The 111,327-nt window shown below is 65.9% G+C and carries 106 protein-coding genes, 1 tRNA gene and 1 pseudogene (2 of these 108 only partly in view); 58 read left to right on the top strand and 50 right to left on the bottom strand.

The window, feature by feature from the left end; genetic code table 11:
- The 7 genes in view from B6S44_RS26670 to B6S44_RS26640 are tightly spaced (at most 40 nt apart) and all read right to left on the bottom strand, a layout consistent with a single transcriptional unit that may run on beyond the window.
- Positions 1-418: the 5' portion of a VOC family protein gene (locus B6S44_RS26670; RefSeq protein WP_129159884.1), read on the bottom strand. 440 nt of this gene lie to the left of the window's left edge; 418 of the gene's 858 nt are visible here — the first part of the coding sequence; its start codon is at positions 416-418; the stop codon falls past the left edge of the window.
- 40 nt (positions 419-458) lie between these two features.
- Positions 459-1,316, bottom strand: a complete 858-nt coding sequence (locus tag B6S44_RS26665; RefSeq protein WP_129159883.1) for a VOC family protein — start codon at positions 1,314-1,316, stop codon at positions 459-461.
- A complete protein-coding gene (locus tag B6S44_RS26660; RefSeq protein ID WP_129159882.1) occupies positions 1,313-2,059 on the bottom strand; it encodes an ABC transporter ATP-binding protein in 747 nt (248 codons plus the stop codon). The genes B6S44_RS26665 and B6S44_RS26660 overlap by 4 nt, the downstream gene beginning before the upstream one ends.
- Positions 2,059-2,829, bottom strand: a complete 771-nt coding sequence (locus tag B6S44_RS26655; RefSeq protein ID WP_129159881.1) for an ABC transporter ATP-binding protein — start codon at positions 2,827-2,829, stop codon at positions 2,059-2,061. Before B6S44_RS26655 ends, B6S44_RS26660 begins: the two co-directional genes overlap by 1 nt.
- Positions 2,826-3,845, bottom strand: coding sequence for a branched-chain amino acid ABC transporter permease (locus B6S44_RS26650; RefSeq protein ID WP_129159880.1), 1,020 nt, complete (start codon positions 3,843-3,845; stop codon positions 2,826-2,828). Before B6S44_RS26650 ends, B6S44_RS26655 begins: the two co-directional genes overlap by 4 nt.
- Positions 3,842-4,711 (bottom strand): branched-chain amino acid ABC transporter permease, encoded by an 870-nt coding sequence (locus B6S44_RS26645; RefSeq protein ID WP_129159879.1) that lies wholly within the window; start codon positions 4,709-4,711, stop codon positions 3,842-3,844. Before B6S44_RS26645 ends, B6S44_RS26650 begins: the two co-directional genes overlap by 4 nt.
- Positions 4,712-4,731: 20 nt before the next feature.
- Positions 4,732-5,937, bottom strand: coding sequence for an ABC transporter substrate-binding protein (locus tag B6S44_RS26640; RefSeq protein WP_129159878.1), 1,206 nt, complete (start codon positions 5,935-5,937; stop codon positions 4,732-4,734).
- A 255-nt stretch (positions 5,938-6,192) separates the two neighbouring features.
- Here B6S44_RS26640 and B6S44_RS26635 point away from each other — a divergent pair, with 255 nt between their 5' ends.
- From B6S44_RS26635 to B6S44_RS26615, 5 genes are all read left to right on the top strand, one after another.
- Positions 6,193-6,906, top strand: a complete 714-nt coding sequence (locus B6S44_RS26635; protein WP_129159877.1) for a GntR family transcriptional regulator — start codon at positions 6,193-6,195, stop codon at positions 6,904-6,906.
- Positions 6,903-7,643: an SDR family NAD(P)-dependent oxidoreductase gene (locus B6S44_RS26630; protein ID WP_164985975.1), complete on the top strand. Its 741-nt coding sequence runs from the start codon at positions 6,903-6,905 to the stop codon at positions 7,641-7,643. Before B6S44_RS26635 ends, B6S44_RS26630 begins: the two co-directional genes overlap by 4 nt.
- Positions 7,644-7,670: 27 nt before the next feature.
- The gene (locus B6S44_RS26625) at positions 7,671-9,176 is read left to right on the top strand and encodes a 2-hydroxymuconic semialdehyde dehydrogenase (protein WP_129159875.1); all 1,506 of its coding nucleotides are present in this window, start codon (positions 7,671-7,673) and stop codon (positions 9,174-9,176) included.
- Positions 9,177-9,256: 80 nt separating this feature from the next.
- A complete protein-coding gene (gene hpaH / locus B6S44_RS26620; protein WP_129159874.1) occupies positions 9,257-10,039 on the top strand; it encodes a 2-oxo-hept-4-ene-1,7-dioate hydratase in 783 nt (260 codons plus the stop codon).
- An 11-nt stretch (positions 10,040-10,050) separates the two neighbouring features.
- Positions 10,051-10,815 carry an HpcH/HpaI aldolase family protein gene (locus B6S44_RS26615; protein WP_129159873.1) on the top strand — a complete coding sequence of 255 codons (765 nt, stop codon included), beginning with the start codon at positions 10,051-10,053 and terminating at the stop codon, positions 10,813-10,815.
- A 48-nt stretch (positions 10,816-10,863) separates the two neighbouring features.
- On the opposite strand, the gene B6S44_RS26610 is transcribed toward B6S44_RS26615, so the two are convergent.
- Positions 10,864-11,823, bottom strand: coding sequence for a Bug family tripartite tricarboxylate transporter substrate binding protein (locus tag B6S44_RS26610; protein ID WP_206735247.1), 960 nt, complete (start codon positions 11,821-11,823; stop codon positions 10,864-10,866).
- Positions 11,824-12,092: 269 nt separating this feature from the next.
- Entirely contained in the window at positions 12,093-12,569 is a 477-nt protein-coding gene (locus tag B6S44_RS26605; protein WP_465246142.1) for a MarR family winged helix-turn-helix transcriptional regulator, read from the bottom strand.
- A gap of 446 nt (positions 12,570-13,015) precedes the next feature.
- On the opposite strand from B6S44_RS26605, the gene B6S44_RS26600 reads away from it, so the two are divergent.
- The 9 genes from B6S44_RS26600 (at position 13,016) to B6S44_RS26560 (ending at position 22,017) form a co-directional block, all read left to right on the top strand.
- On the top strand, positions 13,016-13,798 hold the full coding sequence (locus B6S44_RS26600) for a class II aldolase/adducin family protein (RefSeq protein ID WP_129159871.1): 783 nt from the start codon (positions 13,016-13,018) through the stop codon (positions 13,796-13,798).
- Between the two features lie 56 nt (positions 13,799-13,854).
- A complete protein-coding gene (locus B6S44_RS26595; RefSeq protein WP_129159870.1) occupies positions 13,855-15,807 on the top strand; it encodes an FAD-binding monooxygenase in 1,953 nt (650 codons plus the stop codon).
- A 248-nt stretch (positions 15,808-16,055) separates the two neighbouring features.
- A complete protein-coding gene (locus B6S44_RS26590; RefSeq protein WP_129159869.1) occupies positions 16,056-17,087 on the top strand; it encodes an ABC transporter substrate-binding protein in 1,032 nt (343 codons plus the stop codon).
- 8 nt (positions 17,088-17,095) lie between these two features.
- The gene (locus B6S44_RS26585) at positions 17,096-17,983 is read left to right on the top strand and encodes an ABC transporter ATP-binding protein (protein ID WP_129159868.1); all 888 of its coding nucleotides are present in this window, start codon (positions 17,096-17,098) and stop codon (positions 17,981-17,983) included.
- Positions 17,980-18,849 carry an ABC transporter permease gene (locus B6S44_RS26580; protein WP_129159867.1) on the top strand — a complete coding sequence of 290 codons (870 nt, stop codon included), beginning with the start codon at positions 17,980-17,982 and terminating at the stop codon, positions 18,847-18,849. The genes B6S44_RS26585 and B6S44_RS26580 overlap by 4 nt, the downstream gene beginning before the upstream one ends.
- Positions 18,849-19,775: an NADPH-dependent oxidoreductase gene (locus B6S44_RS26575; protein ID WP_248309772.1), complete on the top strand. Its 927-nt coding sequence runs from the start codon at positions 18,849-18,851 to the stop codon at positions 19,773-19,775. Before B6S44_RS26580 ends, B6S44_RS26575 begins: the two co-directional genes overlap by 1 nt.
- A 73-nt stretch (positions 19,776-19,848) precedes the next feature.
- Entirely contained in the window at positions 19,849-20,973 is a 1,125-nt protein-coding gene (locus B6S44_RS26570; protein ID WP_129159866.1) for a RuBisCO large subunit C-terminal-like domain-containing protein, read from the top strand.
- Positions 20,966-21,430, top strand: coding sequence for a cupin domain-containing protein (locus tag B6S44_RS26565; protein ID WP_129159865.1), 465 nt, complete (start codon positions 20,966-20,968; stop codon positions 21,428-21,430). The genes B6S44_RS26570 and B6S44_RS26565 overlap by 8 nt, the downstream gene beginning before the upstream one ends.
- A gap of 137 nt (positions 21,431-21,567) precedes the next feature.
- The gene (locus B6S44_RS26560) at positions 21,568-22,017 is read left to right on the top strand and encodes an RrF2 family transcriptional regulator (RefSeq protein WP_129159864.1); all 450 of its coding nucleotides are present in this window, start codon (positions 21,568-21,570) and stop codon (positions 22,015-22,017) included.
- Positions 22,018-22,042: 25 nt separating this feature from the next.
- On the opposite strand, the gene B6S44_RS26555 is transcribed toward B6S44_RS26560, so the two are convergent.
- Genes B6S44_RS26555 through B6S44_RS26520 form a run of 8 tightly spaced genes read right to left on the bottom strand, consistent with a single transcriptional unit; the run spans position 22,043 to position 31,586 of the window.
- On the bottom strand, positions 22,043-23,437 hold the full coding sequence (locus tag B6S44_RS26555; RefSeq protein WP_129159863.1) for an acyltransferase family protein: 1,395 nt from the start codon (positions 23,435-23,437) through the stop codon (positions 22,043-22,045).
- Positions 23,434-24,681: a glycoside hydrolase family 5 protein gene (locus B6S44_RS26550; RefSeq protein ID WP_129159862.1), complete on the bottom strand. Its 1,248-nt coding sequence runs from the start codon at positions 24,679-24,681 to the stop codon at positions 23,434-23,436. The genes B6S44_RS26555 and B6S44_RS26550 overlap by 4 nt, the downstream gene beginning before the upstream one ends.
- Entirely contained in the window at positions 24,678-25,583 is a 906-nt protein-coding gene (locus tag B6S44_RS26545; RefSeq protein WP_129159861.1) for a methyltransferase domain-containing protein, read from the bottom strand. Before B6S44_RS26545 ends, B6S44_RS26550 begins: the two co-directional genes overlap by 4 nt.
- Positions 25,583-26,797, bottom strand: coding sequence for a glycosyltransferase family 4 protein (locus B6S44_RS26540; RefSeq protein WP_129159860.1), 1,215 nt, complete (start codon positions 26,795-26,797; stop codon positions 25,583-25,585). The genes B6S44_RS26545 and B6S44_RS26540 overlap by 1 nt, the downstream gene beginning before the upstream one ends.
- The gene (locus B6S44_RS26535) at positions 26,797-28,023 is read right to left on the bottom strand and encodes a glycosyltransferase family 4 protein (protein WP_129159859.1); all 1,227 of its coding nucleotides are present in this window, start codon (positions 28,021-28,023) and stop codon (positions 26,797-26,799) included. Before B6S44_RS26535 ends, B6S44_RS26540 begins: the two co-directional genes overlap by 1 nt.
- Entirely contained in the window at positions 28,020-28,808 is a 789-nt protein-coding gene (locus tag B6S44_RS26530) for a polysaccharide deacetylase family protein (RefSeq protein WP_164985986.1), read from the bottom strand. Before B6S44_RS26530 ends, B6S44_RS26535 begins: the two co-directional genes overlap by 4 nt.
- Positions 28,809-28,827: 19 nt before the next feature.
- Positions 28,828-30,153: an O-antigen ligase family protein gene (locus B6S44_RS26525; RefSeq protein ID WP_129159857.1), complete on the bottom strand. Its 1,326-nt coding sequence runs from the start codon at positions 30,151-30,153 to the stop codon at positions 28,828-28,830.
- Positions 30,150-31,586, bottom strand: a complete 1,437-nt coding sequence (locus B6S44_RS26520; RefSeq protein ID WP_129159856.1) for a GumC family protein — start codon at positions 31,584-31,586, stop codon at positions 30,150-30,152. The genes B6S44_RS26525 and B6S44_RS26520 overlap by 4 nt, the downstream gene beginning before the upstream one ends.
- A gap of 433 nt (positions 31,587-32,019) precedes the next feature.
- Between B6S44_RS26520 and B6S44_RS26515 the strand changes: the two genes are divergently transcribed.
- A complete protein-coding gene (locus B6S44_RS26515; RefSeq protein WP_164985974.1) occupies positions 32,020-33,285 on the top strand; it encodes a lipopolysaccharide biosynthesis protein in 1,266 nt (421 codons plus the stop codon).
- Here B6S44_RS26515 and B6S44_RS26510 read toward each other — a convergent pair.
- The 5 genes from B6S44_RS26510 to B6S44_RS26490 all read right to left on the bottom strand — a co-directional run bounded on the left by B6S44_RS26510 (position 33,280) and on the right by B6S44_RS26490 (position 38,788).
- Positions 33,280-34,278 (bottom strand): glycosyltransferase family 2 protein, encoded by a 999-nt coding sequence (locus tag B6S44_RS26510; protein WP_129159854.1) that lies wholly within the window; start codon positions 34,276-34,278, stop codon positions 33,280-33,282. The two genes, B6S44_RS26515 and B6S44_RS26510, sit on opposite strands and share 6 nt — an antisense overlap.
- Positions 34,279-34,402: 124 nt before the next feature.
- Positions 34,403-35,368: a GNAT family N-acetyltransferase gene (locus B6S44_RS26505; RefSeq protein WP_129159853.1), complete on the bottom strand. Its 966-nt coding sequence runs from the start codon at positions 35,366-35,368 to the stop codon at positions 34,403-34,405.
- A 435-nt stretch (positions 35,369-35,803) separates the two neighbouring features.
- The gene (kdgD, locus tag B6S44_RS26500; protein WP_129159852.1) at positions 35,804-36,754 is read right to left on the bottom strand and encodes a 5-dehydro-4-deoxyglucarate dehydratase; all 951 of its coding nucleotides are present in this window, start codon (positions 36,752-36,754) and stop codon (positions 35,804-35,806) included.
- A gap of 63 nt (positions 36,755-36,817) precedes the next feature.
- Positions 36,818-37,744, bottom strand: a complete 927-nt coding sequence (locus B6S44_RS26495; RefSeq protein ID WP_129159851.1) for a LysR family transcriptional regulator — start codon at positions 37,742-37,744, stop codon at positions 36,818-36,820.
- A gap of 51 nt (positions 37,745-37,795) precedes the next feature.
- The gene (locus B6S44_RS26490; RefSeq protein WP_129159850.1) at positions 37,796-38,788 is read right to left on the bottom strand and encodes a Bug family tripartite tricarboxylate transporter substrate binding protein; all 993 of its coding nucleotides are present in this window, start codon (positions 38,786-38,788) and stop codon (positions 37,796-37,798) included.
- A gap of 244 nt (positions 38,789-39,032) precedes the next feature.
- On the opposite strand from B6S44_RS26490, the gene B6S44_RS26485 reads away from it, so the two are divergent.
- From B6S44_RS26485 to B6S44_RS26465, 5 genes are all read left to right on the top strand, one after another.
- Positions 39,033-40,025, top strand: coding sequence for a Bug family tripartite tricarboxylate transporter substrate binding protein (locus tag B6S44_RS26485; protein WP_129159849.1), 993 nt, complete (start codon positions 39,033-39,035; stop codon positions 40,023-40,025).
- Positions 40,026-40,039: 14 nt separating this feature from the next.
- Positions 40,040-40,489, top strand: coding sequence for a tripartite tricarboxylate transporter TctB family protein (locus tag B6S44_RS26480; RefSeq protein ID WP_129159848.1), 450 nt, complete (start codon positions 40,040-40,042; stop codon positions 40,487-40,489).
- A 7-nt stretch (positions 40,490-40,496) separates the two neighbouring features.
- Complete coding sequence (locus B6S44_RS26475) at positions 40,497-41,996, top strand: tripartite tricarboxylate transporter permease (protein ID WP_129159847.1); 1,500 nt, start codon at positions 40,497-40,499, stop codon at positions 41,994-41,996.
- Between the two features lie 158 nt (positions 41,997-42,154).
- Complete coding sequence (locus tag B6S44_RS26470) at positions 42,155-43,012, top strand: LysR family transcriptional regulator (protein ID WP_129159846.1); 858 nt, start codon at positions 42,155-42,157, stop codon at positions 43,010-43,012.
- Between the two features lie 108 nt (positions 43,013-43,120).
- Positions 43,121-44,518 carry an amidohydrolase family protein gene (locus tag B6S44_RS26465; RefSeq protein WP_129159845.1) on the top strand — a complete coding sequence of 466 codons (1,398 nt, stop codon included), beginning with the start codon at positions 43,121-43,123 and terminating at the stop codon, positions 44,516-44,518.
- Positions 44,519-44,644: 126 nt separating this feature from the next.
- Here the strand turns inward: B6S44_RS26465 and B6S44_RS30215 are convergent.
- Together B6S44_RS30215 and rfbB are read right to left on the bottom strand one after the other, a co-directional pair.
- Positions 44,645-45,022 (bottom strand): annotated as a pseudogene (locus B6S44_RS30215) (enolase C-terminal domain-like protein); the annotation flags it as partial.
- Positions 44,916-45,971, bottom strand: coding sequence for a dTDP-glucose 4,6-dehydratase (gene rfbB / locus B6S44_RS26455; RefSeq protein WP_129159844.1), 1,056 nt, complete (start codon positions 45,969-45,971; stop codon positions 44,916-44,918). The gene rfbB and the pseudogene B6S44_RS30215, both read right to left, overlap by 107 nt.
- Positions 45,972-46,252: 281 nt before the next feature.
- Between rfbB and B6S44_RS26450 the strand changes: the two genes are divergently transcribed.
- From B6S44_RS26450 to B6S44_RS26395, 12 genes are all read left to right on the top strand, one after another.
- Complete coding sequence (locus B6S44_RS26450; RefSeq protein WP_129159843.1) at positions 46,253-46,561, top strand: hypothetical protein; 309 nt, start codon at positions 46,253-46,255, stop codon at positions 46,559-46,561.
- A gap of 85 nt (positions 46,562-46,646) precedes the next feature.
- On the top strand, positions 46,647-47,351 hold the full coding sequence (locus tag B6S44_RS26445) for a WbqC family protein (protein WP_129159842.1): 705 nt from the start codon (positions 46,647-46,649) through the stop codon (positions 47,349-47,351).
- 46 nt (positions 47,352-47,397) lie between these two features.
- Positions 47,398-48,039 (top strand): class I SAM-dependent methyltransferase, encoded by a 642-nt coding sequence (locus B6S44_RS26440; RefSeq protein WP_206735246.1) that lies wholly within the window; start codon positions 47,398-47,400, stop codon positions 48,037-48,039.
- The gene (locus B6S44_RS26435) at positions 48,036-48,695 is read left to right on the top strand and encodes an acetyltransferase (protein WP_129159841.1); all 660 of its coding nucleotides are present in this window, start codon (positions 48,036-48,038) and stop codon (positions 48,693-48,695) included. The genes B6S44_RS26440 and B6S44_RS26435 overlap by 4 nt, the downstream gene beginning before the upstream one ends.
- 11 nt (positions 48,696-48,706) lie before the next feature.
- Positions 48,707-49,645: a glycoside hydrolase family protein gene (locus tag B6S44_RS26430; protein WP_129159840.1), complete on the top strand. Its 939-nt coding sequence runs from the start codon at positions 48,707-48,709 to the stop codon at positions 49,643-49,645.
- A gap of 185 nt (positions 49,646-49,830) precedes the next feature.
- Positions 49,831-51,576: a hypothetical protein gene (locus tag B6S44_RS26425; protein WP_164985973.1), complete on the top strand. Its 1,746-nt coding sequence runs from the start codon at positions 49,831-49,833 to the stop codon at positions 51,574-51,576.
- A gap of 420 nt (positions 51,577-51,996) precedes the next feature.
- Positions 51,997-52,992, top strand: a complete 996-nt coding sequence (locus B6S44_RS26420) for a class I SAM-dependent methyltransferase (RefSeq protein WP_129159838.1) — start codon at positions 51,997-51,999, stop codon at positions 52,990-52,992.
- A gap of 15 nt (positions 52,993-53,007) precedes the next feature.
- Complete coding sequence (locus tag B6S44_RS26415; RefSeq protein ID WP_129159837.1) at positions 53,008-53,676, top strand: class I SAM-dependent methyltransferase; 669 nt, start codon at positions 53,008-53,010, stop codon at positions 53,674-53,676.
- A complete protein-coding gene (locus tag B6S44_RS26410; RefSeq protein ID WP_129159836.1) occupies positions 53,673-54,689 on the top strand; it encodes a glycosyltransferase family 2 protein in 1,017 nt (338 codons plus the stop codon). The genes B6S44_RS26415 and B6S44_RS26410 overlap by 4 nt, the downstream gene beginning before the upstream one ends.
- 46 nt (positions 54,690-54,735) lie before the next feature.
- Positions 54,736-55,608, top strand: coding sequence for a glucose-1-phosphate thymidylyltransferase RfbA (gene rfbA / locus B6S44_RS26405; RefSeq protein WP_129159835.1), 873 nt, complete (start codon positions 54,736-54,738; stop codon positions 55,606-55,608).
- Between the two features lie 82 nt (positions 55,609-55,690).
- Positions 55,691-56,515 carry a phytanoyl-CoA dioxygenase family protein gene (locus B6S44_RS26400; protein WP_129159834.1) on the top strand — a complete coding sequence of 275 codons (825 nt, stop codon included), beginning with the start codon at positions 55,691-55,693 and terminating at the stop codon, positions 56,513-56,515.
- Between the two features lie 210 nt (positions 56,516-56,725).
- Positions 56,726-57,796 carry a hypothetical protein gene (locus B6S44_RS26395; protein WP_129159833.1) on the top strand — a complete coding sequence of 357 codons (1,071 nt, stop codon included), beginning with the start codon at positions 56,726-56,728 and terminating at the stop codon, positions 57,794-57,796.
- A gap of 16 nt (positions 57,797-57,812) precedes the next feature.
- Here the strand turns inward: B6S44_RS26395 and B6S44_RS26390 are convergent, their stop codons facing one another.
- Positions 57,813-59,600 (bottom strand): hypothetical protein, encoded by a 1,788-nt coding sequence (locus B6S44_RS26390; RefSeq protein WP_129159832.1) that lies wholly within the window; start codon positions 59,598-59,600, stop codon positions 57,813-57,815.
- A 708-nt stretch (positions 59,601-60,308) separates the two neighbouring features.
- On the opposite strand from B6S44_RS26390, the gene B6S44_RS26385 reads away from it, so the two are divergent.
- The gene (locus B6S44_RS26385; protein WP_129159831.1) at positions 60,309-60,491 is read left to right on the top strand and encodes a hypothetical protein; all 183 of its coding nucleotides are present in this window, start codon (positions 60,309-60,311) and stop codon (positions 60,489-60,491) included.
- A 24-nt stretch (positions 60,492-60,515) separates the two neighbouring features.
- Here B6S44_RS26385 and B6S44_RS26380 read toward each other — a convergent pair whose 3' ends face one another.
- The 3 genes from B6S44_RS26380 to B6S44_RS26370 all read right to left on the bottom strand — a co-directional run bounded on the left by B6S44_RS26380 (position 60,516) and on the right by B6S44_RS26370 (position 62,887).
- Positions 60,516-61,016: an acyltransferase family protein gene (locus B6S44_RS26380; protein WP_129159830.1), complete on the bottom strand. Its 501-nt coding sequence runs from the start codon at positions 61,014-61,016 to the stop codon at positions 60,516-60,518.
- 547 nt (positions 61,017-61,563) lie between these two features.
- Positions 61,564-61,638, bottom strand: a tRNA-Glu gene (locus B6S44_RS26375).
- Between the two features lie 118 nt (positions 61,639-61,756).
- Positions 61,757-62,887: an alkene reductase gene (locus B6S44_RS26370; RefSeq protein WP_129159829.1), complete on the bottom strand. Its 1,131-nt coding sequence runs from the start codon at positions 62,885-62,887 to the stop codon at positions 61,757-61,759.
- A 179-nt stretch (positions 62,888-63,066) separates the two neighbouring features.
- Here B6S44_RS26370 and B6S44_RS26365 point away from each other — a divergent pair, with 179 nt between their 5' ends.
- The 4 genes from B6S44_RS26365 to B6S44_RS26350 all read left to right on the top strand — a co-directional run bounded on the left by B6S44_RS26365 (position 63,067) and on the right by B6S44_RS26350 (position 65,624).
- On the top strand, positions 63,067-63,867 hold the full coding sequence (locus tag B6S44_RS26365; RefSeq protein WP_129159828.1) for a ComF family protein: 801 nt from the start codon (positions 63,067-63,069) through the stop codon (positions 63,865-63,867).
- Positions 63,868-63,912: 45 nt separating this feature from the next.
- Positions 63,913-64,173: a glutaredoxin 3 gene (grxC, locus tag B6S44_RS26360; protein ID WP_129159827.1), complete on the top strand. Its 261-nt coding sequence runs from the start codon at positions 63,913-63,915 to the stop codon at positions 64,171-64,173.
- A 13-nt stretch (positions 64,174-64,186) separates the two neighbouring features.
- On the top strand, positions 64,187-65,050 hold the full coding sequence (locus B6S44_RS26355) for a carbon-nitrogen hydrolase family protein (protein ID WP_129159826.1): 864 nt from the start codon (positions 64,187-64,189) through the stop codon (positions 65,048-65,050).
- A 70-nt stretch (positions 65,051-65,120) separates the two neighbouring features.
- Positions 65,121-65,624: a DUF1178 family protein gene (locus B6S44_RS26350; RefSeq protein ID WP_129159825.1), complete on the top strand. Its 504-nt coding sequence runs from the start codon at positions 65,121-65,123 to the stop codon at positions 65,622-65,624.
- Positions 65,625-65,672: 48 nt separating this feature from the next.
- Here B6S44_RS26350 and B6S44_RS26345 read toward each other — a convergent pair whose 3' ends face one another.
- Positions 65,673-66,161, bottom strand: a complete 489-nt coding sequence (locus tag B6S44_RS26345; protein WP_129159824.1) for a hypothetical protein — start codon at positions 66,159-66,161, stop codon at positions 65,673-65,675.
- Between the two features lie 97 nt (positions 66,162-66,258).
- On the bottom strand, positions 66,259-66,843 hold the full coding sequence (locus B6S44_RS26340; RefSeq protein ID WP_129159823.1) for a TetR/AcrR family transcriptional regulator: 585 nt from the start codon (positions 66,841-66,843) through the stop codon (positions 66,259-66,261).
- Positions 66,844-66,969: 126 nt separating this feature from the next.
- On the opposite strand from B6S44_RS26340, the gene B6S44_RS26335 reads away from it, so the two are divergent.
- The 3 genes from B6S44_RS26335 to B6S44_RS26325 are packed head-to-tail and all read left to right on the top strand — an operon-like array spanning position 66,970 to position 69,440.
- The gene (locus tag B6S44_RS26335; protein WP_129159822.1) at positions 66,970-67,368 is read left to right on the top strand and encodes a MarR family winged helix-turn-helix transcriptional regulator; all 399 of its coding nucleotides are present in this window, start codon (positions 66,970-66,972) and stop codon (positions 67,366-67,368) included.
- A gap of 45 nt (positions 67,369-67,413) precedes the next feature.
- Positions 67,414-68,733: an MFS transporter gene (locus B6S44_RS26330; RefSeq protein ID WP_248309770.1), complete on the top strand. Its 1,320-nt coding sequence runs from the start codon at positions 67,414-67,416 to the stop codon at positions 68,731-68,733.
- Between the two features lie 14 nt (positions 68,734-68,747).
- Positions 68,748-69,440, top strand: coding sequence for an SDR family NAD(P)-dependent oxidoreductase (locus B6S44_RS26325; protein WP_129159821.1), 693 nt, complete (start codon positions 68,748-68,750; stop codon positions 69,438-69,440).
- Between the two features lie 7 nt (positions 69,441-69,447).
- Here B6S44_RS26325 and B6S44_RS26320 read toward each other — a convergent pair whose 3' ends face one another.
- The 3 genes from B6S44_RS26320 to B6S44_RS26310 all read right to left on the bottom strand — a co-directional run bounded on the left by B6S44_RS26320 (position 69,448) and on the right by B6S44_RS26310 (position 73,032).
- Positions 69,448-70,119 carry an RraA family protein gene (locus tag B6S44_RS26320; RefSeq protein WP_129159820.1) on the bottom strand — a complete coding sequence of 224 codons (672 nt, stop codon included), beginning with the start codon at positions 70,117-70,119 and terminating at the stop codon, positions 69,448-69,450.
- Between the two features lie 161 nt (positions 70,120-70,280).
- On the bottom strand, positions 70,281-71,522 hold the full coding sequence (locus tag B6S44_RS26315; RefSeq protein ID WP_129159819.1) for an aminotransferase-like domain-containing protein: 1,242 nt from the start codon (positions 71,520-71,522) through the stop codon (positions 70,281-70,283).
- A gap of 169 nt (positions 71,523-71,691) precedes the next feature.
- Positions 71,692-73,032 (bottom strand): metal-dependent hydrolase family protein, encoded by a 1,341-nt coding sequence (locus tag B6S44_RS26310; RefSeq protein ID WP_129159818.1) that lies wholly within the window; start codon positions 73,030-73,032, stop codon positions 71,692-71,694.
- 335 nt (positions 73,033-73,367) lie between these two features.
- Between B6S44_RS26310 and B6S44_RS26305 the strand changes: the two genes are divergently transcribed.
- Both B6S44_RS26305 and B6S44_RS26300 read left to right on the top strand, forming a co-directional pair.
- The gene (locus tag B6S44_RS26305) at positions 73,368-75,371 is read left to right on the top strand and encodes a protein meaA (RefSeq protein WP_129159817.1); all 2,004 of its coding nucleotides are present in this window, start codon (positions 73,368-73,370) and stop codon (positions 75,369-75,371) included.
- A gap of 182 nt (positions 75,372-75,553) precedes the next feature.
- On the top strand, positions 75,554-76,558 hold the full coding sequence (locus B6S44_RS26300) for a trypsin-like serine peptidase (RefSeq protein ID WP_129159816.1): 1,005 nt from the start codon (positions 75,554-75,556) through the stop codon (positions 76,556-76,558).
- Between the two features lie 100 nt (positions 76,559-76,658).
- Here B6S44_RS26300 and B6S44_RS26295 read toward each other — a convergent pair whose 3' ends face one another.
- From B6S44_RS26295 to B6S44_RS26285, 3 genes are all read right to left on the bottom strand, one after another.
- Positions 76,659-77,531: an urea carboxylase-associated family protein gene (locus tag B6S44_RS26295; RefSeq protein ID WP_164985972.1), complete on the bottom strand. Its 873-nt coding sequence runs from the start codon at positions 77,529-77,531 to the stop codon at positions 76,659-76,661.
- Between the two features lie 157 nt (positions 77,532-77,688).
- Entirely contained in the window at positions 77,689-78,372 is a 684-nt protein-coding gene (locus B6S44_RS26290) for a J domain-containing protein (RefSeq protein WP_349236391.1), read from the bottom strand.
- Positions 78,373-78,482: 110 nt separating this feature from the next.
- Entirely contained in the window at positions 78,483-80,117 is a 1,635-nt protein-coding gene (locus B6S44_RS26285; RefSeq protein ID WP_129159815.1) for a M14 family metallopeptidase, read from the bottom strand.
- Positions 80,118-80,211: 94 nt separating this feature from the next.
- On the opposite strand from B6S44_RS26285, the gene B6S44_RS26280 reads away from it, so the two are divergent.
- Positions 80,212-80,484, top strand: coding sequence for a BolA family protein (locus tag B6S44_RS26280; protein ID WP_248309769.1), 273 nt, complete (start codon positions 80,212-80,214; stop codon positions 80,482-80,484).
- Positions 80,485-80,487: 3 nt separating this feature from the next.
- Here the strand turns inward: B6S44_RS26280 and B6S44_RS26275 are convergent, their stop codons facing one another.
- The 5 genes from B6S44_RS26275 to B6S44_RS26255 all read right to left on the bottom strand — a co-directional run bounded on the left by B6S44_RS26275 (position 80,488) and on the right by B6S44_RS26255 (position 85,448).
- Complete coding sequence (locus B6S44_RS26275; RefSeq protein WP_164985971.1) at positions 80,488-81,681, bottom strand: MFS transporter; 1,194 nt, start codon at positions 81,679-81,681, stop codon at positions 80,488-80,490.
- Positions 81,682-81,741: 60 nt separating this feature from the next.
- Positions 81,742-82,911, bottom strand: a complete 1,170-nt coding sequence (locus B6S44_RS26270; RefSeq protein WP_129159813.1) for an acetyl-CoA acetyltransferase — start codon at positions 82,909-82,911, stop codon at positions 81,742-81,744.
- A 227-nt stretch (positions 82,912-83,138) separates the two neighbouring features.
- Positions 83,139-83,525, bottom strand: a complete 387-nt coding sequence (locus tag B6S44_RS26265; RefSeq protein WP_129159812.1) for a DUF4087 domain-containing protein — start codon at positions 83,523-83,525, stop codon at positions 83,139-83,141.
- On the bottom strand, positions 83,522-84,475 hold the full coding sequence (locus tag B6S44_RS26260; RefSeq protein ID WP_129159811.1) for a glycoside hydrolase family 19 protein: 954 nt from the start codon (positions 84,473-84,475) through the stop codon (positions 83,522-83,524). The genes B6S44_RS26265 and B6S44_RS26260 overlap by 4 nt, the downstream gene beginning before the upstream one ends.
- A 70-nt stretch (positions 84,476-84,545) precedes the next feature.
- The gene (locus tag B6S44_RS26255) at positions 84,546-85,448 is read right to left on the bottom strand and encodes an EamA family transporter (protein ID WP_129159810.1); all 903 of its coding nucleotides are present in this window, start codon (positions 85,446-85,448) and stop codon (positions 84,546-84,548) included.
- Between the two features lie 188 nt (positions 85,449-85,636).
- On the opposite strand from B6S44_RS26255, the gene B6S44_RS26250 reads away from it, so the two are divergent.
- The 4 genes from B6S44_RS26250 (at position 85,637) to B6S44_RS26235 (ending at position 90,490) form a co-directional block, all read left to right on the top strand.
- The gene (locus B6S44_RS26250) at positions 85,637-87,205 is read left to right on the top strand and encodes a D-alanyl-D-alanine carboxypeptidase family protein (protein WP_164985970.1); all 1,569 of its coding nucleotides are present in this window, start codon (positions 85,637-85,639) and stop codon (positions 87,203-87,205) included.
- 14 nt (positions 87,206-87,219) lie between these two features.
- On the top strand, positions 87,220-88,137 hold the full coding sequence (locus tag B6S44_RS26245; RefSeq protein WP_129159808.1) for a DMT family transporter: 918 nt from the start codon (positions 87,220-87,222) through the stop codon (positions 88,135-88,137).
- A gap of 5 nt (positions 88,138-88,142) precedes the next feature.
- On the top strand, positions 88,143-89,270 hold the full coding sequence (locus B6S44_RS26240) for a CobW family GTP-binding protein (RefSeq protein WP_129159807.1): 1,128 nt from the start codon (positions 88,143-88,145) through the stop codon (positions 89,268-89,270).
- Between the two features lie 125 nt (positions 89,271-89,395).
- Positions 89,396-90,490: a GNAT family N-acetyltransferase gene (locus B6S44_RS26235; RefSeq protein WP_129159806.1), complete on the top strand. Its 1,095-nt coding sequence runs from the start codon at positions 89,396-89,398 to the stop codon at positions 90,488-90,490.
- On the opposite strand, the gene B6S44_RS26230 is transcribed toward B6S44_RS26235, so the two are convergent.
- From B6S44_RS26230 to B6S44_RS26220, 3 genes are all read right to left on the bottom strand, one after another.
- Positions 90,462-92,078: an acyl-CoA synthetase gene (locus B6S44_RS26230; protein WP_129159805.1), complete on the bottom strand. Its 1,617-nt coding sequence runs from the start codon at positions 92,076-92,078 to the stop codon at positions 90,462-90,464. The two genes, B6S44_RS26235 and B6S44_RS26230, sit on opposite strands and share 29 nt — an antisense overlap.
- A gap of 172 nt (positions 92,079-92,250) precedes the next feature.
- Positions 92,251-93,309: an ABC transporter substrate-binding protein gene (locus B6S44_RS26225; RefSeq protein WP_248309768.1), complete on the bottom strand. Its 1,059-nt coding sequence runs from the start codon at positions 93,307-93,309 to the stop codon at positions 92,251-92,253.
- A 187-nt stretch (positions 93,310-93,496) separates the two neighbouring features.
- Complete coding sequence (locus B6S44_RS26220; protein WP_057191841.1) at positions 93,497-93,970, bottom strand: Lrp/AsnC ligand binding domain-containing protein; 474 nt, start codon at positions 93,968-93,970, stop codon at positions 93,497-93,499.
- A gap of 113 nt (positions 93,971-94,083) precedes the next feature.
- On the opposite strand from B6S44_RS26220, the gene putA reads away from it, so the two are divergent.
- The gene (gene putA / locus B6S44_RS26215; RefSeq protein ID WP_129159804.1) at positions 94,084-97,200 is read left to right on the top strand and encodes a bifunctional proline dehydrogenase/L-glutamate gamma-semialdehyde dehydrogenase PutA; all 3,117 of its coding nucleotides are present in this window, start codon (positions 94,084-94,086) and stop codon (positions 97,198-97,200) included.
- Positions 97,201-97,343: 143 nt separating this feature from the next.
- Here putA and B6S44_RS26210 read toward each other — a convergent pair whose 3' ends face one another.
- Positions 97,344-97,604, bottom strand: coding sequence for a hypothetical protein (locus tag B6S44_RS26210; RefSeq protein ID WP_129159803.1), 261 nt, complete (start codon positions 97,602-97,604; stop codon positions 97,344-97,346).
- A 65-nt stretch (positions 97,605-97,669) separates the two neighbouring features.
- Entirely contained in the window at positions 97,670-98,020 is a 351-nt protein-coding gene (locus tag B6S44_RS26205) for a hypothetical protein (protein ID WP_129159802.1), read from the bottom strand.
- Positions 98,021-99,220: 1,200 nt separating this feature from the next.
- On the opposite strand from B6S44_RS26205, the gene B6S44_RS26200 reads away from it, so the two are divergent.
- From B6S44_RS26200 to B6S44_RS26165, 8 genes are all read left to right on the top strand, one after another.
- Positions 99,221-99,964 (top strand): DUF2971 domain-containing protein, encoded by a 744-nt coding sequence (locus B6S44_RS26200; RefSeq protein WP_164985969.1) that lies wholly within the window; start codon positions 99,221-99,223, stop codon positions 99,962-99,964.
- Between the two features lie 476 nt (positions 99,965-100,440).
- The gene (locus B6S44_RS26195) at positions 100,441-101,058 is read left to right on the top strand and encodes a hypothetical protein (RefSeq protein ID WP_129159800.1); all 618 of its coding nucleotides are present in this window, start codon (positions 100,441-100,443) and stop codon (positions 101,056-101,058) included.
- A gap of 160 nt (positions 101,059-101,218) precedes the next feature.
- Positions 101,219-102,397 carry a phosphoserine transaminase gene (locus tag B6S44_RS26190; RefSeq protein ID WP_129159799.1) on the top strand — a complete coding sequence of 393 codons (1,179 nt, stop codon included), beginning with the start codon at positions 101,219-101,221 and terminating at the stop codon, positions 102,395-102,397.
- Positions 102,398-102,620: 223 nt separating this feature from the next.
- Positions 102,621-104,210, top strand: a complete 1,590-nt coding sequence (serA, locus tag B6S44_RS26185) for a phosphoglycerate dehydrogenase (RefSeq protein WP_129159798.1) — start codon at positions 102,621-102,623, stop codon at positions 104,208-104,210.
- Between the two features lie 71 nt (positions 104,211-104,281).
- On the top strand, positions 104,282-105,280 hold the full coding sequence (gene bla / locus B6S44_RS26180) for a class A beta-lactamase (RefSeq protein ID WP_129159797.1): 999 nt from the start codon (positions 104,282-104,284) through the stop codon (positions 105,278-105,280).
- 226 nt (positions 105,281-105,506) lie between these two features.
- Positions 105,507-105,716, top strand: coding sequence for a cold-shock protein (locus tag B6S44_RS26175; RefSeq protein ID WP_057191831.1), 210 nt, complete (start codon positions 105,507-105,509; stop codon positions 105,714-105,716).
- 147 nt (positions 105,717-105,863) lie between these two features.
- Positions 105,864-106,124, top strand: a complete 261-nt coding sequence (gene rpsU / locus B6S44_RS26170) for a 30S ribosomal protein S21 (RefSeq protein WP_126115798.1) — start codon at positions 105,864-105,866, stop codon at positions 106,122-106,124.
- 23 nt (positions 106,125-106,147) lie between these two features.
- Positions 106,148-106,399 carry a hypothetical protein gene (locus B6S44_RS26165; RefSeq protein ID WP_129159796.1) on the top strand — a complete coding sequence of 84 codons (252 nt, stop codon included), beginning with the start codon at positions 106,148-106,150 and terminating at the stop codon, positions 106,397-106,399.
- Positions 106,400-106,547: 148 nt separating this feature from the next.
- Here B6S44_RS26165 and B6S44_RS26160 read toward each other — a convergent pair whose 3' ends face one another.
- A complete protein-coding gene (locus B6S44_RS26160) occupies positions 106,548-107,456 on the bottom strand; it encodes a DMT family transporter (RefSeq protein WP_129159795.1) in 909 nt (302 codons plus the stop codon).
- A gap of 113 nt (positions 107,457-107,569) precedes the next feature.
- Here B6S44_RS26160 and B6S44_RS26155 point away from each other — a divergent pair, with 113 nt between their 5' ends.
- A complete protein-coding gene (locus tag B6S44_RS26155; protein WP_129159794.1) occupies positions 107,570-108,451 on the top strand; it encodes a type 1 glutamine amidotransferase in 882 nt (293 codons plus the stop codon).
- A 77-nt stretch (positions 108,452-108,528) separates the two neighbouring features.
- Here the strand turns inward: B6S44_RS26155 and B6S44_RS26150 are convergent, their stop codons facing one another.
- Positions 108,529-109,428, bottom strand: coding sequence for an MBL fold metallo-hydrolase (locus B6S44_RS26150; RefSeq protein WP_164985968.1), 900 nt, complete (start codon positions 109,426-109,428; stop codon positions 108,529-108,531).
- A 99-nt stretch (positions 109,429-109,527) separates the two neighbouring features.
- On the bottom strand, positions 109,528-110,160 hold the full coding sequence (locus B6S44_RS26145) for a DsbA family protein (protein WP_129159792.1): 633 nt from the start codon (positions 110,158-110,160) through the stop codon (positions 109,528-109,530).
- A gap of 110 nt (positions 110,161-110,270) precedes the next feature.
- Here B6S44_RS26145 and B6S44_RS26140 point away from each other — a divergent pair, with 110 nt between their 5' ends.
- Entirely contained in the window at positions 110,271-111,176 is a 906-nt protein-coding gene (locus tag B6S44_RS26140) for a LysR family transcriptional regulator (RefSeq protein WP_129159791.1), read from the top strand.
- Positions 111,177-111,183: 7 nt separating this feature from the next.
- On the opposite strand, the gene B6S44_RS26135 is transcribed toward B6S44_RS26140, so the two are convergent.
- On the bottom strand, positions 111,184-111,327 hold the end of the coding sequence (locus B6S44_RS26135) for an NAD(P)H-dependent oxidoreductase (protein ID WP_129159790.1). It continues 459 nt past the right edge of the window; the window shows 144 of its 603 coding nt (coding positions 460-603); its start codon lies off the right edge, out of view; its stop codon occupies positions 111,184-111,186.

The raw sequence follows: 111,327 nt of genomic DNA, 5'->3' as shown, positions 1-111,327 counted from the left end.
GGCTGAACCCGGTGATGCCGGCATCGCGCGCGCCGTGATAGCGCCGCCCGCTATAGCCCGGTCGCCAGGCGAGCTCGATCGGATTGCCGGTCGGATCGCGGAAGGCGATGAAGTCGTGGACCTTGCGCAGCGCCGCCTCGGAAGCGGTGCCGCGCCGGACCGGATGGCCGAGCGCTTCGAGCTGCACCGCGGCCTCGTCAAGATGGAACTGCTCCTCGACCTCGAAGCACACGACCTGATCGCCCGGATCGCCCTCGAAATAGCAGAGCGTGTGTTCGCGCTCGTCCGACTTGAAATAGACCGAGCCCTTGGCGCGCTCGGCAACGTCGAGGCCGAGATATTCGGTGGCGAAATGGGTCGCGCCCTCGAGATCGCGGGTCCCAAGCCGGACATAGGACACATCGGCAAGCTTGATCATGGTCGCTCCTTCCTGCCGGTTCAAAACCGGCGAAGACGCTTCAACGATATTCGGGAACTTGGGTGTCGCTGCCCCAGGCGCAGAAGGATTCGCGCTTGCGCGGGAACTGCCTGGCCCGGCGCGGCACGGCGAGCCGCTCGCCCTCGGCGACATAGGAGAAGTTGACGCCGTCCGGGCCGGCGAAGCTCAGGAAGAGCTGCTGCGAGGCGGTGCGCCGGCCGGGGCCGTCGACGATGCGGGCCTGCGCACCGCGTAGGTAATAGGCGTTCTGCATGACGAGATCGACGTCCTCGACGCCGAACTCGACGGAGAGGATGCCCTTCTCCTGCGACGGGTGCACGGCGATGCGATGATGCGCCTCGTCGAAGCGGATATAGGCGGCTTCGCCGACCCAGTCGGTGACCTTGCCGCCGAGCAGTCTGGTCCAGACCTGCTGGTCCGAGGCATCAGGCGCGCCGCGCAGCGCAATGGCCTCCAGCCCGGTGATGCCGGCATCGCGTGGACCGTGATAGCGCCAGCCGGATTCCAGCGGCCTGACCACGAGCTCGATATCGTAGCCGGCCGCCATCCGGAACGAGACGAATTGCCGGACCTTTCTGATGGCGCAGGCCTCTGTATCGCCGCGCGTGACCGCGAAGCCGGCGCCCTGCAGCACGCGCTCGGCCTGCGCCAGTGCATCGGGATCGCGCACCTCGAAGCCGATCGCCTGGCCGGTATCGAGCCCATCGACATAGACCAGCGTATGGTCGCGATAATCGGAGCGGAAATAGGCGGCGCTGTCGGTGCGGTCGACGAGTTGCAGGCCGAGGATGCGGCCGGCGAAATCGGCCGCGCCCTTCAAATCGGCAGTGCCGAGCCGGACATAGCGCAATTGCTCGATGGTGATCGCGTCGCTCATAGCCCGAGATGCTCTTTCTGGAGGTCCTTGTCGGCCATCAACCTGTCGGACGGCCCGTCGAAGACGACGCGGCCATGGTCGAGGACCAACGCCCGTTCGGCCAGCTTCAGCGCCATGGCGAGGTTCTGCTCCGCGATCAGCAGGGTATAGCCCTCGCCGCGCAAACGCCCGACAGTGCCGATGATGACCTCTTCGATCGCCCGAGGCGAGAGGCCCTCGCTCGGTTCGTCGAGCACGATCAGGTCGGCCTGCGTCAGCAAGGCGCGCGCGATCGCGAGCAATTGCCGCTCGCCGCCGCTGAGCGCGCCGCTGGAAAAGGAGCGGCGTTCGGCGAGACGCGGGAAATCCTCGTAGATGCGCTCCTTGACCCAGCGCCGGTTCGGCTGCTTGCGCGACCACAGCGCCGCCATGGTCAGGTTTTCGTCGACGGTGAGATTGGCGTAGACGCCGCGGCCCTGCGGCACGAGGGCGACGCCGAGCCGGGCGATGCGGTGCCCCGGCCAGCCGGCAACCTCCTGGCCCTTGATCGCGATCCGGCCGGAGATCTGCGGCTCCAGCCCGAACAGGGCCGAGGAGAGCGTGCTCTTGCCGGCGCCGTTGCGGCCGAGCAACGCCACCGCCTCGCCCTGCGCCAGCGAAAAATCGACGCCATGCAGGACGCGCACGCCGTCATAGCCGGCATCGAGCCCGGCGACCGAAAGGTAGGTAGCGGACGCCGGCTGTTGCTGTGCTTGCGCCGACATCACGCGGCCTCCCCGAGCGAAGCACCGAGATAGGCAGCCTGCGCGCCCTCATGCGCCTTGATCGCATCCGGCGTGTCGCAGGCGATCAAACGGCCGAGATCGAGCACGGCGACGCGGTCGCAGACGCCAAAGACGATATCGAGGTCATGGGCGATCAGGATGGTCGAGAGGTCCTCGCCGAGCGTGCGGACGACCTCGATCAGGTGCTCGCCTTCCGCTCGCGACAGGCCGGCGGTCGGCTCATCGAGCAAGAGCACGCGCGGGCGCATCGCCAGCGAAACCAGGACGTCGACGATGCGCTGCTCGCCATAGGACAGGCCGGCGACCGGCAGTTCGGCCCGATCGCGCAACTGAGCGCGTGTCAGCAACTCATCGGCGGCCTCGTCCGCTGCCTTGGCAACCTTGCGGCTGCCGAACCAGCCATAGCCTTCACCCGTCCGCGAGCGCGCAGCGAGCGCCAGGTTCTCGCGGACGCTGAGCTCCGGGAAGGCCATGCTCTTCTGGAAGGTGCGCACCAGCCCGGCGCGGACCCTGACATCGGGCCTTGCACTGGTGATGTCCTCGCCGGCGAAGGCGACGCGGCCGTGATCGGGGATGAGGAAGCCGGTGACGATGTTGAACAAGGTCGTCTTGCCGGCGCCATTGGGGCCGATCAGGCCGAGGCATTCGCCCTGGCCGAGCGTGACCGAGACGTCGCTCAGCACCTTCAGCCCGCCGAAGGACTTGGCGACGCCTTCGATCGCCAGGGCGGGAACGGCAGTCGCGCTCATGACCGGCCCTCCGCATCCTTCCGCCGTCCGAACGCAGCCTTCAGGCCGGCGACGACGCCCTTCGGCATGATCATCACAGTCAGCACGAAGACGAGCCCGACGACCAATTGCCAGCGATCGGTATAGGACGAGACATAGGTCTGGATGCCGAGATAGATCGCCGAGCCGATGAAGGCGCCATAGAGCGAGCCGACGCCGCCGATCACCAGCATGATGATCATCATCGCCGACATCGTCCAATGCACGGCGTTGGGGCCGACATACTGGTTGACGAAGGGGTAGAGCGCGCCGGCCGCACCCGCGATGCCGCCGGAGGCGACCAGCGCCATCAGGCGAATGCGCGGGATCGAATAGCCGAGCGCGCTCATCCTGAGCTGGCGCTCACGCGTGCCGAGCAAAGCGCGGCCGATCGGGGCCGTGACGAAGGAGCGGGCGGCGAGGAAGGCAGCGAGTGCCAGCACGAGTGCTGCGAGATAGAGCGCGACGCCGTTGTTGAGCGGGATCGTGGCGAAGCCGGTATGCAGCGTCAGCACCGGGAAGCCGCGCAGGCCGTCGGCGCCGCCAGTGACCTCGCGCCAGTGGAACACCACCTCCCAGACGATCTGGCCGACGATCAGGCTGAGGATCAGGAAGAACAGGGCGATGGTGCGCATCACCACGACGCCCATCAGCAGTGCCGACGCCATGCCGGTCAGGACGCCGACCGCGAGCATCACGACGATATCGGCGCCGAGCGCCTGCGAGGCGATCGCCGCAGCAGAGGCCGCCCCGCCGAAGAACACGGCATGGCCGAGCGAGACCAGCCCGCCGAAGCCGACCAGGAGGTCGAGGCTGAGTACGGCGGTGCCGATGATCAGGATCTCTGCGAGGAAGCGCAGCTGATAGTCACCGGCGAACAGCAGGGGAATGGCAGCCGCGAGGGCGAGCAGCGCAAGCTTTGCGGTCAGCGGCAGGCCGCGCCGCTCACTGGCGGGGCGCGTCTCCACGCGGCCGGTCCCGTCGGCGATCGAGCTCATACCTGCCTCACCTTCCTGGCAACCAGCCCTTCGGGCAGCGCCACCAGCAGCGCGGCCATGACGGCGAGGGCGACGACATTGGAGAATTCCGGCACCCAGACCTTGGAGAAGGTCATGGCGAAGCCGAGGAGCAGGGCGCTCAGCACCGTGCCGCGGAAGGTGCCGAGCCCGCCGGCGACGACGACGATCAGCGCCAGGATCAGCACCTCCTCGTCGAGGCCGGGATAAGCCGAGAGGATGCCGGCGCCGAGCGCACCGGAAATGCCGCCGAGGCCGGCCGAGATCACCAGCACCGCGGTGAAGATCCGGCGCGTGTCGAGGCCGAGGGTCTCGACGAAGCCGCGATCGGTGACGCAGGCCCTGACCACCGCGCCCCAGATGGTGCGGTCGATCACGAACCAGAGCGCGAAGGCGAGCGCCGCGCCGAAGCCGATGATGAAGAGCCGGTAGATCGGGAACGGCATGTCCATGATGAAGACGACGCCGCGCAGCGCTTCCGGGATCTCCGCCGAGAGGATCTGCGCGCCAAAACCCCAGCGCATCAGATCGGCGAAGATCACCGAGAGCCCGTAGGTCAGCAGCACCTGCATCAGATGCGTTCGCGCATAGAACTGCCGGAACGGGAAACGCTCCAGCAGGAAGCCGACCAGGCCAGCCGCCACGAAGGCGACCGGGAAGGTAAGCCACCAGGGCGCGCCCGAGGCCAACCAGTAGACGCCGACATAGGCGCCGAGCAGGAAGAAGGAGCCGTGGGTCAGGTTGACGAAGTTCATCAGGTTGAGCACCACCGACAGACCGAGGCCGGTCAGCAGCAGCAGCATCGAGAACGACAGCGCGTTCAAGCTCTGGACGGCATAGAAGCCCACGGAACAGCTCCTTCGTCGCGTCAGGCCACCGGGCCCGGATCGCGCACGCCCTTGTAGGTATGGATCACCTGGTTGACCGGGACGCCCCCAGTGCCTTCCTTGATCTCGTTGACGTAGATGTCGAGGATCGCCTGGTTGTTGCGCGGGTCGAACGGCATCGGCCCGAACACCGTCTCGACCTCCTTGGCGAGCAAGGCTTCCTTGACCTTGACCTTGTTGGAGAGATCGCCCTCGACGCGCTCGATCGCGGCCTTGATCACCTGGCCGGTGACGTAGCCCGCCGTGCCCATCTCGCCCGGCATGACGTTGCGCGCCGCCTGATAGGCTTTGGTGAAGGCGGCCGAACTCGGCGCCGTCGGCGACTGATTGCAGGTGTTGAGCCCGCCGAGCGCCGCCTCCTTGACCGCCGAGACCACGTCTTCCTGATCGAACAGCGCGCCGCCGCCGATCAGCTTGACCTTGCCGGAGAGCCGGTACTCGCGCATTTGGCGTAGGAAGCGCACCGCGTCCGAGCCGGCGAAGAAGGAGTAGATGAACTCCGGCTTCTCGGCCGCGATCGTCGTCAGCAGCGGGCCGAAATCGGTGGTGCCGAGCGGCGCCCAGAGCTGCTTGCCGACTTTGCCGCCCTGCTGCTGATAAGTGGCGACGAAATCGCCGATATATTCGCGTCCGGCGGCGTAGTCGGCGCCGATGGTCATGCAGCCGGACTTGCCGAGCTTCTCATAGGCCCAGAGGCCGGCGGTGTGGCCAAGCATCCAGTTGGTCTTGGTCGGCCGGAAGACGAAGGGGCTCGCCGCCTTGCGGGCGAGATCATTGGCCGAGCCAGCGGAGATGAAGGTCAGCGCCTTGGCCTCGGTCACCACGTCGCGGACGGCGAGCGCCACCGCCGAGGAGATCACGCCGGAGACGATGTCGACATTGTCCTGGCCGATCAGCTTGCGGAACTTGCGCACGCCCTCGTCGGGCTTGGCCTGATCATCCTCGACGATCAATTCGACGGCGCGGCCGGCGAGCTTGCCGCCATTCTCCGCCAGGAACATCTGCATGCCGGCGCGCATGCTCTCACCGAGCGCCGTGAACGGCCCCGACAGCGAGGTCACCATACCGATCTTCAGCGGCTTGTTGGCGGTCTGCGCCAGGGCCGGTGCGCCGATCGCGCTGGTCAGGGCAGCAGCGCCGGCAGAGGCGATGAAGTCGCGGCGGGAGAGTGGAAAGCGCTCTGTCATGGGAGGTCCTCCAACGGGGCGGTCTTGGCGCCACCCGATTGCCCGGCATCCAACAAGATCGGCGCTGGGGTGTCAATCTTATTTCGATATTTTTTCTGACCGTGAAACACATCACTTCACGATGAGTCTCATAAATCTCTTAATTTTATGACAACTCGAGAGAGAGCGCCGTCCAACTTGTGTTCCGTTCAGGATTGTAATTTCGAAATTTAATGCTAGAGAGGGCTATCGACCACAGGAGCTGCGCGCCTCGGAATGTCCTCATCCGACAAGACTTTGGCCGACCGGACCTACCGCCAATTGCGCGGCGACATCGTCAATGGCCGCCTCGCAGCGGGCAGCAAGCTGAAGCTCGAAGGGCTGGCGCAGGACTATGAAGTCGGCATGTCGCCACTGCGCGAAGCGCTCGCCCGGCTGATGGGCGACCTGCTCGTGGTCTCGGAGGGACAGCGCGGCTTCTGGGTGGCGCCGCTTTCCCTGGACGAGCTCGATGATGTCTCGCGTGTCCGCGCCCTGATCGAAACCGAGGCGCTCAACGCCGCGATCCGCAATGGCGGTGCAGAGTGGGAGCGCGAGGTCACGGCAGCGTTCGAGGCGCTGGCGGCGGTCGAAGAGCATCTGCCGCACACCAGCGAGGCGCTGCCGCCGGAGCAGCTCGAGATCTGGGAGGCGCGCAACCGCGCCTTCCATGCCGCGCTGGTCTCGGCCGCGGGATCGCCGATGCTGATCAAGCTGCGCGACCTGCTCTACCGGCAATCCGAGCGCTATCGCCGTGTGTCGCTCAACGTTTCGCGTGGCTGGCGCAACGTCCATGACGAGCATCGCGCCATCTACGATGCGACCATGCAGCGCAATGCGCTGCGCGCCTGCCGGATGACCGAGCTGCACCTCGCCCGCACGGCCGAAGAGGTCCGCAAGGCGATGGCTGCGCTGGCCCGGGACGACGACTTTCCCGGAGACAAGGCGTGAGCGGCTTCGATCTGAGCGGCCAGACCATTCTGGTCACTGGCGCAGCCGGCGGCATCGGCGCGGTGACAGTGCAGGTTCTGGCGGGCCTCGGCGCCAAGCTCATCCTAACCGACCGCATCTCCTGCGCCGCGACGATCGCCGGGCTCGGCGAGCATGCCGACAAGGCCCGCGAGATCACCATCGACCTGCTCGACGACGAAGCACCGCGGCGCCTGTCCGAGCTGGCAGGCGCACTCGACGCCGCTGTCCTCGGTGCCGGCATCTACCGTCCAGTCGATTGGGATGCGGACGGCTGGGAAGAGGTCGCCGAGACGACGCTGTCACTCAACCTGATGGCGCCGATGCGCCTGGCGCGCGAGCTCGTGCCCGCCATGGCAGCGCGCGGCGGCGGGCGGGTCGTCCTCGTCGGCTCGATCGTTGCCGCGACCGGCGGCTCCTTCCCCGGCGTCGGCCCGCATTACGCCGCGTCCAAGGGCGGTTTGCACACGCTGGTGCGCTGGCTCGCGGCCCGCTTCGGCGGCCAGGGCATGCTGGTCAACGGCATCGCGCCGGGGATCACCGACACGGCGATGGTCGGCGTCCATGATCTTTCGGCGGCGCTGGCACGCCATCCACTCGGCCGGGCCGCCCGTCCGGAGGAAATCGCCTGGCCGATCGCCTTCCTCTGTTCACCGGCGGCGAGCTTCATCTCGGGCGCCATCCTCGACGTGAATGGCGGCGCGATGATGCGCCCATGACAACAACAACAATCCGGGAGTGAGACGATGAACAGCGCCGTTCCGCGCTACCAGGGTGCTGCTGTGGGCGCTGAGACCGCCCGCCTGTCGCATTTCATCGATGGGCGCTTCGTGCCGGCCGGCCGCAGCAGCTTCGAGAACCGCCATCCGGCGACCGGCGAATTGATCAACCTCGTCCCCGAGGCCGACTCGGCTGCGGTCGACGATGCGGTCAAGGCTGCCAGGCGGGCACTGAAGGGGCCGTGGGGCAGGATGAGCGAGCAGCAGCGCTCGGCGATCCTGCGCAAGGTCGCCGACGGGATCATGGCCCGCTTCGACGATTTCCTCGCGGCCGAGGTGCTCGACACCGGCAAGCCGAAGAGCCTCGCCTCGCATATCGACATCCCGCGCGGCGCCGCGAACTTCAACGTCTTCGCCGACCAGGTGCTGACGCTCTCGACCGAGACCTTCCGCATGGCGACGCCGGACGGCGCCGGTGCGCTGAACTACGCCATTCGCAGGCCGCGCGGCGTCATCGCCGTGGTCTGCCCGTGGAACCTGCCGCTCCTGCTGATGACCTGGAAGGTCGCGCCGGCGCTCGCCTGCGGCAACACCGTCGTGGTCAAGCCCTCCGAGGAGACGCCGACCACGGCGACCATGCTCGGCGAGATCATGAACGAAGCCGGCGTGCCGCCCGGCGTCTACAATGTCGTGCACGGCTACGGCGAGGACAGCGCCGGCGAATACCTGACCAGCCATCCACTCGTCGACGGCATCACCTTCACCGGCGAGACGCGAACGGGCGAAGCGATCATGCGGGCCGCGTCCAGGGGCGTTAGACCGGTCTCGCTCGAGCTCGGCGGCAAGAACGCCTCGCTGGTCTTCGCCGATTGCGACATGGACAAGGCGATCGAGGGCGTCGGCCGCGCCGTTTTCGCCAATTGCGGCCAGGTCTGCCTCGGCACCGAGCGCGTCTATGTCGAGCGGCCGATCTTCGATCAGTTCACCCAGCGGCTGAAGCAAGCGGCCGAGAAGCTGAAGCCGGGCAACCCGTTCGAGGCCTCGACCACGCTCGGCCCGCTGATCAGCCAGGTCCATCGCGACAAGGTGCTGTCCTACTACGCCATGGCGAAGACCGAGGGCGCCGAGATCATCACCGGCGGCGGCGTGCCCGAGCTGCCAGCCCCCTACTCGGACGGCTCCTTCGTCGAGCCGACGATCTGGACGGGTCTCTCCGAGGATTCGGCGGTGATGCGCGAGGAGATCTTCGGTCCCTGCTGCAACATCGTGCCCTTCGACGAGGAGGACGCCGTCATCACGCTCGCGAACGACAGCCCCTACGGCCTCGCCACCTCGATCTGGACCGAGAACCTGACGCGGGCCCATCGCGTTGCAGCTCAGGTCGAGGTCGGCATCACCTGGGTGAATTCCTGGTTCCTGCGCGATTTGCGCACGCCCTTCGGCGGCTCGAAGCAGTCCGGCATCGGCCGCGAGGGCGGCGTGCACTCGATGGAGTTCTACACCGAGCTGCGCAACGTCTGCATCAAGCTCTGACGGCTTCCCGCTTTCAACGTCAAATCCGGCGGTAGCAGGCAGCGACCGCCCTCTGCCATCGCGACACAGGACAAAATGCCATGCTGACCGAAGCCCAGCGCGCGCAGGTGGTGCGCTCCTTGCTTGAGAGCCACCGCACCAAGAAGCAGGGCGAACGGCCCTCGCAGATGTTCCCCGAGATCAGGATCGAGGATTCCTACGCGATCTCCTCGGCGGTGGCGCAGGAGCGGGTCAAGGCGGGCGCCAGGATCGTCGGCCACAAGATCGGCCTGACCTCGAAGGCGATGCAGGCCTCCTCGAAGATCGACGAGCCGGACTACGGCTACCTCTTCGATGATCTCCTGCTGAACGATGGCGCCAAGGTGAAGTTCGAGAATTTCTGCATGCCGCGCGTCGAGCCGGAGCTGACCTTCATCCTGAAGGAGCCGCTGAAGGGCCCGGGCATCGGGCTGATCGACGTGCTCCGGGCGACCGAATATGTCGTACCCTCGATCGAGATCATCGATGCGCGCGTGACCGAGCCGCGCAAGATCTTCGACACGATCGCCGACAATGGCGCCGCCGCCGGCATCGTCCTCGGCGGCCGGCCGGTCCGGCCCGAGGATGTCGACCTGCGCTGGGTCGGCGCGATCTTCTATCGCAACTCCGAGATCGAGGAGACCGGCCTCGCCGCCGGCGTGCTCGGCCACCCAGCAATGGCGATCGCCTGGCTCGCCAACAAGCTCGCGCCGTTCGACATCACGCTGAAGCCCGGCGACCTGATGCTGTCGGGCTCCTTCACACGGCCGGTCTGGGCAGCTAAGGGCGATACGCTGCACGCCGATTTCGGGCCGCTCGGTAGCGTCTCCGTGCAGTTCGTCTGAAGGAGTTCTCGATGGACCTGCCTCGCAACGCCTTCAAGGCCGCGCTCGCCCGCGGCGAGCTCCAGATCGGGCTGTGGAGCAGCCTATGCAGCCCGATCGTTGCCGAGATCATCGGTCATAGCGGCTTCGACTGGATCCTGGTCGACACCGAGCACTCGCCGAACGAGCCGCCGGCGGTACTCGCCCAGCTCCAGGCGCTGCAGGCCGGCACCGCGACGCCAATCGTACGCCCGGCCTGGAACGACCCGGTCCTGATCAAGCGCCTCCTCGATATCGGCACGCAGGCCGTGCTCGTGCCCTTCGTCCAGAACGCTGAGGAGGCGGCCAAGGCCGTCGCCGCCTGCCGCTATCCGCCGGCCGGCATACGCGGCATCACCGTGAGCGGCCGCGGCAGCCGCTATGGCCGCGTGCCTGACTATCTCAAGCGCGCCGATGCCGAGATCTGCGTCCTCGTGCAGGTCGAGACCGGCGAGGCCCTGAGCCAGATCGAGGCGATCGCCTCGGTCGACGGGGTCGACGGCGTCTTCATCGGCCCGGCCGATCTCTCCGCCTCGCTCGGCCATATCGGCAATCCCGGCCATCCCGAGGTGCAGGCCGCGATCAAGGACGCGGTCGATCGGTTGACCGCCGTCGGCAAGCCGGCGGGCATCCTCACGCCGTCGGAGGCCGATGCCCGCCGCTATATCGAATGGGGCTATCGCTTTGTCGCCGTCGGCTCGGACCTCGGCCTGCTGACGAAAAATGCCGACGCGCTGGCGAAGGCGTTCGCCCGCTAGGGGCGGGTTCACCGGCCAGCTTGCACCCCAAGCTGGCCGGAGTGCGCTCTAGCCCGGCTTGATGCCGGCTTCTTCAACCACGCGGTTGGCGCGCAGGGTCTCGGCCTCGATGAACTTCGCGAAGCTGGCAGCGTCCTCCGTCACCGCTTCGGCACCGAGCGCAGTCAGCTTCTCGACGATTTCGCGATCCTTCGACGCCGCCTGCACCGTCGCATTGACACGCTGCACCGTCTCGGCCGGCAGGCCCTTCGGCCCCCACAGGCCATACCAGAGCGTGAAGTCGATATCCGCCAGCCCGAGTTCGCCGGCGGTCGGCACGTTCGGCAGAAGCTTGCTGCGTTGCGCGCCCATGATCGCGAAGGCACGCACCTTGCCATCGTTGATGAACGACAGGGCCGAGCCGAGCGGGGCGACCATCAGCGGAACCTGGGCGGCGACCACGTCGGTGATCGCCGGAGCGGTGCCGCGATAATTGACCAGTTCCGCGCTCGTGCCGGTGCGGCGCTTGAAGCTCTCGGTGGCGAGATGGCCCATGCTGCCCAGCGCCGAATTGGCGAAGGTGTACTCAGTGGGCTTGGCCTTCATATCGGCGATCAGCCCGGGCATGGTCTCGGGTGTCTTGGTCGAGCCGATCAGCACCATCGGCGAGGTCGCAAAGCGCGAGATCGGCGTGAAATCGCTCAGCGGATCGTAGGACACGCTGCGCATGACGTGCTTCGCCATGATGTGGATGTCGGCATTGGTCAGATAGGTCGTGCCGTCGGGCGCTGACCGCGCGACATCGGCAGCACCGAGCGTGTTGCTGGCGCCAGCCTTGTTCTCGACCACCCAGGATTCGTCGAGCGCAGGAGCGATGCGCTGCGCATAGAGCCGCCCGATGACGTCGATGGCCCCGCCCGCAGCAGCGGGTACGACGAGCCTTACGATCTTGCGTTGAGCCAGGGCTGCACGGGGTGCGAGCGCGCCCGCGGCGAGCCCGGCCAAGGCGGCACGTCTTGTGATGATCACCAGGGTTTCCTCCAGATATGGCCGCCTTGCCGGCGGTTCTCGAGTCACGTCGAAAGGGCCGTCTGCGATCCCGATCCCGTCGCGGAATAGGCCCGCCAACGATGGACGCTGGCGGCTCCCGCCGATCAATTCGCGAGATAAGAACGCATACTCATTATCAGTATGCACCACATCTCGGACCTGTCAAACCACACGCTCACGAACCCCGAGACATCGAAGCTCGTGAAATTGCACTGACCGCGATCTCGATGCCGGGAAACGCCGGGCCGTCAGGCCGCGTCGGAAGGGCGAACCGCAGCCAGCCGCAGCGGCACCCGTGAGGCGTCGTTGTTGAGCTCGACGAGCTGCCCGAGCATGCGCATGAAGATCTCGCGATCCTCCGGCGCGAGCGGAGCGAGGATGCGCTCCTGGGCCCGCTGCGCCAGCGGCCCGGCTTCCTGCAGGATGCGCTCGCCCTTCGGCGAGAGGTGCAGCACCTTGATGCGCTTGTCGTCCTTGCTGCCCGAACGCAGGATCAGCTCCTTCGCTTCCATCCGCTCCAGCACATTGCCAAGCGTCGAGCGGTCGAAGGCGACGAGCGCCGACAGGCGGGTCGCGTCGATGCCGGGATTGTCGCGCACCGTAACCAGCGCCGCGAACTGGACGGGAGTGAGATCGACCGGCGCGCATTCCTCGAGAAAGAGTGAGACGGCGATCTGCTGCGCGCGCCGAATGAGATGGCCGGGCATATGGTAGATATCGTCCATCGCCATCGTCGCTTTGCCTTGGTGAAACAGCAGCAGGTCTCGCCGCTCGGATTTCAGCACTTCAGGTTCTTCACCACCCGGCACAGGCGAACATTGCCCGGCCAGATCGGCGAGCTCCGCTATAGATCGTATGCTTTCATTCCGTAAGCGGTCAAACCGTCCCCACGAGAGCGGCACTCGTCGCAACTCACCGACGCCGCCGGCGCGGTTGACAGCCAAAAATCTGCGCGTATCCTGTTAATCAGTATACGGACGATCTATCAGAGATCGAGCAATGGGAGGATGGCTAGCCGATTTCCGGCTTCGGGAATCCGCGCTGCCGCAACGCCTTCGCACCTCCTCGATCCCTTCTGATTGTCTGCGCTGGCACGGCGGACCGACTGCTGTACCGGCACTGGCTGGCCTGTAGAACGCTGCGATCAAGGCGATTTCGGAGAGACCGACCTATGTGCACCTCGGACCATGGCCACCACCCCATCGCTGTCGATATCGCCGACACGGCCACAGCCTCAGTCGCGCCGTCACCGGAGATCGTCGCGGATCTCGTCGCGGCCAATCACATCCTGTTTGATCAGGGTGTCGTCGATGCCTTCGGCCATATCAGCGTGCGCCATGACGGCCGGCCCGATCGCTTCCTGCTCGCCCGCAACATGGCGCCGAGCCGGGTCGAGGCCGAAGACATCGTCGAGTTCACGCTCAACGGCGAGGCGGTGAACGCCAACGGCCGCAAGGTCTATCTCGAACGCTTCATACACGCCGAGATCTTCCGCAAGCGCCCCGACGTGATGGCTGTGGTTCACAGCCACTCGCATTCGATCGTGCCGCTGAGCGTGGTCAAGGGCACGCGCCTCCGTGCGATGTTCCACATGGCCGGCTTCGTCGGCCAGGGCGCACCGGTCTTCGAGATCCGCGAGGCTGGCGGCGACGCGACCGATCTCCTGATCAGCAACAACCATCTCGGCCGCGCACTCGCCGAGCATTTCGACGGCCACGACATCGTGCTGATGCGCGGCCATGGCTCGACCGTCGTCGGCTACTCGATCAAGCAGGCGGTCTACCGGGCCGTCTATGCCGAGCTTAACGCGCGCTATCAGCTCCAGGCGATGCAGCTCGGCGAAGTCACCTATCTCACCGAGGGCGAAAGCCGCGCCTGCGTCGCCAGCATCGAGGCGCAGGTCCATCGCCCCTGGGAGATGTGGCTCGAACAGGCCCGCGCCCGCCGGCGCTGACGGCCTTCAGCCAACGCAAGCACCTCGATCATTCCGCTTCGTTGAAGGGGGCCTCCATGCAGTTTCATCTCAACGGCTTTCGGACCGGCGATCCCGCCGTCTCCGAGCCCGCAACCGAGCTCGCGACATCCTCGACCGGCGCCTCACTGCCACAGGAAGTCGACGTGCTGATCGTCGGCTGCGGCCCTGCCGGCCTGACGCTGGCGGCGCAACTGGCGGCCTTCCCCAAGATCACCACGCGGATCGTCGAGCAGAAGCCTGGACCGCTGGAGCTCGGACAGGCTGACGGCATTGCCTGCCGCACCATCGAGATGTTCGATGCCTTCGGCTTTTCCGAACGCGTGCTCAAGGAAAGCTACTGGGTCAACGAGACGGTGTTCTGGAAACCCGATGCGACCCAGCCGGAAGCGATCGTTCGCAGCGGCCGGATCCAGGATGTCGAGGACGGGCTCTCCGAGTTCCCGCATGTGATCCTGAACCAGGCACGGATCCACGACTTCTTCCTCGATGTCATGCGACGCTCGCCGAGCCGGCTGGAGCCGGATTATTCCCGGCGCCTGCTCGACCTGCAGATCGACACCGCCCGCAATGCCGACGGCAGCGCGTCATCGCACCCGGTGACCGTAAAGCTGGAACGTGTCGATCCCGCGCATGAGGGCGAGATCGAGACCGTCAGGGCCCGCTATGTCGTTGGCTGCGATGGCGCGCGCAGCGCCGTGCGCAAGTCGATCGGGCGAGCGCTGGAGGGCGATTCCGCCAACCAGGCCTGGGGTGTCATGGATGTGCTCGCCGTCACCGACTTCCCGGATGTCCGGCTGAAGGCGCTGATCCAGTCCGCCGGCGAGGGCACGATCATCATCATCCCGCGCGAGGGCGGCTATCTGATCCGGATCTATGTCGAGCTCGACAAGCTCAGCGAGAACGAGCGGGTCGCGAGCCGCAATATCGGCGTCGAGCACCTGATCGCCGCGGCGCAGCGCATCCTGCGGCCCTACTCGTTCGAGGTGAAGGAGGTCGCCTGGTGGTCGGTCTACGAGATCGGCCAGCGCCTCTGCGACAAGTTCGACGATGTGCCGGCAGAGGAGGTCGAGCAACGCCTGCCTGCCGTCTTCATCGCCGGCGATGCCTGCCATACCCATAGCCCGAAAGCCGGCCAGGGCATGAACGTCTCGATGCAGGACAGCTTCAACCTCGGCTGGAAGCTGGCCGCGGTCCTGCGCGGGCAATGCCCGCCCGGGCTGCTGCACAGCTACTCGGCCGAACGTCAGGCGATCGCCAAGGAGCTGATCGATTTCGATCGCGAATGGGCGAAGATGCTGAGCGCACCGCTGAGAACCTCGGAAAGCGGAGACGGCGTCGATCCCAAGGAGGTCGAAGCCTATTTCGTCAGGCACGGCCGCTACACCGCGGGCACCGCGACCCGCTACGCGCCCTCGACCCTGACCGGTCAGCCGACCCATGCCGGTCTGGCAAAGGGATTGGCGATCGGCGCGCGCTTCCATTCGGCGCCGGTGATCCGCCTCGGCGACGCCAAGCCGGTTGAGCTCGGCCATGTCGCACAGGCTGATGGCCGCTGGCGTCTCTACGTTTTCGCCGACCGCACCGATCCGTCTTCGGGCACGTCGCGCCTGCGTGCCTTGTGCGACTTCCTTACGGATTCGCCCTCGTCACCCCTGCGGCGACATACGCGGCCCGGTGACGATGTCGATGCGGTCATCGACCTGCGCGCGATCCTTCAGCAGGCCCATCGCGACGTCGCCGTCGATGCCCTGCCGAGCTTGCTCCTGCCCCGCAAGGGCCGGCTCGGCCTGATCGACTATGAGAAGGTGTTCTGCCCCGAACTTCGTAGCGGTCAGGATATCTTCGCTGCACGCGGCATCGATCGCGAGCATGGTTGCCTGGTGATCGTGCGGCCCGACCAATACATCGCCAACGTCCTTCCGCTCGATGACCACGCAGCCCTGGCCGCCTTCTTCGCCGCTTTCATGGCACCCCAGGCACCGCAGTGAACGTTTCTTAAAGAGAACGATACCTGCAAATCATGGCCGGATCCCGCCCCTCAACTGGAGAGACACCGGCTCATCGGCCTAGGAGGACAAATCTTTCCCGGCCGCCGCGCTCGGGGCAATAATCACCCTTCGCTACCTGTTCTTTAAAAAGAACATTCTCGTTGACGCTTGCGCTGCCGGGCCGCAAGTTTCGGCATGGCTCAGCGCGGCCTGGGCACGGTCCGCCGCAGCGTTTTCAGGAGTTCGAGATGGCGATTTGGAACAACCTCTTGTCGCGCCGGCAGGCGGCCGCAGTGATGGTCGGCACGGCGCTGTCGTTCGGCATCACCAGCGCGGCTTCGGCTGCCGAGGGCCAGCTGCGCATCGCCAAGCAGTTCGGCGTCGTCTACCTGCTGCTCGACGTCGCCGCCGAGCAGAAGCTGATCGAGAAACACGGCAAGGCGGCCGGCGTCGACATCAAGGTCGAGTTCCTGCAGCTCTCCGGCGGCGCGGCGGTCAACGACGCCCTGCTCTCGAACTCGATCGAGATCGCCGGTGCCGGTGTCGGCCCGCTGTTCACGCTGTGGGATCGCACCAAGGGCAGGCAGAACGTCAAGGGCGTCGCCTCGCTCGGCAACTTCCCCTACTACCTCGTCACCAACAACCCGAATGTGAAGACGATCGCCGACTTCACCGAGAAGGACAGGATCGCCCTGCCCGCCGTCGGCGTTTCCGTGCAGTCGCGCGTCCTGCAATGGGCCTCGGCCAAGCTCTGGGGCGACAAGGAGTTCGACCGGCTCGACAAGATCAGCGTCGCCCTGCCCCATCCCGAGGCTGCCGCCGCGATCATCAAGGGCGGCACCGAGATCACCGGCCATTTCGGCAACCCGCCCTTCCAGGAGCAGGAGCTGGCCGAGAACCCGAAAGCCCGCATCGTCTTGAATTCCTATGAGGTCCAGGGCGGACCCGCCTCCTCGACCGTGCTCTATGGCACCGAGAAATTCTACAAGGAGGCGCCGAAGACCTATCGCGCCTTCCTCGATGCGCTCGATGAAGCCGCGAAGTTGATCGCCGCCAATCCCGATGAGGCCGCCGATATCTATCTCAAGGCCAATGGCGGCAAGGGCGACCGCAAGCTCCTGCTCCAGGTCATCAAGAATCCCGAAGTGACCTTCAAGGTCGAGCCGCAGAACACGCTCGGCCTCGGCCAGTTCCTGCACCGTGTCGGCGCGATCAAGAACGAGCCGAAGGCACTGAGCGATTATTTCTTCACCGATCCGCGCATCGCCGCGGGCAGCTGAGAGCCAGCATGACGCTCGTCGCCGACGAACTCCTGCGCGACACCTCGGTGACCGAGATCCGGCAGTCGCGGGCGGCTCAGCGCGCGCCGGCTCCAGTGGCCGCTGCCGGCGCGGGGCCGCTCCTGCAGGTCGACGGCGTCAGCCTCGAATACCGCACCGCCGAGCACATCGTGCGCGCGACGCACCGGGTCGGCTTCGACGTTTACGAGGCCGACCGTTTCGTGCTGCTCGGCCCGTCCGGATGCGGCAAGTCGACCCTGCTCAAGGCCGTCGCCGGCTTCATCGCCCCGGTCGAGGGCGAGATTCGGCTCGGCGGCCGGCCGGTCAGCGGCCCCGGCCCCGACCGCATCGTTGTCTTCCAGGAGTTCGACCAGCTCCCGCCGTGGAAGACCGTGCTGCAGAACGTCACCTTCCCGCTCACAGCCTCGCGCACGCTCCCGCGCCGCGAGGCTGAAGAGAGGGCGCGCCACTATGTCGAGAAGGTCGGGCTCGCCAAATTCGCCGACAGCTATCCACACCAGCTCTCCGGCGGCATGAAGCAGCGGGTCGCGATCGCCCGCGCGCTCGCCATGCAGCCGAGCATCCTCCTGATGGACGAGCCCTTCGCCGCGCTCGACGCGCTGACCCGGCGCAGGATGCAGGAGGAACTGCTCGCGCTCTGGGACGAGGTCCGCTTCACCCTGCTCTTCGTCACTCATTCGATCGAGGAGGCGCTGATCGTCGGCAACCGCGTCGCGGTGCTCTCAGCCCATCCCGGCCGGCTGCGGGCGGAGTTCAACAGCCACGAATTCGATCTCGCCAGCACTGGCGGGGCACCGTTCCAGGCAGCCGTTCGGCGCCTGCACGAGCGGCTGTTCGAGCATGAGCACGCCGGTGCGGGAGAGGCACAACGATGAGCCTCGCCCAGCCGCCGATCCGGCCGGAATACGACCAGCCGCTGCCGCCCTTCGTCGCGACGGCACTCGAGCGGCCGCGCCCGCTGGTCGAGCGCCTCGCCGCGCAGGGCTGGCTGCGCAAGGGCCTGATACTTGTCGTCCTTGCCCTGCTCTGGGAGGCGCTGGCGCGCTGGCAGGACAACGAGCTCTTGCTACCCACCTTCCTCGCCACGGTTCAGGCCCTGTTCGAAGGGCTCGCAAGCGGCGAACTACTCCAACGCGCCCGGCTCTCGCTGGTCGTGCTGGCGCAAGGCTATGCGGCGGGGCTGGCGCTCGCTTTCCTGCTGACCACGCTCGCCATCTCGACCCAGATCGGGCGCGACCTGCTCTCGACGCTGACCGCGATGTTCAACCCGTTGCCGGCGATCGCGCTCTTACCCTTGGCTCTGCTCTGGTTCGGCCTCGGTTCGGGCAGCCTGATCTTCGTGCTGATCCATTCGGTGCTCTGGCCGGTCGCGCTCAACACCTTCGCCGGTTTCCAGGGCGTGCCCGACACATTGCGCATGGCCGGCCGCAATTACGGGCTCACGGGCCTGCGCTATGTCTTCGGCATCCTCGTACCGGCGGCGCTGCCGGCGATTCTGTCCGGCCTCAAGATCGGCTGGGCCTTCGCCTGGCGTACGCTGATCGCCGCCGAGCTCGTCTTCGGCGCTTCCTCGGGGCGCGGCGGCCTCGGCTGGTACATCTTCCAGAACCGCAACGAACTCTATACCGACAAGGTCTTCGCCGGCTTGCTCCTGGTGATCCTGATCGGCCTCGTCGTCGAGAACCTCGTCTTCGCGGCGATCGAGAGGACGACGATCAGGCGCTGGGGCATGGCGCGCTGATGCCGCTTTCCTCGCTGACCCATGCCTTCCTGAACGGGTTCCCGACAATGACCGCTGCCCTGCATGCCACGGACGCTCCTCACGGCGCGCTCTCCGAAGTTTCCGCTGGAGACGACGCGCAAACGCTGCTGCGGGCGCGCTATCGCGCCGAGGGCCAGCCGGAACCGGCGCAGTGGAACGAGGTCATCGGCCAGATCCTGGCGCATCGCTCGGTGCGCTCCTACAAGCCCGATCCGCTGCCCGAAGGCACGATCGAGACATTGGTCGCGGCCGGGCAATCCGCAGCCAGCTCCTCCAATCTGCAGACCTGGAGCGTGGTTGCGGTCTCGGACCCTGCCCGCAAGGCGCGCCTCGCCGAGGTCACGGGCAACCAGAAGCACATCCTGCAGGCTCCGACGCTGCTGGTCTTCCTCGCCGATCTCAGCCGGCTGTGCGAACTGGGAGCCGCTCGCGAGCATGCAGTCGATGCCCTCGACTATCTCGAGACCCTGTTCGTCGGCATCATTGACGCCGCGCTCGCCGCGCAGAACGCGGTTCTGGCCGCCGAGAGCCTCGGCCTTGGCACGGTCTATATCGGCGCGCTGCGCAACGATCCCGAACGGGTGGCCCGGGAGCTCGGGCTGCCGCCGAAGGTCTTCCCGGTGTTTGGCCTCTGCGTCGGCTATCCCGCTCCCGAGGTCGTCACCGGGATCAAGCCGCGGCTTTCGCCCGCCCTTGTCCTCCACCGCGAGCAATACGGCGCCGGCTACGCGCCGGAGCCGATAGCGGCTTATGACGGAGCGATCCAGGACTTCCAAAGCGAGCAGAAGATCCCGCAGGTGCCATGGTCGCGCCAGGCGCTCGCCCGTGTCGCCGGTCCGCAATCCCTCAGCGGTCGCGACCGCATCCGCGATGCATTGACCGCGCTCGGCTTCGCGCTGCGTTGAGGTGCACTCACGGCTGCAGCACTATAGTGGTGCGGGACAGGAATGACGGAGCCCCGTTTCCGCGGGATCGACGATGAGCTGGATCGAAGTCACTTATCATCTGCGCGGCGCGCCTGAGGATGCCGAGGCGCGGGCGAGAGCAATCGCCATCGAGCAGAGCATCGAGATGCCGCCCGAGGCGGTCGATGACCCCTATGTGCTCGGTGAGATCCTCGGCCGTGTCGTCGCGGTTGAGCCAAAGGGCAACGGCCTGCATGCGATCCGCATCCTGCTCTCGGCCGCGACGGTGGGCGACGATGCCGGCCAGCTTCTCAACATGCTGTTCGGCAACTCCTCGCTGCACGATGAACTGACGCTCGCCGAGATCGCGTTGCCACCGGAGCTGCGCACTGCGCTCGGCGATGGCCCGCAGATTGGCCTCGACGGCCTGCGCCAGCGCGTTGACGCGAGAGCGCGAGCCCTGACCTGTTCGGCTCTGAAACCGCAAGGACTGCCACCGGAGGAGCTGGCGCGACTGGCGGAGGCCTTTGCGCTGGGCGGCATCGATTACGTCAAGGATGATCACGGGCTGGCGACGCAAGCCTACAGCCCGTTCCCGCAGCGCGTCGCAGCCTGCGCCGCTTCGGTGCGTCGCGCCGTCTCGCAGACGGGTCATCCGACCCGCTATGTGCCGAGCCTTTCCGGCAGCCTCGACGCCGTACGCGAGCAGTTGCGCATCACCGGCGAGGAAGGGCTCGACACCGCGATGGTCGCACCGGCGATCCTCGGTCTCTCCAACGTTCAGGCGTTGAGGCGCGACTATCCGCAGATTGCGTTCTTCGCCCATCCGAGCCTGGCCGGCGCGGCACGGATCGATCCGGCCTGCCTGAGCACGCTCTGGCGGCTTGCCGGCGTCGATGCGGTGATTTTCCCCAACCATGGCGGCCGCTTCGGCTATTCCGCTGAGACCTGTAGGCGTATTGCCGAGGCCGCGCTTGCGCCCGAGCCTGGGCTCGCGGCGAGCGCCCCGGTTCCAGCCGGCGGCATGAGCGTTGCGCGCGTGCCGGAGATACTCGACTTCTATGGCCGCGACGTCATGCTGCTGATCGGCGGCAACCTGCTCGCCGAAGGCGACAGGCTGAGGCAAGCCACCGCCGAGTTCGTCGCGCAGGTCCACCACCACTCGCAAGCGCAAGTCCGGGCGGAATCCCATGTCTGACGCCATCAAGGACGAGACATCGCTGCGCCGTCACGAAGACGGCTTCGCCTGGCAGGGCGTCGAACGCCTCGCCTACAAGCAGGATGGCGATGCGCCGTTCCACGACGTCTCCCGCCAGATCCTGTTCTCGCGGCCCGACCTCGCCGGCGAGTTGCGCTATTTCGAGATCGGTCCCGGCGGCCATACCACGCTGGAGCGCCATGGCCATGTCCATGGCGTCGTCATCGTGCGTGGACGCGGGCGCTGCCTCGTCGGCTCTGAAGTAAGCGAGATCGGCCCGCTCGACCTCGTCACGATCCCCGGCTGGACCTGGCATCAGTTCAAGGCCGCGCCCGACGAACCGCTCGGCTTTCTCTGCCTGGTCGACGCCACCCGCGACCGCCCTGCTTTGCCGACACCTGAGGAGCTGGCGACCTTACGAGCCTCGCCGGAGGTCGCCGCCTTCCTCGACGGCTGAGCGCGGCCTAGCGTCATCACTAAAAGGCTGCTGCCCGCGGAGAGCGCCGTTCTCCGGCCGTCCCTCCGTAAGCGTCCTCGCTTTGCAGTCCCCGCAAAATAGATCGATATACTGTACCTTTATGTGGGGGATGGGCAGTGCTGACCAACAAGGGCAAATACGGCATCAAGGCGATGGTCCATCTCGCGACGCTCCAAGCTGGAGAGACCGCCCAGATCGCCGAGATCGCCCAGCGCAACAACATCTCGAAGAAGTTTCTCGACGCCATCCTGCTGGATCTGCGCAATGCCGGCATGCTGCGCAGCAAGAAGGGTCCGGGCGGCGGATACGCGCTGGCGAAGCCGGCCCGGACCATCAAGGTCGGAGCGGTCATCCGCGCCCTCGAAGGACCGATCGCGCCGATCGACTGCGCCAGCCAGTCGGCCTTCAGGCCATGCCAGGACTGCGGTGACATCGAAGCTTGCGTCGTCCGCTCTGTAATGCGCGAGGTGCGCGACGCGATGGCGGCAGTCGTCGACAATACGACCATCGCCGATCTCGTCAGCCGCGCCGCAGCTCACAAGCCGGAGATCGACTTCGCGATCTGAAATCAATTCGTCTCTGGACGGATCATCACAACGACTCGGCGATCTTCCAGCCGACATATCCAAGCAGTGCAAACCAGCTCAGCGTGACAGCCGCGATCGCGGTTCCAAGAATCCCGCCGACGATCTTGTCGCTGACGGACGCCTCCCGGGCCGCTTCGGCGACGATCTCGGACAGGGGCGGGTCCAGCGGCCTCTCAAGCGAGCGGTCACCACCGTGTCTGACGGCGCGGCAATCCGGTGGCGGATGAGGTGCCGAGTCCTGTCCGCCGGCGGTAGCGGCGACGAGCGCGCCATTCCATTCCACCTGCCGGTGGAAGGTGTCTACAAGCCGTGAAGATGGGACGAGGGCCACGTCGCGCTTCGACGATATCCTGCGCCCGAGCTTGATCATCGGGCGTTCAACCACCCGATAGACCAGCCAGGACAGCAGCAAGGTCAGGCCGGTGCAGACCAGCATCGTGGCGATGTCGCCGAGCTGTCCGGTCAAGGGCAGGACGCGATAGACGGCGGCGTTGACCATGCCGTGGAACAGATACATCGAATAGCTGGTCAGTCCGATCCGCGCGAGCAGGGGCGAGCGCGGCCGCTCCAGTCTGATCGCGGCGAGGAAGACCGCGAAAGCGAGGACGTAGGCGCTCAGGACAGGCCGTAGTCCCTCCATGACGAAATTGTCGCCGCGCGCCAGGGAAAACTGCGAGACCGAGAGCAGCGCGGCGAGCTGAACGAGCACGAGAATCACGGCCGAGAGGCGCGCTCCCCGCATCCGCTCGACCAGCCATAACCGCAGCAGCAGGCCGAGGAACAGAAAGGACAGATGCATGCCGAGATACTGGATCGGTAGGTTGACGACGCCGTGCGTGCGCAGCTGGATGGGCAGGACCGTCGCGGTGATCAGGGCGAGGCTTAGGGCCAGCAGAACGCCAACATGTTTCAGCGTCCCCGCGAAAAACAGCAGCGCGACGAGAACGTAGAAGAGCAACTCGATGAACAGGGTCCAGTGGATCGGCGAGAGCCAGGGCTGGCTGAAGAGAGGCGGCGCCATGGTCAGGTTGGCGAGCACGGTCGCCGTCCTTGGCGCGTCTCCGGCGAGCCAGGCCGTCGTCGCGAGCACTGCCAGCGCCAGCCACAGCGCCGGATAGAGCCGAAACAAACGCGAGACGGCGAAATGCCGGAGCGGCCGCTCGCCGCCGATGCTGAACGGCACGACGAAACCGCTGATCAGGAAGAACAGCGCCACGCCAAAGCGGCCGAGACTCAGATTCTGGACGAGCGCCTGGGCGAGCGTGCTCATCGGGCCGGTTGCGGACGGGACCTGCCTGAGCAGGTCGCCGAACATGTGCTCGACCATCACGGCAAGCGCCGCGATCGCGCGCAATGCGTCGAGATTGGCATAGCGCTGGCGTGGCGTGGAGGGACTCATCGCGGCAGGAGCCCCAGCGCGCGGCGGGTCGCCGCGTCGAAGCCCGGACCGGTCTCGTTCTCGGCGAGCGCGAACCCGCCCGTCCCGGCATAGGTCCAGCACGCCCAGGCGAAGCCGTGCGCCTCGGCGAGTTCGCGCATGTCGCGCAACCAGGTCTCGCGTGCAGTCGAGCCCTCGGGCGTGCTGAGATAGGGTGTTCTGTTGATCCCGAACTCACCGAGCAGGATGGCATGGGCGGGCAGGTGCTGCGCGCTGCACCAGGCACTCACCTGTCGAAAGGTCTTTTCGAGGGCCGAACGATCGAAGCCGGCATAGCGCGCGAGCGTCCGCTCCGCCTGTCGCGCCTGCTCCAAGGCGGGGCCGTCGAGATTGAGGCTGCTGATACGTCGCCGGCTCGCCGCGATCATCGCCTCGGCTGAGACCGGCGCCGGATAGGCGATCGCGTCCAGCGCATAGGCGGGATTTCCACGCACCCCTTGGTGGGTGAACTGCCAGGGCGAGTAGTCGTGATAGGTATAGAGCAGGCGGGCATCGCCGGCGAACGGGCGCATGTCGAGCGCAGCCAGCGCTGCCGCCGCGTTCATCGAGCCGCCGCCCAGCACGAGCGGCAGTGTCGCCGAGCCGCTGCGCGCGGCCCTGTAGGTGGCTTCGAGCATGGGCTGCCAGGCCGCTTGCGGTAGCTCCGGCTCGTTCATCAGCTCGAATGCGAGCCTCGGCGTCCCTGTAGTCGCTATGTCCTGCGCCAGTTGCCCCAGGCGCGCGGCCAGGCGCTGCTGCAAGGCCAATACGGCCCGGAAATTCGGCGTATCGACGCCCGCCGTCAGTGCAGCGGGGCGATAGGCCGGATTCATCACGCTCGGATGCAGGTCGACGATCACGCCAAGATCAGCGTCGAGCAGGTCGCGCACCGTGCCGATGAGGCGCTCGTCGAGTTGGTCGCGAGCCGTGCCGGAGAAGGCCAGAAAAGGACCGACATCGACAGCCAGGCGTACGAAATCGAAGCCGGCGGCACGGATCGCCTGCCGCTGTGCCAGGTCGAAGCGAAAGCGCGGCGCCGAGAATGGCGCCTGGCCATAGGAGCCGTCGGCCTCGACATCGGCCCATCCCCATGCGTGAGAGACGCCGATGCCGCGGCGAAACAGCGGGGGGTCGCTGCCGGGTCCGCTAGCGGCCTGCAGCGTCCCGAAGGAGGCGAGCGTCGCGAGGCCGGCAAGGCCGCCGAGGACGGAGCGGCGGCTCGTCATGATGCCATCCCCCAATCGCCACCCAGGCCGGGATAGCGTGCCGTCAAGGCACCATCGAGGATGCTCATGTCTTCCCGATCCGCGAAGCGCGCAGCAAGACCCCGCAGCGAGGCGTCGCGAAGTGCCGGGTCGATCGTGCGCGACGGCACGAAGCGGACACCGCTCCAGCCCTCGGCCGCGAAGCTGCGGACATAGTCGGCGGGACGCTGCCGGTTCGGCTGCCCCGGAAAACGGAAGAGCCGGTAGACCGCCTCCGGGTAGCGATAGATGTTGTTCGGGTCACGCTCGCGGATCCAGCGCGAATGCGTCTGCAGATCGATGATGTGGACGCTCTCGCAACCCGGCCGGGCGACCTGCGTCAGGCCCGCAATCGCCTCCGCAGGGCCGTCATAGTGCTCGAATGCGGCGCAGCTGACGATCAGGTCGAAGCTCCGCCCCTCGGCCAGGCGCGGGATGTCGAAATCCCGCCCGACGGCATAGCCGAACTCACGCGCGCCTAAGCTGCAGGCAATGGCCCGGGCGCGCTTCCGGTCGGCCTCGCCACCCTCTGGGAAGCGGTCGAGCAGTTGCTCATAGAAGGCCGGGTCCTCGTCGCCGGCGAGGTCGAAGACATCGATGGCGTGATAGGAACGCGCCCCGAGCGCAAGGAAGAGCACGCCGTTGCCGCGCGACGCGCCGGGGCTCAGCTCCAGCACGTCGCGACCGCGCAGACCGACATAAGGCGGCAGGAAGCGGCGGAGCGCAGCGAAGATGTCGAGGAGATAGGCGATCTTCCCCTCGACATCCGATTTCGTGACGCGGTTCGGCGTGGAGTAGCCGTGCAGCCTGCTCTTGCCCCAGGCCAGGCCGAGGAAACCGAGGCCGAGGATCGTCATTTCGAGATTCCGCAGGACAGGCGTCATCACCGCCCCCCGAATTCGACGCGTGCCCGCAGGCCGGCACCGCCATGCCGCATGTTGCCCGGCCGCCAGCCGAGAAGCGCGCTCTCGTAGACATCCATGGTGCGCTCGACGATTGCGCCCCAGCCGAAGGAATCGAGGACTCGGGCGGCGCGCTCCGCGCCTTCGGCCGTGCTGGGCGCGGCGAGCCTCAGCCGCATCGCGTCTGCGAGCGCATCGACCTCGCCCAAGGGGAAATAGCTGTCCCTCCCGAGATCGAGCGCGAGATTCGCGTCGATGTCGCTCGCGAGGCAGGGAGCCCCGTAGCTGAGGGCCTCGAGCAGCACCATCGGCATGCCTTCATGGCTCGAGGGCAGAACGAACAAACCTGTGTGCCGATAGAGTTGGGACAGGGCCTTGCCGCGCTGGAAGCCTGCCATCACAACGCCGGGGGTCGCCGCGGCCGCCGCCTCGACCTCGCGCTGATAGGGACCAGCGTGATCGGCGGTGCCGGCGATGACGAGCTTGAGGCCGGGATCGTTCAGGCGCGCGAAGGCCGTGATCAGATCGAGATGCCGCTTCTCTTCGACGATCCTGCCGACGCTCAGAATATAGCGACCTGGCGTGACCTGGATGCGGTCGAGATAGGAGGTGTCCAGCTTCGGAAACGGGTTTTCGACCCCGTTCGGAATGAAGATCGCGCCGACGCTGAATTTGCGGCGGACGCTGTCGACGATCACCTTCGAGACGCCGATATTCGCATGGGAGAACAGCATTCCCATCGCTTCGCCGGTCCGCAGGATGGATTTGGCGAGGCGCCCCCATTTCTGGCGCTCATAGTCGAAGCCGTGATGCGTCACCACGACGTGGAGGCCGAGCAGGCGCGCGAAGGGGGTCAGCAGCGCCGGCCCGATCGCATGGATATGCACGAGGTCCGGATTGCGCCCGGCCGCGACGATGAGGCCCAGGGCCGTATGCGCCAGCGCCTCGAAGCTCCGCGAGCGCGGTGCCCAGACCGGCGTGACTGTGACGCCTTTCCAAGTATAGGGCCGTTGCGACGGAAGATACGGCGCACGGCCGAGCACTTCGACCTGCCAACCCCGTTCCGCCAGGCGCGCCGAGATCGCGGCAACGTGGGTTTCGACCCCTCCCTGAATCTCGGGGACGCCGCGCAAGCCGACAAAGATCACCTTCCGTTCGGGCGGGTTTGCATCGATCGGCGGGATCAAGGTGTACATCAGCCGAGCGCCTCATACAGGTCCATGGTGCGGTCGCGGTATCCGTCGGGCGAGAACTCCCGGCTAACCCAATCGCGACCGGCCGCGCCCAGACCAGCGCGTGCGGTGGGCGATAGGCTCGCAAGCGCAGCGAGCGCATCGGCCAGCATCGCGGGGCTGCCCGGCTCCACCAGGAGGCCGGTCTCACCATCGGCGACCAGCTCCGGAATGCCGCCGATCCGCGTGCCGATGACCGGGCGCCCGAGCGCGTAAGCTTCGAGGACGCTGATCGGCGCGTTCTCGTACCATTCGGAGGGGAGAACCAGCGCCAGCGCCTCGCCGATCAGCCGCTTCAGCTCCGGCTTGTCGAGATGACCGGCGAAGACGACATCGGCACCGAGATTCCATGCGAGATGGCGCAGGGCGGGCTCTTCGGGCCCGGTGCCGGCCAGGACCAGTCGCTGGCGCGACAGCGCGGCGGCACGCACGAGCGTGACCAGCCCCTTCTCCGGCGCGAGCCGCCCCGCATAGACGAAATAGTCGTCCTCATGAAACGCAGGCGAATACTGGCTCGTATCGATGCAGTTCGGGATGTAGGTGATGCGGCTTGCGTCCCATCCCCATTCCACCAGCTTGTCGCGGTAGAAGCGGCTCGGCGCGATCAGGCGGTCGATGGTGTTGCGGTAGAGGCCGAGGCTGCGGTGGACCAGCGTCTCCATCAGCACGAGCCCGCTCACCAGCGCCGAATCCTTGACGCAGCGATGGAGCAGGACGTTGTGGATCCGCCCGCCATGGCAGCGTTCGCAGACACGGCCTTGGCTCAGCATTTTGTAGGCCGGGCAGCCGATCTTCAGATCGTGGGCCGTCATGACCAGCGGCACGCCCTCGGCCTTGAGCGCGCCGAAGATCGACGGCGAGATGTGGTGATAGACGTTGTGGGCGTGCGCGATCGTCGGCGGCGCCCGGCCGATCAGGGCACGGATCTTCCGGCGGGCCTCCAGCGAGAAGATGATCTTCGCAGCCTGCCTTGCCTTCGTGATCGGGCCGCCGACCCCGCCATACTCGATCTCGGAAACGAAATAGTCGGACCAGGCGCTCGGCAGGTTGGCGGGGTGCTGCATCGCGAAGGGCACGACCTCCCAGCCGGCCGCGGCGAACAAGTCGATATGGTCGAGGAAGACGCTCTCGGCGCCGCCGCGTCGATAGAAGTAGTTGTTGATGGCCAGGAGCCGCCGGGCGCACGTCATCTCGCCTGCTCCCGCAGCCCCATGCGCTCAAGCGCCGCGTCGACGGTCAGCACCTGGCAACCGCGTGCGAGCGCGTAGCCGACGAGTAGCCGGAAGCTGGCCGGTGTACAGCCATAGGGCGTCGGCCTCGGCGAGATGTCGTGCGTGAAGAAGATCAGCCAGCCGGGGTTGGCCACGAGCGCCTCGATCCAGCGAGCCAGTCCCAGGACATGCTGCTGCGGCTGCCGGATTTCGACCGCCCGAAGGAAAGTCGGGTCCGTCGGCCCGCGATTGATCCCTTCGCCTGCCGCACGGCAGGTCCGGAAGGCGTCGGCGAGGAGGCTCCGTTTGCCGAAGGAGCCATTGTTGTAGGGATAGGCGAAGTTGCGTCGGCCCGGCCGTGGGTCGATCCCGTCGAGATAGCGCGCATTTCGCGCTAGATCCTCGACCAGGGCATCACCGTCGACATGCCGCAGATCCCGGTGCGCATAGCTATGGCACCCGATCTCGTGGCCGCGCGCCGCGAGCTCCCTGCAGCCCGCCAGATCGATCAGGGTGCGATCCGGCTCGATGCGCCCTTCCAGGCTACCGGAAATGTAGAATGTGCCACGCACGCCGTCCGCTTCGAGGATCGCCGCGCCCAGGTCGAGAGCGGAAGCGGGCACGTCGTCGAAGGTGAATGAGACGATCGGCTCGCGTGTCGGCACCTGCATGACCTGCCATGGCGCGGCCCGGATCAGCCGGTTCTCGAGTCGGCTGGCGTACTGATCGATCAGCGCCGGCAGGCGGGCAGTGCGTTCGGACAGGGCGGGAATCGTGACCGCGTTAGACATGGGCCGGCTCCATGCCGCGCCGATGATTTGCCGGCTCTCTGATTTCGTGCGCGTTTGCCTGGAGATGAAGGCCGAAGATCGAGACGACCAGCATGAACCAAATGAGGCTGCCCGACTGGAAGAACAGGCTCTCGACGCAAGCGACCAGGATCCCGTAGAGCCAGATCCGCACGAAGAGGCGCGTCAATGCGGGATCATTCGCCGTGGCCTCGGCCCGGGCGATGTCGCGCAGTGGCAGCCAGACCAGCAGGACCAGCGTCAGGACGAGGCCAGGAATGCCCGCGGTGATCGCCACGTCGAGATAGGCGTTGTGGCCGTTGAAGGCGGCGAAGGCCCAGCTTGCCGCCGCGCCGCCCTTGTGGACCATGTCGTCGGTCTGCCAGAACAGCTGGAAGCCGTGGCCGGTCAGCGGGTTGTCCATGGCGGCGGCAGCGCCGATCTTCCAGATGTCGATGCGGTTGGTGAAGGTCGGATCGATGCCGAGCTGCGCGACCAGATCGCGCATGGCTGGTGATATCGAGCAGCCAATCGTCAGGATGTTGACGGCGGCGATCCCCAGAACAACCATCGGGATCCGCGCGGAGCGCCAACGCTCGAAAACCCAGGCGATTGCAAGAATGCCGGGCAACGCCATACCGGCGGATTTTCCGCCGGTATGGCTCAGGAAGACGACCGCCAGCAGTGTCATCAACCCGCCGACGAGCCGGCGGCCGGTGCTGAACAGATAGAGTCCGGCGAAGCTTATGACCACCATCGCCGCGGCTGCGACGTTCTTGTGCGCGAAATGGCCGCGCCAGAGCCCGGCATTCATCGGCTCGCGGACCTCGCTGGCCTGATGAACCGCGAGCTGCGGCATCAGGGCGATGCCGAGATAGGCGAGCCCCAGCGCGCCGAGGCAGCAGAGCGCGACCATGCCGGCGAATTGGCGCTCGGAGCGCGGCAGCAGCAGCAAGATGCTGCCATTCACGATGGTGAGCGTAGCCAGGAAAACGCGCTTGAGCGCCAGGTCAGGTTGCGACGAGGCGGCCGAGACGATCGCGAACCAGAGGAGCAGCGCGATCAGGATACCGCGCGGACGCGCGACCAGGTGGCGCGCCGGCGAACAGAAGACCGTCAGCCACAGGGCCGCCGTCAAGCTAAGATAGATGATCTGATTGAGCGTGTTCGACTTAGCCGTCGCGGCGTCGTTCGTGCCGGCCGCCGACAGGTCGATGAACGGCGTTAGCGTGACCAGGTAGAACAGCAGCGTCGCCGTGAACAGCAGTGCCCCAAGGGTGCCGACAGTCGAGCGCGCGCGCATCTCGTTCGTCTGGCTCATGGCGCTGCGCTCCTGCCGGACCGCAGCTCGCCGAGATAACCGAGGGCCAGGAGCGCGCCCGCTGAGAGAAGCACGCCCAGCGCCATGCCTGCCGCAGCCGCGATGATCGGGCGAGGCGGCCAGGTCGAGCGCGATGGGGCAGCCGCAGCCGTGATCACCCGGACATCCGTCGCGTCGATCTGTTGCCGTTGGGCGGCCTCGCCCGCCCGGGTCAGAAAGGTCTGGTAGAGCGCGGTCTTGGCGCTTGCCTCGCGCTCGAGTTCCCGCAGCTTCACCTGGGCCTGGTCGTCGGCTGAGACGCTCCCGCGCAGCGTGCGTGTCTCGCCGGTCAGTGCGTCGAGCGCCTTTCTGGCTTGGTCGACCTCGATGCGAGCCGCGCGCCGAAGCCGCTCGGTCTCCGATCTGATCGCCTTGGCCAGCGCATCGGCTTCGGCCAATATATTCATCAGCGAGGGGTGGCGCGGCCCCAGGGTCTTACCGAGCGCCGCAACCTGCCGGCGCAGGGCAGCCTCGTCGGCGAGCAATCCGGCGAGGATCTGCGACTGGACGCCGCCGCCTTGCGCGCCGTGCTCGGCGACCGCCCGCGTGACTTCGTTATAGCGCGCCTCCGCTTCGGCCAGCCGTGCCTTGGCGTCGGTCAGCTTTGCGCTCATCTGTTCCAGGGCTTCCCCGCTGAGCGGCTGCTTCGAGGCACCCTGCTGGAGACCATTGGCGCGGCGGAAAGCTTCGACCCGGTCTTCCGCCTCGGTCGCTGCGGCCTTGATCTCGCCGAGCCGGGCGGTCAGCCCTTGCGCCGCACGCCCGACCCGCTCCGCATCGGCCCGCACGACCTCCTCGCGAAAGGTCTCGGCAACGGCATTCGCGAGCCGCGCCGACATGGTCGCCTCGCTCGCCCAGACCGACAGGGATACGACATAGGACCGCTCCTGCCGGGCAACGGTGATGCGTCTCGCCAGAACGGCGGCGAGATCGGACCCATCAGCGGGTTGTCGTTGATCGGAAGCTACCAGGAAATCGAACAGCGGCGGCTTGCCGGCGAATTCCGGATCATTCCTGAGGGCGAGCTCGTCGACGACCCGGCGCAGGACGTTCCCCGAGGCGATCATCCTCATCTTGCTCTCGACATCCAGGATCTGGCTGTCGCTCTGCATATTCGTTGCGTAGAGATCGTTCGGAGCTATCAGCAGGTTGGATGGCGCGATCGTCAGCTCCGTCGTCGCCGTAAAGCGCGGCGTCAGCAGAAATGTGACGCCGACAGCCGCGATGGCGCCGACGAGGGCAGCAACCACCATCCAGAGCCAGCCGCGCAGCAGCCAGCCCAGAACCTGAGTGGCGCTGATCGCGCGGATGGGTGGCGCCGCCAATTCGACGCTTCGTCGATAAGGAGCCTCGTCCCCAGGGCGCATCTTGCTGCTGTCGGTCGTGAGGTACATGTCGACCCGCGTCAGTGAGAGTGCGCGCTTGTCTTGGACATTGCGGAGCTCTGTGCGGGCCGCGCGGGCCAAATCCTGAGATCAGGGAAGACATGCCGCCGTCGCGTGGGGTGACCGGAGCGGCAGGGGACGCGCCTCTGCTCCGGTGAACTTGCGTCACCTGGGGCACCGTGGATCGGAGCAAGCCTGACGGCCGCAATCGTGACCATGTCTCTCTCCGTATCCGCGAATTTTTCCAGGATTACATCTATAGGTTGTGATAATCTCCTATCATTAAGAAAACACAACCTTAGGTAGTCATCTCAATTAAACGTTAACCTTACCGGGGGCCGCCGCGCCGATGTCGAGCCGCGCTGGTGGCCACCGCAAATGGGGGAATTCCTTGGCAATAAGCGAAGAGGGCGCCGGTTCCCGAACCTGGTTCGCCCGTTCAATGCTCATCAACTACCTGCTGTCGAGCGGCTCCCTGGCAACGGCCAGCCTGTCACAGCTCGTGACCTTCGCCATTCTGGCGCGCGCGCTCGGGCCGACCGAGTTTGGCCTCTTCGTCCAAGTTTCGGCCGTGATCGCCGTGGCGGTCCAGTTTTGTGGCCTCGGCGCCTCCGACTGCCTGCTGCGCAGGGTGGCGCGCGAGCCCGAAAGCTATGCGAGCCTGCTTGGTCACAATCTTCTTTTGATTGGCCTCAGCGGAGCCGTCCTCGTCGTCAGCGGTGTTACGGCGATGTCGTCCTGGGTCCGCCTGAGCTCCGGCCCCTCTGTCGATGCGCTGACCCTGACGTTGCTGTTCTTCGGCAACGTCGTTCTCGTAAGGGTGATTCTCCTCGTCGAGACCGTCTTCCTCAGCCTCGGCCGGGTTCATGCGGCCAATCGCGCGGTCGTCGGCTTTGCTGTCGCGCGCATGGCCACCGCAGCTCTCGCCTGCCTGGTGTTCCAGATCTCGAGCCTGTCGGAATGGGCGCTCTGGCAGTGCGGCGGGAATCTTCTCTACGCCTTGGTTGGAGCAGCCTGGCTCTCGCCCCTCGGCCGGCCCCGGATCAAGATCCTGCGCGAGGAGCTGCAAGCTGGCCTGCTGTTCAGCTCGCAATTCATGGGGCGGGCGGTCCGCTCCAATGTCGACCTGCTGGTGATCGGCCTGTTCACCCCGATCGAGACGGTCGGAAGCTATGGCGTCGCCAGACGGATCATGGACAGCAGCTACCTTACGATAGATGCCCTCAACCGGCTGATCTATCCGCGCCTGGCGAGAGAGAGCCGTGATGGCCTGCATCTCGCCTTGCCCACAGCCAAACGGGCCCTGATCGCGGCGCTCGCGCTCGGCACGGCGACATTCCTCATCCTGTTCCTGCTGGCGCCCTGGCTTCCGGCCTTGTTCGGCCGCGACTATCACGACCTTCCGTTCTTCGTGCGTTGCCTCTCGGGAAGCATCATTCTCGTCGGCGCCTGGGCCGCTGCGATCGACCTGCTGGGCGCCTCGGGGCGACAGGATGCGAGGGCCTGGCTCCTGAACAGCGCCAATCTGCTGGGCAGCGTCCTCATCGCGGTGGCGACATGGTTGGCGGCGCCAATCGGCACCTTCATCGCGCTCTATGCGATCGACGGCGCGATCGTCGTGGCCGCGTGGCTCGTGGTGATCCGCCTCGTCCGGCGCAGTCGTCTGCATGCCGCCGGGCCAATTCGGGCGAGCCCCCTGCCCTTATAATCCGTCACTGACGATCCGGCTCTCGATCCAGGCCTCCGGGGCCTTCCGCGCCTGGAAAAAGCCGAGCGGCAAGGCGGCGGCATGGAATAGCCAGGCGACGACCGCATACAGACCAAGCGACAGGCTGCGCTGCCGCAGGCTCATCGCGCCGACGATGATGGCTGTCACGGCCGCATCGATCGCAAGCCCCAGGACCCGGCTCGGCAGGGCGAAGGGCAGCACGATCATCACGATCAGCCAGACATAGACCACGGCCCAGAGCTTCAGCTCCGGCAGATCCTCGACCAGGCGCCGCCATTGCGGCTTGCCGAGCGCAGCGCGCAGCAGTTCGCCGATCCCGCGCAGATAGCCCGATTTCCAACGCCGCAGGAGCAGCGTGTAGGCGTCGATCGCATGCCCGAAATGGCGGACGAAGCGGCGGTCGAGACGATGCAGGGCCCAGCCCCGCGCCCGCAGGCGCAGGCTCAGATCGAACTCCTCGTAGCCGTGCAGATTGCGGTCCGACAGATATCCGGCCTGCTCGATCGCTTCCCTTCGATAGAGGCCGCCGCCATTCATGCGGTCGATCGCGCCCGTCCGGTTCTCCGGCGAGACCCGGCGTCCGCGCCTGATGTATTCGAGACTCGTGTCGTTCATCTCCTCGACATGGCCCGTCACGCCGGCGGCGCGGGGATTGGACGAGAGATAGGCGAGCGCTTCAGGCAAGAAATCCGGATCGAGCAGCATGTCGCCGTCCATCAGGCAGATGAACGGCTCGCGGCTGTACTGGAAGCCGAGCTGCGGGCCGATACCGCAGCTCGGACGGATGGCCGGCTCGAGCTGGACGACACGGACGGGATAGGTCGTGGCGATGGCGAGCGTGCAATCGCGCGAGCCGCCATCGGCGACGATGACCTCGCCGCCGATCCCACCCAGCGCCGTCAGGACGCTTTCGATGGCGGCGCCGATCCTTGCCTCCTCGTTGAGCGTCTTCAGGATGACCGACACCGCCATCGCATCCGCCTAGATCACGATGATTTTGGATCGAACGGATCCAAAATCATAAAACGTGATCGATTCTAAGAGTTTAGAGCAGGATTTCTGCGAAAAACCGGTTCCCACTTTTTCGCATCCTGCTCTAGTGAAAATCGGTGAGGAGCCGGCTCCAGTCCTCGCCGGCAAGGCCGCCGACATAGACATCGCCGCGCGCGACCGCGTCGTTGATCTCGGGCAGCCGCGTCAGCACGAAGGCGAAAGCCCGATGCCGGAAGACCAGCCAGCGCTGCAGCGAGAGCCCGGCCATCAAGGCGGACTGCGCACGGCCCCGCGCTTCGACATGGCCGGTGTTGTCGAGATGACGAAACATCGCGCTGAGGACGGCGGGCTCCCGGCCGGGCAGCGACAGGACGTTGAGGACATGCGCGGTTCGTCCCGACGCCGCATAGTAGACAAAGCAGCCGATGATCTCTCCGGTACGGTCGACAACGGAGCGGATCGTGAAGGCACCGAGCCGGGTGTTCCGCGCGGCCAGAAAAACCAGCCAGGAAAGCTCCTCCTCAGCCCAGAGTGGCCGCACCGCATAGTGCGCGATCAGCCGCGGCGCATGCGCGAGGAAGGTTGGGACGGACATCTCCGAGACACTGGCAGCGCCCGGTTCCGCGGCGCCCTCCCCCGGCAGCAGGCGCCGCAGCAGGCTGTCGAAAGGGCGCGCGAGAACAGGCAGGCCGAGACGCCTGCCGCGCAGGAAGCGCTCGCCGAAGCGTCCGGCCAGAGCCCCGACGGGACGGAAGCTGCGGGCCCATTCGAGGTTTTGCACCGGGATCGGCTTGCCACCGATCGCGAGGAGATGGTTGCAGCTCGTCGGCGAGGCGCTGTCGCAGAAGGCGAAATCGGCGCCCCTCGGCCGCAAGGCGAGGATCAGTTGCGCGGCTCCGACCGCCCCCTTGTCGGGATCGGTCATGAAGACGCCGAGAAGCCTTCCGGGCAAGACGTTTCCGCAGGCGACGAAACGCATTGGCACGGCCAGCAGCGCGCTCCGGATACGCCCGTCCTGCTGCTCGTAGACCTGCGTGCCCGTCGCCTCGTCGTAAGACGGTGACTCCAAGGTCAAAGTTCGCAGATAGTCCTGAAGCTCGGGATCCGCCGGTTTGTCGGCTCCTCTGAATATCTTCAGAAACAACCGGGCGACCGCAGGTACATCGGAAGGCCGCATCGGCCTGACCGCACCTTTGCGCGAGGACCGCTCGCCGAGAGGAGCTTGCGGTTCAAGCAGCGACATCTAGGCAGCGATCGTCGGGATCGGGCCACGGGGCGAGTTCGATGTGAGAATACGGCAACCGGACATCGTAGCCTGCCTCATCATGAAGCCGGTGTGTCTGCGCCCTGGGGGAAGGGAGAAGCTCCCCTTCGATTGAGTGAGTCACACCTCGACATACAACTTATGAGTGCAAATCATAAGTTGTACGTCAAGTGCAGATGAACGGATACCGGGCTTCGCGGCGGCGCGCCTCAGGCCGACCCGTCGATCGATACGGCCCGGTCAGGCCGCGGCCAGCTCCCGTGTAGCGAAATCGCCCTTTTCGAGGCGGGCGACGAGCGTTGCGAGCTCGCTCGTCTCGGCTTCAGTCAGGTCGGTCAGCGGCGCACGCACCGGGCCGGAATCGCGGCCGATTACGCGCATGCCTGCCTTGATCATCGAGACGGCATAGCCCCGCTTGCGATTGCGAATCGCGATCAGGGGCAGGATGAAGTCGCGTAGGCCGGCCTGGACGGTCGCCCGGTCGCGCCGGCGCACGGCGGCGTAGAACTTCGTCGAGAATTGCGGGACGAAGTTGAAAACGGCCGAGGAGTAGGTGTTCACACCCATTTCCAGATAGGGCAGCGCGAAGGTCTCGGCGGTCGGCAGCCCGCCGACATAGGTCAGCCGGTCGCCCATCTTCAGATGGATGCGGGTCATCAGCTCGATATCGCCGACACCGTCCTTGAAGCCGACGAGATTAAGATTGCGCTCGCAGAGCCGCGCCAGCGTCTCCTCGGTCAGGATGGCGTTGTCGCGGTTGTAGACGATCACGCCGAGCGTCGTCGCCTTGCAGACGGCGTCGATATGGGCGGCGAGGCCGTCCTGCTCGGAGAAGACAAGATAGGGCGGCAGCAGAAGGATGCCGTCGGCGCCGGCGCTCTCGACTTGCCTGGCGAGTTCACACGCGATTTGCGTGCCGTGGCCGACGCCGGCCAGCACCGGCACCCGCCCGGCCGTCGCCGAGACGGCGGTCGCGACGACCTTAACCACCTCCTGCGGCGAGAGCGAGAAGAACTCGCCCGTGCCGCCCGCGGCGAAGAGGCCGGCGACCTCGTAGCCGCAAAGCCAGTCAAGATTGGAGCGGTAGCGCGCCTCGTCGAATGCATTGGCAGCCGTGAACGGCGTCACCGGGAAGGACAGCAGCCCGTCGCCGATCTGCCTTGCCATCTCCTGCGGCGTGAACTTGCTCATGATCTCGATCCCTCGCTGGCGATAGCGAAGGAGTAGAGCAAGATCGATGCGCGTTGAGACCAATCACTGGATCGATCGATCCAATCGTTGAATTGTTTCGCCAGTCTCGGCGATCTCCCGCGCCAGCGCGGTGACGATCGGCACCAGCGGATTGTCGTTGTCGTCGCGGCTGACGAAGAAGAGCTCGGCCGGACGATGGCGCGGCAAGTCGAGCGGTCGCAGTGCGACGCCGCTGAAGCGCAGGTTGACCGCCGTTTCCGGCACGAGCGCGACGCCGACGCCGGAATGCACCATGGCGAGCATCGAATGGATCTGCGCGAGGTGCTGGACATAGTTCGGCACGAGGCCGGCGCGCGAAAACAGCTCGACGAGCAAATCGTGGAAATAGCGCGCCTCATAGGGCGCGTACATGATGAAGGGTTCGCCGGCGAGATCGGGTAACGACACGTTCTCGCCCCGCGCCAGAGCGTGACCTGCCGGGACGGCGGCGATCAGCGGCTCGGCCATCACCCGGAAGGCGCTGAGCCCACGGCGCGGGATCGGCGGGCGCAGCAGGCCGATATCGATCTCGCCTGAATCGAGCCGCTTGAGCTGGTCGCCGCTGACCATCTCCTTCAGCGAGACCTCGACATCCGGTAGCTCACGACGGCACGCGGCGACGAGCCTCGGCACATAGGAATAGGCCGAGGTCGCGGTGAAGCCGATATTGATCGAGCCCGCCTTGCCGTTGGCGACGCGCTTGGCGAGCAGCGCGGCGCTCTCCGCCAGCTTGAGCAGCCGGCGCGCCTCGGCGAGGAAGCTCTGGCCGGCCGGGGTCAGCTTCACCGTGCGATTGCTGCGCTCGAGCAGCACCACGTCCAGCACCCGCTCGAGGATCTGGATCTGCCGGCTGAGCGGCGGCTGGGTCATGTTCAGCCGCGCCGCGGCGCGGCCGAAATGCAGCTCCTCCGCCACGGCGACGAAGCAGCGCAGCTGGCTCAGCTCGAACATGTCCCGCCTCCCGCGCGGCCTCTCGGATTCAGCCGCTGCGTCGGGCCGGCCTCAGTTCTGGATGGTGATCCCGGCCTTTTCAATGATGTCCTTGAACTTGGCGAGCTCGGCGACCGACTTCGCCTTGGCCTCCGCGCCGGTCGAGGGCGTCGCCGTCGCGCCGAGCTCCTCGAAGCGCGAGACGACGGCGGGGTCCTTCAGAATCGCCTGCATCTCCTTGGTGAGGCTGTCGCAGATCTCCTTCGGCGTGCCTTTCGGCGCGAGGAAGCCGTTCCAGGAGCTGATGTCGAAGCCCGGCAGCGTCTCTGCCAATGGCGGGATCTCGGGCGCGATCCTGGCCCGCTCGACCGTGGTGACGGCGAGACCGCGCAGCGTGCCGGCTTTGTAGTGTGGATAGGGCGAGGTGAAGTTGTCGAAGGAGAGTTTGACGTTGCCGGCGACGACGTCCTGCACCAGCGCGGCCGAGGAGCGATAGGTGACGTGCTGCATCTTCACGCCGGCGAGCTGCATGAAGAGTTCGCCGCAAAGATGGATCGAGGTGCCGATCCCCGAGGAACCGAAATTCTCCTTGCCCGGATTCGCCTTGAGATAGGCGATCAGCTCCGGAACCGTCTTGGCCGGCAGCGAGGGATGGATGCAGAGGAAGTTCGGCTGCGAGGACGACAGCGACAGGAACTCGAAATCCTCGATCGCCCTGAAGGGTATCTTGTCCTTGTAGAGGTTGGGGTTGATCCCGTGCGTCGAGACCGTCGTCATGCCGATCGTGTAGCCATCGGGCGCGGCATGGGCGAGCGCGGCGACGCCGGTATTGCCGCCCGCCCCCGCCCGGTTCTCGATGACGAAGGCCTTGCCCAGGCGCTGCTGCAGCTTCTCGCAGATGATCCGGCCGATCACGTCGGTGGTGCCGCCGGCGCCGAACGGGATGATCACCGTGACCGGCTTCGCTGGATAGCTCTGGGCATAGCCCTGTCGCGCGATGAAAGGGGCTGCGAGCGCGCCGCCCGCGAGTCCGAGCGCCCTGCGGCGCGTGATCGATCCGGTCATATTGTTCCTCCCCTAGATGGTGCGCGGCTTTTGCCGTCTGCAATCCGAGCTTAGGGGGATGGCCGGCGCGGGCAAGGCTTCCCGCGCTATCACACAATCCAAAAACGGTATCGTTCCATTGCCAATCTAATTCATTGCAGCATCGTGCCTGACCTATCCTCCGCCTCACAGGGCAGCATCGAGACTGCCCGCCAGCACGCGCCGGCCGGGCTCGGTCAGGCTGCATCCGGAGGAAAGAGCGACCATGTCCAGATCTTCGTTCCGTCCGTCGTCGGCCCTCGCAAAGGGCCTCGTACTCGCCGCGCTCGCGGGCCTTGGCCTCGCAGCAGGGCCTGCTGCGGCCCAAAATTTCGAACGGCCCGTGCGCATTATCGTCCCCTTCGCGCCGGGCGGCACCTCGGACATTCTCGCCCGCCTGATCGGACCGAAGCTGTCGGCTGCGATCGGCCAGTCGGTCGTGATCGAGAACAAGCCCGGCGCAGCCGGCAATCTCGGCGCCGACACGGTCGCGAAGGCTCCCGCCGACGGCCACACGCTCTTGCTCATGGATGTCGGCTCGCTGGCGACGGCGCCGAGCCTGTTCTCCGATCTCACCTATGATCCGGCCAAGGATCTCGCGCCGGTCAGCATGGTGATGTTCGGGCCCTATGTGCTCGCCGTGCATGAATCGGTTCCGGTCAAGACTGCCCAGGAGCTCGTCGCCTACGCCAAGGCGAATCCAGGCAAGCTCGCCATGGCCAATTCAGGCGTCGGCGCTGCCAACCACATCACGGCCGTCTCGATGGCCAAGGAACTCGGCATCACCTGGAAGAACGTGCCGTACAAGGGCGGCGCCGCCGCCTCGCGCGCCGTCGTCTCAGGCGAAAGCACCGTGATCATCAACGGCTCCACCGCGACCCTGCCCTTCGTCGCCAACAAGCAGCTCGTCGGGCTCGCCATCACCGGCGAGGAGCGCATCTCCGGCATCCCGACTTTCAAGGAAGCCGGCTTGCCCGGCGGCGATGCCGGCACCTGGCAGGGCATTCTGACGACGGCCAAGACCCCGCCGGCAGTGATCGCGCGCCTCAATGCCGAGATCGGCAAGATCCTGCAGGATACCGAGATCAAGGCCAAGATCGCCGAGCAGGGCGGCGTGGTGAAGCCGGGTGCGCCGGCAGAGTTCGCCGACTGGCTGAAGAGCGCCACCGAACGGTGGGGCGGCATCATCCGCGAGGCCGGCATCAAGGGCACGAACTGACAGTGGCGCGGCCGATGACCCGGCTCAGGCTCGACTGGCAGGACCTGCTGCTCGGCGCCTTCCTCGTCGCGGTAGCGGCGGGGGCGCTCTACGCGACCCGCACGCTATCGGTCGGCCACGCCGCCGATATGGGGCCGGGCTACATGCCGCGCGTCGTCTCGCTGGCATTGCTCGGCTTCGGCCTGTTCTTCCTGGGCCGCAGCGCAAGGGGCGTGGCGGTGACGATCGAAGCGGTGCGCCTGCGACCGCTGCTCGCCGTGCTGGCCGCGGTCGGTGTCTTCGCACTGAGCGCCGAGCGGCTCGGCCTCGCCATCGCCTCGGTCCTGACCGTCCTGCTGGCCGGGCTCGCCACTCGCGAGACAAGGCCGCTGGAAAGCATCGGCTTTGCGCTTCTGCTCTCGGCTCTGGCGGCGCTGCTGTTCATCAAGGTCCTGGCGCTGCCGATCCCGCTCTGGCCCCGCTGAGCACGCCATGGAACTCTTCGACAATCTGCTGATCGGCCTGTCGACGGCTCTGGAGCTCAAGAATCTCGGCTTTTGCCTGATCGGCGTGCTGATCGGCACCGCGATCGGGGTCCTGCCGGGGATCGGGCCGATCCCGACGATCGCCCTCTTGCTGCCGTTCACCTTCGGCATGGAGCCGGCGGGCGCGATGATCATGCTCGCCGGCATCTTCTACGGTGCGCAATATGGCGGCTCGACCACGGCGATCCTGGTCAATGTCCCCGGCGAGACCTCCTCGGTCGTGACCTGCCTCGACGGGCATCAAATGGCCCGGCAGGGCCGCGCCGGGCTAGCGCTGGCGATCGCCGCGCTCTCCTCCTTCTTCGCCGGCACGGTCGCGACCATCGTCATCGCCCTGCTCAGCGTCCCGCTGGCGGCGCTGGCGTTGAAGTTCACCGCGGTCGAGTATTTCAGCCTGCTGGTGCTCGGGCTGATCGCCGCGGTCGTGCTGGCGCATGGCTCGGTCGCGCGCTCGCTGTCGATGGTCCTGCTCGGGCTGCTGCTCGGGCTCGTCGGCATCGACGTCAGTTCGGGTGCGGCGCGCATGACCTTCGGCGTCCCCGCATTGTCAGACGGGCTCGATTTCGTGCCCGTCGCGATGGGCATATTCGGGCTCGCCGAGATCATTGCCAATCTGGAGCGCCCGGCCGAGCGGCACGTCGTCAGCCAGGCCGTGCGCGGCCTCATTCCGAGTTGGGCCGACCTCAAGCAAGCCTTTCCCGCCATGGTCCGCGGCACGGCGCTGGGCTCGGCGCTCGGCGTGCTGCCGGGCGGTGGGGCGGCGCTGCCGCCCTTCTCCTCCTATGCGCTGGAGAAGAAGCTCGCCAAGGACCCATCGCGCTTCGGCCACGGCGCGATCGAAGGAGTCGCCGGTCCGGAGGCCGCCAACAATGCCGGCGCTCAGACGAGCTTCATTCCCCTGCTGACCCTCGGCATCCCGGCCAATGCGCTGATGGCGCTGATGATCGGCGCGCTGATGATGCAGGGCATCCAGCCCGGCCCGCAGATCATGCGCGAGCAGCCGCAGCTCGTCTGGGGCGTCATCGCCTCGATGTGGGTCGGCAACCTGATGCTGCTGGTGATCAACCTGCCGCTGATCGGCCTCTGGGTCTCGATGCTGAGGATACCCTACAGATTGCTGTTCCCGGCGATCGTGCTGTTCTGCTGCATCGGCACCTATGGCATCGCCAACAGCCTGTTCAACGTCTGGCTGATGCTCGGCTGCGCCGCGGTCGGGTACTTCTTCATCAAGGTCGGGGTCGAGCCGGCGCCGCTGCTCCTGGGGCTTGTCCTGGGGCCGCAGCTGGAGGAGTATTTCCGCCGTGCGATGCTGCTCGCCGATGGGAATTTCTCGGTCTTCCTGACCCGCCCGATCAGCGCCGGCCTGCTCGCCGTCGTCGCGCTGATGCTCGTCGCCATGCTGTCGCCAATGGTCGTCCGAAGGCGAAAACAGGCCCTGGCCGAGTAGCGCCAGAACGGGACAAACCTCCGGAAACAGGTCCGCTTTCGGATAGGATCTCGATGTCCGATCGTAGTGCCTGGCGCCACAAGGGCTCGTTGCAGTGCAACTCGGTGTCGGGGTAACAACACGGGTCGCGGCGCGACGCATCCTGGAGCGGCGAACTCGTGAACCGGTATCCGATGTTCAGTCCGCAATTGCTGATCAGCTTTGTCGCCGTCTGCGAGACGCTGAGTTTCACACGCGCGGCCGACCGGGTATCGCTGTCGCAATCCACTGTCAGCCTGCAGGTCAAACGGCTCGAGGATTTGCTGGGTCAGGCGCTGCTGGAGCGCTCCTCGCATCAGGTCGAACTCACCGAAGAGGGAGAGCGGCTGCTGAGCTATGCGCGGCGGATCATCGCCCTCAACGAGGAGGCGCATGATGCGCTGACGGGCGCCTGGCGAGACGGAGTGCTGCGTCTTGGAATGCCGGAGGATTTCGCGGTGCCGACAATCGAGCTGCTGGCGGCTTTCAGTCGACAGCAGCCGCATCTGCGGCTCGATGTCACCAGTGGGTTGAGCGCCGATCTGCACGCTGCCTATAAGCGCGAGGAGCTGGACCTGATCCTGGTGAAGCAGCGGCGCGGGCAGCCGCCACGCGCGGCCCGCCGCGAGCCACTGCTATGGCTCGACAGCCTGGCGTATCCTGCGATCGAGCGCACACCTGTTTCGCTGGCGATGTTCCCGCTCGGCGGGCTTTATCGCGAAGAGCTGTGCGGAGCCCTCGACACGCTCGGTATCCGCTGGCGCGTCGGCTATTGCAGCGGCAACCTTGGCGCGCTTGCTGCAGCGTCGGCCGCTGGGCTCGGGATGACCTTGCTGCCCGCCAGTTGCCGGTTGCCCGGGCACAGGACGCTCGGCGCAGCCGAGGGGCTGGCCGAGATCACCGATTTCGAGCTGGCGCTCTACTATCGCGACGATGCACCAGCCCTGACCGCCGCATTGGCCGAGCAGCTCGCCGCCTTCTGCCGGCTGGAAGCGTGACAGACGCCAGCATTGACGTTCTCAATCGCCAGCATTGCCAAGTATCACTGCCAAAATGCCGCCTTCGCCCGTATTTCAGGGGCAACGATCACAGGGAGGTGGCCAAGCATGGAACCGGCACAGAATCAGAGCAGGCGTACGTTCCTCGGCCGGACGGGTGGCATCGCCACCGCCTACGCCATGGTGGGCATGACGGGCAGCGGCGGTACCAAGGCCGCGCCTGCCTCCGCAAAACCTGCCGCGTCCGAAGCGGGAACAAGCACCCTGACCGACCAGCATTATCTGCTGACCAATGTCCGACTCGAGGACGGCTTCGTCTATGACGGCGAAATCGTGACGGCCACTCGCGCGGCCCAGCATACGCTCGAGATCAAGGCCGGCAGGATCGTGGCACTTCATGCCGCAGGTGCCGCCTTGCCCGCCGGCGTACCCAGCTACCAGGCCAATGGCCAGCTCGCCTTGCCTGCGATGCGCGACATGCACATCCACCTCGACAAGACCTTCTATGGCGGCCCGTGGCAGGCGCCGCTGCCGCGGCAGGGCAAGACGATCCTCGACATGATCGCCCGCGAGGAGAAGCTGATCCCGCAATTGCTGCCGACCTCGCAGCAGCGCGCCGAGGCGCTGATCGCTCTGCTCCACTCCAAGGGCACCACGGTCGCCCGCAGCCACTGCAATATCGACCCGGTCAGCGGGCTGAAGAGCCTCGAGCACCTGAAGCGCGCACTTGAGAACCATCGCGACGATTTCACCTGCGAGATCGTGGCCTTCCCGCAGCACGGCCTGCTCCACTCGAAGGTCGACGGGCTGATGCGGGAGGCGATGAGCATGGGCGTCGCCTATGTCGGCGGGCTCGATCCGACCAATGTCGACGGCGCGATGGAGAAGTCGCTCGACGCGATGTTCCAGATCGCGCTCGACACCGGCAAGGGCGTCGACATCCACCTCCATGAGACGAGCCCGGCCGGCGTCGCGGCGATCCAGTACATGATCGCGACCGTCGAGAAGAACCCGGCCCTGCGCGGCAAGGTGACGATCAGCCATGGCTTCGCCCTCGCGACGCTCGCGCCGGGCGCGCTCGAGGAAACCGCCGCGCGCATGGCTGCTCAGGGCATGACGATCGCTTCGACGGTGCCGCTCGGCGCGTCGACGATGCCCCTGCCGCAGCTGAGCGCGAAGGGCGTGTTCGTGATGACCGGCACCGACAGCGTCTATGACCACTGGTCGCCCTTCGGCCGTGCCGACATGCTCGAAAAGGCCAATCTCTACGCTCAAATCTACCGCGGCAGCGACGAGTTCCGCCTGTCCAGGTCGCTGGCGATCGCGACCGGCGGCGTGCTTCCGCTCGACGACAATGGCAAGCGGGCCTGGCCCAAGGCCGGGGACGCTGCCGATTTCACGCTGGTCGCGGCCAGTTGCTCCGCCGAGGCCGTGGCAAGGCTGCCAGAGCGCAGCGCGACCTTCCATCGCGGCCGCATGGTCTTCGGCAGCGTCGGGATCGCCTGACGCGATCGGGCGATCCGCGGGAAGCGTCACCGCGGGACGATAGTCATGCCGCCGTCGGCTATCATCGTGCGGGTCGAGCAGGATCACGTCGGCGGCGCCGGCGCGCACGATGTTGCCGACGTCGCCGAGCGTATAGGTGCCCTCGTCGATCGCGATCGGCACCATTTGCGCCTGGCGCAGTTCGGCATGACTGGCGATGTCGGGCAGGACGAGCGGCTGCTCGACACAAGCGAGGTCGAGCCCCTTCAGCTTCTCGAGCTGGCGGCGAGCCGTGCCGGGCGACCAGGCCGTTGACGTCGGCGCGCAGCGGCGTGTCGCCTCGTCGCGGAAGCGAGCGGCAGTCTCGGCGCAGGGATCGGGATCGGCGACGATGAGACGCCTCCGCCGGTCTGGCCCTTCACGAGAGGCCGAGCCGCTCGCCGCGATAGAGCCCGTTCCGGATACGGCCCCACCAGTCCGGATTGGCGAGATACCAACGCACGGTCTTCTCCAGCCCGCTCTCAAAACTCTCCCGAGGGCTCCAGCCGAGCTCGCGGGTGATCTTTGAAGCGTCGATCGCATAGCGACGATCATGGCCGGGCCGGTCGGCGACAAACCGGATCAACGTCTCGCGCGGGCCGATGGCGGCGTCGGGGGCGACCTTGTCGACCAAGCCGCAGATCGCGCGCACCACCTCGAGATTGGTCCGCTCGGCATTGCCGCCGACATTATAGCTTTCGCCAGGACGTCCGGTTGCCGCGATCAGGCAGAGGGCGCGTGCATGATCCTCGACATGGAGCCAGTCGCGCACCTGACCGCCATCGCCATAAACCGGCAATTCCTTGCCCTCAAGCGCGTTCAGGATGACGAGCGGGATCAGCTTTTCGGGGAAGTGGTAGGGCCCGTAATTGTTCGAGCAGTTGGAGAGCACAACCGGCAGCCCATAGGTGTGGTGCCAGGCGCGCACGAAATGGTCGGAAGCGGCCTTCGACGCCGAATAGGGCGAGGTCGGCTGATAGGGTGTCGTCTCGCTGAACAGGCCTTCCGCACCAAGCGAGCCGAAGACCTCGTCGGTCGAGACATGGTGGAAGCGAAAATGGGCCTTTGCCTCCTGCGGCAAGGCGCGCCAATGATCGAGCGCAGCCTGGAGCAATGCAAAGGTTCCCACGACATTGGTCTGCATGAAGGCGCCTGGCCCATCGATCGAGCGGTCGACATGGCTCTCGGCGGCGAGATGCATCACGACATCGGGCTGGAACGATGCGAAGGCTTCGCGCATCGCGGCGAAATCCCCGATATCGGCCTGCAGGAAGGCGTAGCGCGAACTGGTCTCGACCGGCGTCAGATTGTCGAGGTTGCCGGCATAGGTCAGCTTGTCGACAACCAGCACCTGATGCGGCGCCTCGGCAATCAAATGCCGGACCACAGCCGAACCGATGAAGCCGGCGCCGCCGGTGACGAGAAATCGCGTCATTCAGGCGCCTTCATCGTCGAACGGGCTGACAAAACCGGCAAATCCTGGGAGTCTCGTGTCTCTCTCGGACATCGTCGCGCTCCCGGCCGCCACCGGCCGGCCGATGGCAAGTACCGGATCAGCACGGGCCCGGGAATGGCGAGAGGCGCGAAGGTAGAATTGGACATGGGGGTTCCTGCCTGGCCGCAGGTAGTCCTGCCGCCGGACCCCTGTCAACGACGCGCAGCCACCATCTCGGTGGCATCATCCGGCGAGAACTCGCGCAGCTAGGGCAACCGCGCATGGATCCGCCGCAACAGGGCGGTGAGTCCCGCAATCTCCTGCTGGCGCGCGAGGGCTATCGGGCGCTGTTCGTCGAGACCGATCTGAGCGACCTCGATCGCGTCGCCCGCTTCTCCAGGGAGGAGCAACTGGCGACGATCAAGCGGCTGCGTCCTTCCGCCAACGTGATGCCTCCGGCGCCCGATGGCGGCAGCTTCATGACGGACGTGGTTCACATGCTCGGTCAGCATCACGACCTGAAGCCAGCTACAGGCGATCGGACTGGTCGAACGATTGTGAATGCCGCCACCATTGATCGTCGGCGTTGAGTCTGCCGGTACGATAGCTTAGGACCGCGTCGCATGAGCGCAGTCACGCGGTTCTTTTCAAAAACGAGATGGTAGGACAGCGTCGATGAAGCGAGTCGCGATCATTCAGTCATGTTACGTGCCCTGGATCGGGTTCTTCGACATGATAGGACGGTGCGACGAGTATATTATTTTCGATCAAGTTCAGTTCGTTAAGCGGCATTGGCACAATCGCAACAAGATCAAGACGCCAAAGGGCGCAGAATGGATGACGATCCCGGTCATTTCCAAATCGCGCTCAGAGCAGCCGATCGAGGAAGTCGAGATATCCGAGCCCTGGGCCGAGCGGCATTGGCGCTCGCTCGCGATGAACTATCAGAAGGCCCCGTTCTTCGCGGCCGAAAAGGACAAGGTGCGCGGCTGGTTCGACGCCGTCGACAGCATGAAGCTGCTCACCGAGATCAACACCTTCCTGCTCAAGGCGCTGATCGCTCATCTCGGGCTGAACGTGCGCGTGGTCAGCGACCATAGCTACCAGGCCGACGGGCGCAGCAGCGAGCGGCTCCTCAGTCTCTGCCTTGCGGCAGGCGCGACGCATTACCTGAGCGGACCGAGCGCGAAGAGCTATCTGGACGAGACGATCTTCGCGCAAGCGGGCGTCGCGGTTGAATGGATGGCTTACGGCCCGTACGAGGCCTATCCGCAGTTGCACGGCGAATTCGATATCGCGGTCTCGGTCCTGGATCAGATATTCAACCGTGGCCCCGGCCTGCTCGAGAGTCCGAGCATCCGGTCCGGTCGGGCCATCTAGGCACCCAAGACCTGCAGGCGACCCGCATCAGCGAATGGAACAAGCTATGTCCGACCCCATCTCCGCCCAGATCCTTTCGGAGGTCGACCAGTACTACACTGGCAAGCTGCGCACGTTCGGCGCGACGCCCAACGGGGTCGACTGGCGGGACGAGGCCAGCCAGCATCGACGCTTCGCGCAGTTGCTGCGCCAGATCGACCGCTCGCGGCCCGTATCGATCGCCGAAATCGGCTGCGGCTATGGCGCTCTGGTCGAATATCTCCGTTTGAGCGGCCTGGAATTCAGCTATGTCGGCTGTGACATCTCGCCGGAGATGGTCGCTGCGGCCGAGGCCGCCCATGCCGGTGACGCTGCTGTCTCCTTTGTCGCCGGCACGGAACCACCCGAGTCGGCCGATTACGTCCTGGCGAGCGGAATCTTCAATGTCCGCTTCGGCTATGACGATGCGGTGTGGACCAATTTCGTCCATTCGACGCTGGATACGATGGCGGCAAAGGCGCGGCGCGGCTTCGCATTCAACGCGCTGACAGGCTTCGCCGACGCTGATCGGAAGGAAGCCCGGCTCTGGTATCCCGATCCCGGCCAATTGTTCAATCACTGTATTGCGCGCTATGGACGCAATGTTGTGTTGATGCATGATTATCCTCTATACGAGTTCACGATCTCCGTCACGACGGCTAGGCCATGAAACCGCTCATCATCTTCGGCGCCGGCGATATTGCTGAACTGGCCGATTTCTACTTCAGGCGTACGCTTGATCGTGAAGTCGCGGCTTTCGTCGTCGATGCGGCCTTCCTCAAGGGCGACACGCTGCACGGCCGTCCGCTGATCGCGCTTGAAGAGGTCGCGAAGGTCTTTCCGCCTGATGGGCACGATGCCTTTGTTGCCGTTTCCTACGCGAAAATGAATCGCCTGAGAGCCGACAAGGTGGCCACCTTGCGGGAGGCCGGCTATCGGCTTGCGAGCTATGTCAGCCCGAAAGCCACCGTGCTGACCGAGCAGATCGGCGAGAACTGCTTCATTCTCGAGGACAATACGCTGCAGCCGTTCTGCCGGATCGGCGACAACGTCACCCTTTGGAGTGGCAACCATATCGGTCACCATTCGGTCGTCGAAGACAATGTCTTCATCTCGTCGCATGTCGTCGTGTCGGGCGGCGTGACCATTGGCGCAAACAGCTTCATCGGCGTGAACTGCACGATCGTGGATCATATCACGGTGGCGCCCTTCACCCTTCTCGGCGCCGGCTGCATCGTTCAGGCGAATACCGACCCCGAAGGCGTTTATTCTCCGGTCGCGACGATCGAAAAACGCAAGGTGCCGTCGACACGCTTGAAAATCTGAACGGTGCGGCGATGGTCCAGACCTGGCGACCGCTGGGGCGCGTAGTCGCCCCATTCTCGAATGGCTCGTGGTGGCATTCACATGCGTCCTACCCGACGCCGCTGGTGCGCGACGACGGCCGCGTGAGCGTGTTCTTTTCGGTTCGCGACGCCTCGAACCGGTCTTGCCTTGCAAGCGTGGATATCGCTCTGGACGATGACCGGTTCTCCGTGCTGGGCGCGGTTCGCGGACCGCTCTTCACGCCGGGCACACGCGGCGCCTTTGACGGCGACGGGGTCACGGTGACCAGCATCGTGCCGGATGGCGACCGCCTGCTCGCATATTATCTCGGCTGGATGGTCGGCGCTTCGGTGCCCTTTTCGAATTTTATCGGCCTTGCCATCGGAGACGCCGAAGGCACCCGTTTCGAGCGCGCGAGCGTGGTTCCCGTGATCGGGCGGACGCCGGTTACTCCCCTGACCTTGGGATACCCTTGGGTGCTGCGGCAGGGTGAGAACTGGCGCATGTGGTTCGGCAGCCATTTGTGCTGGGGTGCGCAAGACCTCGATATGGTTCACGTCATCCAGCAGGCGACCTCGCCCGACGGCCGCGTCTGGTTGCCGCAGGACGGCGTCGTGATCCCGCTGGCCGGCGAGGACGACCGGGCCGAGTTCGCAGTGTCGCGCCCGGCCGTTCTTCGCGAGGCGGATGGAACGTTCTCGATGTGGTACGCCCGTCGCAGGCCGGGCTACGAACTCGGCTTCGCCGCATCCGCCGATGGCATACAGTGGCGGCGCAGCGACGATAGCGTCCGATTTGTCGGGGCAGCAGAGGATTGGGAGGATGCCGAACGCACCTATCCGGCCGTCTTCGATCACCGCGGGCGGCGCTACATGCTCTATAACGGCAACGGCTATGGCCGCACCGGGTTTGGAATCGCTGTGCTGGAGCCCCGAGCGGACACAAGGTGATCCAACCACCCGCGCTGCAACTTCGACGAACCGTCTTGTTGTTGTGCTCGCCAGTCTCTAAGGCACGTTCAGCGCTTGGGTGCTTCCGACGGTCGGAGATGCTCTGCCAGTATTGTTTTTAGATCTGATTCGGCCGAGATAAGCTATTGATCATGGATACAAAAAGAACTCTGCGGGACTCAGCGTTGCTGCCGATGCTCGCTGTATTCTGTATTACCATAGCCGTCATTTTATTCGCGCCGATACAGACGTTCCCACCTCCGGGCTGGGTCGACCCGGCGATGTATATCGGCTATTTTCTGGATTACCGGAATCTTCTGACTGAATTCGGCCAGAATTACCATTCGGCAAGGCTGCCTTTTGTCCTGACAGGCAGCTTTTTATATACAGTTTTTATGCCGAAAATTGCTGGAGAATTGCTGGTAATACTATTTTCATGGCTTGCACTAGCCGGTGTATACGGGGTCGTCGCCAAGTTTCAGGGTCGTTTTCCGGCGTTTTTCATCTGTTGTTGGCTGGCGTTCAACCCGCTCTGGATCGCCACCATGGCGCGTGGCTACGTCGATGGCCCGGCCATGTCTTTCGTCCTGCTGGCACTCGCCGTCATCGCGTCGGCCGCTGGCAATCGCACCTACAGGTTTATCGCCGGTGGCGCCCTGGTCGCGCTTGGAGTTGCGACGCATCCAATCACCTTGATTCTTGCCGGGTGCGGCGTGCTGGCGCTGCTCGTGATGTCATGGCGGTCTTGGCGCGACTCGGGGATCGCGATCCTCGCCTTGGGCACAGGCTTCGCCCTGGCGCTCGCGGCACTTGGTCTCGCCAGCCTCGCGTTGGGTGGGAAGTTCCTGTTCATCCTGGCTGACCAGAACGCGATCACGCGTTCGTTCAAGGGATTCGGCTCGAATTATCAGTTCGCCTGGGGCGAGTGGGTGCCGATGAACTATCGGGTTCTCGGGCCGGTCTTCGCGCTGATCGTCGCGGGCGTGACGATCCTCCATACGCGCCGTCTTGGTGGAACACCGCAGGTAACCTGGCTCGGTCTGGCGCTGTTGCTGGGTCCGCTCGCATTCCTGCTCTACTGGGATCTCGTCATCGGGGGGGCTGCGCTTCAATCATCGTTCTACACGGGCTACCTGTTGCCGGGACAGGCGTTCATTCTCGCCGGCGCCGCCAGCGCTGCAACGCGGCTGCGTCCGGGCGAGACGCCTGCGCGATGGACGGCGATCATTCTCACGCTGAGTGGCGGAGCGCTGCTGGCGATCTACCTGGCGCCAAGCCTATGGGATCTCGAGGCTTCCGTCGTTCAGTTCCGCTACAAGTGGCTGTTCCTGTTCGCCTGTCTGACGCTGCTGCTCGGCGCCTTTTACACACTCCGATGGCGCCTCGCCCTCGCCGGGCTGGGTCTGCTTTTCATCTTGCTGGCTGTCATCAACAGCGACACGCGTCGCATCTTCCGGCCGGCCGGTGCCCCCGATTTCGGCGACTATCTCTCGGCGACGGCTCGTGTCAGCAGCTTCGTCAAGGGGCTCGGGCTGGGCGAGCGGCGGCTCCTGTTCTGGTTCAACCGCGAGAGTTATTCCGATTCCAATTCGCATCTCGCCTTTTGGACGAGCTATTCGCTGCGCTTCGCCACGACGATCCTGCGGCTGAACTACTGGGATAGCCTGACCTCCGCGTGGCAGTGGGACAGGTCCATCCTGGGCGCGACGATGCCCGGCTTCGACACTGCCGAGCGCAACATGCTGCACGCGCTTCCGGCCCAAACCTCGATTGCGCTCCTGTGCCGTGACGCGAATGAGTGCGATGCGGGTCGCGACAGGCTCGAGGAACTGGGTTACAAGCCGCGATTGCGCGGGCTTACTCCGGTTGCCGAGGGCGGAACATCTGCATTCTTCGTTCGCGTCTACGATCTCGATGGATTCCGGCCCTGAGCGCAGGCCCCTCGATCGGCCCTCGCCCGGCTTGGATGTCGGAGAGGCAGAACTGGCGTTGTCCGAGATCGAGTTGTCGACATGCAGCCGACACCGCCGGTGACGAGGATGATTCGATACGCGCCGTTCCAGTCATGCAGCCGGTCGACAACCCCGGTCTCCCGGTCGAGACCCGGATGAACAACCTTCATAGCTTCGACACCTGGGACAGGGTACACAGCACGGGTGTCAAGCACAGCAAGCGGACCGTGCGCCGGAGGCTCAGTACAAGAACGTAGGCCCCTACCGTGGCGAAAAGGGACTGTCGCTAAATTACCATATCCCGTATCTGACTATAGGGAACCGCACGGGCAGGGCTTGAATCGCGCACAAATTGTGATCAGTAGGGCGCCAGATTTGAGGCACACAGCAGATGGCAGAATGCTTGATATGATGGCAATGCGCCGTTGCTTCTCTTGCGACGATGAAACACCTTTTGGATTAGATGAAGCTGCTCTTCCGGTGGGATGGGTGTGCAAATCCTGTGGACACGTGCTCCAGCAGCGAGATGGCATTCCGTTGACCGCTCCGGCGCTCGCCGATACGCTGACCGGTTTTGATCCAGCCGATTTCACCTTCCTCGCTCAGGCGGAGATCGGTCATTTCTGGTTTGCCGCCCGCCGCCGACTCATCAGCGGTCTCGTCGACAATTATTTCCCCGAGGCGACTCGTTTCTGCGAGATCGGTTGCGGCTCGGGCAATGTCATCGGGGCTCTTGCCGCGAGCCGGCGTTGGCGCCGCATCGTCGGAACCGAGATCCACACTGCAGGACTTTCGCTCGCCCGCCCGCGCCTGCCCGCGCAGGTTGAACTCCTGCAGGCCGATGCGCGCAGGATGCCGCTGCGCGACGCCTTTGATCTTGCCGGCTGCTTCGATGTGCTGGAACATATAGACCGGGATGAGGAGGCGATCGCAGGTATCGCGGCAGCGCTGGTGCCAGGGGGCGGCTTCATTGCCACAGTGCCGCAGCATCCTTCGCTCTGGAGCGTCTCCGACGATATTGCGCATCATGAGCGCCGCTATGTTCGCGGCGAGCTAGAAGCCAAGCTGGAGCGCGCCGGCTTCGAGGTCCTGTTCTCGACGAGTTACACCGTCTTTCTACTGCCGATGATGGCGCTGGCGCGGGTGCGCTCCCGCAAGGCGGGCCCGGCCCAGGATCCGCGCGAGCTTGCTCGACGGGAATTCAACATCCCGCCCAAGCTTAACCGCATCTTGCAGGCGATCCTCGATATGGAAGTGAAACTCACGCTGCGTGGCATGCGTTGGCCAGCCGGCGGGAGCCGCGTCGTCGTTGCCAGAAAGCGCGCCGGAGCCAGCGGCGGGAGCACCAGTGACGCGACTGCCGTTCCTCCCGCCCAAGACACTGTTGCGGCGTAGCTGAAAGGACGAGGGATGGCACAAATTACGAAGGGGATCCGGGCTGTCCTGTCGCACCCGGCCGTCTATGATTTCGCCCAGGCGCTGATGGGAGCCGGCCGCAATCGCCGCTGGATGCAGGGCGCGTTCTTCAAGGCGCGTGCCGGCGATCGCGTGCTCGATGTCGGCTGCGGCACCGCCGACATCCTGTCCGTTCTACCGGATGTCGACTATGTCGGTTACGATGTCAGCGAGCCCTATATCGAGAAGGCGCGAAGCCGTTGGGGATCTCGCGGCAGCTTTCATGCGGCCCTGCTCGACGCCGACGCCCTGGGTGGTCTTGGAGAGTTCGATCTTGTTCTTGCGACCGGCCTTCTCCACCATCTCGATGACGACGAAGTGAGGGGACTGTTCCGGATCCTCATCCCCGCTCTCAAGCCGGGCGGGCGGATCGTCACCGTGGACGGCACCTTCGTCGCTGGTCAAAATCCAGTCGCGCGCTGGATCATCTCGAAGGATCGTGGCCAGAACGTGCGGACGCCGGAAGCCTATGCGCAACTGGCCCGCGAATCGTACTCGGATGTCAAAGGGCACCTGATTCATCGGAACTGGTTCCCCTATACCTACTGGGTCATGGAGATTGGCACGCCGATCGAAGATCTTCACCAGGCCGAAATCCATTCCGGGGAGTCTGAAACATTATGATCTCTAGCGGCAGTGCTCGCGACCTGTCCGTCGTCATCCCGATCTATGGCTGCGCAGCCGCTATCTTCGAACTGTACGACCGGCTGACGAAGGCGTTGGTCGGGATGCAGGTCGACTACGAAATCATCTTCGTCGACGACGTTTCGCCGGATGGGTCCTGGGAACTGCTGCTGGAGGCCGTCGCCGGTGATTCGCGGGTGACGTTGCTGCGCCTCGCACGCAATCAGGGGCAGCATATCGCGATCTCGGCCGGCCTTGCCGAATGCTGCGGCGAGAAGGTCGTCGTCATGGATGGCGATCTGCAGGATCAGCCCGAGGCCATCCCGCTCATCTACGAAAAGGCGACCGCAACCGAAGCACCCGTGGTGTATGCCAAGCGCAAGACCGCTCACCAGAAGGGCTCGCGCGTCCTGATGGGCAAGGCTTACTTCAGATTTCTCGAATGGATCGCCGGGCGGCGGATCGATCCCGAATACGGCACTTTCACCTTGATCACGCGCCCTGTGGTCGAGGCTTACATGTCGCTGAAAGAGCCCAACCGCCACTATCTTTTCATTCTATACTGGCTCGGCTTCGCCCATGCCGAGATCGAATTCGCGCGCGAGAAACGCCCGCACGGCAGATCCTCATACAATTTCAAGCGCCTGTTCATGCACGCATTTCAGGGTATGAAGTTCTATGCTTCGTCCTTGCAGCGCTTGCTTTTGGGGGCGACCGGACTGGTCGTGCTGTCCGGCGTGGCCCTCCTGCTGATCGCGCTTCTGGGCCTCGATACCGCATCTGCGGGGATTGCCCGCAGTGCCGCTCTTGCGCTTTGTTCCTTGATCGCGATCGGTCTCGGTTCCGGACTGATGCTGGTTGGCGTGCTTGCGTTCCAGGCCTTCGAGGAGGCCAAAGACCGGCCGCTCTTCATCGTTCACAAGCGTATTCGCGGTGGCGAGATCCAGCAGCGCGATCATGGCCGGAGCGAGCGCAGGGGCACATCCCCAGCGTTGACGAGTTCGGCCGGGTGATATCCATGCGGCCAGTTCCGCTCAGCTTCGAGACAGGGTTAGGGATATGAAGGGGATCATTCTGGCGGGCGGAAGCGGGACCAGGCTTCACCCGATGACCAGGGTCACGTCCAAGCAGCTCTTGCCGGTTCACGACAAGCCGATGATCTATTATCCGCTCTCGGTCCTGATGTTGGCCGGGATCCGCGAAATACTCGTTATTTCGACGCCACGCGACCTGCCACAATTCCGCGATCTGCTCGGCGACGGCTCCGATTGGGGACTATCCCTGTCCTATGCCGCGCAGCCCCAGCCCGAAGGTCTGGCTCAAGCCTATATCATCGGCGCCGATTTCGTCCGCGGCGGGCCGTCGGCGCTGATCCTGGGCGACAATATCTTCTATGGCGCCGGATTGTCGGGTCTGCTGGCGAATGCCGTATCGCAGCCGACAGGTGCGACCGTGTTCGGCTACCGCGTCACCGACCCGGAGCGCTACGGCGTCGTCGAGTTCGACAAGGAGCGGCGCGCAATCTCGATCGAGGAGAAGCCGGCCAAGCCGCGTTCGAACTGGGCCGTGACGGGCCTTTATTTCTATGACGAGGAGGTGGTCGACATCGCGGCCTCGATCAAGCCCTCGGCACGCGGCGAGCTTGAGATCACCGATGTGAATCGGCGCTATCTCGAGCAGAACCGGCTGCGCGTCGAACTGATCGGCCGGGGCTTTGCCTGGCTCGACACCGGCACACCCGACTCACTGACCGACGCCTCGCATTTCGTCCAGGCTCTGGAGCGGCGTCAGGGCACGCGAATCTGCTGCCCCGAGGAGATCGCCTTTGATCGTGGCTTCATCGATGCCGCGCAGTTGCGCGCACTCGGTGAGCGCGTCGGCAAGAGCCCCTATGGTCGTTATCTCATCACCCTTGCCGATGGCTCTTACTAGACTGCGTCGAGTATTTTGAGACTGCCTGGAAGGGCGAAGCAGCCAAGTACGATTTAGCAATCCTCTACTGCGAGAACGCGAAATGTCAGACGAAGCCTTCCCACGTTATGGCGTCCGCGAGCAAACGCTCTCGGAAACGGCGATCGACCACGCGATCGAGCAATTGCGCCTGCTAGGCTATGCCATCGTCGACGGTGGCTATTCCAGCGAGGAGCTCGCGCTGCTGTCGCAGAAGTTCGATGCCGCCAAGCAGCAGATGGAAGAACGTTTCGGGCGCGAGCAGCTGGCGGCGATCGACGAGCACAACACGGTGCGCGTGCCGATGGTTTATGATCGCGCCTTCCTGGATCTCGCGCGCAACTCGGCGGTGGCCGAGATCTGCCGACGGATGATGGGCGAGGCATTTCTGCTCAACCAGCAGAATGGCGTGATCAATCCCGGCCGGGCCCAGCGCTATAATCAGAGCGCCTATCACCGCGACCTGCCCTATCAGCACTATGTCTCGTCGCGGCCCCTGGCGCTTAATGCCCTGTTCTGCATCGATCCCTTCACGCTCGATAACGGCGCGACCCACGTTGTGCCGGGCAGCCACAAGCAGGAGGCTTTCCCGTCCGACACCATCGTCAAGGCGCTCGAAGTCCAAGCGGTCGCGCCCGCCGGCTCCTTCATCGTGCTTGACTGCATGGTCTATCATGCCGGCGGGGTGAACCGGACCGAGACGCCGCGCCGCGCCGTCAATCACGTCTACACCATCCCGATGATGAAGCAGCAGGTCGACATGCCGACCGTTCTCGGCGACGACTTCACGCAGGACCCCTACGAGCGCAAGCTTCTCGGCTACGACTATCAGGTCCCGGTCAATATCGAGGCGTATTACGAGCAGAGGCGCGCCAAATCGGCCAAGTAGGCGGCCCGCGCGGTCTCTGCTCCTCGGGCACTTCGCTGCCATTGGCGTCTTATGGCGAGGCGGCGCATTTGCTAAAGCAGCGCGATCGCTGAGCAGAGGCAGAGTTTCAGGACTCAGCCCGAAAGCCCCGGGGTGGCAGGCATGACAGTAACAGTGCTCGCTGTCGCCGGGCGCCCTGCCGGGCTCCAGGGTAGGATGGCGAATAGCTGGATGATGCTTCCGGCTATTATCCTCCCGATCGTCATGCTGATTGCGGCATCCGGCTCCCTCGGCTTCGACCGCATCGGCGCTTCGCCGACGTCGATGCTGCAATTGCTGGAGGCGTTGCTTCCCGCATCCGCGCGCCCGGCGCCGTCAGTGGATTGGATGCCGCTGGGTCCGCTGCTGGACCTGCAGCAGTCCCGGGCGCTGACTCCCGCCGGGGCGGTGCTGCTTATCGCCATGATCCTCCAGGGTGTCGCCTGCGCGGCCGCTTTCGTCTGCGCTGCGCTGCGCTCGACCGCCCTCATGGGCCTGTTCGCCGCTTTGGCCCTGGGTTGCAATCCGGGCTGGCTATTGTTGCTGGCGCGAGCCCCCGGCACTGCGACCGGGTTTGTGGCGACTCTTCTTGTCATGGCGCTGATGGGGACGATCTGGCGGATTCAACCACGCCTTCTAACCGTCGCTGCGGCAATTGGCGTTGCGTTGCTCGTCGCGGTGACCGGCTCGATGAGCGTCGGCGCTGCCAATGCGACGGCGCCACTGCTCCTGGCCGGCGCAACCTTGGGACCTTTTCTGGGCATCCTGGCGCTGGCGTCCCGGCCGGACCAGCCAGGAACTGTCAAAGCGCTTGCCATCGGCGCGCTGGCACTGAGTCTCGCCGCCTCCATGCTCGCGATTGGCGGGGCGACCTCCTCGTCGCGCCGGCAGGTCGAGGAGGAGCAGGCGAAGCTTGTGGCGCAACGCGCTTTTCAAGACTTGCTGCGCCCCTTCGTCCGCCGCGCGGGGCATGTCATATTGTGGGACCAGACCGCGCGTGCACCTAAATTGGGGCCGGTGACCCTGTTACCGCGGCGCTTCGACATCTCGCCTTATGAACTTTCCTATGCGCTGCGCCATGTGAACTCACCTGTCGTCGTGGTGATCGCATGCGAGGAACGTTCTGATTGTTCTGCCGCGCACGGCTCTCTCGATGCGATCGAGCTTTCAACCATGGTTCTGCTCAACGGCGGCAGGCTCTCGATCGGCAGCAGGTATCTGCACTATATGGTCGTTCAGTTGCTGCCAGTGAAACCTCGATAATAGGCAAGAGCCCGGCTCAGCCGGGCGTTGCGCCCGCCTTCGGGCGAGATGCCATCTCGATGATGATGAGGTGGATGATTGGGAGATCCGGTATTTCGATCCGCGTCGCCAGCCGTTCCGACACGATGAGCGATGGTTCGAGCGACACGCGCAGAGCCCCCTCCCGGCATTCCGCTTCGGTCACGCAGAGCAACACGGCAGCGGCCGGCCGCTTCGCAAGCGCAGCTATTTGCCGGTAAAAGGCGCCCTCGAGCTTCGGCATTTCGAAGCCGAGCGATGTCAAGTCCCAGCCCATGCTGGCTGTCGCGCCGTCGAACAGCGAAAACTTGTAAACCGTTCCGGCAAAGTACAAGCCGTAGGACGAAACCGCCCTTGAGCTGGTGGCACGTTCAGCGCTTTCGCGATTGAACCAGGTCACGATGCGGCGGTCCGAGACGCCGGCCGCGACGACGGCGTTGCGAATCCTGGCCGCGAACTGGGCCTGAAGCTGCGGCTTCGCCGGATTGTCGACGGTGAGAGTGCGGGCCAGTTCGCCATCGGTGGCAGCAGAGAGGCTCAGCGCCGAGACGGCGGCCAACAGGCCGAGGCGCGCTCGGCGCAGGGCGAAGGCGATCAGCGCCAGAAGGCAGCCGCCAAGAAGCAGCGCCCAGACGAGATCGAACCGGACAGCCGCATCCCACCTCCAGACCGGAATTAGGACGAGCGCCAGCGCCGCTGCGAGCGCGAGGTCCCTTCTGGCACTGGCGTCGCGTCCAATACCGATCAGCGATGCGCAGAGCGGTATGAAGATCATGAGGAGATAGCTTGCATAAAAGCGGAACTGCAGCACGCCCCGCTGATGAAACTCACCCAGCGCGAGGATACCCAGGGCGATACAGCTGATGGGCAGGAGGCCATCGATCCGGCGATCAGGACCGATGGCCCTGCGAAGCATGATCGCCGCCAGCACGACCGCCAGTGTGAGCGGCACGAGAACCGCACGGGGCGCTTCTGGCAGCCAGACAGAAATCGGCAGGGCGAAGCTCGAACCCGGCGCGCTGAACATGCGCGTGCCGGCTTCGGCGCCGGGAAGAAGAAAGAGGAATGGGCCTCCCAGCCAGAACGAAACCAGCCCAAGCAGGACGAGGCTGACGAGACCACCGCAGAACGCTCCCAGCATCGCGATCGATAGGCGGCGCCAACCCGTCGCGCCGGTCAGGAAAATCATGAAGATGGCGGCACTGGCGAAAATGCCCGGTACCGGATGTGTCGCCACCGCGAAGCCCGCCGCCGCACCGGCGGTGAGTCCACGCACGGCTTCCGATCCACCGGGGCGCCTCGACAAGGCCGCAGCGATCCCGAGTAACGCGAAGGCGCTGGCGAGGCCGTCGACGTAACCCTCGGCGAAGCATCGGATCCAGACCGGGCTCAAGGCGAGGGCCAGAACGAAAACCAGACGCAGGCTCTGCCGGGGGATGCTCGCCCGGGCCACGCACAGCAAGGACCCAAGCCCGATCAGATAGCACAGGTTGACAAGCACTTGCTGCGCTAGAACCGGCTCGAAGAGCCGGTAGCTCAACCAGCCCAGAAAGATAAACGGAACCCGGGTGCTGTGGTAGTTCGCGCCGTAATCGGCAATGTTCTGGACCAGATTCTGGAAGTTGAAGATGTAGAGTCCCGGGTCTACCCAACCCATTGGCGGAAAAAGATTGTACAGGCCGGAATTCAGCGCGAGCAGGCAGATCACTGTCAGAATGGCAAACTCGCCCAGCCATGACGTATCGGGAACTGTCCGGTCGCTTTGGGTACGAGCCACCCGATCCATAGGCGGTTCGCTGGGCGCAATCTCACGTCGCACAAGACACCTGTCCGAAAAGCTCATGAATACAATCGCACACCCGAAGGGTCGCGGCTTCGGGAAGGTCGGACCAGATCGGCACGCGGACGAGGCGGTTCACCGGATCGTATGTGACGGGCAGATCGCCATGAGCGTGCCCGAAATGCAGGCCCGCTGGGGACGAATGCAGCGGCACAGAATAGTCGCTGCGCAGCGATGATGCGGAAGAAGTTTTACCCTTAGCATCCAGCGCGACAGAGGCCCACCGACTCCCCTCGACTAGTATAGCCTTCAAATGTGCCTTCCCTCGACGGAAGGTTCTTTGCACACATGAATTTTTCCACGGTAAGCGGTCATAAATTATCTATCTCCAGAGCCCGCTATCATGAACCCTAATTGCAGTTGGAGAAGCAAACGCGGTATCGTCGTCGAACTAAATCTGCCTTGATCAACAAGCTGCCGCGGCGCTGTTTCGCGACCACGTCGTCGCGCATACAGCATTCCTCCACGAAAAATGTACCTAACGTAACGAATGTTGCCGCGCAACGCCGCTGGCACAGATCGATGGCCATGTCAGCGGCCTGGGCGCGGAGTGTCATCGCGAGCTCGCCATGGCCGCCGACGAGATGAGCCCGGCACTTCACCGCCTTCCTGACGCAAGCGCGCTCCAATGACGCCGCCATCTGCAAGGACGGTATGATTGCCAACCCGGCTTGGGCAGCGGAGGCTCAGGCCTTTGTCGCCTGGCACGATGTGGTTTGGGTTCATGCCTACACCGACCTGACGAAAGCCGAGGCCGGCGAGCGCGATCAGCCTGCCATAGCGGAGATCGTTGCCGAGATGCGGCGATCGGCTCGCCAGGCTGCCGGCCCTAACTGATTGCGGTGATTAGTGCCGGTCTGTTTAGCCAGTGGCGGCGCCAGGAGAAGCGCCTATCACCGAGACTTTCTTGGATGGATCGGCGGGGGCATACTTCAATTTGCGCCCCAATCGTCGAAAGAAGCTCTCGAAGTAGACCGTCGAGATTGTCGCGAGACCGACTGAGACAAAAACCACGGCGGTCGCGATCCCAAGATCTCTCCACGACACAAGAGTCGGCACTTGGCCCGCGACGAAGCCATGCATCAAGCCGTTGACGGCTTGATGATACATGTACAGGGGGTAAGAGACCAGACCCGCTGAGACGATCCATTTCCCTGACAACAGGCGTCTATAAAGGCCGTCAGATATGTAGATGCGCAGGATCGCGTAGGCGCATCCGGCGGCAACAAACGAGTATTGTATGGTCCATGGCGCGCGCCAGATGACGCCGGTTAGCGTCACGACCAGTAAGAGAGCCAACAAGTCGAGCCAACGACGCCAGCGCCTCGCCAGAGCGAGCGTATCGGGATTCCGTACCGCCATAGCGGGCATCATCGTTGGCCCGAAGTCGAATTCACAAATGCCCTGAAGACGACCACTCAGCCACCGGCACGCCCGAAAGGGCTCGGGACAATCACACCAAGCCTATCAGCCTGTCCGACTTCAAGGTCCCGGGCGACAAAGACGGCAAGGGTGGCGCCGGCTCCGGACGCCCTCGACAACGACGGCAAAGACCTCATCGCCAGCGAACAGCGGCGTGAGGCCCTCGAAGCCGAGATGGAGGGTAAAGGCACCTTCGCGAAGGCGAAAGCCCCGCGAGGCACTTGAACTCGAGATTGCGGCAACGGCCTGCGCAAGGCCATTGCCGCACAGCAGGCACAGAGCAGCAAGCCACCGCCCATGAGCTGACATCTGTCCGAGCCATCGGACACTTGAGGAGGTGGAGCACGACACCCGCGCAGCAAGCAAGCCGCAGATGGCGGATTCAGCGATGATGAAGTTGCAGGCTGGCTCGATGATGTCCCACCAGATTCTGAAGTGGGACAAGAAAAGGAGAAGAGCCCTATAAAACAGGCTCATTTGGCCGCAATGGCGCTCCCATGGGGAATCGAACCCCAGTTTTCGCCGTGAGAGGGCGACGTCCTGACCGCTAGACGATGGGAGCAGCGCGGCAAGGCCGTCCGTATAATCGCCGCCGGCTCGCGCTGCAAGCCCTTCTATGCAGCCGAAGACGAAAAACCTGCGGGCAGAAAAGCGCTACCCGCAGGGGCTGTTGGCCGCCTTCAGCCGGCGGCGTGCGAGCGCTCGGCCGGCGCGAGCGCCGGATAGTCGGTGTAGCCCTTGGCGTCGCCGCCATAGAAGGTCGCGACATCCGGCGTGTTGAGCGGGGCGTTCACCCTGAGCCGCTCCGGCAAATCGGGATTGGCGATGAAGAGCCGGCCGAAGGCGATGAGGTCGGCCTCGCCCTTTTCCACTGCCTCGATGGCGAGATCGCGGGTGAAGCCGTTATTGGCGATGTAGGCGCCGCGGAAGGCCTTGCGCAGGGCCAGGTAGTCGAAGGGCAGGTAGTCGCGCGCATCGCGCGTCGCGCCCTCTACGACATGGATGAAGGCGATGCCGCGCTTGTCGAGTTCGGCGACGAGATGGCCGAACAACGCCTGCGGATCGGTATCGCGGGAATCATTGGCCGGGCTCACCGGCGAGATGCGGATGCCGACGCGCTCCTTCGGGAACACCTTGGTGACCGCATCGATCACCTCCAGCGTGAGGCGCACGCGGTTCTCGATCGAGCCGCCATAGGCGTCCTGGCGCTGGTTGGAGCCGTCGCGCAGGAACTGGTCGAGCAGATAGCCATGGGCGCCGTGCAGTTCGATGCCGTCGAAGCCTGAGGCCTTGGCATTCTCCGCCGCCCTGACGAAATCGGCGATGATGCCGGGGATCTCGTCGAGGCCGAGCGCACGCGGCTCCGAAACCTCGGCGAATCCGCTCTCGATATAGGTCTTGGTCTTGGCCAGCACGGCAGAGGGCGCGACCGGCGCCTGGTTGCCCGGCTGCAGCGAGACATGGCTGACGCGCCCGACATGCCAGAGCTGTGCGAAGATCCGCCCGCCCGCCTCGTGCACGGCGTCGGTCACCGCCTTCCAGCCGGCCACCTGCGCATCGCGATAGATGCCAGGCGTCCAGATATAGCCCTGGCCCTGCTGCGAGATCTGCGTCGCCTCGGTGATGATCAGGCCGGCACCGGCGCGCTGGCGGTAGTACTCGACATTGAGCGCGTTCGGCGCATCATCGTGCTTGTTGGCGCGGTTGCGGGTCAAAGGCGCCATGGCGACGCGGTTCTTCAGTTCGAGATCGCCGAGGCGGAACGGCGTGAACAACTTGTGTGAGGTGGCGGAGGCACCGGCATGACTCATCGTGGCGATCCTTGTCGCGAGGCGGCCATAAGGCCGAGGGAGGCATCCATGGCGCCAGCCGCCGTCATGCGGGCCAGAGCCGTCGCAGGGAACATAGGCGACATGGCAGGATTTGGCAGGGCCCGCTTTGCCCTGCTCGCGAGAAAGCGAAGATGCTCTCTTCGCGGACCGCGTGGCGCATGAGCCTTTCCGAAAATCCCGAAAGGGCAGGAAAAACCCTCTCCCTGCGCTGGTTGCGTCGCGGGCGCAGCTGGTTGCGCACCGGCGCGACAAGCGTCGTCAGCCTCGTCTACCCGCCTTCATGCGTGAGCTGCCGGGCTGCCACGAGCGAGGCACAGGGCCTGTGCGCCCAGTGCTGGACCGGACTCAGCCTGATCGAGCGGCCCTATTGCGAGCGGCTCGGCACGCCGTTCGAGGTCGATCTTGGGCCAGGGCTGATCTCGCCGGCCGCGATCGCGGACCCGCCGGTCTTCGCCCGGGCGCGCGCCGCCTGCCGCTTCGACGGCACGGCGCGCGAGCTGGTGCACCGGCTGAAATATGGCGACCGGACCGAGCTTTCCCTGATGCTCGGGCGGATGATGGCGCAAGCCGGCCGCGAGGTGATCGCTGACGCCGATCTCATCGTGCCGGTGCCGTTGCACCGCTTCCGCCTCTGGACCCGGCGCTTCAACCAGGCCGCGGCGCTGGCGGTGACGATCGCCCGGCAATCGGGGCGTCCTTTCGCGCCCCAGGCGCTCACTCGCGTCAAGCGGACGAAGCAGCAGGTCGGACTGACAAGGGCACAGCGGGCCGACAACCTCCAGGGCGCCTTCAAGGTCCTGCCCACCATGCGCCCGCAGGTCGAGGGCCGGCGCATCCTGCTCGTCGACGACGTGCTGACCACCGGATCCACCGCCAATGCCGCATCGCGCGCGCTGCTGCGTGGCGGAGCGAGCGCGGTCGACATACTGACCTTCGCCCGGGTCGTGACGGAAGCGTGACGGCTCCCTATATTGCAAGGCGAAGCATTCTTTCAGGATAGGCCGATGCCGCAGGTCACGATCTACACCACGGGCTGGTGCCCCTATTGCCATGCCGCCAAGGCACTGCTGACCAGGAAGGGCGTCGCCTTCGAGGAAGTCGGCGTCGATGGCAAGCCGGCGCTGCGCCAGGAGATGACGGCCAAGGCCGGCGGACGCACCTCGGTGCCGCAGATTTTCATCGGCGGGCGCCATGTCGGCGGCTCGGACGATCTGCACGCGCTCGATGCGCGCGGCGAGCTCGATCCGCTGCTGAAGGCGGCCTGACCGGAGAATGCATATGACCGCGCCACGCTTCACCGCAGCCTGCGTCCAGATGCGTTCGACGCGCGATCCGCTGCGTAATCGCGACGACGCGGTGCGCCTGATCCGCGAGGCGGCGGCAGCCGGCGCGCAATTTGTCCAGACGCCGGAGGTCACCAATCTCTGCGAGCGCGACACGAAGCGCCTGCGCGAGATCAGCCAGGGCGAAGAGCAGCACGAGGTGCTCGCTGGGCTGCGCGAGGCGGCTCGCGAGGCGAAAACCTGGCTGCAGATCGGCTCGCTCTCGGTCAGGGCCGGAGAGAAGATCGCCAACCGCGCCTATATGATCGATCCCGCCGGCGAGATTGTCGCGCGCTACGACAAGATCCATCTCTTCGACGTCGACCTGCCCAATGGCGAGACCTGGCGCGAATCCAACACCTTCTCCGGCGGCGACAGGGCAACCCTGGTCGAGACGCCCTGGGGGCTGATCGGGATGTCGATCTGCTATGATGTCCGCTTCCCCTATCTCTACCGCGCCGAGGCCGAAGCCGGGGCCTTCATGCTGACCGCGCCGGCCTGCTTCACCCGCCAGACCGGCGAGGCGCATTGGCAGGTGCTGCAACGGGCCCGCGCCATCGAGAACGGCGCGTTCATGATCTCAGCGGCGCAAGGCGGCCTGCACGAGGACGGCCGCGAGAGCTATGGCCACTCGATCATCGTCGATCCCTGGGGCCGCGTCCTGGCCGAGGCGGGCAACGAGCCCGGGCTGATCATGGCGCAGATCGATCTCGCGTTGGTCGCGGACGCCCGCCAGCGCATCCCGACCCTGCGCCACACCCGCTCCTTCGCGGTCGAAACCCGCAAGGGCGAGCAGCCGCGGCTCGACGCGGCCGAGTGAGCATGGCAGCAAAACTTGCCGCGGGACGGCCGCGCCCCCATTTGCAGCCGTTACCCGGCTTTGAGTTGAAATGATCCGTTACACCCTGATCTGCGACAACGCCCACGAGTTCGAGAGCTGGTTTGCCAATTCCAGCGGCTTCGAGGAGCAGGCGAAACGCGGCTTCGTCACCTGCCCGGTCTGCGACAGCGCCAAGGTCGAGCGCGCCGTGATGTCTCCCGCCGTGGCCCGCACCGACCGTGGCCGGCGCCCGGCTGAGCCTACGCCTGCGCCGGAGGCTGCCGCGCCGTCGTCCGCCCACGCTCCTTCCCCTGCCCCCGTCGTCCAGCCGGCCGCGCTGATGGGTGAGAAGGAGATGGCGTTTCGCGCCATGCTGACCGCTCTGCACGAGCATGTCGCCGCCAACGCCGAGCCCGTCGGCAAGAACTTCGCCGAGGAGGCACTGAAGATCCATCACGGCGAGAGCGAGAGCCGCGCCATCTATGGCGAGGCGAGCGCCGAGGATGCGCAGATGCTGCATGAGGAAGGCGTCGAGTTCCTGCCGCTGCCGCGGCTGCCGGAAGGGCGGAACTAGCTACCTGCTCGGAAGACCCTTGCCGATGCAGGTCGCGTCGCGCATGCCTTAACCTGCAGCGGTCCCGTTCTGCCTGCGCAGGTAGACGATCTGGACCGTCAGGCCGACGATCAGAATGACGAGGAGGCTCGCCTGCGCTCCCAGGAGGAGTGGCGAGTTCAACTCGGTGACGAAGGGATGGCCGTCCGGCACCCGGCGCAGAATTTCCGTGACGGTCGGCAGCATCAACAGGAATGCGCTCAGGCTCAAGCAGACTGTTTCGATGTACCTGCCGGCGCGACCCAAGGCCTGAACCTGGCCGGCGCCATAGCCTGCGAGCAGCAGCAGGATGGTGATCGCGCCGATGACATGCCCGATCGGCTGATGCGTGACGATGAAGACTGTCGCGCCGCCGATCAGCATCGAGAGGAAGTAGACCGCGCCCAGCTTTGACCGGGGTACGATGCGGCCATGCCGGGCGAACATATACGCGGCTGCCGGGATGGCAGGCAGAGCGCCGAGCGTGTGCACCCAGCCTAACGGCGAAATTCCGAACATTGGACAGTCCTTCCTGGAGATCTGGTGCCGGAAGCTAAGGCCATCTACCTACTAATTGGTAGACAAGTATACGTGATCGTTCCACTCTCGCCGGCGCTCAATGCCCGGTCGTCAGTCGTTGCAGCAGCGGATGGATCACGGCGCCGAACACCTTGGCATCGCCATATGCACGCGCCGACAGCATGGCTCCATGAATGACGGCCATGAACATCTCGGCCTCGGCGTCAGCCGTCCCGGCCAGCCGCAGGCTGCCCTCTCCGGCGCCACGCGTCATGACCGAGCTCAGCCAGGCCGATAGCATCCGGAAATGAGCCCGAACCTCGGTCACGACGTCTTCGGGCAGGACCGGGATCTGGCTCGCGAGCAGGGCACAGACGCAGAACGGGGCAGTCGAGTCGGCGATGCAGCTTTCCCAGAAGCCGGCATAAGCCCGCAACTGCCCTGCGGGGTCGGGAATATTCCGCTCCAGCGCGGCGAGTCCCGTTTCGGCCTCTTCCCGATACTGCGCGACGAGGGTGCGGACCAGATCGGCCTTGCCGGGAAAATGATAGTGAATGCTGGCGTTGCGGATACCGATCACCTTGGCGATGTCGGCATAGCTGAAGCCATGGTACCCGCCCGCAACGATCAGCGCGCGCGCGCAAAGCAGGATGTCATCAGACCTGTTGGCGACGTTGGACATATCCACCTACCTTCTAGTAGGTAGAATAGATAAAACCGCAGCGATTGCAAGCCGGACGATTTCCGTGCTGCCCCAGAGAGCCATCGGGCTTGCAATCCGCCTTACGCGGGCATATACCCGCAATCCATGTCGGTTCCCTGCATCTGCACGACCCTGCGCTCGGCCTCGCGCCGGATGATCGCCTTCTACGACGAGACGATCGCTCCGGTCGGGGTCAACATCGCGCAGTTCAGCCTGATGCGCTCGATCGCCCGGGTCGAGCCGGTGACGCTGACCGCGCTCGGCCGCCGCGTCGAGCTCGATCGCTCGACTATCGGCCGCAATGTCCGCGTGCTCGAGAAGATGGGTCTCGTCGAACTCGGCCGCGGCGAGGACCAGCGCGAGGCCACGGTCGCTCTGACCGAGGCCGGCCACAAGGTTCTGGAAGACGGCGCTCCCCTCTGGGATGGCGCCCAGAAGGCCCTCGACGACCGTCTCGGCGTCGAGTTCATGCGACAGCTTCATGTAGCACTCGATTCACTCTGATTTCCTCATGGATATGCGGGCATATACCCGCAAAAGGGGCCGCTGATGCCGACAGATCTCGCAGAACCAGTTCAACCCGTCGGCCTCGCCGCCGCCTTCGACCGTCGCGGCATCCATTATGGCTGGGCCGTGGCGGCGGTGACCTTCCTGACCATGCTGGTCACCGCCGGCGCCGTCGGCGCGCCGGGCGTGCTGCTCCTGCCACTGCAGAAGGAGTTCGGCTGGGCGACCTCCGAGATCTCCTCGGCACTGGCGATCCGCCTGCTGCTGTTCGGGCTGATGGCGCCCTTCGCCGCCGCCTTCATGAACCGCTTCGGCGTCCGCCCCGTCGCCCTGGTGGCGCTCAGCCTGATCGCCGTGAGCATTCTCGGCTCCTTCGCCATGACGCAGCTCTGGCAGCTGGTACTGCTCTGGGGGATCGTGCTCGGTTTCGGCACAGGGCTCACCGCCATGGTGCTCGGCGCCACCGTCGCGACCCGCTGGTTCGTGCATCGCCGCGGCCTGGTCGTCGGCCTGCTCACCGCCAGCACGGCGACCGGCCAGCTCGTCTTCCTGCCTTTGCTCGCGGCGCTGACCGAGCAGGTCGGCTGGCGCGCCGCCATGGTCTTCGTGCTCGGCATGATCGCGCTCGCGGCAGTCGGCGTGCTCGCCCTGATGCGTGACCGCCCGGCCGATGTCGGTCTTGCCCCCTATGGCGGGACGCAGATCGTGCCGGCACCGGCGCAAGCCACCAGCCTCAAGGCGATGCTCGCCTCCCCGATCGTCGCGCTGCGCGAGGCCGCAAAGACAAGCACCTTCTGGATCCTGTTCGGCACCTTCTTCGTCTGCGGCGCCAGCACCAATGGGCTGGTGCAGACCCATTTCGTCGCGCTTTGCGGCGATTACGGCATGGCGGCGGTGACGGCGGCGAGCGTGCTCGCGGTAATCGGAATCTTCGACTTCCTCGGCACGGTCGGCTCGGGCTGGCTCTCTGACCGCTATGACAGCCGCTGGCTGCTGTTCTGGTATTACGGCCTGCGCGGGCTCTCGCTGCTCTTCCTGCCCTTCACCGACTTCTCCTTCTACGGCCTCTCGATCTTCGCGATCTTCTACGGGCTCGACTGGGTCGCGACCGTGCCGCCGACGATCAAGCTCGCCGCCGACCGCTTCGGCGACAAGGCGACGCTGGTCTTCGGCTGGGTCTTCACCGGCCACCAGCTCGGCGCCGCCTTCGCCGCCTATGGCGCCGGCTTCAGCCGCACCGTCTATGACAGCTACCTGCCGGCCTTCTTCATCGCCGGCGCGCTCTGCCTCTTCGCCGCCGGCTTCTGCATCATGATGCGCAGCAGCGAAGCCAAGTCAGTGCCTGCCGCCACAACGGCCTGAACGGAGATCCGACGATGACATCCCCTCCTTATCGCAGCGCCCTGATCGTCGGAGCCGGCTCGGGCATCAGCGCCTCCGTCGCCCGTGCATTGGCCGCACAAGGCATCAAGGTCGGCCTCGCCGCGCGCAATACCGAGAAGCTCGCTGCGCTCGCTGCCGAGACGGGCGCCGCGACCTTCGCGGTCGACGCTTCCGATCCGGCCGCCGTCGCCGGCTTGTTCGAGGCGGCGGAGGCCCGGATCGGCGAGCCCGACATCGTCATCTACAACGCCAGCGGCCGGCTGCGCGGGCCTATCGCGGAGCTCGATCCGGCAGGGGTCGCGCAGGCGCTCGCGGTCACCGCCTATGGCGCCTTCCTGGTGACGCAGCAGGCGGCGAAACGCATGCTGCCGCATGGCCGCGGCGCCATCCTGCTGACCGGCGCCACTGCCGGCATCAAGGGCTTCGCGCTGTCGGCGCCGTTCGCGATGGGCAAGTTCGCCCTGCGCGGCCTCGCCCAGAGCGCGGCGCGCGAGCTTGGGCCGAAGGGCATCCATGTCGCGCATTTCGTCATCGACGGCGCGGTCCGCAGCACGCGCCACCCAGATGCCGGCGACAACACGCTCGACCCGGACGCCATCGCCCAGAGCTATCTCGACGTGCTCCGGCAGCCGCGCAGCGCCTGGTCGCTCGAGGTTGAGCTTCGGCCCTGGGTCGAGAACTTCTAGAGGCCGGTCAGAGCTTCTCGATCGGCGGCACCTTGAAGGTCTCGACCGTCGAGGCGCCGCCGGCGAGCAGGACCTCCCATTCGGCCTCCGCCTTCACCCGCGCCAGGCAGGGTGCGAGCTTGGCCTCGACCAGCCCATGCGGCACGAAGACCAGCCCGTCATCGTCGCCGACGACAAGATCATGTGGCGAGACAGCGACGCCGCCGAAGACGATCGCCCCATTGACGACGCCGCGCTCCATCGAGGACGGACCACGCGGCATGATCCAGCGCGAAAAGAAGACGAAGTCCGGCCATTGCGAGACCGGCCCGACATCGCGCACGGCGCCGTCGACGACGACGCCGGCAATGCCCTTGCGCCGGGCGGCACCGCCAAGCAGGTCGCCGATCATCGCCGCATCCTTGCGCCCGCCGGCCGCAACCACCACGACATCGCCGTGCTCGGCGAGGCTGATCGCATGATGCACCGGCCCGTAATCGGCCGGCTCGCACCAGGCGGTGATCGCCTGGCCGACCAGGCGCTTGCCCGGCGCGAACGGCCGCGTCGGCCGGATCGCCGGGTCGGCATGGCCGGTGCCGCCGAGCTGGTCGGCGATCACCGAGCTCGGCACCACCTGCCAGGCGTCGATCAGGGCTTGCGGCAGGCGCGGATGGGCGGGCGTGGCGAGACGGGTCGGCATTGTCGGGTTCCTAAGTTTGGCTTGACCAGACCGTTCAAGCTCTCGTCATCCCGGGCAAGCGCAGCGCAGACCCGGGATCCATCATAGAGCGCAGTTCCCTCCGATGGATTCCGGCGCTCCGCTTCGCTACGGCCGGAATGACGGAGAAAAACTGGCAAAACTCACGCCGCCCGGCCGGGCCGCTCGGCAAGCAGGCGTTGCACTGCCCGCGCCAGCCGGCGCACGCCCTCGACCAGGACGTCCGGCGCCGAGCGGGTGAAATTGACCCGCATCGCGCTCTTAAGCGCTCCCGTCGGATCGAACACGCTCGACGGCACGAAGGCGACATTCTCCGCCAGCGCATGGGCATAGAGCCCATCGGTATCGATCGCCGCATCCTTGGCCCGCATCCAGACGAACATGCCGCCCGGCGGCACCTCCCAGTCGAACCAGTCGGATAGATGCTCGGTGGCCGCAGCGCAGAGCGCATCGCGCCGCTCGCGATAGGTCGCGACGATCTTCGGGATATGCTGTGCCTCGAAATCGCTCTCGATCATCTCCAGCGCGATGGCCTGCGTCAGCAGGCTGGAAGCGATGTCGGTCGACTGCTTGGCCAGCGCCAGCGTCGCAATCAGCGAGGCCTCGGCCACGACCCAGCCGACGCGCAGGCCCGGAACCAGGCTCTTCGACAGGGTGCCAAGATAGATCACCGGCCCAGCATAGGGACCGTTGGGATGGCGCTGCGCATGATGGGACAGGATGCTCGGCCCTGCCGGCCCGTCGAATTGCAGCGGCAGATAGGGATCGTCCTCGAGCAGCCAGGTCCCGGCCGCCTCGACCTTGTCGAGCATGGCGGCGCGCTCGCCCTGCGGCACCAGCACGCCGGTTGGGTTGGAGTAGTTCGGCACGGCATAGACGAACTTGGCCTGGCGCAGCGCCGCATCCTGCCCGGGCGCTTGCAGGCTCCAGTCGAGCCTCTCATAGCGCGGCATGCGCGGCCGCCAGGCATCGAGTGCGCCGAGATAGGTCGGGAACTGCGAGAGGATTAATTCACCGGGATCGACCAGCGCCTTGCCGACGAGGTCGAGCCCCTGCATCGCACCCGTCGTCAGCATTACGTTCTCCGGCCCGAAGCGGCGCCCGGTCGTTGCGCTGAAGCGCTCGGCGATCGCGGCCCGCAGCGCCGGCAAGCCTTCGATCGGGCCGTATTCGAGGATCTGCGTGCCCCAGCGCGTCAGCGCCCGCTCCTGCGCCGCTGCGATCGCCTCGACCGGATAGAGCTCGGCCGCCGGTAACCCACCGGCAAGGCTGACGACGTCCGGACGGCCGCCGATCGCCATGAATTGCTGGGTGATGCTGTTGCCGGTCGAGAGCCAGCGGGCGAAGGCCGGCCGCTCTCCCGGCCGGCCATCCGAAATCACCATGACACTTGCACCATTGTCGCTTCGATCGGAGCGGTCGCCCGCTTTCGGCTGTGTAGCAGGCCCGACATGAAGGTGCCCGCGCAATGATTGCACGGGCGGTGCGCGGGGCTACTCGCGCAGCGGGCCTGAAGATCGGCGCGACGACGACAGGTCATCGCGCCGCTCGTCCTTACGGCTTCGCCGCAACCTTCGCCGGCGCCGCCTTGTGCACGCGGCCACTGCTCATCACGAACAGCACGCGCTGCAGCTCGGTGATGTCCTTGGTCGGATCGGAGGCGACCGCGATCACATCGGCGGCCTTGCCGGGTTCGAGCGTCCCGATCTGTTTCGAGAGGTCGAGCAGGTCGGCCGCGTCGACCGTCCCCATCCGGATCGCGATATCGGCCGGAATGCCGGCCTTGACCATCAGCGCGAACTCCTCGGCATTGTTGCCGTGCTCACTGACGCCGGTATCGGTGCCGAAGGCGATCTTGACGCCGCCGCGATAGGCGCGGCCGAGCATGTCGAGCATCAGCGGCCCGACCTGCCGCGCCTTGTCGCGCACTGCCGGCGGCAGGAAGCCCTCCTCATCCGCCATCCTCACTACGGTCGCGCCGGCAAGCACGGTCGGAACGAGATAGGCGCCGCTCTTCTTGAACAGGGCGATCGACTCGTCGTTGAGATAGGTGCCGTGCTCGATCGAGTCGACGCCGGCCCGCAGCGCCGCATTGACGCCGTCGGCGCCATGGGCGTGCACCGCCACCTTGCGCCCCATGGCATGGGCAGCCTCGACGACGCCCTCGATCTCGTCATCGAACATCTGCCGGCCGGTCCCGGCTGCGGTGTTGCTCAGCACGCCGCCGGTCGCGGTGATCTTGATGACGTCGGCGCCGCGCTTGATCTGGTTGCGCGCCGCATGGCGGCACTGCTCGCGGCCATTGCAGATGTTCTCGCCGAGCTCCGGGAAGACATCGGGCGCAAAGCCGTTGGTGTCGGAGTGACCACCGGTCGCCGAGATCGACTGGCCCGCTGCGACGATGCGCGGGCCGGGCACCTGCCCCCGACGGATCGCGTCGCGCAAAGCGAGCGCCGGCGCTCCGCGCGAGCCGAGATCGCGCACCGTGGTGAAGCCGGCGTCGAGCGTGCGCCGCGCATAGACCACGCCGTCGAGCGCGACATTCTCGCCGGTCTTCTTGACGCGCTGCAATTCGCTGTCGCGCGCTCGCTCCGAGGTGATGTGGACATGGCTGTCGATCAGGCCCGGCAGCACATAGCGATCGCCGAGATCGACCACCGTCACCGCCTGCGCCGGGGCACCGATGCTGTCTGCCGTGACGAAGCCGTCCTTGAGCTCCTGGATCAGGCTGTTCTTGACGATGAGGCTGGTCTTGGCCCGGGCCGGCGTGCCGGGCACCGCAAGCACTGCGCCGGCGTGAATGATCGTCCAGCGGTCGCCGGCCGGCGCTTGCGCCAGGGCCGCCGGCGCCAGACCCGCGACGAGCGCAGCGGCGAGCATTATCGCTTTCGACATCGATTCCTCCATCTCAGCAACGTCATCGCCATCAGCCATCCTGCCTTGTCGGCAGAGCCTGTCGGTCGAGTGCGTCGCTTGATCGTTGCGCAGAATTCCCCCTGCTGCTGGCCGCCAATCTGCGGACGGCCACTGGAACTCGTCAATCGACAGGATGGCCGGTCAAGCATGCCCTGGCCGCAACCCTGTCGTGCCCCGGCTCTTCAGAGATTTCGACTCAGCCGAGCCTTCTCCCAATGTCGTAGGCGACGCCGCCGCCCACTGGCGTTATCTTCGCTGCAGTGCAACAATCGCGATTGCACGGGCACATTAAGATGGCACGGCAGGGAGCGACCATGAACGCGATCGATCCGCTTCGGAACCAGACCCAGCGCGACAAGCCTTTGCCGCGTGACAAGCCCTGGATCTTCCGGACCTATGCCGGCCATTCCGACGCGACCGAATCAAACAAGCTCTACCGGACCAATCTCGCCAAGGGCCAGACCGGTCTCTCTGTCGCTTTCGACCTGCCGACCCAGACCGGCTACGACCCCGACCATGTGCTCTCGCGCGGCGAGGTCGGCAAGGTCGGCGTGCCCATCACCCATCTCGGCGACATGCGGGCCCTGTTCGCTGAGATCCCGCTGGCGCAGATGAACACCTCGATGACGATCAATGCGACGGCGGCCTGGCTGCTCTCGCTCTACATCGCCACCGCCGACGAGCAGGGCGCCGACCGCGCCGCCCTGCAGGGCACGACCCAGAACGACCTCGTCAAGGAATACCTGTCGCGCGGAACTTATGTCTTCCCGCCGCGCCCCTCGATGCGATTGACCACCGACATCGTCGTGTTCACGGCGCGCGAACTGCCGAAATGGAACCCGACCAATGTCTGCTCCTACCATCTGCAGGAGGCCGGCGCCTCGCCGGTGCAGGAGCTGTCCTTCGCACTCGCAACCGCGATCGCCCTGCTCGACTCGATCAGGGCCCGGCCCGAGGTCGCACCGGAGGAGTTCGGCAGCATCGTCGGCCGCATCTCCTTCTTCGTCAACGCCGGCATGCGCTTCGTCACCGAGCTCTGCAAGATGCGGGCTTTCGTCGATCTCTGGGACGAGATCACGCTGAAGCGCTTCAATGTGCTGGAGGAGCAGCATCGTCGCTTCCGCTATGGCGTGCAGGTCAATTCGCTCGGGCTGACTGAGCCGCAAGCCGAGAACAATGTCTATCGCATCCTGATCGAGATGCTGGCGGTGACGCTCTCGAAGAAAGCCCGCGCCCGCGCCGTGCAATTGCCGGCCTGGAACGAGGCGCTCGGCCTGCCCCGTCCCTTCGACCAGCAATGGTCGCTGCGCATGCAGCAGGTGCTCGCCTATGAGACCGACCTGCTCGAATTCGGCGACATCTTCGACGGTTCGAAAGAGGTCGACGCCAAGGTCGAAGAACTGAAGGCGGCCGCGTTGGCCGAACTGGCGAAGATCGACGCCATGGGCGGCGCGCTCGCCGCCGTCGAGAGCGGCTACATGAAGATGGCGCTGGTCGAGAACGGAGCCCGCCGCATCGAGGCGATCGAGCGCGGCGAGCAGATCGTCGTCGGCGTCAACAAGTTCACAACCAGCGAGCCCTCGCCGCTCTCGGCGGGCGAAGGCAATGTCGTCACGGTTCCGGACTCGGTCGAGATCGAAGCCATCGGCCGGCTGAAGGCCTGGCGCGCAGCGCGAGACGGCAATGCGGCGGAGGCCGCGCTCGCCGAGCTCGCCAGCGCAGCCAAGGAGGACCGCAACGTCATGCCGGCCTCGATCGCCTGCGCCAAGGCCGGTGTCACCACCGGCGAATGGGCCCAGACCCTGCGCGAGATATTCGGCGAATACCGCGCCCCGACCGGCGTCGACACCACCAAGCTCGGCGACGATGCCGGGCTCGCCACAGTCAAGGCCGCCGTTGCCCTGGCAACCGAGAAACTCGGCCGCCCGCCGCGCTTCCTCGTCGGCAAGCCGGGGCTGGACGGCCATTCGAACGGCGCCGAGCAGATCGCGGTGCGCGCCCGCGACGCCGGCATGCAGGTCTCCTATGGCGGCATCCGCCAGACGCCCGAGGAGATCGTGACGCAGGCGCAGGAGACAAAGGCCGACATCATCGGGCTTTCGATCCTATCGGGCTCGCATTTGCCACTGGTGCGCGACGTCACCGCACGGCTGCGCGTCGCCGGCATGGATGTCCCCGTCGTGGTCGGTGGCATCATCCCGCCCGACGACGAGAACGCGCTGAAGAACATGGGCGTGGCGCGGGTCTATACCCCGAAGGACTTCGCGCTCGACGGCATCATCGCCGACGTCGCCGGCATGGCAGCGAAGAAGCGCTGAGAGCCGATCGCCTTCCCCAGCTTCCGGCTCTTGCGAAAAGCGCTCAGGGTTTCCCAAGCGCGTGCGGACGACTATCGTCCCGGTACTGCTCGGCCGTGCCCGCGTCCCGCGGCACCGGTCCGTGCCTGAAGGCGGTCGTCGGCAGGGCCGCGAGGGACCCGCTTGAGGAGAGGAAGAAGCGCATGCCCGCATGGCTGCAGACCAATTCGACCGGGGCCAACCTCCGCGCCGCCCTTATCGGTGCCATGGGCCTTGCCCTCGCAGGCCCCGCCGCTGCCCAGACAATGGGCTTCGACCCCAGCGACTTCGGCAAGGTCAGCATGCCCCGGCGGCAGAGCACCGGCGACGCTGCGACCCATATCGAAAGCAACAAGGGCGCCTTCGAGCCGATCGCAGAGCTCGATCAGCGCGATCCGCTCGCGAAGATGGCCAAGCCCGTCGGGCGCATCGATATCCTGCTGAAGGACAACAAGACCGGCAAGCAGTCCGGCGCCCATTGCACCGGCGAGCTGCTGCCGGGTGACTATGTCCTGACCAACCATCACTGCCTGCCGCAGAGTGGCGAGATGACGCCGATGCGCGCCATCATCGTCATGGATTTCCTGACGCAGGACGGCAAGGGCGCCAAGGTCTTCGAGCTTGAGCCCAAGCCAGTCGAATTCAACGCCAATCTCGACTACGCCATCGTCAAGGCCAAGGGCAATCCGACCGCGACCTATGGGGCGGTCAAGCTCGCGGCGACGCCGACCGGCGGCGCCCCCTCGCTGATGGTCATCCACCACCCGGCCGGCCGGCCCAAGGTGATGAGCCGCTTCCGCTGCATGGCAACGCGCCAGCAGGGCGACGCGGCCGAGATGCGCCATCGCTGCGATACGCTCGGCGGCTCGTCCGGCTCGCTTCTCTACAACGCCGGCAATTCGGGCATCGCGCTGCACAAGCAGGGCGGCCTCGCTCCCAATGATCCGAACAGCTACAACACCGCCACCAGCATGACGGCGCTGCTCCAGGCCAGCCCCCTGCTGCGCAAGATGGCGGGTGCTGGCGGGCAGGCGCCGGCCGCGGATGGCGGCTCTGTCGCGTCCGGCGGCGGACAGGACGGCGACCAGCCGAGCTCGACCGAACGCAGCAGCGTGCGCGGCTCGGACAATCTCGACACCGACGGGATGAATTCGCTGCTGAAGAACTGAGCAGCTTCCGCCATTGCGAGCGTAGCGAAGCAATCCAGGGGGCGTAGAGCTCGGCCGCCCCTGGATTGCTTCGTCGCTACGCTCCTCGCAATGACGAATCTCAGCCTTCCGCCTCGCCGTGGCTGCGCCGATACGGGCTGCGCCGCGGCGAATGCCAGCCGGCAAGCGCGGCCGGATCGGCCTCGTAGATCTCGACCTTAAGCGGATAGCAGCGCGCGACGTCGCTCGAATGCGTCTGGCCGCAATCGCCGCCCGGGCAGGCCGAGATCGCTCCCAGCAGGTCGATCTCGGCGAAGAGCTCGAGGAAGTCGCCGGGCCTGACCGGGCTCGCCTTCATGAAGTACTGGTGCATGTCCTTCGTGAAGCCCGTGCACATGAAGACGTTGAGCACGTCGTGGACATGATGCTCGACCTCGCGCGCCGGCAGTCCCCTCGCCTGTCCCAAGGCGCGAGCGAGGTTCGAATGGCAGCAATGATGGTAGTCGCCGCCATCGCCGAGCAGCCGGTGGGTATAGGGATCGCAGCGCGTGCCGATCACGTCATGGACGCCGGCGCCATCCTGGTCGAAGCCGTACCAGCCGAGCGTGTCATGGGTGATCGTCGCCATCGGCCGCAGATGCGGCAGATTGCTCCAGAGGCGGTCGCCGGCGCCGAGATGGGTCGCATGCAAGGCACGCGTCTTGCCGCTGAAGAAGCGCTCGTCGAGATCGTCGGCGTTCCACAGATTGAGGTCGCCGACCTGCGGCCCCTCGATGCTGACGATCCGGAAGAAATGGCCTTTCGGTACATGGAAGCTGCCGGCTTCGCGCGGCGGCACGATGATCTCGTCGCGCTTGGTCAGGGTTTGGCGGGCTCGTTCCAGTATCGCCATGTCGGCGCCAGGCAGGCTGCCATTGGGATAGACCACGACCGGCGGTCTGGCCCGCCGCTCCTCGGCATCAGCGGGGGCGATCACCTGAGAATCCATGGTCATGCCTTCTCCGCCAGTTGTTCAATCACAGAGCATCGTCATTCCGGCTGGAGCGAAGCGGAACGCCGGAATCCATCGTAAGGCTCCGGCGCCTTACGATGGATTCCGGAGCTGCGCTGCTTCGCAGCTTGTCCGGAATGACGAAAAAACCTGATGGGCCTCACACCAGCCCGTTCGTCTTGAGCGTCTGGTAGGCCTTGAGGATTTCCTGCAGCCTCCCCTCGCGCGAGCGGTCGCCGCCATTGGCGTCTGGGTGAAAACGCTTCACCAGTTCCTTGTAGCGGGCCTTGATCGCGGCACGGTCGGCGGTCTCGTCGAGGTCGAGCGTCTCCAGCGCCTTCTTCGCCAGCACGCCGACGCGCGATTCAGCTCGCTCCTGCTCGCGGCGGGCACGGCCGCGGAACAGGTTGAAGGCATCCTGCACATCCGCTCCATCCTGCTCGCTGGGACCACGCCCGCGCTGCGCCATCCGGGCGGCGCTGGCATTGACGCCGAGTTTCCAGGTCGGCCGATGGCCGATCTCCTCCTGCTTGGCGTAAGCCGCGAGCGCCTCATCGTTCATGCCGGAGAAGTAGTTGTAGGTGGCGTTGTAGGCCTTCACATGCTCGAGGCAGAACTGGAAGAACTTGCCTTCCTTGCCGCGCCCCATCGGCGCGCGGAATTCGCCCAACTTGGTGCAGCCCGCATGGTCGCAATGACGCGCATCGGCCTCGACCACCTCTTCCGCCTCGGAAGGGCCGATCCTGATCCGGTCGAAAAGGCGCGAGTTGAAATTCATCGTCTCATGGTTATGCGGGTGGAATGCTGCATCGACAAGCCGGCTGCTGCGCGGATCGCCCCGCACCTGCAGCAAGCCAATCGCCTTGGCGACAGCTTGACCCTGATTGCTTAAGGAACCCGGCCCAGCCGAAACGGCCGGAACCTCACCCAAAATAGTGTTTCCACGCTCGAAACTCAACGGCCGCAGGCCGTATCGCCTCCGACCGCGAGTGCAAGCTTGGTTCCACGAGGCACACGATAGATGGGCGCCTCGCCTGAAGCCGGCGCGGTTTCCACCACCCCGACGCCGACATGAGAGCCCGGAGAATCCGGCTCCAATGAGGCGGCGATGACATTGGCGCCTGTTTGCGTCATTGGCACGAACACAGCATTCGCTGGAACCTCGATCCGGCGTGGCCGGAGTTCGACCTTGACCGCCTGGTCCGGATTGATGTTCTCGCGGTCGACCTTCTTCACCGGCCCCTTCTGCTCGACCATGAAGGCCTCGACTTCGAGCGTCGCAGGCCCGCCGAGCGCGCAGGTTGCAATGCCCTTGAGCTTGAGCGCTTCGAGCGCCGCCTGCCCCTCCGGGAGGACGAGATAGCCTTCCGGCCGCACCCGGCTGTTCGTCACCGTGACCTTGCGCGAGTCGCGGAACTCGACCGGGGTCGGCATGTCGGCGCCGGTCGCCGGATCGACGAGCGGTATCGCGACCGTCTCCGTCGCGATACGGTGCCCGACGATCAGCTCGCTTTGGTTGCGCGCCAGCTCCGCCCGCGCCGCCTTCACCGCCTCCAGCACGGTCTTGTCGTTTGTGGCCACGGTGTCGAGCACGGCGCGCGAGATCACGTAATGGGTCGCGATGCGGCGTTCGAGATTCTCCAGCTTCAGGCCGACGCCGCGCGTCTCGATCAGGAAGGAGACCGCACCGGAAAGCCCGAACAGGTTGCGCGCGATCCCCGGCGCATTGCCGCCCATCGAGACCAGCTTGTCGTCCTTGCGGTAGCTCGTGGTGAAGTACCAGAAGGAGGAGAGCCCCTTCTCCGCCATCGCCTTGTCCATGGCGGGCTTCACCAGCTCGGCCGCGATCTTCGTCGTCGGCTGCGGCACCGCCGGGTTGGTGGCGTAGAGGATCATCGCATCGGCGGCGTTGAGCCCACCGAACTTCTCCAGCCAGCGATTGGCGACCGAGAACTCGTGCACGTCGACGATCACATCGGCCGGCAGCTCGGCGAGCTTGGTGTGCAGCGCCCTGGTCTCCGGCAGGGTCAGCAGCAGATGGTCGCGGTTGAGGTCGAAGCCGCTGGCGCCGGGCCGCTTGTCGGCCGCCGCCCCGTCCGGGTTGCTGCGCGGTACGATCACCACCACGAGCTTGTCGAGCACGGCGCCGAGATCGCCGATCGCGAGGTCATGCGCCAGCGCCAGCATCGCCTCGGCCCCCGCCGGCTCGTTGCCATGCTGCTGGCCGACGAACCAGACGACCGGCCGCCCGAGCGCCTTCAGCGCGGCGGGGTCCTTCAGCCCCTCCTTGGAGAAGATCAGGTAGGGCAGGTCGCGCCCCTGCTGCGACTTGCCGAGTGAACCGAGCACGGCCCGGCCAGGGGCCCTGGCGGCGAGATCAGCAACGAAGGCGTCGAGCTCGGCTTGCGTAGTCAGCCCGGGTGTGCCGCGCGTCAGCGCCGGGGTCGCGAGCGCGATCGGCACCGGCTTGTAGCGCGCCAGCACCGCCTCGCTCTGCTTGTAGTCGGCAACACGCCCCTCATCCTGAGCCAGCGCGGGCGTTGCGGCGACGCAAAGCGCCAAAGCGAGCATGCGCCAGATCGTCATCATCACCGCCTCCACGCGAAAGACGCGTTTCCGCCCTGCCCCTCAAGGACTATGAGACTGCCCCAGAACCTGAGCAAGCAACTCGACAGGAGCCTTCATGCCGACCATGGCCGACCGGATCACCAGCAAGCTCACCGCTGAGCTCGCGCCGGAGCATCTCAAGGTGATCGACGAATCGCATCAGCATCACGGCCATGCCGGCTGGCGCGAGGGTGGCGAGACGCATTTCCGTGTCGAGGTCGTCTCGGCCGCCTTCGCGGGCAAGAGCCGGCTCGAGCGCCATCGCCTCGTCAATGCGGCGCTCTCCGAGGAGCTCGCCGGCAGCGTGCACGCATTGGCGATCGTGGCGCGCGCGCCGGGCGAGGCTTGAGCCTCAGGCTACCCGCCGCTCCGGCGTCGCCAGATAGATCGCGGTCGAGACGAGCAGCAGAGCGGCAAAGCCCCAGTGCATGTTGGCGAAAGCCTGTGCCGCGTCGCGCCCGTCGGCCCGCTGCGTCGCGACGAACCAGCCGGAGCCCCACTGGATCAGCCCCGCCCCGGCGATGAACAGGAAGTTGATGCAGGTCATGCCGCGCCCGACCAGATGATCGGGGAAGAAGACGCGCGCATGCGCCATCAGGATCGCATAGGTGAAGCCCGTCGCGCCGACGATCGCAAAGAGCAGGACGGCGCCGGCCAGCGACTGCGCACCGATCAGAGCCAGCAGGCAAAAGCCGATCCCGGTCGCCACCGTTCCCCAGGCGACCAGCGCCTTGTTGCGACCCGCCCGCTTCTGCAAGGCGCCATAGGCGAAGGCGCCGACGATCATGGTCGTCGCCATGCCGAGTGTCGCATGGCCGGCGGCGATTCCATCGAGTCCATGGACCTGCGCCATGTAAGGCGCGATCCAGAGGCCCCGTGCCGTCGCGATGATCGCGTAGCCGACGAGGGTGATCGGCGCGAGCAGCCAGAGTGGCCCGATCGCGACGATACTCTTGAGGCCTTGCAGCAGGCCCTCATGCTTGCCCGAGGCGTCGGTGACCGGCGGCGGATCGCGCACCAGCGCCGCGGCGAGAATAGTCGCGAGCAGGAACGCCACAGCGAAGGCGAGCATGGTCGGGCGCCAGCCATAGGCCTGCGCAGCCAGGGCCAGCGGCGCGGCGCCGACGAGATTGCCGAGCGAGCCGAGGCCGATGAAGATCGAAGTCAACAGGCCGAAGCGTGCCGGCGCCTGCGTCCGGGCAAACAGATAGAGCGACGACATGAAGATCGGCGAGCAGCCGATCCCGACCAGCGCCATCGCTGCCGTCGCGATCGTGGGATTGCCGGCCTGCGCGAACAGGAAGGCGCCGACACTGCCGATCGCCATGGTCACCGCGACCGTCCGGCGCGGCCCGATCCGGTCGAGCGCCCAGCCGACCGGGAACTGCGCCAGCGCGAAGGCCATGAACCAGGCGGCACCGAGCAGGCCGAACTCGGCCGGCCCGATGCGCAGATCGCCCATCACCGGTCCGGCGATCACGCTCAGGAAGGATCGGTAGAAGATTGACAGCACATAGGCCGGCAGCAGCGCGAAGAAGATGGTCACGCCGCGTCTCCGGCCAGTTTCAAAACGACCACCGACCTGAATTCGTCGGCGGCCCTCGCCTCACTTCACCCGCTCGAGCACCGAGACGTAGTTCGCCACCGCAGCGCCACCCATGTTGAAGATGCCGCCGAGGCGGGCATCCTTGACCTGCATGCCCTCCGGCGCCTCACCGACGAGCTGCATCGCGCTGAGCACGTGCATGGAGACGCCGGTCGCGCCGATCGGATGCCCCTTGGCCTTGAGGCCGCCGGAGACGTTGACCGGCAGCTTGCCGTCCTTCTGCGTCCAGCCTTCCTTGATGGCGCGGGCGCCGTCGCCTTCCTTGGTCAGGCCCATCGCCTCGTATTCGATCAGCTCGGCGATGGTGAAGCAGTCATGCGTCTCGACGAAGGAGAGGTCGTCGAGCGCGACGCCGGCATTGGCCAACGCCTGCTGCCAGGCGCGGGCGCCGCCCTCGAACTTCAGGATGTCGCGGCGCGACAGCGGCAGGAAGTCCTGGACATGGGCCATGCCGCGGAAGCCGACGGCGCGACGCAGGGTCCTGGCGGTCTCTTCATCGGCGAGCACGAGCGCGGCGGCGCCGTCCGAGACCAGCGAGCAGTCGGTGCGCTTCAGCGGGCCGGCGACATAGGGGTTCTTCTCGCTCTCCTCGCGGCAGAAGGCGTAGCCGAGATCCTTGCGCATCTGGGCGTAAGGGTTCTCGACGCCGTTCTTGTGGTTCTTCGCCGCGATCAGCGCGAGCGCGTCCGACTGGTCGCCATGACGCTGGAAATAGGAGGAGGCGATCTTGCCGAAGACGCCGGCGAAGCCACCCTGAACATCGGCCTCCTGCGCGAGATAGGAGGCCTTGAGCAGGTTCTTGCCGATCTCAGGGCCAGGTGTCGTGGTCATCTGCTCGACGCCGACGACAAGCACGACCTTGGCCGCCCCGGCCTTGATCGCGCGAACGCCCTGATGCACCGCCGCCGAGCCGGTGGCGCAGGCGTTCTCGACACGCGTCGCCGGCTTGAAGCGCAGTGCCGGATCGGCCTGCAGCACGAGGGAGGCGGTGAAGTCCTGGGCCGAGAAGCCGGCATTGAAATGGCCGAGCACGATCTCGTCGACCTGGTCGGCGGTGATGCCGGCATCGACCAGCGCGTCGGTCGCGACGCGCACGATCAGGCTCTCGACCGTCTCAGTGTCCTGCTTGCCGAAGGGGGTATGTGCCCAGCCGACGATTGCAGCGCTCATGGTCTTCTCCTCACTAACGTGCAGATACACAGTATCTGCACCCGCGCAGGCTCGCCGGCAAGCCGGCAAGCGCGCATTCCTCCCGTGCGTGGAAAGGCCAACGGAAGCCGGATCAAGTCAAGCGGGATAGGACGCTGTTCAGGCAAGCGGAGACCGCCCCTGCAATCAGGGCATGGCGAAAATGGGCGAAACCTGCCGCTCAGCGACTTACGCGAAGGCCGAAGCGCTCAGCGCAGACTCTTTTCGACCTCGGACAGCGCCTTGTCCTTCCGGCAGGCCGCCAGCGGCCTGGCTTTCGCGGAGACGATATGGAGGACGTTCTTCTCTTCGGCGTCAACCTTCACGGTCATGCAGGCGCAGCCATAGCCGTAGCTGCCGTTCCCGGCTTTGCGCCATTCGCCCGCCTTGTAGGGTGGTGGCCAGTCGCCCTTCGCCTGATGCCCACCCTGCACGGCGATCGTCCATTCGCCGTCCTTGTCGTATAGCGAGGCATTGCCCGGAGTCGGGTTGTCGAGCCAGCCGCAGCGCTGCTGGCTGCCCGGCTGCTGCGCAACGGCGACACCGGCCCCAAGGATCAGGACAACCGCAGCGGCGGCAAACGAGCGGCGGCTCATTGGAAGAACCTCGACTGGCTGGTGAACCGCGCGCCCGGCAGCGGCATGCCGGCGAGGCTGGAATCGATCGGCGGCGCGAAGGTGATCGGCCGCTGCGGCCCGGCGGCCAGCAGAGCCGCCTCGAACACCTCGGCGATCGCAGCGATGTCCTTGGCGTGGTCGGAGCCGTTCACCATGGCGCGCGCGCCGACATAGTTGCGCAGCTTGCCGCTGAAATAGGTCGAGAACTTCCGGCCATTGGCAAAGCCGTCGCCGGTGAGCATGCCGTGCGACATCACCGCGTAGGCGATGGCAGGCGTCTTCACCAGTTCCGGGTCGAGCAGCAGGTTGAGCCCCTGGCCGATCGCCGCGCCGGTCGTCGCATAGTTCGACCACCAGGTCAGCTGGACATAACCACGGCCGAAATAAGCGAGCTCGGCACCTGTATCGTCATTGTAGGCCTTGTCGGCGGCGCCGCCATCGACCGTGCCCATCTTGGCGCCCTTGGTCAGCTTTGAGATCAGGCCGGCCGCCGTGACCTTGAACTGGTCGCCATCCTGCTCGGTGATCCGGACGCTGCCGTCGGCGAGCTTCGCGACCTTGACCGGCTCGTGATACTTGCGCCCCTTGCCGTGGCCGACCTCGTCGACCGGCGCCATCGTCATCAGCCAGGCGCGGCGCTTGAGCATCACGGCCTTGCCGGCCTTGTCGACCAGCGGCTTGCCCTTCTTGTTCTTGGCCTGAACGAACCGGGTCACCGGGCTCGTTGTCTCCCAGGCGACGGTCGCCAGCATATAGGCGGCCCAGCGGACATCGGTGATGCTGGTGTCCCGGCTGATCAGGCGCAGCAGCACCAGCAGATCCGGAATGGCGTTGGCGTTGTAACGCGGCTTCTTGCCGAAACGGTCCCTGAACTCTTGCTCGAAAATCCGCTCGTCATAGGTTCCAACGTAATGGTAGTTCGCCGCCATAGCGCGTCTCCCTGGGCCCGTCGTTGGAAAGCCCTAGGCAGGGACTGCGACGAATGCGTGGCTCGGTTTTTTAAATCGCCAGCAGCAGGAGGGCGCCGACGCCGGCGACGATCAGCGCCATGCCGCTGAGCTCGCGCCAGCTCGTGCCCTCCGAGAAGATCCGGCGCGAGGCGATCTGCGCCAGCGGCACCTCGACCAGCCCGAGCGTGCGCACATTGGCCGCCGTCGTCAGCGAAAACCCGATGAACCAACATTGCGAGGCGGCGGCGCCGAGGAAGCCGGCAGCAAGCGAGCGCCGCCAGTTGCGCAGGCTGAGCATCAGCGCCGGCCGGTTGGCGACGAGCATGTAGAGCGTCAGGATCAGGGTCTGCATCGCCAGTCCCAGCGCCAGGATGGTAGTCGCCCGCATCAGGAAATGCCCCTCCGGCAAGGCCTGGATCGCACCACGAAAGCCGATCGCCGACAGCGCAAAGGCGGCGCCAGCGCCGATCCCGAGCGCCGCTGGACGCAGGCCGGCAGCGCTGAGCTTGTCCCCCGGCCGCCACGACATCAGCACCACGCCGGCGGTGGCGACGACGATCGCTGAGAACTTCGCCCAGCCCAGCGCATCGCCGAGCAGCACCGTGCCGAAGAGCGCGACCTGCACCGGCTCGGTCTTGGTGTAGGCGGTCGTCACCGCAAAGGAGCGCTCGCGCATCGCCGCCAACATAAGCGCCGTGGCGAGAATCTGGGTCAGCGCACCGAAGACGGCGAAACCGAAGGAGCGCAGATCCGGCGTCGGCGGCGGGCTGCTGCTGGCGAGGCAGACAAGGAGCAGGAAGATCAGCGCGAAGGGCAGCCCGAACAGGAAGCGCACCTGCGTTGCGCCGACAACGCCGATCACCTCGGTCAGGGAGCGCTGGGTCAGGTTTCGCGCCGTCTGCAGCAGCGAGGCGGCGAGCGTCACCGGTATCCACAGAAGGCTGAGACTCACGCGCTGGCATCCTGCAGAAAAAGCACCGCGGATGCTTTGGACCGCCACGCCCCGCTAGGCAAATCGCCCGATGAGGGGTAGGTATGCGTCATCAGCGAGGCAGGATTGTCGCCCGCCGTCTCGAAAATGCCTCAAGCGTCGCGTTGAAGCCCTCGACTCCCGCCAAGACAGGTTCAAGACCTCTGCCGATGATCTCATTCCGCCTCGCCGCCGGCGCCACGTTCGCCTCGCTCCTCGCTGTCGCCGCTCCGGCTGAAGCCGGCACGAGCGTAGTGGTCGACGCCTCGAGCGGCGCCGTGCTGTCGAGCGAGAGCCCGACGCAGGCCTGGCATCCGGCCTCCACCACCAAGATGATGACGCTCTATCTCGCGCTCAAGGCCGTGCGCGAGGGCAAGATCGGGCTCGAGACCGCGATCCCCGCCTCGAAGCGCGCCGCCAGCCAGCCGCGTGTCAAGGTCTACATCAAGGCCGGCCAGGAGATCACGCTCGACAACGCTATGCGCATCATGATGGTGAAGTCGGCCAACGACATCGCCTATGTCATTGCCGAGGGCGTCGGCGGTGATGTCGAGACCTTCGTCTCGATGATGAACGCTGAGGCGCAGCGCCTCGGCATGCGCGACACCCATTTCGTCAATCCCAACGGCTGGCACCATCCCGACCAGCAGAGCAGTGCCCGCGACCTCGCCGTGCTCGCCATGGCGCTGATGAACGAGTTCAGCCAGTACTCCGATTACTGGAACACCGGCGCGGTCCAGCTCGGCAAGCAGGTGCTGAACAACACCAACGGTCTCGTCGGCCGCTATTACGGCATCAGCGGCATGAAGACCGGCTTCGTCTGCGCCTCCGGCTTCAATGTCGTCACCACCGCGACGCGCAACGGCCGCACCCTGATCGCCGTCGTCCTGGGTGCCAATTCCGGCGCGGAGCGCACCGTCAAGGCAGCGCAACTGCTCGATGACGGCTTCGGCAAATGGGGCGGCTTCGGCGGCAGCATCTCCAGCATGCCGGCCGGAAATGGCGGGCGCGCCTACAGCATCTGCGACAGCGTCCGCCGCGGCGGCCACGCGCTCGGCGACGATGCCGAGACCTCCGGGCCGATCAGCTTCACCAGCAGCAACTTCAGCCTCGGCGGCAATGCCGAAGGAACCTCGGACCGCTTTGCCGCGGCCGTGCCGCAGGGCGGCGCTTCCGGCGCGGTGCTGACGCGCTCGCCGTCCGGCCGCATCACGCTCGGACCGCGCGTCAAGTTCGATCCCATCCAGGTCTCCTTCGGCCGCTCGCCCGGATCTGCCTCGGCGCCGCTCGCCGCCAATGCCGTGGCCAGGCCCGACACCCAGGTTGCGCGCGAGACGATCAAGCCCGGCGCGCCGGTTGCGGCCGGCCTCGTCGCCGGCAGCCGCACCTTCTCCGGCAACGGCGCGATCCCGCCCTCCTCCTCCGCTTTCGCGCCCGTCACGCCGACGCCTGAGGAGCGCCCCGCAGCTGCCGCCCTCGGCTCCGGTCCGATGCGCCTGCAGGGCGCGATCCAGCCCGGTGCCGCGACCCCGGCGAGCCTGCGCCCCGGCGCCGCCGCCGGCATCAAGGCGGCGAACAAGCCCGCCGCCAAGCCGCTGCTGACCAAGCCGGCTTCGGAGAAGACAGCTCCGGCCAAGGCCAAGCCGAGCCAGGCACAGGCCAAGCCGCTCGCCAAACCGCCGGCCCGGGCGGGCGCGAAGCCTGCCGCCAAGCCCGATGCCAATAAACCCGACGCCTGACCCGACGGCGTAACATGCACGAGCGCGGCGCCTCTTCGGCCCAGCACGGCCTTGCGCTGGCGCTGGCATCCGCCGCCGCCTTCGGCACCAATATCGTCAGCGCCCAGCTCGCCGGCCATGCCGGGCTGAGCGGGCCGCTCATCGTCTTCTACCGCGTCTTCCTGATGCTGGCGCTCGTCGTCGGTGCGGCGCTGATCTGGCGCGCCAGCCTCGTCGTGCCGCGCCGGCACTGGTCGGCGCTCGCTTTGTTCGGCCTCAGCACGGCGCTCACCGCCTGCGCCTATCTCTCCTCGGTCGCCTTCCTGCCGATCACGGTGGCGGCCGTGGTGTTTTATACCTTTCCCATCCTGATCGTGCTCGCCGAGCCGCTCTTCACCCCTGCCCGCTTCAGCCTCGACCGGATTGCGATCGCCCTCCTCGCCTTCGTCGGCGTCGCCATGGTGGTCGGGCCGGACTGGCACGGGCTCGACCCGCGCGGGCTGGCGCTCGCACTCGCCGCAAGCGTGCTGGCCGCGGTGCAGTTCTTCTCGGCGGCGCGTTGCGGCGACACCGGGACCCTGCCCAAACTGTTCTGGTCGCATCTCGTCATCCTGCCGGTGACGCTCGCTATCCTTGTCCTCACCGGCCTGTTCCAGCCGCCCGCGGCGCTGGCGCTCGCGCCGATCGCGGTCGCGGTGACGATCGGCGGTTATCTGATCGGCTTCCTGCTCCAGGTGCTGGCGCTCGCCCGCGTCGCGCCCGGCCCGGCCGCCCTCGCCTTCTGCGCCGAGCCGGTCTTCGCCGTCGCGATCGCCGCCGTCTTTCTCGGCGAGCGTGTCGGCTCGCTGCAATATACCGGCGGCGCCCTTGTCGTCGCCGCGATCATCGCCAATGTAATACTGGAACAAAAGCGAGCCCGCCGACTGTCAGTGGTGACCGCGCCAGGAACCTGAAGCGCATGTCCGACCGCCCCGAGCCAATTCCGCTGACGTTGCTGACCGGGTTCTTGGGCGCCGGCAAGACCACCTTGCTCAACCGGCTGCTGAAGGACCCCGCCCTCGCCGACACGGTCGTACTGGTCAACGAGTTCGGCGAGATCGGCCTCGACCATCTCTTCGTCGAAGGCATCGAGGACGGCATGATCCTGCTCGCCTCGGGCTGCCTGTGCTGCACCATCCGCGACGATCTGATCGTCACGCTCGAGGACCTGCTGCGCCGGCTCGATAATGGCCGCACCGCCCCGTTCAAGCGCCTGGTAATCGAGACCACCGGCCTTGCCGACCCGGCGCCGGTCCTCAATGTGCTGATCAACCACCCCTATCTCGCCATGCGCTTCAAGCTCGACGGTGTCGTCACGCTGGTCGACGCCGTCAACGGCATGGCGACCCTCGATGCCCATCCCGAAGCGCTCCGGCAGGTGGTCGCCGCCGATCGGCTCGTACTGACCAAGGCCGACATCGCGACCGACGAAGAGGCCGTCACAGCGCTGCGCAAGCGGCTCGACGAGCTCAATCCAGGCATTGCGATCCTCGCTCCCGACGCACCGGCCGAGGCGCTCGTCGGCGCCGGCCTCTACGACATCGCCGAGCGTCCTGACGAGTTGCGCCGCTGGCTCGCGGCCGAGGTGCCGGACGGTCATCACCACAATCACGGCCACCAGCACGATCATGGCGAGGCTCATGGCCATCACCATCACGGCGGCCACGACCACCATCATCACGACGTCAATCGCCATGATGCCAGCATCCGCGCCTTCACACTGACGGCTGAGACCCCGATCCGCGAGGCGACCTTCGACCTGTTCTGGACCCTGCTGCGCTCGACCCATGGCGCCAGGCTGCTGCGGCTGAAGGGGCTGGTCGCGCTTGCCGAGCATCCCGAGGGACCATTGCTAGTCCATGCCGTCCAGCAGATCCTGCACCCGCCGGTGCTGCTGCCCGCCTGGCCCGATGCCGACCATCGCTCCCGCCTCGTCCTGATCGTCAAGGATCTGGAGGAGGAGACTGTCGCCAGGCTCTGGTCGGCTTTCCTCGGCCGGCCCGCACCTGCCCAGGCGCAGCCTGATCACCACCACCATCACGCCTGACCAGCCTGCCCCGCCCGGCCCGTTTCTTGGTTCGTCCCGCGCAGACCCCTGCACCGTCCCGCGCATGCGTGCCGATCCGGCACGAAAGCGCACCGAAGCAGGGCGAGCCGCGAAAGGGCTGCGCCATGCCGAACCTTGTCGCTCCTGCAATGCCAGCAGCGCCCGAGCGAGCCCGCGCCGTCGAATCGTCCGCAGAGGGGAGCCCGCTCCGGCTCGAGCGCCGCACGCTCGCCGCCTGCGCCGCCATCGAAACCGAATGGCGCGACCTCGCCGCCCGCGCCATCGAGGCAAATCCTTTCTTCGAGCCCGACTTTGCCCTGCCCGCGGCCCAGCACCTCGTCGACTTCCGCGACACGCCGGTGCTGCTAGTCTGGAGCGGCGCGGCCGCATCGCGGCGGCTGCTCGGCTTCGCCCCGGCCCGTCTCCAGCGCCGCCTGCTCGGTCATGACGAGCTGACCGGCTTGAGCAATCCTCGCCTCGGCATCGCCACGCCACTGATCGACGCGGATCAGGCGGAGCGCGTCGTCGCCACCCTGCTCCACGCCTCCGGCCGATGGGGTCTCGCCAACACGCAAAACCTCCAGCTGCACCACCTTGATCTCGATGGCCCGTTCCTGCGCAGCCTGCTGCGGGTTGCCGAACACACGGGCCACGCCGCCTCGCTCGAACCGACGCCGGAACCGCCAGCCAGCGTGGGGGCGCCAGATCTCACCGCCCTGCGCCATGGTCTGTCACGTCACGGCAAGCTCACCTTCGCCGAATCCAGCTCGCGACAGGAGCTGCGCGACATGGTCGAGCTGCATCTGGCGCTCGAAGCCTCGGGCTCGCTGGCACGCGCCGGCGCCGCCGCGCTGCAGGACATTCGCGAGGGCGCTTTCCTGCGCGCCATGACACGCAATCTCGCCAGTTCGCATCGCTGCCGAGTCGGCCTGCTGAGCCTCGACGACAAGCTGGTCGCCGGCGCGGTCCTCGTCGGTAAGGGTCCGCGTCTCTGGCTCTATTCCGGTGCGGAGGATGATCGCTTCGCCAGCTTCGCGCCGCTGGCGCAGCTCGTCGCCTGGCTCGGCCGGCGTAGCCGTCAGAGCGAGATCGTCGGCGATGTTCCCGGCCCGCACGCCGTCACGGCGCCGCTGCGGCTCGGCGACATCCGGCTTTCCGTCTCGGCGGCGACGGCCCGCCGCGCACCGCTCGTCATCCGGCGTCGCGCAGCAGCCGCCTGATGATCTTGCCGGTGGTGGTCATCGGCAATTCGCTGCGGAATTCGATCTCGCGCGGATATTCATGCGCCGCCAGCCGCTCGCGCACGAAGCCCTGGATTTCCTTGACGAGCTGCGGCGAGGCCTCATAGCCGGATTTCGGCACGATGAAGGCCTTGACGATCTCGGTGCGCAGCGCGTCGGGCTTGCCGACCACGGCCGCGAGCGCCACTGCCGGATGGCGCAGCAGGCAATCCTCGATCTCGCTTGGCCCGATCCGATAGCCGGACGAGGTGATGACGTCGTCGTCGCGGCCGACGAAGCGGATGTAGCCCTCGCCATCCTGCGAGCCCTGATCGCCCGTGGTCATCCAGTCGCCGATGAACTTGGCCTCGGTCGCCTCGGGCTTGCGCCAATAGTGCAGGAACATCACCGGGTTGGGCCGGCGCACCGCGATCTGGCCCTCCTCCTCCGGCTCGCACAGGCTGCCGTCGGGCCGGATCACCGCGACTTCGTGGCCCGGCACCGCCTTGCCGATGAAGCCGGGCTTGACCACGTCGATCGCGGCGCAGGAGGCGAGGACGAGATTGCACTCGGTCTGGCCGTAGAACTCGTTGATGGTCAGGCCGAGTTTCTCGCGGCCCCAGGCCAGCGTCTCGGCGCCGAGCGACTCTCCGCCCGAGGCCACTGTGCGCAGCTTGAGGTCATAGCGCCCGCGCGGGTTCTCCACCGCCCGCAGCATGCGCAGCGCCGTCGGCGGGATGAAGCAGTTGCGCACCCCGACATCGGCCATCAGCCGGAACGCCTCGTCAGGATCGAACTTCGCCGTCGGCCGCGCCACGATCGGGATGCCGTGATGCAGCGCCGGCAAGAGGTTGTTGAGCAGGCCGCCGGCCCAGGCCCAGTCGGCCGGCGTCCAGAGCAGGTCGCCCGGCTGCGGCAGGAACTCGTGCGGCATCTCCACGCCGGGCAGATGGCCGAGCATCACCCGATGGCCATGCAATGCGCCCTTGGCGTTGCCGGTCGTGCCGGAGGTGTAGATCATCAGCGCCGGGTCGTCCGGGCCGCTGTCGACAGGCGCGAACTCCTCGCTTTCGGCTTCCAGTGCGCGAGCAAACCCCTCGGCTCGCCCATCTGGCCCGTCGACCGAGATCACCAGTTCGAGCTCCGGCAGCGGCTCGACGATCTGGCCGAGCTTCGCAAGTCCGGCGGCATTGGTGATCAGCGCCTTCGCCGCACTGTCCCGCAGCCGATAGGACAACGCATCGGCTCCGAACAGCGCCGCCAGCGGCACCGCGATGGCGCCGAGTTTGTAGGCAGCCATATGGGCGATCGGCACATGCCGCCCCTGTGGCAGCAGGATCGCGACGCGATCGCCCTCCCCGACACCGCGCCGGCGCAGCGCATTGGCCAGCCGATTGGACTGCGCCCGCAATTCGCCATAGCTGACCGGCACGACCGACCAGTCGGGCTGCATTTCGAGGATCGCGACCTTGCCAGGCTCGGCGACAGCCCAGCGATCGCAGCAATCGACGCCGATATTGTAATGCTCCGGAATCCGCCAGCGGAACGCGGCGCGCAGGCGCTCATAGTCGCGGATGTCGGGAAGCATGCGGCAGGCCCCAAGAGCCATGTCCGATCAGGTTGAAACAACCTGATCGGACATGGCTCAGAATGACAGATTGAGCACGCGGCGATCTGCGCGTGCTCTTGCGAAAAGCGGCGCACGATAGGCGAAGCCCAAAGCCGCTGTCACCTTGGCCTAAAGTAAACCAGCGGGTCGCTTAGAACGCCCGTTCGGCCTCCGCCGGCAGGAAGCCCTCGGCGAAGGCGTTGCCGGCCTTCGCCTTGTCCTTGAACGGGAAGGTCAGCGCGATCTGGTCGAGCGCCTTCTGCCAGCGCGTCTTGTCGATGCCGCCGAAGCCGTTCGCCTTGACGTTCGGCGTCATCACATAGTGATCGAGCGCCATCTTCAGGCGCTCCCGCTCGATCTCTGGGCGCGCGCCCTCATTGCGCTGGAGCACGGCGGCGATCGCCGCTTCGGGATCTGCAACGACGTCCCTGACGCTGCGCGTGATCGCCCGCAGCAGGCCACGCACCGCCTGCGGCTTCTCGGCCAGCAGCTTCGGCGAGACGATCACGGCGTTGCCGTAGAGCTCGACGCCATGATCGGCCATCAGCAGGGTGACGATGTCGTCGGCCGGTACGCCGCGCGCCTTCATATTGACGACGGAGGTATGCGCGTAACCGAAGATCGCATCGACCTCGCCGGAAGCCAGCATCGGTTCGCGCACAGGAAAGCCGATATTCTCGAGCTTGATCTTGGCATCGTCGATCCCATTGACCTTCTTGAAGACAGGCCATTGCGCGAAGGCCCCGTCGGCCGCCGGTGCGCCGAGCTTCTTGCCTTCGAGACTCTTGGGAGCGGCCGTGATGCCGCGGCTCTTGCGCCCGACGATCGCGAAGGGCGGGCGGTCATAAACCATCATCACCGCCTTCAGATCGACGCTGGGATTCTCGTCGCGGAAACGGATCAGCGAGTTCACGTCGCCGAAGCCGGCGTCATAGCCACCGGTCACGACCCGTGGAATGGCTTCGCGCGAACCTGTGCCGGCGTCGATCGTGACGAAGAGACCCTCGTCGCCGAAATAGCCCTTCTCCAGCGCAATGAGGAACAGCGCCGCCGGCCCCTCGAAGCGCCAGTCCAGCGTGAATTTGAGCTGCGTTGCGGCTGCGGCGGGCGCGGAAAACCCGGTCGACGCGGCCAGCGCGCCTCCAGCGAGAACGCGCCCGAAGCCGCGCCGCGACAACGGCACGTGGAACGGGGGCATCGCAGCGGACATGTCAGGCTCCGGAATGACGGCGGCCGATAGGGCGGCAGCAACTCACGGACTCCGTTCCAGCAAACATCGTGCCGGAGAAGCATTCGCCTAGAAGGACCCAACTAGCCGGCAGGTCAAGCGGCAACAGGGCGACAACACGGCGAAATCGCGGAAATGGTTACGTTTTTCTGCGGCCGTGCGAACTCGGTCACAGCGGCAGCGCCCCGTCGGTCTTGACCTCCTCCATCACCGCATAGGTCCGCGTCTCGCGCACCGCCGGCAGCGCCAGCAAGACCTCCCCGAGGAAACGACGATAGGCGCCCATATCGGCGACGCGGGTCTTGACCAGATAGTCGAAGCCGCCGGCGACCATATGGCATTCCAGCACCTCCGGCGCCCGCTTCACCGCCGCGGCGAAGCGCTCGAAGGCGTCCGGCGTCGTCTTGTCGAGATAGACCTCGACGAAGACTAGGAGGTGCAGGCCGAGCTTCACCGGATCGAGCGTGGCGCGATAACCGGTGATGAAGCCTTCGCGCGCCAGCCGCTTCAGCCGCTCACCCGTCGCCGTCGGCGACAGGCCCACCTTCTCGGCGAGTTCGACACCGGCGGCGCGACCGTCGTTCTGGAGCAGGGCGAGCAGGCGCCGGTCGGTTCGATCGAGAACCGGATTATTCTCTGCCATCTGAATTTCCTGCAGGATTAGTTGCGGCATAATCGCTGAAATCTCCATTGATATCCAGCCGGCTTGCGATGATTCTGCAGATCATCCCGCCGCCGAAATTCGGAGCTCTTTCCATGGCCGCCCCCGCCCCGCGACCTGCCGCCAGCACCGCACCCGTCTTCCGTGCGCCCTATGCCGAGGACGATGCCGCGATCGCAGGTCACCTGCTCGCCGGCGGCCGCCGCGACCCTGCCGCCAAGGCGCGTATCGACGCCCGCGCCACCTCGCTGGTCGAGGCGATCCGCACCCGCAAGGTCGGCCTCGGCGGCATCGAGGAATTGCTGCGCGAATACTCGCTCTCGACCAAGGAGGGCCTCGCACTGATGGTGCTGGCCGAGGCGCTGCTGCGCGTGCCAGACGCCGCCACCGCCGACCGGCTGATCGAGGACAAGCTCGGCCAGGGCGACTTCGCCCACCATGAATCCAAGTCCGACGCCTTTCTGATCTCGGCCTCGTCCTGGGCGCTCGGCATCACCGCCCGCATCATCCAGCCGGGCGAGACGCCGACCAGCATCATTGGCAGCCTCTCCAAGCGCCTCGGCGTGCCCGCTGTGCGCACCGCGACGCGCCAGGCGATGCGCGTCATGGGCAACCATTTCGTCCTCGGCCAGACGATCGAGGAGGCGCTGAAGCGCGCCCGCTCCGGCTCGGGCAAGCTCTACCGCTACTCCTTCGACATGCTCGGCGAAGGCGCCCGCACGCAAGGAGACGCCGACCGCTATTATGCCTCCTACGCCGACGCGATCGACGCCATCGGCCGCTCGGCCGGCAATGACAAGCTGCCGAACCGGCCCGGCATCTCGGTCAAGCTCTCGGCGCTGCACCCGCGCTATGAGGCGACGAACCGCGAGCGTGTGCTGGCCGAGCTCACCCCCAAGGTGGTCGAGCTCGCCCACCAGGCCAAAAAATACGACCTCAATTTCACCGTCGACGCCGAGGAGGCCGACCGGCTCGAGCTCTCGCTCGACGTCATCGCCGCGGTGATGGCCGATTCTTCGCTCGCCGGCTGGGACGGTTTCGGCCTCGCCATCCAGGCCTATCAGAAGCGCGCCGCCGCGGTGATCGACCACATCGCCGCCCTCGCCGAGGCCTACGATCGCCGCTTGATGGTCCGCCTGGTCAAGGGCGCCTATTGGGACACCGAGCTGAAGCGCGCCCAGGAGCGCGGCCTGCCCGACTATCCGGTCTTCACCCGCAAGGCGATGACCGACCTGAACTACGAGGCCTGCGCGAAGCAGCTGCTGGCGCTGCGCCCGCGCATCATCCCCCAGTTCGCCACCCATAACGCGCTGACCGTCGCCGCCGTCGCCGAGATGGCCGGCAACGCCGACAACTTCGAGTTCCAGCGCCTGCACGGCATGGGCGAGGCGCTCTATGAGCGCCTGCTGCAGGAGGATTCCGGCTTCGCCTGCCGCACCTATGCGCCGGTCGGCGGCCACCAGGACCTGCTTGCCTATCTCGTGCGCCGCCTGCTCGAGAACGGCGCCAACTCCTCCTTCGTCTCGGTCTCCGGCGATCCCGACGTGCCGGTCGCCCAGCTCCTGGTGCCGCCGGCCGACCTGATCGGCACGCCCAGCGCCGCCCGCCATCGCCGCATCCCGCTGCCGGCCGAGCTCTTTGGCCCGAGCCGTCGCAATTCCGCCGGCGTCGAGCTCGGCGATGCGGAAAGCCTTTCGACCCTGCTCGCCGAGATCCACGCCGCCGCGGCCAAGCCCGTGCCCGACGCCGTGCCGCTGATCGACGGCAAGCCCGGCTCCGGCACCGCCCGCGAGGTACTCTCGCCGATCGACGGCAAGCCGGTCGGCCGCGTCACCGAGGGCGATGCCGCCAGCGCCGAGAAGGCGATGGCCGCGGCCAAGGCCGGCTTCCACGCCTGGAACGCGACACCGGCTCGCAACCGCGCAGCCTCGCTCCGCCAGGCCGCCGACCTGATGGAAGCGCGCCGCGGCCCGATCCTGGCGCTGCTCCAGTCCGAGGCCGGCAAGACGCTGGACGACGCCATCGCGGAACTCCGCGAAGCCGTCGACTTCCTGCGCTATTACGCCGCCGAGGCTGAAAGCCGGTTCGCCGTGCCGACCGCGCTTCCCGGCCCGACCGGTGAGGAGAACCGTCTGATCCTGCGCGGCCGCGGCCCGTTCGTCTGCATCGCGCCCTGGAACTTCCCGCTGGCGATCTTCGTGGGCCAGGTCGCCGCCGCGCTGGTCGCCGGCAACAGCGTCGTCGCCAAGCCGGCGCCGCAGACCCCGCTGATTGCCGCGCTCGCCGTGCGCCTGCTCCACGAGGCCGGCATCCCGAAGACCGCACTCCACTTCGCCCCCGGCGACGGCAAGCTCGGCGCCGCCCTTGTCGCGCATAAGGACGTCGCCGGCGTTGCCTTCACCGGCTCGACCGCGACCGCCCGCGCCATCAACCGGGCGCTTGCGGCCAAGGACGGCCCGATCGTCCCGCTGATCGCCGAGACCGGCGGCCTCAACGCCATGATCGTCGACGCCACCGCGCTCGCCGAGCAGGTCGCCGACGACGTCGTCCTCTCCGCCTTCCGCTCGGCCGGCCAGCGCTGCTCGGCGCTGCGCCTGCTCGTCGTGCAGGAGGACGTCGCCGACAAGATGGTCGAGATGATCGAGGGCGCCGCCAGCGAGCTCACCCTCGGCGACCCCCGTGCGATCGAGACCCATGTCGGCCCGGTGATCGACGCCGCCGCAAAGGAGCGGCTCGACAGCCACATCGCCGCGATGCGCGCCGCCGGCCGCGTGACTTACGCCGGCAAGACACCGGCTCTGCCCGGCACCTTCGTCGCCCCGCACATCATCCGGCTCGACAAGGTCGCGGACCTTGCCGCCGAGCATTTCGGCCCGGTCCTGCATGTCGTGCGCTGGAAGGCCGGCCAGCTCGACAAGGTGCTCGCCGAGATCGAGGCGACCGGCTACGGCCTGACCTTCGGCCTGCATTCGCGCATCGAGACGACGGTCGAGCTGGTCATCGACCGGCTCTCGACCGGCAATATCTACGTCAACCGCAACATGATCGGCGCGGTCGTCGGCGTGCAGCCCTTCGGCGGCCACGGGCTCTCGGGCACCGGCCCCAAGGCCGGCGGCCCGAACTATCTCCCGCGCTTCGCCACCGAGCAGACGGTGACGATCAACACCGCGGCGGCCGGCGGCAACGCCAGCCTGATCGCGATGGGGGAGTAGGTCTCACGCGTCATGCTCGGGCTTGACCCGAGCATCTCTTGCCGGACGGGCGCCGATCGGCTCCTTCTCGTCCTGAGATTCTCGGGTCTACGCTTCGCTCCGCCCGAGAATGACGGCAATTGGCCCCGCTAGCAGCCGCTTACTCAGCTCGCCTTCGCCACCGCCTGGCGCAGCCGCGCGATCGCCTCGTCGGCGCCGGCCTTGACCTGGACGTCGAGCGAGCCGGAATCCTGCTCGATGCGGGCGATCAGGGCCTCGACGCTGAGCACCTCGCCGGCGGCGACGAGCTTCAGCACCGCATTCGACAGCACGTTCGGCCAGAAGGCCGCGCCGCCCTTGGCCAACCCCTTGGCCTTGCGGCCCTCGAATTCCTTGGCGAGCTGTTCGGGGGTCTTCCTGGCCATGGTCTGTGTTTTCCGTGAATCGCGATTGAAGGCGAGCTTATAGCAGCCTGCCCGCGTCGCGCCGCCTATCTCTCGCCCTGCATCCCGGGAATCGCCTCGAGCTGCGCCTTGTGCTGCGCGATCCGCCGCTCCGCTTGCTCCCAGGCCTCCCTGCCATCGACGCCGGTGAGGCGCAGGCGGATCGCTTCGCGAAAGGTCGCGCGCTGCTCGTCGGAGAGCGCGGTCGAGATGAACTCGCCGGCGCATTGGTCGCCATTCGGCCCGGTGCAGGCTTTTGCCCGCCGGCAGTCCTTGCGGCCGCACAGGCGCCAGAGCTCCCAGATCGTCGCGACCCTGCGCAGCATGATCGGCCGCTCGCGCTGGAAGCGCTCGAACTCCTCTTTCGTCGCGCCGCGATGGTCGGGATTGCGGGGCATGGGGGGCTCCTTTCCGATTAGCCTCCTTCTCCCCTCGGGGGAGAAGGTCCGGCAGGGGATGAGGGTGGTTCGACTGGGTGAGCTGCGGCGCTGCCCTCATCCGTCAGCGCTTCGCGCTGCCACCTTCTCCCCCGAGGGGAGAAGGAAGATTGCGCCCAAGCGTCGTCCCCGCCCGCAGGCTCATGCCGCGGGCGTTCTCGCAATGAGGGGCAGCCGAGCGCCGCGAGGCGCGATTTGGTATCCGCTTCCGTTGAGCCAGGAAGCGGCGCGGATGGATTGAGCCACCATCCGCACGCCCCGTGGCGCTCCGCCAGCGGCGATTTTAAAGCTCCGGGCCGCGCTTCATTTGGACGCACCGCCGATCCCGCCCGCCGCCTTCGCCAGTGTCCCTCATCGGGTCGTCGCGTCGGCGTTCGGGCGGCTGGTCATCGGCGGGCCGTCCAGCTAGCGAGCTCCTCGCGCAGGGGCCGTAGTACCCCCAGGTCGGTTCCCGAAGCCTCCCGGGAGCGAGGCGCAACCCTCGCCCGCAGGCGCCGCACCCACCCCGCCAAACGACATGCCTCCGGATGGCCGCCCCTCGGGGATGGGGTGGCTGGAACTATACGGGAGGTTGGGAGAGCGGGGATAAGGTTGCGGACTGTCCCCGCCGGGCGCCGGAACCGCGACAGAACCCCTCTCCTGTAAGGAGAGGGGCAGGGGTGAGGTGTAGGCCGTTGGACCAGCGCCGCGTGCCCTGACCGCGCGGTTGGGTTCAGGCTAGCGTTTCCAGTCCGAACACCTCACCCTGCCCTCTCCTTCCAGGAGAGGGTTCCCCGCGCTCTTCCGTCATGGTCGGGCTTGTCCCGACCATCCACGTCTTGCGCCGCCGATGGCAGGCAAACCGGAGCAAGGCACGCCGGACGTTCAGTCGAAGCGTTACAAAGACGTGGATGGTCGCCAAACGAGCGACCACGACGAGCCCTCTACCCTTGCCGCGAACCAAGCTGGACGTAATGCTGTGAACATCGGGTCAAAAGACAGCCACACTCCATGACGGAAAAATTGGCTCGCGGCACGAGGATCTATACAGTGATTGACTATGAAAAAAGGATCAAAATTTTTGATTCGGATAAAGATAAGATACTATACCATTACTGCTCCACCGAGACGTTTATATCGATAATAAAAACAAAGTGCATTTGGCTCTCCGATATAAATAAGATGAACGATTTCGGTGAAATGCACTGGCCCTATCTAAGATTTGTTGAAGCCGGACGACAAATTGCAAAAACTGTCGGAAAGGAATTTCTGGAAGAAATTGATCACATCATATCTTCAGCTCAGACTAGGATTCTACCCTTAATATCATCATTTTCTACAGATGGTGACGTTCTTAGCCAATGGCGAGCTTACGCCAATGATGGAACGGGGGTTTCGATAGGATTTGACTCAAATTTGATCAAATCTCTTTCGGTCCAGATTGGCTCTGTTGAATATGATGAAACAAAACAGATCGAGATAATGAAATCTACTCTAGAGTGGATGTTCCTTATTTCATCAAATATGAAAGGTGAGGAACGAGATTCATTCATATTTCAGCAATCGGCAATTCTAGGAATCGACATGACTTTCTTTAAGAATCCAGGATTTATGGAAGAGAAAGAAGTACGAATAATTCGCGCGGTCAATCCAAAAGTCAAAGATGACATGTGGACCCTTTCTGATCCCGGTGGGTCAGGAGAAAAATTGAGTCGGAAGAAAATACCCATCCAATACCGGGCAGGGCGATCAGGGGGCCTTATTGCCTATATTGCGTTGCCACTCTTGGGACTCGGAAGCAAAGCTATTAAGGAAATAGTTATTGGCCCCAAAAGCGATAACAATGGGGTGGAAATTTCCATGGCTCTGACAGCGTTTGGTTTTAGCGATTTCAAAACTCGTCACTCGCGCGCGACGTATAGATGATTTCGGCGTAATTGACGCTCCCGCTTGACTCCCCACCCACCCCGCCAAACGACATGCCTCCGGTTGGCCGCCCCTCGGGGATGGATACGCGCGATTATACGGTAGGTTGCGCGGGCGGGGGTAAGTTGTCGTTTGATTCCCGTTTAGGGTCTTCGAAAAGGCAGGAGACGGCCATGGGCCCTAGTTCGCTTACCAGACTTGTCGCTAAATATTCGCCTACATGGACAGCTTTACGTACTCTAGGTGAATCGAACGCCGTAAAATTGACAGCACTAGCACCAGTGCTGGGCAGCTTGGTCCTAGTGAATGATGAATTGTCTCGCCTCTTCCACTCTACTTTGCTTGATGCCTCTCTTCCGTTGACCGAGGCAACCAAGCTACTTGGCGTTGTGCCGGTACCCCGCCTCCATATGCTTTACCTTGGCCTCTCCTTCCTCGGTGTAGGCGCGATACTTTTCAGCATTTGGTGCCCCGCCGTGATCAAGCGCTACAGTTCTCCCGAAGAATGGCTGCGTGGAGAAGAGCGCATGCTGGGCCCATCTCGACTGACTCATATCTTTTTCGGAATCATTGATACCTACTGGGAATGGACCAGTCAGAGCGATCGATCAGATGACCCTGCGATGCGTGATGCGTTGGAGGGGTATGGAGAGGAACGCGATTCGCTCTTGCATGGGCTGATAAACGATATTGTCATTGAGCTTGAACGTCCTGTGGAGGAACCCGAGCGACCCGCTGTCCTCATGGACGCATCGGGGGAGCGTGTGATTGCTCCGCCTCCTCAAACTGATGACGAATCTCACTTTCAGCGCTTCAGAATGGGAATGAGTGGAGAGATCAACACCGACGAATACATATCGGTAGCTTTTCATCGAAGGATGGCCGAGCGCTATATGTGGCAGTCGCTAGGGACATATGCAGCAACATCCTTCAAGGAACAGGTTGTCTTTCTGAAATATCTGGACATTCAAGCCGACCGACCGTGGTTGCGAGCTGCCACAACCATAGCTTATTCTATAGGCGCCCTCCTGCTAGCTCTGCCAACCCTGCATACTTTCGGGGCAATCGTCTCAAGCGCGTGGCGCGCGGCCTGATCATAGCTCTATGCCATTCTAGTTGCTCGCTAACTGCAGCTTAGTTCGTGCGCTGCGTTAAAACCCTCCTCCTTGACTCCCCCCGCCTCCCCATCCTACGCCCATCGACGGGACACGCCGCCCCAACGCGGCGCGCCCATCTGTAAGGATGGAGACATCGATGGCGAATACGATTCCGGCAGCGCGCCCGCGCGTGCCGCATTTCTCGTCCGGCCCCTGCGCGAAGCGCCCCGGCTGGACCCTCAAGGCCCTTGGTGACGCGGCGCTCGGCCGCTCGCACCGCGCCAAGATCGGCAAGGACAAGCTCAAGCTCGCGATCGACCTGACCCGCGAGGTGCTGCAGATCCCGGCCGATTACCGCATCGGCATCGTGCCCGCCTCGGACACCGGCGCCGTCGAGATGGCGATGTGGTCGATGCTGGGCGCCCGCGGCGTCGACATGGTCGCCTGGGAGAGCTTTGGCGAAGGCTGGGTCACCGACGTGGTGAAGCAGCTCAAGCTGGCGGATGTGCGCACCTTCACCGCCCCCTATGGCGAGCTACCGAACCTGAGACAAGTCGACACCAGGAATCGCGACGTCGTCTTCACCTGGAACGGCACGACCTCGGGCGTGCGCGTCGTCGACGCCAGCTGGATCGCCGATGACCGCGAGGGGCTGACGATCTGCGACGCGACCTCGGCCGCCTTCGCCCAGAAGCTCGATTGGCCCAAGCTCGATGTCGTCACCTTCTCCTGGCAGAAGGTGCTCGGCGGCGAGGCCGCGCATGGCATGATCGTGCTCTCGCCCCGCGCGGTCGAGCGGCTGCTGACCTACAAGCCGTCCTGGCCGCTGCCAAAAATCTTCCGCATGACCTCGGGCGGCAAGCTCTCCGAGGGCATCTTCGCCGGCGAGACGATCAACACGCCGTCCATGCTCGCGGTCGAGGATTATCTCGACGCACTGGCCTGGGCCAAGAAGGTCGGCGGCCTTGACGGGCTGGTGAAGCGCGCCGACGGCAATGCCCGCGTCATCGCCAAGTTCGTGCGCGAGAACGACTGGATCGACTTCCTCGCGGTGAAGCCGAAGACGCGCTCGAACACCTCGGTCTGCCTCAAGTTCACCGATCCGGCAGTGACGGCGCTGCCGGCCGATGCGCAGGCGGCCTTCGCCAAGCAGGTCGTCCAGGTCATCGAGAAGGCCGGCGCCGGCTACGATCTCGGCCATTACCGCGACGCCCCTCCCGGCCTGCGCATCTGGTGCGGCGCGACCGTGCAGTCGCGCGACCTCAAGGCGCTGCTGCCGTGGATTGCGTATGCCTTCAACGAGGCGAAGGCCTCGCTCGGCAAGAAGGCGGCCTGAGGCGCTTTTCCCTGTCATTCCGGGGCGCGGGCTTTCGCCCGCGAACCCGGAACCCACGACCGGGCGAGCCCTCTCCACCGCTTCATCCAGAACCGCAGCGTTGCACCCCGTCATGGGTTCCGGGTTCGGCTTCGCCGCCCCGGAATGACAGGCGGGGGCGCCCTCCCCCCTTCTCAGCGCCGAAACGCTCCTCGTGTAGCGCGGCGCAGCCGGAGCCACCCCGATGACAAAACCCCGCGTCCTGATCTCCGACGCCCTCTCCCCCGCCGCCGTGCAGATCTTTCGGGATCGCGGCATCGACGTGACCTTCGATCCGAACCTCGGCAAGGACAAGGACAAGCTCGCCGCTGTGATCGGCGACTATGACGGCCTCGCCATCCGCTCGGCGACCAAGGCCACCGCCAAGCTGCTGGAAGCCGCGACCAGGCTGAAGGTGATCGGCCGCGCCGGCATCGGCGTCGACAATGTCGAGATCCCGGCCGCGACGGCGCGCGGCGTGATCGTGATGAACACGCCTTTCGGCAACTCGATCACCACCGCCGAGCACGCCATCGCGATGATGTTCGCGCTCGCCCGCCAGATCCCCTCCGCTGACGCCTCGACCCAGGCCGGGAAGTGGGAGAAGAACCGCTTCATGGGCGTCGAGATCACGGCCAAGACGCTCGGCCTGATCGGCTGCGGCAATATCGGCTCGATCGTCGCCGAGCGCGGCATCGGCCTCAGGATGCGCGTCATCGCCTTCGACCCCTATCTCTCGCCGGAGCGGGCGGTGCAGCTGGGTGTCGAGAAGGTCGAGTTGGAAGACCTGCTGAAGCGCGCCGACTTCATCACTTTGCACGTGCCGATGACAGCGATGACCAAGAACATCCTCTCGGCCGAGAACCTCGCCAAGACCAAGAAGGGCGTGCGCATCATCAACTGCGCCCGCGGCGGCCTGGTCGACGAAGCGGCGCTGGCCGACCTCATCAAGTCCGGCCATGTCGCGGGAGCTGCCTTCGACGTGTTCTCGCAGGAGCCGGCGGAGAGCAACCCGCTGTTCGGCCTCGACAATGTCGTCTGCACCCCGCATCTCGGCGCCTCGACCAATGAGGCGCAGGAGAACGTCGCGCTGCAGGTCGCCGAGCAGATGAGCGACTATCTCCTGAAGGGCGCGATCACCAATGCGGTGAACTTCCCGTCGATCTCGGCCGAGGAAGCCCCGCGCATCAAGCCCTTCGTCGACCTCGCCGAGAAGCTCGGCTCCTTCCTCGGCCAGCTCACCGAGGCGCCGGTCAAGGGCATCCGCATCGAGTATGAGGGCGCGGTCGCGGCGCTCAACCTCAAGGCGATCTCGGCGGCCGCGATCACCGGCGTGCTGCGGCCCTTCCTGCCCGAGATCAACATGGTCAACTCGGCCATGGTGGCGAAGGAGAAGGGCATCGTCGTCGAGGAATTGACTCGCGAGGTCGCCGGCAATCTCGAAAGCGTCATCCGCATCGTCGTCGAGGCCGAGGACATGCCGCGCCATGCCTCGGGCACGGTCTTCCATGACGGCAAGCCGCGCATCATCGAGATCCGCGACATACAGGTCGACGCCGAGTTCGCGCCGCACATGCTCTATGTCCGCAATGCCGACAAGCCGGGCTTCATCGGCCAGTTCGGCTCGCTGCTCGGCAATGCCGGCGTCAATGTCGCGACCTTCAATCTCGGCCGCGACAAGCCGGGCGGCGACGCGATCTGCTATGTCGCCGTCGACGAGGCGATCTCGGACGAATTGCTCGCCAAGATCCACGAGATCCCGATGGTCAAGCGGGCGAGAAGGCTCAAGTTCTGAAGGCCGCCCGCATCGCGCCCAAACGGCGCCGCAATCTTTATCCCCTGTGGCGCTACCACAGGGGATTTTTCATGCCGACCCGCCTTGCTTTCGCCGCCGCCCTCGCTTGCCTCGCAGCCTCGCCCGCCTTCGCGGACTGGGACAAGGCCAGGCTCGACAGCGGCATCAAGACGATCGAGCAGAGCACGAAGGGCCGCCTCGGCATCGGCCTGATCGACCTCAAGGACCGCAAGAGCTGGTCCTATCGCGGGGCCGAGCCCTTCCCGCTGCAAAGCGTGTTCAAGCTGCCGCTCGCGATCGGCGTGCTGCAGGCGGTCGAGGCCGGCAAGCTGAAGCTCGACCAGAAGATCACCGTCACCCGCAATGATCTCTCGCTCTATCACAGCCCGCTCGCCAAGGCCTTCAAGGGCGAGCGCAACGACTATCCGCTGCGCGAGCTACTGGCCCGCTCGACCGGGGAGAGCGACAACACCGCCGCCGACCTCTTGCTGCGCCTGATCGGCGGCCCGCAGGCGCTGACCGCGCTGCTCAGGGATGGCGGCGTCAGCGGCATCTCGGTCGACCGCTATGAGCGCGTCTTCCAGCCTGAGATCCTCGGCCTGCCCGGCTATGGCTGGAACGAGACGATCGACACCGCCAAGTTCTATGCGGCGATCGGCGCGATCCCCGCCGCCGAGCGCAAGAAGCGGCTCGCGGCGACGCTGACCGACAAGCGCGACGCCGCTTCGCCCGACGCCTCGATCGCCTTCCTCGAAGGCCTCGCCAAGGGCACCTGGCTGCGCGATTCCACCCATGCCGCGCTGCTCGACAAGATCATGCTCGAAGCCAAGACCGGCCCGAACCGGATCAAGGCCGGCCTGCCGACCGGCGCGCGCTTCGCGCACAAGACGGGCCTCGGACCGAGCGCCGACGGGCTCAACCACGCCACCAACGATATCGGCATCGTCAGCCTGCCGGACGGGCGCCGCTTCGCCATTGCGGTCTATCTCGCCGGTGCGCAGGTTGGCGAGAAGGAGCGCGAGGCGGCCCATGCCGCAGTGGCGCAATTGGCGGTAGAGAGCCTGCGGTAGCAGCGGCGAACCGGCCGTAGCCGCGACCAGCGGCGAACGCCTCGCTTCAATGCCCGGTAAAGTTGCATTGACAAATCAGGGACAAACCCCCATTTGTAGTGCTCGATGTAGGCCGAACGAATTGGCCCGCGCTTCTGCGCACCGCTGACGACCTTCCTGCTCAAATCGAAAACATGCGCGGCATGCGGCTGCGTGTGAATTACCACTCGCAAGAAGGAATATGACTATGGCCAGTGGCACAGTGAAATGGTTCAACGGGACCAAGGGTTTCGGCTTCATTCAGCCGGATGATGGCGGTCAGGACGTGTTCGTCCACATCAGCGCCGTCGAGCGCGCTGGCATGCGCGACCTCCGCGACGGTCAGAAGATCTCGTACGAGCTCGTCCAGGACAAGCGCTCGGGCAAGATGTCGGCCGACAATCTCCGCGCCGAGTGAGCTGACGCGCTGTCCAGCATAAGAGATCAGGGGCAGGCGACCGCGGATGTACCGGCGCCAGACCCGCTCCGCGCAGGATAGCTGAGGAAGGGTCGGGATCACCCGGCCCTTTTTTGTTTCAAGAGACGTTTACACGAGGAAGTCCGAATGCAGGTTCTCGTCCGCGACAACAATGTCGAACAGGCGTTGCGCGTCCTGAAGAAGAAGATGCAGCGCGAGGGCGTGTTTCGCGAGATGAAGCGGCGTTCTGCCTATGAGAAGCCGTCCGAGAAGCGCGTTCGCGAGAAGGCCGACGCTATCCGCCGCGCCCGCAAGCTCGCCCGCAAGCAGGCCCAGCGCGAAGGTCTGATCGCCGCGCCCAAGCCGAAGCCGCGTCCGGTTCGGCCGCCGCGCCCGGCCGTCGCCTGATTTAGATCAGAGGAGCCGCAGCCATGGCAACCAAGGGACTCTCCGCCGAGGACGCGAAGCTTCGGGCGGAACGGAACTTCGCCAAGGTCGAGAAGCGGCGGGAAGAAGCGGAGAGCGCGCTCGAATCCGTGCGCGCCGAGCAGCGCGCCGTCGCCGAGAAGACTGTAAGGCTGCGCGCTCTGAGGCTCGCCAAGGAGGCGGCCGATGCCGCAGCCGCGGCGTTGCTTCCAAGCGAACCGGCGAAGAAGCCGCGGGTCCGGCGCGCCGCCAAATAAAACTCTGTCCGATCAGCAGCGGCGAGCCGCCAGCGCCGCCTCAGCGCGCCTCGATGCCCGCAAGCCAGGCACGTAGCGTCTGGCGCGATCATCGACGCGCCGGGCCATTCCGTGAACTCGCTCTTGCGGCAGCCGCCGCCCGCCGATGTCAGCGCAGCTTGCGCTCGGCGATCCAGATGCCGCCGAGCACCAGCGCCAGCGCCAGCCCATGATAGAGCGCGAGCTGCTCGCCCAGAATCAGCACGGCTAGAACCGGCGCGAACACCGGCACGAGATTGACGAAGACACCGGCCCGGCCCGGCCCGATCAGCTCGATCGCCCGCATGAAGAAGAGTTGCGACAGGATCGAGGGACCGATCACGACATAGATCAGGATCAGCCAGCCCTTGAGTGTCGGCCAGAAGGCCTTGCCGGTGGCGATCTCGACCCCGAGCAGCGGCAGCGAGACCGCGCAGGCGACGATCGCCATCGCCGTGAAGAAGATCAGCCCAGGCATCGGCGGGCGCGTGCGGATGCCAACCGTGTAACCGGCATAGAACACGCAGGCGATGATCATCCAGAGATCGCCCGGCACGAAGCTGAGCTGCGAGAGGATGTGCCAGTCGCCGCGGCTCGCCGTGACCAGCACGCCGATGATGGTGACGGCGACGCCGAGCGCCTGCAGCCCGCCGATCGGCGTGCGCAAGGCGAGGAAGGCGCCGAGCAGTACGAAGACGGGAATGGAGCCCTGCAGAATGCCGATGTTGATCGCCGTGGTCGAATAGGCAGCGATATACATCAGCGTGTTGAAGGCGGTGAAGCCGAAGGCGCCGAGCAGCGTCACCTTGAGCCAGTTCGCCTTCAGCGCCGGCCAGTGCTCGCGCAGGCCCTGGCGAAACAAATAGGGCATGACGGCGCAGACGAAGACCCAGCGCAGCGCGGTCAGCGTCATCGGCGCGATCTCGCCGACGGCAAGCCGGCTGGCGACGGCATTGCCGGCCCACATCAGGGTCGTCAGCGTCAGCAGGACATAGGCATTGGCCCAGACGCGCTGCGGGAGGGAGGCGGCCGGCTGCAAGATGCATGATCCTCATGTCAGCGAAGCGCTTGCATAGCCTTGCACGCCGCGCTTCTCCTATGAGAGGAGGCGCAATGCAGCCCGTCGCCGCACGCAAACGTGCCGAGGACCCCATGAACGTGTTCAGCCCCAAGCCGCTGCGTGTCCTCGTCATCGACGGCTACAAGCGCGAGCAGCGCGAGGAATATGCCCGCGACTGGAACGCAACTCCGTCCGAAGCCTATGCGGCGGAATTGCGCCGGATCGAGCCATCGCTAGCGACGGATATCTGCCTGCCGGCCGACGAGGGCGCCAATCTGCCCGATGGGGCCGGCCTTTCCTCCTATGACGGCATCGCCCTGACCGGCTCTTCCCTGCACATCCACAGCCCGGAGCCGGCGGTGACCCGGCAGATCGAGTTGATGCGGGCGATCTACAAGAGCGGCACGCCCTGCTTCGGCTCGTGCTGGGGCATCCAGATCGGCGCCGTCGCTGCCGGCGGGACGGTGGCGCTCAATCCGAACGGACTCGAGATCGGCTTCGCCCGCCGGATCAGCCTGACGGAAGCCGGTGCCCGGCATCCGCTGCTCGCCGGCCGGCCCGCCGCCTTCGATGCGCCGGCGATCCATTTCGACAGCATCGTCGCGCCGCCCACTGACGCCACCATCCTCGCCTCGAACGCGATGAGCCCGATCCAGGCCGCCGAGTTCCGCCAGGACGGCGGCAGCTTCTGGGGCGTGCAGTACCATCCGGAATTCTCGCTCAGCCTCGTCGCCACGATCCTGCGGCGGCACAGCCAAATCCTGATCGAGCGGGGCTTTCGCCGGGACGAGGCCGATACCAAGGCCTGGCTCGCCGATCTCGACGTACTCGACGCCGATCCTTCCCGCCGTGATCTCGCCTGGGCTCATGGCCTCGACGAGGAGGTGCTCGATCCCGTCAAACGCGTGACGGAGTTGCGCAACTTCCTGGAAATGCGGGTGAAGCCGCAGGCGAGCGTGCGCGGACGGGCGTGAAGCCGGCCAAGGACGGCCTGCACATCCCGGCCGCGCCCCTCACGGCCGCCCAGACGGAGGCGCGAGCGGCTTTCCGCTCAGCCCCACTTCATTTCGCCCTTGGCCACCTTCGCGCCGATATCGAGCGCCACGCCCATGCCGAGATTGGGGAAACGGGCTTCGATCGCGGTCTTCAGCGCAGCCGCATCGGCAGCCTTGGCCAGCTCCTCTTCGAAGGCGAGCAGATAACGCTTCGTGTGCTCGATGGCCGACACATCTGTCGCCGCCGCCGCTCCGAGATGGCCCGGCACGACCACGGCAGGCTTGCGCGCCGCGATCCTTTCGAGATTGGCGATCCAGGCCGCTCGCTCCTGCCTGGTCGGCGTGTCGGCGGTCCAGACGTGAACGCCCGAGAAGATCATGACGCCGCCGAACACCGCGTCGAGGGAAGGCACCCAGAGATAGCGGCGGTTGGCGAGGCCCTCGGCCTTGACGATCTCGACGGCCTCGCCGTCGATACTCAGCGAAGGGCCGTCGAAGGCTTCCGGCAGAACGATATCCGCCAGAGTCTGCGGGCCGTTCTCCTTGAGCTGCGGTCCCCAGGTGGCGAGCTTCTTCTCGACACTGCCCTTGATCCCGGCCAGCGTCTCCGGGGCCGCGATGACCTTCGCCTCCGGGAAAGCCTCGCGGACCGGCTTCAGGCTGAAATAATAGTCCGGATCGGACTGGCTGACATAGATCGTGGTCAGCCTTTTGCCCGTCGCCTTGATCGCCTCGGCGAGTGCCCGCCCGTCCGGATAGGTGAAGCCGCCGTCGATGAGCAGCGCTTCCTTCGGCCCCGACAGTAGCACCGGCGCGCGGAAGAAGCCGTTGGGGCCGGCTGGGAAATGCTTCCAGCTCAGCTTCGATCCGGCTGTCTGGCCGAAGCTCGGGGGTGCGGACAGGGCTGCCGCGCCCGCCGCGAGAGCAGTCGTCATCGCTCGTCTCCTGGTCAACATCACGATCTCCGTCTTCGGTCACGAGGGCCGGGAGGCAGGCTGCGCCAATCCCGGAGCTTGAACAGGAACGAGCGCTACAGGCTCGTCCCGCGCAAATGGTCAGGCAGCCCGGAGTTGGGCCACCAGCGTATCGAGGCTCCCGAACAGGCTGCTGCTATGCAACGTGCGGCGCTGCGCGCCCTCCCCGACGAGGAGGGTCGGGACGCCCTGCGCTCCGGCACGAACCATGTCGTCGCGCGCCGCCGCGATACGGGCGCGGTAGGCACCGAGCAGTTCGTCATCGGGTGCGCGCAGACGCTGCGCCGCCTCTGGGAGGCCGGTCCCGTCCAGTGCCGCGGCGACGGCGGCAGGTTCGGCGTGGTTATGCCCCTCGACATAGCGAGCCTGCTGCAGCGCCTTCAGCGCCTCCAGCTGCCGCTGCGGCGAGACGAGTCCGACTGCGATGATACCGAGCGTGGCGGGCGCCGAGTCGAACGTCCCCCCGACAGCGCCGAGCACCTTCTCGCGATAGCTGTCCGAGAAGACCTGCCCGGTCAGCCTGGCGATGCGCTGGTCGTTCTGCCAGGCATAGGCCGCAAAACCCTTGTCCATCGGGCGCGCCCCGTCACCGGCGAACAGGCCGGTCGGCGCCGGCTCGATCGTGACGTCGTTGAGCCCGGCCAGCTGCTCCAGCATCGGACCGGCGCCATAGCACCAGCCGCAAAGCGGGTCGAAAAGATAGGTGATCCGCATATCCGAAGCCCCGGCGATACGGACCGTAAATAGGCGCGAATAATTCCGTGATAAATAGCGCCCAATATGACAAACTGTATGCTTGTAAGAAACAATAGTGAGAGCCGCTGGTGGAAGCGATCAACCTCAACCGGCTGGCTTACTTCGCCGCGGTGGCGGACCTGGGATCCTTCACCCGGGCGGCCGAGAGGCTCGGCATCACCAAGGCCGTCGTCAGCCAGCAGGTCTCCCGGCTCGAAGCGGAACTGAAGACGGACCTGCTCGTGCGGACAACGCGGCGGGTCGAACCGACAGAGGCCGGCCGCCTGCTCCATGCCCGCTGCATCATGATCCTGCGCGAGGCAGACGACGCCTTCAACGAGATCGCCCGCTCCAACGCCGAGCCGATTGGAGTGCTGCGCATCAGCGCGCCCACCGACTACGGCGCCTCGGCGATCGCACCGCTGGCGGCTGCCTTCTCGCGGCGCTATCCGGCGTGCACTGTCGAGCTCACCTTGTCGGATGCGAGGATCGATCTCGTCGCCAATCAGATCGATCTCTCGATCCGGGTGGGATGGCTGGACGATTCGAGCCTGCAAACGAGACGGATCGGAGGCTTTCGCCAGCTGCTGGTTGCGGCGCCGGAGCTCGCAGCGCGCCTGGCGGCGGATGAGCCTCAGGACCTTACGACCTGGCCCTTCATCGCCAATGGCGCGCTGAAGGAGCCGCTCATCTGGCGCTTCAGCAAAGGCGATTTCGAGCGCCGCACGGTCCGCATGCGCCAAATGCTCGCCATTGACACCACCCCCGCCGTCCTAAGCGCCGCGCTCGCCGGCGGCGGCCTCGCGGTGCTTCCGGACTTTCAGGCAGCGGAGCCGATCGCCTCGGGCCGGCTCATCCACGTCCTGCCGACATGGGAGCTCCCGTCCGGCGGCATCCACGCGGTTTATCCGACCGCGCGTTTCCGGCCGCCCAAAGTCACGGCCTTCGTCACGATGCTGGTCGAGGAGGCCAAACGCCTGGCACGATCGCTGTGACGGCAGCTCAGGCCGCTTCAGCGGTCTTGTTCGCTGGCTTGAACACCTTGCCGCCGAGCGCCCGCGCCGTGTCGAGATGCTCGGACATCTCCGGAACCGGCACCAGGAACTCCGAGGTCACGACCGGCGCGCCGCAATAGCCGAAGATGCC

It is taken from the genome of Allobosea sp. Tri-44 (genome assembly GCF_004123845.1).
GTDB lineage: Bacteria > Pseudomonadota > Alphaproteobacteria > Rhizobiales > Beijerinckiaceae > Allobosea.
The sequence above is the reverse complement of the archived record's forward strand: the minus strand, read 5'-3'. Positions and strand labels throughout refer to the sequence as shown.

Excerpts from the sequence above, each read along its gene's own strand:
- B6S44_RS26665 (WP_129159883.1), bottom strand. The coding sequence starts at position 1,316 with ATGAGCGACGCGATCACCATCGAGCAATTGCGCTATGTCCGGCTCGGC.
- B6S44_RS26660 (WP_129159882.1), bottom strand. The coding sequence starts at position 2,059 with ATGTCGGCGCAAGCACAGCAACAGCCGGCGTCCGCTACCTACCTTTCG.
- B6S44_RS26655 (WP_129159881.1), bottom strand. The coding sequence starts at position 2,829 with ATGAGCGCGACTGCCGTTCCCGCCCTGGCGATCGAAGGCGTCGCCAAG.
- B6S44_RS26650 (WP_129159880.1), bottom strand. The coding sequence starts at position 3,845 with ATGAGCTCGATCGCCGACGGGACCGGCCGCGTGGAGACGCGCCCCGCC.
- B6S44_RS26640 (WP_129159878.1), bottom strand. The coding sequence starts at position 5,937 with ATGACAGAGCGCTTTCCACTCTCCCGCCGCGACTTCATCGCCTCTGCC.
- B6S44_RS26635 (WP_129159877.1), top strand. The coding sequence starts at position 6,193 with ATGTCCTCATCCGACAAGACTTTGGCCGACCGGACCTACCGCCAATTG.
- B6S44_RS26625 (WP_129159875.1), top strand. The coding sequence starts at position 7,671 with ATGAACAGCGCCGTTCCGCGCTACCAGGGTGCTGCTGTGGGCGCTGAG.
- hpaH (WP_129159874.1), top strand. The coding sequence starts at position 9,257 with ATGCTGACCGAAGCCCAGCGCGCGCAGGTGGTGCGCTCCTTGCTTGAG.
- B6S44_RS26615 (WP_129159873.1), top strand. The coding sequence starts at position 10,051 with ATGGACCTGCCTCGCAACGCCTTCAAGGCCGCGCTCGCCCGCGGCGAG.
- B6S44_RS26605 (WP_465246142.1), bottom strand. The coding sequence starts at position 12,569 with ATGGACGATATCTACCATATGCCCGGCCATCTCATTCGGCGCGCGCAG.
- B6S44_RS26600 (WP_129159871.1), top strand. The coding sequence starts at position 13,016 with ATGTGCACCTCGGACCATGGCCACCACCCCATCGCTGTCGATATCGCC.
- B6S44_RS26595 (WP_129159870.1), top strand. The coding sequence starts at position 13,855 with ATGCAGTTTCATCTCAACGGCTTTCGGACCGGCGATCCCGCCGTCTCC.
- B6S44_RS26590 (WP_129159869.1), top strand. The coding sequence starts at position 16,056 with ATGGCGATTTGGAACAACCTCTTGTCGCGCCGGCAGGCGGCCGCAGTG.
- B6S44_RS26585 (WP_129159868.1), top strand. The coding sequence starts at position 17,096 with ATGACGCTCGTCGCCGACGAACTCCTGCGCGACACCTCGGTGACCGAG.
- B6S44_RS26580 (WP_129159867.1), top strand. The coding sequence starts at position 17,980 with ATGAGCCTCGCCCAGCCGCCGATCCGGCCGGAATACGACCAGCCGCTG.
- B6S44_RS26575 (WP_248309772.1), top strand. The coding sequence starts at position 18,849 with ATGCCGCTTTCCTCGCTGACCCATGCCTTCCTGAACGGGTTCCCGACA.
- B6S44_RS26570 (WP_129159866.1), top strand. The coding sequence starts at position 19,849 with ATGAGCTGGATCGAAGTCACTTATCATCTGCGCGGCGCGCCTGAGGAT.
- B6S44_RS26565 (WP_129159865.1), top strand. The coding sequence starts at position 20,966 with ATGTCTGACGCCATCAAGGACGAGACATCGCTGCGCCGTCACGAAGAC.
- B6S44_RS26555 (WP_129159863.1), bottom strand. The coding sequence starts at position 23,437 with ATGAGTCCCTCCACGCCACGCCAGCGCTATGCCAATCTCGACGCATTG.
- B6S44_RS26550 (WP_129159862.1), bottom strand. The coding sequence starts at position 24,681 with ATGACGAGCCGCCGCTCCGTCCTCGGCGGCCTTGCCGGCCTCGCGACG.
- B6S44_RS26545 (WP_129159861.1), bottom strand. The coding sequence starts at position 25,583 with ATGACGCCTGTCCTGCGGAATCTCGAAATGACGATCCTCGGCCTCGGT.
- B6S44_RS26540 (WP_129159860.1), bottom strand. The coding sequence starts at position 26,797 with ATGTACACCTTGATCCCGCCGATCGATGCAAACCCGCCCGAACGGAAG.
- B6S44_RS26535 (WP_129159859.1), bottom strand. The coding sequence starts at position 28,023 with ATGACGTGCGCCCGGCGGCTCCTGGCCATCAACAACTACTTCTATCGA.
- B6S44_RS26525 (WP_129159857.1), bottom strand. The coding sequence starts at position 30,153 with ATGAGCCAGACGAACGAGATGCGCGCGCGCTCGACTGTCGGCACCCTT.
- B6S44_RS26520 (WP_129159856.1), bottom strand. The coding sequence starts at position 31,586 with ATGTACCTCACGACCGACAGCAGCAAGATGCGCCCTGGGGACGAGGCT.
- B6S44_RS26515 (WP_164985974.1), top strand. The coding sequence starts at position 32,020 with ATGCTCATCAACTACCTGCTGTCGAGCGGCTCCCTGGCAACGGCCAGC.
- B6S44_RS26510 (WP_129159854.1), bottom strand. The coding sequence starts at position 34,278 with ATGGCGGTGTCGGTCATCCTGAAGACGCTCAACGAGGAGGCAAGGATC.
- kdgD (WP_129159852.1), bottom strand. The coding sequence starts at position 36,754 with ATGAGCAAGTTCACGCCGCAGGAGATGGCAAGGCAGATCGGCGACGGG.
- B6S44_RS26495 (WP_129159851.1), bottom strand. The coding sequence starts at position 37,744 with ATGTTCGAGCTGAGCCAGCTGCGCTGCTTCGTCGCCGTGGCGGAGGAG.
- B6S44_RS26490 (WP_129159850.1), bottom strand. The coding sequence starts at position 38,788 with ATGACCGGATCGATCACGCGCCGCAGGGCGCTCGGACTCGCGGGCGGC.
- B6S44_RS26485 (WP_129159849.1), top strand. The coding sequence starts at position 39,033 with ATGTCCAGATCTTCGTTCCGTCCGTCGTCGGCCCTCGCAAAGGGCCTC.
- B6S44_RS26480 (WP_129159848.1), top strand. The coding sequence starts at position 40,040 with ATGACCCGGCTCAGGCTCGACTGGCAGGACCTGCTGCTCGGCGCCTTC.
- B6S44_RS26475 (WP_129159847.1), top strand. The coding sequence starts at position 40,497 with ATGGAACTCTTCGACAATCTGCTGATCGGCCTGTCGACGGCTCTGGAG.
- B6S44_RS26465 (WP_129159845.1), top strand. The coding sequence starts at position 43,121 with ATGGAACCGGCACAGAATCAGAGCAGGCGTACGTTCCTCGGCCGGACG.
- rfbB (WP_129159844.1), bottom strand. The coding sequence starts at position 45,971 with ATGACGCGATTTCTCGTCACCGGCGGCGCCGGCTTCATCGGTTCGGCT.
- B6S44_RS26450 (WP_129159843.1), top strand. The coding sequence starts at position 46,253 with ATGGATCCGCCGCAACAGGGCGGTGAGTCCCGCAATCTCCTGCTGGCG.
- B6S44_RS26445 (WP_129159842.1), top strand. The coding sequence starts at position 46,647 with ATGAAGCGAGTCGCGATCATTCAGTCATGTTACGTGCCCTGGATCGGG.
- B6S44_RS26440 (WP_206735246.1), top strand. The coding sequence starts at position 47,398 with ATGTCCGACCCCATCTCCGCCCAGATCCTTTCGGAGGTCGACCAGTAC.
- B6S44_RS26435 (WP_129159841.1), top strand. The coding sequence starts at position 48,036 with ATGAAACCGCTCATCATCTTCGGCGCCGGCGATATTGCTGAACTGGCC.
- B6S44_RS26430 (WP_129159840.1), top strand. The coding sequence starts at position 48,707 with ATGGTCCAGACCTGGCGACCGCTGGGGCGCGTAGTCGCCCCATTCTCG.
- B6S44_RS26420 (WP_129159838.1), top strand. The coding sequence starts at position 51,997 with ATGCTTGATATGATGGCAATGCGCCGTTGCTTCTCTTGCGACGATGAA.
- B6S44_RS26415 (WP_129159837.1), top strand. The coding sequence starts at position 53,008 with ATGGCACAAATTACGAAGGGGATCCGGGCTGTCCTGTCGCACCCGGCC.
- B6S44_RS26410 (WP_129159836.1), top strand. The coding sequence starts at position 53,673 with ATGATCTCTAGCGGCAGTGCTCGCGACCTGTCCGTCGTCATCCCGATC.
- rfbA (WP_129159835.1), top strand. The coding sequence starts at position 54,736 with ATGAAGGGGATCATTCTGGCGGGCGGAAGCGGGACCAGGCTTCACCCG.
- B6S44_RS26400 (WP_129159834.1), top strand. The coding sequence starts at position 55,691 with ATGTCAGACGAAGCCTTCCCACGTTATGGCGTCCGCGAGCAAACGCTC.
- B6S44_RS26395 (WP_129159833.1), top strand. The coding sequence starts at position 56,726 with ATGATGCTTCCGGCTATTATCCTCCCGATCGTCATGCTGATTGCGGCA.
- B6S44_RS26390 (WP_129159832.1), bottom strand. The coding sequence starts at position 59,600 with ATGGATCGGGTGGCTCGTACCCAAAGCGACCGGACAGTTCCCGATACG.
- B6S44_RS26385 (WP_129159831.1), top strand. The coding sequence starts at position 60,309 with ATGATTGCCAACCCGGCTTGGGCAGCGGAGGCTCAGGCCTTTGTCGCC.
- B6S44_RS26380 (WP_129159830.1), bottom strand. The coding sequence starts at position 61,016 with ATGGCGGTACGGAATCCCGATACGCTCGCTCTGGCGAGGCGCTGGCGT.
- B6S44_RS26370 (WP_129159829.1), bottom strand. The coding sequence starts at position 62,887 with ATGAGTCATGCCGGTGCCTCCGCCACCTCACACAAGTTGTTCACGCCG.
- B6S44_RS26365 (WP_129159828.1), top strand. The coding sequence starts at position 63,067 with ATGAGCCTTTCCGAAAATCCCGAAAGGGCAGGAAAAACCCTCTCCCTG.
- grxC (WP_129159827.1), top strand. The coding sequence starts at position 63,913 with ATGCCGCAGGTCACGATCTACACCACGGGCTGGTGCCCCTATTGCCAT.
- B6S44_RS26355 (WP_129159826.1), top strand. The coding sequence starts at position 64,187 with ATGACCGCGCCACGCTTCACCGCAGCCTGCGTCCAGATGCGTTCGACG.
- B6S44_RS26350 (WP_129159825.1), top strand. The coding sequence starts at position 65,121 with ATGATCCGTTACACCCTGATCTGCGACAACGCCCACGAGTTCGAGAGC.
- B6S44_RS26345 (WP_129159824.1), bottom strand. The coding sequence starts at position 66,161 with ATGTTCGGAATTTCGCCGTTAGGCTGGGTGCACACGCTCGGCGCTCTG.
- B6S44_RS26340 (WP_129159823.1), bottom strand. The coding sequence starts at position 66,843 with ATGTCCAACGTCGCCAACAGGTCTGATGACATCCTGCTTTGCGCGCGC.
- B6S44_RS26335 (WP_129159822.1), top strand. The coding sequence starts at position 66,970 with ATGTCGGTTCCCTGCATCTGCACGACCCTGCGCTCGGCCTCGCGCCGG.
- B6S44_RS26330 (WP_248309770.1), top strand. The coding sequence starts at position 67,414 with ATGCCGACAGATCTCGCAGAACCAGTTCAACCCGTCGGCCTCGCCGCC.
- B6S44_RS26325 (WP_129159821.1), top strand. The coding sequence starts at position 68,748 with ATGACATCCCCTCCTTATCGCAGCGCCCTGATCGTCGGAGCCGGCTCG.
- B6S44_RS26320 (WP_129159820.1), bottom strand. The coding sequence starts at position 70,119 with ATGCCGACCCGTCTCGCCACGCCCGCCCATCCGCGCCTGCCGCAAGCC.
- B6S44_RS26315 (WP_129159819.1), bottom strand. The coding sequence starts at position 71,522 with ATGGTGATTTCGGATGGCCGGCCGGGAGAGCGGCCGGCCTTCGCCCGC.
- B6S44_RS26310 (WP_129159818.1), bottom strand. The coding sequence starts at position 73,032 with ATGTCGAAAGCGATAATGCTCGCCGCTGCGCTCGTCGCGGGTCTGGCG.
- B6S44_RS26305 (WP_129159817.1), top strand. The coding sequence starts at position 73,368 with ATGAACGCGATCGATCCGCTTCGGAACCAGACCCAGCGCGACAAGCCT.
- B6S44_RS26300 (WP_129159816.1), top strand. The coding sequence starts at position 75,554 with ATGCCCGCATGGCTGCAGACCAATTCGACCGGGGCCAACCTCCGCGCC.
- B6S44_RS26295 (WP_164985972.1), bottom strand. The coding sequence starts at position 77,531 with ATGACCATGGATTCTCAGGTGATCGCCCCCGCTGATGCCGAGGAGCGG.
- B6S44_RS26285 (WP_129159815.1), bottom strand. The coding sequence starts at position 80,117 with ATGATGACGATCTGGCGCATGCTCGCTTTGGCGCTTTGCGTCGCCGCA.
- B6S44_RS26280 (WP_248309769.1), top strand. The coding sequence starts at position 80,212 with ATGCCGACCATGGCCGACCGGATCACCAGCAAGCTCACCGCTGAGCTC.
- B6S44_RS26270 (WP_129159813.1), bottom strand. The coding sequence starts at position 82,911 with ATGAGCGCTGCAATCGTCGGCTGGGCACATACCCCCTTCGGCAAGCAG.
- B6S44_RS26265 (WP_129159812.1), bottom strand. The coding sequence starts at position 83,525 with ATGAGCCGCCGCTCGTTTGCCGCCGCTGCGGTTGTCCTGATCCTTGGG.
- B6S44_RS26260 (WP_129159811.1), bottom strand. The coding sequence starts at position 84,475 with ATGGCGGCGAACTACCATTACGTTGGAACCTATGACGAGCGGATTTTC.
- B6S44_RS26250 (WP_164985970.1), top strand. The coding sequence starts at position 85,637 with ATGATCTCATTCCGCCTCGCCGCCGGCGCCACGTTCGCCTCGCTCCTC.
- B6S44_RS26245 (WP_129159808.1), top strand. The coding sequence starts at position 87,220 with ATGCACGAGCGCGGCGCCTCTTCGGCCCAGCACGGCCTTGCGCTGGCG.
- B6S44_RS26240 (WP_129159807.1), top strand. The coding sequence starts at position 88,143 with ATGTCCGACCGCCCCGAGCCAATTCCGCTGACGTTGCTGACCGGGTTC.
- B6S44_RS26235 (WP_129159806.1), top strand. The coding sequence starts at position 89,396 with ATGCCGAACCTTGTCGCTCCTGCAATGCCAGCAGCGCCCGAGCGAGCC.
- B6S44_RS26230 (WP_129159805.1), bottom strand. The coding sequence starts at position 92,078 with ATGCTTCCCGACATCCGCGACTATGAGCGCCTGCGCGCCGCGTTCCGC.
- B6S44_RS26225 (WP_248309768.1), bottom strand. The coding sequence starts at position 93,309 with ATGTCCGCTGCGATGCCCCCGTTCCACGTGCCGTTGTCGCGGCGCGGC.
- B6S44_RS26220 (WP_057191841.1), bottom strand. The coding sequence starts at position 93,970 with ATGGCAGAGAATAATCCGGTTCTCGATCGAACCGACCGGCGCCTGCTC.
- putA (WP_129159804.1), top strand. The coding sequence starts at position 94,084 with ATGGCCGCCCCCGCCCCGCGACCTGCCGCCAGCACCGCACCCGTCTTC.
- B6S44_RS26210 (WP_129159803.1), bottom strand. The coding sequence starts at position 97,604 with ATGGCCAGGAAGACCCCCGAACAGCTCGCCAAGGAATTCGAGGGCCGC.
- B6S44_RS26205 (WP_129159802.1), bottom strand. The coding sequence starts at position 98,020 with ATGCCCCGCAATCCCGACCATCGCGGCGCGACGAAAGAGGAGTTCGAG.
- B6S44_RS26200 (WP_164985969.1), top strand. The coding sequence starts at position 99,221 with ATGAACGATTTCGGTGAAATGCACTGGCCCTATCTAAGATTTGTTGAA.
- B6S44_RS26190 (WP_129159799.1), top strand. The coding sequence starts at position 101,219 with ATGGCGAATACGATTCCGGCAGCGCGCCCGCGCGTGCCGCATTTCTCG.
- serA (WP_129159798.1), top strand. The coding sequence starts at position 102,621 with ATGACAAAACCCCGCGTCCTGATCTCCGACGCCCTCTCCCCCGCCGCC.
- bla (WP_129159797.1), top strand. The coding sequence starts at position 104,282 with ATGCCGACCCGCCTTGCTTTCGCCGCCGCCCTCGCTTGCCTCGCAGCC.
- B6S44_RS26175 (WP_057191831.1), top strand. The coding sequence starts at position 105,507 with ATGGCCAGTGGCACAGTGAAATGGTTCAACGGGACCAAGGGTTTCGGC.
- rpsU (WP_126115798.1), top strand. The coding sequence starts at position 105,864 with ATGCAGGTTCTCGTCCGCGACAACAATGTCGAACAGGCGTTGCGCGTC.
- B6S44_RS26165 (WP_129159796.1), top strand. The coding sequence starts at position 106,148 with ATGGCAACCAAGGGACTCTCCGCCGAGGACGCGAAGCTTCGGGCGGAA.
- B6S44_RS26155 (WP_129159794.1), top strand. The coding sequence starts at position 107,570 with ATGAACGTGTTCAGCCCCAAGCCGCTGCGTGTCCTCGTCATCGACGGC.
- B6S44_RS26150 (WP_164985968.1), bottom strand. The coding sequence starts at position 109,428 with ATGTTGACCAGGAGACGAGCGATGACGACTGCTCTCGCGGCGGGCGCG.
- B6S44_RS26145 (WP_129159792.1), bottom strand. The coding sequence starts at position 110,160 with ATGCGGATCACCTATCTTTTCGACCCGCTTTGCGGCTGGTGCTATGGC.